134 protein-coding genes, 4 tRNA genes, 1 other RNA gene, 2 pseudogenes and 1 CRISPR repeat array (2 of these 142 running past the window's edge) are annotated in these 107,284 nt (G+C 46.0%); of the genes and pseudogenes, 60 read left to right on the forward strand and 81 right to left on the reverse strand.

Translation table 11 applies throughout. The features are described 5' to 3' along the window. Together A3L04_RS00325 and A3L04_RS00330 are read left to right on the forward strand one after the other, a co-directional pair. Positions 1-448, forward strand: partial view of an MFS transporter gene (locus A3L04_RS00325; RefSeq protein WP_068575652.1) — the final stretch only. Its footprint begins 842 nt before the window's first position; only the last 448 of its 1,290 coding nucleotides appear in the window; its start codon lies beyond the left edge, outside the window; the stop codon is at positions 446-448. Beyond that, the gene (locus A3L04_RS00330; RefSeq protein WP_068575654.1) at positions 445-1,299 is read left to right on the forward strand and encodes an alpha/beta hydrolase; all 855 of its coding nucleotides are present in this window, start codon (positions 445-447) and stop codon (positions 1,297-1,299) included. The genes A3L04_RS00325 and A3L04_RS00330 overlap by 4 nt, the downstream gene beginning before the upstream one ends. A gap of 12 nt (positions 1,300-1,311) precedes the next feature. Here the strand turns inward: A3L04_RS00330 and A3L04_RS00335 are convergent, their stop codons facing one another. From A3L04_RS00335 to A3L04_RS00350, 4 genes are all read right to left on the reverse strand, one after another. Next, positions 1,312-1,737: a type II toxin-antitoxin system VapC family toxin gene (locus A3L04_RS00335; RefSeq protein ID WP_068575656.1), complete on the reverse strand. Its 426-nt coding sequence runs from the start codon at positions 1,735-1,737 to the stop codon at positions 1,312-1,314. Continuing rightward, positions 1,725-1,982 (reverse strand): hypothetical protein, encoded by a 258-nt coding sequence (locus tag A3L04_RS00340; protein ID WP_068575658.1) that lies wholly within the window; start codon positions 1,980-1,982, stop codon positions 1,725-1,727. The genes A3L04_RS00335 and A3L04_RS00340 overlap by 13 nt, the downstream gene beginning before the upstream one ends. A gap of 133 nt (positions 1,983-2,115) precedes the next feature. Further along, positions 2,116-3,291 (reverse strand): ABC transporter permease, encoded by a 1,176-nt coding sequence (locus A3L04_RS00345; protein ID WP_068575661.1) that lies wholly within the window; start codon positions 3,289-3,291, stop codon positions 2,116-2,118. Continuing rightward, positions 3,288-4,169, reverse strand: a complete 882-nt coding sequence (locus tag A3L04_RS00350) for an ABC transporter ATP-binding protein (protein ID WP_068575663.1) — start codon at positions 4,167-4,169, stop codon at positions 3,288-3,290. Before A3L04_RS00350 ends, A3L04_RS00345 begins: the two co-directional genes overlap by 4 nt. A gap of 62 nt (positions 4,170-4,231) precedes the next feature. Between A3L04_RS00350 and A3L04_RS00355 the strand changes: the two genes are divergently transcribed. Further along, the gene (locus A3L04_RS00355; RefSeq protein WP_068575665.1) at positions 4,232-4,963 is read left to right on the forward strand and encodes a DUF2334 domain-containing protein; all 732 of its coding nucleotides are present in this window, start codon (positions 4,232-4,234) and stop codon (positions 4,961-4,963) included. Here the strand turns inward: A3L04_RS00355 and A3L04_RS00360 are convergent. The 5 genes from A3L04_RS00360 to A3L04_RS00380 all read right to left on the reverse strand — a co-directional run bounded on the left by A3L04_RS00360 (position 4,931) and on the right by A3L04_RS00380 (position 9,405). Continuing rightward, entirely contained in the window at positions 4,931-5,530 is a 600-nt protein-coding gene (locus tag A3L04_RS00360) for a phosphatase PAP2 family protein (RefSeq protein WP_068579391.1), read from the reverse strand. The two genes, A3L04_RS00355 and A3L04_RS00360, sit on opposite strands and share 33 nt — an antisense overlap. Before the next feature lie 181 nt (positions 5,531-5,711). Continuing rightward, positions 5,712-7,220 (reverse strand): aminomethyl-transferring glycine dehydrogenase subunit GcvPB, encoded by a 1,509-nt coding sequence (gcvPB, locus tag A3L04_RS00365; RefSeq protein WP_068575667.1) that lies wholly within the window; start codon positions 7,218-7,220, stop codon positions 5,712-5,714. Then, positions 7,221-8,567, reverse strand: coding sequence for an aminomethyl-transferring glycine dehydrogenase subunit GcvPA (gene gcvPA / locus A3L04_RS00370; RefSeq protein ID WP_068575669.1), 1,347 nt, complete (start codon positions 8,565-8,567; stop codon positions 7,221-7,223). A 56-nt stretch (positions 8,568-8,623) separates the two neighbouring features. Further along, positions 8,624-9,298, reverse strand: a complete 675-nt coding sequence (locus A3L04_RS00375) for an HAD family hydrolase (protein WP_068575671.1) — start codon at positions 9,296-9,298, stop codon at positions 8,624-8,626. Positions 9,299-9,327: 29 nt separating this feature from the next. After that, positions 9,328-9,405: transfer RNA gene (locus A3L04_RS00380), tRNA-Arg, on the reverse strand. A gap of 47 nt (positions 9,406-9,452) precedes the next feature. Between A3L04_RS00380 and dcd the strand changes: the two genes are divergently transcribed. Next, positions 9,453-9,926, forward strand: coding sequence for a dCTP deaminase (dcd, locus tag A3L04_RS00385; RefSeq protein WP_068575673.1), 474 nt, complete (start codon positions 9,453-9,455; stop codon positions 9,924-9,926). Here dcd and A3L04_RS00390 read toward each other — a convergent pair. The 11 genes from A3L04_RS00390 to A3L04_RS00440 all read right to left on the reverse strand — a co-directional run bounded on the left by A3L04_RS00390 (position 9,903) and on the right by A3L04_RS00440 (position 16,649). Next, positions 9,903-10,451 (reverse strand): hypothetical protein, encoded by a 549-nt coding sequence (locus A3L04_RS00390; protein WP_231963804.1) that lies wholly within the window; start codon positions 10,449-10,451, stop codon positions 9,903-9,905. The genes dcd and A3L04_RS00390 overlap by 24 nt on opposite strands. 84 nt (positions 10,452-10,535) lie before the next feature. Then, positions 10,536-10,859 carry a 50S ribosomal protein P1 gene (gene rpl12p, locus A3L04_RS00395; RefSeq protein ID WP_068575675.1) on the reverse strand — a complete coding sequence of 108 codons (324 nt, stop codon included), beginning with the start codon at positions 10,857-10,859 and terminating at the stop codon, positions 10,536-10,538. A gap of 46 nt (positions 10,860-10,905) precedes the next feature. Beyond that, on the reverse strand, positions 10,906-11,931 hold the full coding sequence (locus A3L04_RS00400) for a 50S ribosomal protein L10 (protein WP_068575677.1): 1,026 nt from the start codon (positions 11,929-11,931) through the stop codon (positions 10,906-10,908). 5 nt (positions 11,932-11,936) lie between these two features. Next, positions 11,937-12,587, reverse strand: coding sequence for a 50S ribosomal protein L1 (locus A3L04_RS00405; protein ID WP_068575678.1), 651 nt, complete (start codon positions 12,585-12,587; stop codon positions 11,937-11,939). Positions 12,588-12,664: 77 nt separating this feature from the next. Next, positions 12,665-13,159, reverse strand: coding sequence for a 50S ribosomal protein L11 (locus A3L04_RS00410; RefSeq protein WP_068575680.1), 495 nt, complete (start codon positions 13,157-13,159; stop codon positions 12,665-12,667). Between the two features lie 11 nt (positions 13,160-13,170). Next, positions 13,171-13,629 carry a transcription elongation factor Spt5 gene (locus A3L04_RS00415; protein ID WP_068575681.1) on the reverse strand — a complete coding sequence of 153 codons (459 nt, stop codon included), beginning with the start codon at positions 13,627-13,629 and terminating at the stop codon, positions 13,171-13,173. Between the two features lie 4 nt (positions 13,630-13,633). Continuing rightward, positions 13,634-13,819, reverse strand: a complete 186-nt coding sequence (locus tag A3L04_RS00420; protein WP_068575682.1) for a protein translocase SEC61 complex subunit gamma — start codon at positions 13,817-13,819, stop codon at positions 13,634-13,636. Positions 13,820-13,873: 54 nt separating this feature from the next. Further along, a complete protein-coding gene (gene ftsZ / locus A3L04_RS00425) occupies positions 13,874-14,995 on the reverse strand; it encodes a cell division protein FtsZ (protein ID WP_068575684.1) in 1,122 nt (373 codons plus the stop codon). 66 nt (positions 14,996-15,061) lie between these two features. Then, entirely contained in the window at positions 15,062-15,478 is a 417-nt protein-coding gene (locus tag A3L04_RS00430; RefSeq protein ID WP_068575686.1) for a hypothetical protein, read from the reverse strand. Between the two features lie 29 nt (positions 15,479-15,507). Then, positions 15,508-15,780, reverse strand: coding sequence for a hypothetical protein (locus tag A3L04_RS00435; RefSeq protein WP_068575688.1), 273 nt, complete (start codon positions 15,778-15,780; stop codon positions 15,508-15,510). Between the two features lie 44 nt (positions 15,781-15,824). After that, on the reverse strand, positions 15,825-16,649 hold the full coding sequence (locus tag A3L04_RS00440; protein WP_068575690.1) for a D-aminoacyl-tRNA deacylase: 825 nt from the start codon (positions 16,647-16,649) through the stop codon (positions 15,825-15,827). 92 nt (positions 16,650-16,741) lie between these two features. On the opposite strand from A3L04_RS00440, the gene A3L04_RS00445 reads away from it, so the two are divergent. The 6 genes from A3L04_RS00445 (at position 16,742) to A3L04_RS00470 (ending at position 19,667) form a co-directional block, all read left to right on the forward strand. After that, the gene (locus A3L04_RS00445; protein WP_068575693.1) at positions 16,742-17,323 is read left to right on the forward strand and encodes a hypothetical protein; all 582 of its coding nucleotides are present in this window, start codon (positions 16,742-16,744) and stop codon (positions 17,321-17,323) included. A gap of 32 nt (positions 17,324-17,355) precedes the next feature. Then, positions 17,356-18,054 carry a nucleotidyltransferase domain-containing protein gene (locus A3L04_RS00450; RefSeq protein WP_068575695.1) on the forward strand — a complete coding sequence of 233 codons (699 nt, stop codon included), beginning with the start codon at positions 17,356-17,358 and terminating at the stop codon, positions 18,052-18,054. A gap of 40 nt (positions 18,055-18,094) precedes the next feature. Further along, a tRNA-Pro gene (locus A3L04_RS00455) sits at positions 18,095-18,172 on the forward strand. A gap of 123 nt (positions 18,173-18,295) precedes the next feature. After that, positions 18,296-18,547 (forward strand): hypothetical protein, encoded by a 252-nt coding sequence (locus tag A3L04_RS00460; RefSeq protein WP_157092384.1) that lies wholly within the window; start codon positions 18,296-18,298, stop codon positions 18,545-18,547. Positions 18,548-18,634: 87 nt separating this feature from the next. Continuing rightward, complete coding sequence (locus tag A3L04_RS00465) at positions 18,635-19,063, forward strand: hypothetical protein (protein ID WP_068575699.1); 429 nt, start codon at positions 18,635-18,637, stop codon at positions 19,061-19,063. Then, complete coding sequence (locus tag A3L04_RS00470) at positions 19,050-19,667, forward strand: TIGR00296 family protein (RefSeq protein WP_068575701.1); 618 nt, start codon at positions 19,050-19,052, stop codon at positions 19,665-19,667. Before A3L04_RS00465 ends, A3L04_RS00470 begins: the two co-directional genes overlap by 14 nt. On the opposite strand, the gene A3L04_RS00475 is transcribed toward A3L04_RS00470, so the two are convergent. The 5 genes from A3L04_RS00475 to nadC all read right to left on the reverse strand — a co-directional run bounded on the left by A3L04_RS00475 (position 19,664) and on the right by nadC (position 23,440). Continuing rightward, entirely contained in the window at positions 19,664-20,299 is a 636-nt protein-coding gene (locus A3L04_RS00475; RefSeq protein WP_068575703.1) for an ABC transporter ATP-binding protein, read from the reverse strand. The two genes, A3L04_RS00470 and A3L04_RS00475, sit on opposite strands and share 4 nt — an antisense overlap. Further along, positions 20,283-20,756, reverse strand: coding sequence for a hypothetical protein (locus A3L04_RS00480; RefSeq protein WP_068575705.1), 474 nt, complete (start codon positions 20,754-20,756; stop codon positions 20,283-20,285). Before A3L04_RS00480 ends, A3L04_RS00475 begins: the two co-directional genes overlap by 17 nt. After that, positions 20,750-21,922 carry a hypothetical protein gene (locus tag A3L04_RS00485; protein ID WP_068575707.1) on the reverse strand — a complete coding sequence of 391 codons (1,173 nt, stop codon included), beginning with the start codon at positions 21,920-21,922 and terminating at the stop codon, positions 20,750-20,752. Before A3L04_RS00485 ends, A3L04_RS00480 begins: the two co-directional genes overlap by 7 nt. Continuing rightward, positions 21,922-22,173, reverse strand: coding sequence for a hypothetical protein (locus A3L04_RS00490; protein WP_068575709.1), 252 nt, complete (start codon positions 22,171-22,173; stop codon positions 21,922-21,924). The genes A3L04_RS00485 and A3L04_RS00490 overlap by 1 nt, the downstream gene beginning before the upstream one ends. 433 nt (positions 22,174-22,606) lie before the next feature. Further along, positions 22,607-23,440 (reverse strand): carboxylating nicotinate-nucleotide diphosphorylase, encoded by an 834-nt coding sequence (nadC, locus tag A3L04_RS00495; protein ID WP_068575711.1) that lies wholly within the window; start codon positions 23,438-23,440, stop codon positions 22,607-22,609. 141 nt (positions 23,441-23,581) lie between these two features. On the opposite strand from nadC, the gene A3L04_RS00500 reads away from it, so the two are divergent. Next, a complete protein-coding gene (locus A3L04_RS00500; protein ID WP_068575714.1) occupies positions 23,582-24,739 on the forward strand; it encodes an ATP-binding protein in 1,158 nt (385 codons plus the stop codon). Here the strand turns inward: A3L04_RS00500 and nadA are convergent. Further along, entirely contained in the window at positions 24,736-25,644 is a 909-nt protein-coding gene (nadA, locus tag A3L04_RS00505) for a quinolinate synthase NadA (protein WP_068575716.1), read from the reverse strand. The two genes, A3L04_RS00500 and nadA, sit on opposite strands and share 4 nt — an antisense overlap. A gap of 220 nt (positions 25,645-25,864) precedes the next feature. Here nadA and A3L04_RS00510 point away from each other — a divergent pair, with 220 nt between their 5' ends. Further along, entirely contained in the window at positions 25,865-27,580 is a 1,716-nt protein-coding gene (locus A3L04_RS00510) for a methyl-accepting chemotaxis protein (protein WP_068575718.1), read from the forward strand. Here A3L04_RS00510 and A3L04_RS00515 read toward each other — a convergent pair. The 3 genes from A3L04_RS00515 to thsB all read right to left on the reverse strand — a co-directional run bounded on the left by A3L04_RS00515 (position 27,577) and on the right by thsB (position 32,199). Then, a complete protein-coding gene (locus A3L04_RS00515; protein ID WP_068575720.1) occupies positions 27,577-28,968 on the reverse strand; it encodes an L-aspartate oxidase in 1,392 nt (463 codons plus the stop codon). The genes A3L04_RS00510 and A3L04_RS00515 overlap by 4 nt on opposite strands. A gap of 45 nt (positions 28,969-29,013) precedes the next feature. Further along, complete coding sequence (ppcA, locus tag A3L04_RS00520) at positions 29,014-30,423, reverse strand: phosphoenolpyruvate carboxylase (RefSeq protein WP_068575722.1); 1,410 nt, start codon at positions 30,421-30,423, stop codon at positions 29,014-29,016. A gap of 132 nt (positions 30,424-30,555) precedes the next feature. Beyond that, complete coding sequence (thsB, locus tag A3L04_RS00525) at positions 30,556-32,199, reverse strand: thermosome subunit beta (protein WP_068575725.1); 1,644 nt, start codon at positions 32,197-32,199, stop codon at positions 30,556-30,558. Positions 32,200-32,366: 167 nt separating this feature from the next. Between thsB and A3L04_RS00530 the strand changes: the two genes are divergently transcribed. Continuing rightward, positions 32,367-33,128 (forward strand): hypothetical protein, encoded by a 762-nt coding sequence (locus A3L04_RS00530; RefSeq protein ID WP_068575727.1) that lies wholly within the window; start codon positions 32,367-32,369, stop codon positions 33,126-33,128. Here A3L04_RS00530 and A3L04_RS00535 read toward each other — a convergent pair. The 6 genes from A3L04_RS00535 to A3L04_RS00560 form a co-directional block, all read right to left on the reverse strand. Next, entirely contained in the window at positions 33,096-33,863 is a 768-nt protein-coding gene (locus tag A3L04_RS00535; protein ID WP_068575729.1) for an anaerobic ribonucleoside-triphosphate reductase activating protein, read from the reverse strand. The genes A3L04_RS00530 and A3L04_RS00535 overlap by 33 nt on opposite strands. Further along, positions 33,864-35,705 (reverse strand): anaerobic ribonucleoside triphosphate reductase, encoded by a 1,842-nt coding sequence (locus tag A3L04_RS00540; RefSeq protein WP_068575731.1) that lies wholly within the window; start codon positions 35,703-35,705, stop codon positions 33,864-33,866. 215 nt (positions 35,706-35,920) lie between these two features. Beyond that, the gene (locus A3L04_RS00545) at positions 35,921-37,015 is read right to left on the reverse strand and encodes an ABC transporter ATP-binding protein (protein ID WP_068575733.1); all 1,095 of its coding nucleotides are present in this window, start codon (positions 37,013-37,015) and stop codon (positions 35,921-35,923) included. Positions 37,016-37,020: 5 nt separating this feature from the next. Next, a complete protein-coding gene (locus tag A3L04_RS00550; RefSeq protein ID WP_068575735.1) occupies positions 37,021-37,854 on the reverse strand; it encodes a carbohydrate ABC transporter permease in 834 nt (277 codons plus the stop codon). Next, positions 37,851-38,699, reverse strand: a complete 849-nt coding sequence (locus A3L04_RS00555) for a carbohydrate ABC transporter permease (protein WP_172799775.1) — start codon at positions 38,697-38,699, stop codon at positions 37,851-37,853. Before A3L04_RS00555 ends, A3L04_RS00550 begins: the two co-directional genes overlap by 4 nt. Positions 38,700-38,738: 39 nt before the next feature. Then, positions 38,739-40,025 carry an ABC transporter substrate-binding protein gene (locus A3L04_RS00560; RefSeq protein ID WP_068575739.1) on the reverse strand — a complete coding sequence of 429 codons (1,287 nt, stop codon included), beginning with the start codon at positions 40,023-40,025 and terminating at the stop codon, positions 38,739-38,741. A 180-nt stretch (positions 40,026-40,205) separates the two neighbouring features. Here A3L04_RS00560 and A3L04_RS00565 point away from each other — a divergent pair, with 180 nt between their 5' ends. Beyond that, on the forward strand, positions 40,206-41,225 hold the full coding sequence (locus A3L04_RS00565; protein WP_068575741.1) for a tetratricopeptide repeat protein: 1,020 nt from the start codon (positions 40,206-40,208) through the stop codon (positions 41,223-41,225). On the opposite strand, the gene A3L04_RS00570 is transcribed toward A3L04_RS00565, so the two are convergent. The 3 genes from A3L04_RS00570 to A3L04_RS00580 all read right to left on the reverse strand — a co-directional run bounded on the left by A3L04_RS00570 (position 41,222) and on the right by A3L04_RS00580 (position 42,707). Then, positions 41,222-41,497: an elongation factor 1-beta gene (locus A3L04_RS00570; RefSeq protein WP_068322730.1), complete on the reverse strand. Its 276-nt coding sequence runs from the start codon at positions 41,495-41,497 to the stop codon at positions 41,222-41,224. The two genes, A3L04_RS00565 and A3L04_RS00570, sit on opposite strands and share 4 nt — an antisense overlap. Then, a complete protein-coding gene (locus A3L04_RS00575; protein ID WP_068579397.1) occupies positions 41,498-41,671 on the reverse strand; it encodes a zinc finger domain-containing protein in 174 nt (57 codons plus the stop codon). It lies immediately after the preceding gene. A 79-nt stretch (positions 41,672-41,750) separates the two neighbouring features. Then, the gene (locus A3L04_RS00580; RefSeq protein ID WP_068575743.1) at positions 41,751-42,707 is read right to left on the reverse strand and encodes an NAD-dependent epimerase/dehydratase family protein; all 957 of its coding nucleotides are present in this window, start codon (positions 42,705-42,707) and stop codon (positions 41,751-41,753) included. 67 nt (positions 42,708-42,774) lie between these two features. Here A3L04_RS00580 and A3L04_RS00585 point away from each other — a divergent pair, with 67 nt between their 5' ends. From A3L04_RS00585 to A3L04_RS00595, 3 genes are read left to right on the forward strand one after another with little or no spacing between them, the layout of a single operon-like run. Next, entirely contained in the window at positions 42,775-43,608 is an 834-nt protein-coding gene (locus A3L04_RS00585) for a geranylgeranylglycerol-phosphate geranylgeranyltransferase (RefSeq protein WP_068575746.1), read from the forward strand. A gap of 3 nt (positions 43,609-43,611) precedes the next feature. Beyond that, positions 43,612-43,989, forward strand: a complete 378-nt coding sequence (locus tag A3L04_RS00590) for a ribonucleoside-triphosphate reductase (protein ID WP_068575748.1) — start codon at positions 43,612-43,614, stop codon at positions 43,987-43,989. Beyond that, positions 43,989-44,708 (forward strand): sulfite exporter TauE/SafE family protein, encoded by a 720-nt coding sequence (locus A3L04_RS00595; protein WP_068575751.1) that lies wholly within the window; start codon positions 43,989-43,991, stop codon positions 44,706-44,708. The genes A3L04_RS00590 and A3L04_RS00595 overlap by 1 nt, the downstream gene beginning before the upstream one ends. An 8-nt stretch (positions 44,709-44,716) precedes the next feature. On the opposite strand, the gene A3L04_RS00600 is transcribed toward A3L04_RS00595, so the two are convergent. After that, positions 44,717-46,567 carry an aldehyde ferredoxin oxidoreductase family protein gene (locus A3L04_RS00600; RefSeq protein ID WP_068575757.1) on the reverse strand — a complete coding sequence of 617 codons (1,851 nt, stop codon included), beginning with the start codon at positions 46,565-46,567 and terminating at the stop codon, positions 44,717-44,719. A gap of 102 nt (positions 46,568-46,669) precedes the next feature. On the opposite strand from A3L04_RS00600, the gene A3L04_RS00605 reads away from it, so the two are divergent. The 3 genes and pseudogenes from A3L04_RS00605 to A3L04_RS00615 all read left to right on the forward strand — a co-directional run bounded on the left by A3L04_RS00605 (position 46,670) and on the right by A3L04_RS00615 (position 48,730). Next, positions 46,670-48,025, forward strand: a complete 1,356-nt coding sequence (locus A3L04_RS00605; RefSeq protein ID WP_068575761.1) for an ATP-binding protein — start codon at positions 46,670-46,672, stop codon at positions 48,023-48,025. A gap of 50 nt (positions 48,026-48,075) precedes the next feature. Next, a complete protein-coding gene (locus A3L04_RS00610) occupies positions 48,076-48,312 on the forward strand; it encodes a hypothetical protein (RefSeq protein ID WP_068575763.1) in 237 nt (78 codons plus the stop codon). Further along, positions 48,312-48,730: pseudogene (locus A3L04_RS00615) on the forward strand (PIN domain-containing protein). The gene A3L04_RS00610 and the pseudogene A3L04_RS00615 overlap by 1 nt, the downstream one beginning before the upstream one ends. On the opposite strand, the gene A3L04_RS00620 reads toward A3L04_RS00615, so the two are convergent. From A3L04_RS00620 to A3L04_RS00630, 3 genes are all read right to left on the reverse strand, one after another. Beyond that, positions 48,727-48,897: a 14-3-3 family protein gene (locus A3L04_RS00620; protein WP_231963805.1), complete on the reverse strand. Its 171-nt coding sequence runs from the start codon at positions 48,895-48,897 to the stop codon at positions 48,727-48,729. The pseudogene A3L04_RS00615 and the gene A3L04_RS00620 overlap by 4 nt on opposite strands. A gap of 7 nt (positions 48,898-48,904) precedes the next feature. Beyond that, a complete protein-coding gene (locus A3L04_RS00625) occupies positions 48,905-49,486 on the reverse strand; it encodes a hypothetical protein (protein WP_068575768.1) in 582 nt (193 codons plus the stop codon). A gap of 448 nt (positions 49,487-49,934) precedes the next feature. Next, positions 49,935-50,753: an aldo/keto reductase gene (locus A3L04_RS00630; protein WP_068575770.1), complete on the reverse strand. Its 819-nt coding sequence runs from the start codon at positions 50,751-50,753 to the stop codon at positions 49,935-49,937. A 91-nt stretch (positions 50,754-50,844) separates the two neighbouring features. Here A3L04_RS00630 and A3L04_RS00635 point away from each other — a divergent pair, with 91 nt between their 5' ends. The 3 genes from A3L04_RS00635 to A3L04_RS11370 all read left to right on the forward strand — a co-directional run bounded on the left by A3L04_RS00635 (position 50,845) and on the right by A3L04_RS11370 (position 53,013). Next, on the forward strand, positions 50,845-52,428 hold the full coding sequence (locus A3L04_RS00635; RefSeq protein ID WP_162287185.1) for an S-layer protein: 1,584 nt from the start codon (positions 50,845-50,847) through the stop codon (positions 52,426-52,428). Between the two features lie 50 nt (positions 52,429-52,478). Beyond that, positions 52,479-52,763 (forward strand): hypothetical protein, encoded by a 285-nt coding sequence (locus tag A3L04_RS00640; protein WP_157092386.1) that lies wholly within the window; start codon positions 52,479-52,481, stop codon positions 52,761-52,763. A 124-nt stretch (positions 52,764-52,887) separates the two neighbouring features. Further along, the gene (locus A3L04_RS11370; RefSeq protein ID WP_269451351.1) at positions 52,888-53,013 is read left to right on the forward strand and encodes a hypothetical protein; all 126 of its coding nucleotides are present in this window, start codon (positions 52,888-52,890) and stop codon (positions 53,011-53,013) included. On the opposite strand, the gene A3L04_RS00645 is transcribed toward A3L04_RS11370, so the two are convergent. Further along, positions 53,010-53,546 carry an NTP transferase domain-containing protein gene (locus A3L04_RS00645; RefSeq protein WP_068575775.1) on the reverse strand — a complete coding sequence of 179 codons (537 nt, stop codon included), beginning with the start codon at positions 53,544-53,546 and terminating at the stop codon, positions 53,010-53,012. The genes A3L04_RS11370 and A3L04_RS00645 overlap by 4 nt on opposite strands. Positions 53,547-53,628: 82 nt before the next feature. Here A3L04_RS00645 and A3L04_RS00650 point away from each other — a divergent pair, with 82 nt between their 5' ends. Genes A3L04_RS00650 through A3L04_RS00665 form a run of 4 tightly spaced genes read left to right on the forward strand, consistent with a single transcriptional unit; the run spans position 53,629 to position 55,524 of the window. Next, complete coding sequence (locus tag A3L04_RS00650; RefSeq protein ID WP_068579400.1) at positions 53,629-54,342, forward strand: DUF2202 domain-containing protein; 714 nt, start codon at positions 53,629-53,631, stop codon at positions 54,340-54,342. A gap of 23 nt (positions 54,343-54,365) precedes the next feature. Then, entirely contained in the window at positions 54,366-54,971 is a 606-nt protein-coding gene (locus tag A3L04_RS00655; protein WP_068575777.1) for a DUF4405 domain-containing protein, read from the forward strand. A 50-nt stretch (positions 54,972-55,021) separates the two neighbouring features. After that, positions 55,022-55,321: an ArsR/SmtB family transcription factor gene (locus A3L04_RS00660; protein WP_394326723.1), complete on the forward strand. Its 300-nt coding sequence runs from the start codon at positions 55,022-55,024 to the stop codon at positions 55,319-55,321. 2 nt (positions 55,322-55,323) lie between these two features. Next, on the forward strand, positions 55,324-55,524 hold the full coding sequence (locus A3L04_RS00665; protein WP_068575779.1) for a hypothetical protein: 201 nt from the start codon (positions 55,324-55,326) through the stop codon (positions 55,522-55,524). 177 nt (positions 55,525-55,701) lie between these two features. Here A3L04_RS00665 and A3L04_RS00670 read toward each other — a convergent pair whose 3' ends face one another. From A3L04_RS00670 to A3L04_RS00710, 9 genes are all read right to left on the reverse strand, one after another. After that, positions 55,702-56,934 (reverse strand): 2,3-bisphosphoglycerate-independent phosphoglycerate mutase, encoded by a 1,233-nt coding sequence (locus A3L04_RS00670; protein ID WP_231963876.1) that lies wholly within the window; start codon positions 56,932-56,934, stop codon positions 55,702-55,704. 246 nt (positions 56,935-57,180) lie between these two features. Beyond that, positions 57,181-58,080, reverse strand: coding sequence for a DNA cytosine methyltransferase (locus tag A3L04_RS00675; protein WP_068575783.1), 900 nt, complete (start codon positions 58,078-58,080; stop codon positions 57,181-57,183). Continuing rightward, positions 58,077-58,364 (reverse strand): DNA-directed RNA polymerase subunit L, encoded by a 288-nt coding sequence (locus A3L04_RS00680; RefSeq protein ID WP_068575785.1) that lies wholly within the window; start codon positions 58,362-58,364, stop codon positions 58,077-58,079. Before A3L04_RS00680 ends, A3L04_RS00675 begins: the two co-directional genes overlap by 4 nt. Next, entirely contained in the window at positions 58,324-58,983 is a 660-nt protein-coding gene (locus A3L04_RS00685; protein ID WP_068575786.1) for a DUF2067 family protein, read from the reverse strand. Before A3L04_RS00685 ends, A3L04_RS00680 begins: the two co-directional genes overlap by 41 nt. Then, complete coding sequence (locus A3L04_RS00690) at positions 58,980-59,576, reverse strand: exosome complex RNA-binding protein Csl4 (RefSeq protein WP_068575788.1); 597 nt, start codon at positions 59,574-59,576, stop codon at positions 58,980-58,982. The genes A3L04_RS00685 and A3L04_RS00690 overlap by 4 nt, the downstream gene beginning before the upstream one ends. Further along, a complete protein-coding gene (locus A3L04_RS00695; RefSeq protein WP_068575791.1) occupies positions 59,546-62,110 on the reverse strand; it encodes a DEAD/DEAH box helicase in 2,565 nt (854 codons plus the stop codon). The genes A3L04_RS00690 and A3L04_RS00695 overlap by 31 nt, the downstream gene beginning before the upstream one ends. A gap of 8 nt (positions 62,111-62,118) precedes the next feature. Then, positions 62,119-62,586, reverse strand: coding sequence for an Lrp/AsnC family transcriptional regulator (locus A3L04_RS00700; protein WP_068575793.1), 468 nt, complete (start codon positions 62,584-62,586; stop codon positions 62,119-62,121). 38 nt (positions 62,587-62,624) lie between these two features. Then, positions 62,625-62,954 (reverse strand): transcriptional regulator, encoded by a 330-nt coding sequence (locus A3L04_RS00705; RefSeq protein ID WP_068575795.1) that lies wholly within the window; start codon positions 62,952-62,954, stop codon positions 62,625-62,627. 67 nt (positions 62,955-63,021) lie between these two features. Then, positions 63,022-63,387, reverse strand: coding sequence for a cupin domain-containing protein (locus A3L04_RS00710; protein ID WP_068575797.1), 366 nt, complete (start codon positions 63,385-63,387; stop codon positions 63,022-63,024). Positions 63,388-63,483: 96 nt separating this feature from the next. On the opposite strand from A3L04_RS00710, the gene A3L04_RS00715 reads away from it, so the two are divergent. Further along, positions 63,484-65,151 (forward strand): DUF4910 domain-containing protein, encoded by a 1,668-nt coding sequence (locus A3L04_RS00715; RefSeq protein ID WP_068575799.1) that lies wholly within the window; start codon positions 63,484-63,486, stop codon positions 65,149-65,151. Here the strand turns inward: A3L04_RS00715 and A3L04_RS00720 are convergent. The 5 genes from A3L04_RS00720 to ribD form a co-directional block, all read right to left on the reverse strand. Continuing rightward, on the reverse strand, positions 65,138-66,196 hold the full coding sequence (locus A3L04_RS00720) for a glycosyltransferase (RefSeq protein ID WP_068575801.1): 1,059 nt from the start codon (positions 66,194-66,196) through the stop codon (positions 65,138-65,140). The genes A3L04_RS00715 and A3L04_RS00720 overlap by 14 nt on opposite strands. Positions 66,197-66,285: 89 nt before the next feature. Next, positions 66,286-66,969, reverse strand: coding sequence for a fibrillarin-like rRNA/tRNA 2'-O-methyltransferase (locus tag A3L04_RS00725; RefSeq protein WP_068575803.1), 684 nt, complete (start codon positions 66,967-66,969; stop codon positions 66,286-66,288). Between the two features lie 5 nt (positions 66,970-66,974). Further along, complete coding sequence (locus A3L04_RS00730) at positions 66,975-68,186, reverse strand: C/D box methylation guide ribonucleoprotein complex aNOP56 subunit (protein WP_068575805.1); 1,212 nt, start codon at positions 68,184-68,186, stop codon at positions 66,975-66,977. Between the two features lie 62 nt (positions 68,187-68,248). Beyond that, positions 68,249-68,800: a riboflavin synthase gene (locus tag A3L04_RS00735; protein ID WP_068575807.1), complete on the reverse strand. Its 552-nt coding sequence runs from the start codon at positions 68,798-68,800 to the stop codon at positions 68,249-68,251. Next, positions 68,781-69,848, reverse strand: coding sequence for a bifunctional diaminohydroxyphosphoribosylaminopyrimidine deaminase/5-amino-6-(5-phosphoribosylamino)uracil reductase RibD (ribD, locus tag A3L04_RS00740; RefSeq protein ID WP_068575809.1), 1,068 nt, complete (start codon positions 69,846-69,848; stop codon positions 68,781-68,783). Before ribD ends, A3L04_RS00735 begins: the two co-directional genes overlap by 20 nt. Before the next feature lie 196 nt (positions 69,849-70,044). Here ribD and A3L04_RS00745 point away from each other — a divergent pair, with 196 nt between their 5' ends. From A3L04_RS00745 to A3L04_RS00760, 4 genes are all read left to right on the forward strand, one after another. Continuing rightward, on the forward strand, positions 70,045-70,287 hold the full coding sequence (locus A3L04_RS00745) for an AbrB/MazE/SpoVT family DNA-binding domain-containing protein (RefSeq protein WP_068575811.1): 243 nt from the start codon (positions 70,045-70,047) through the stop codon (positions 70,285-70,287). Further along, entirely contained in the window at positions 70,284-70,649 is a 366-nt protein-coding gene (locus tag A3L04_RS00750) for a type II toxin-antitoxin system VapC family toxin (RefSeq protein ID WP_068575813.1), read from the forward strand. The genes A3L04_RS00745 and A3L04_RS00750 overlap by 4 nt, the downstream gene beginning before the upstream one ends. A 244-nt stretch (positions 70,650-70,893) precedes the next feature. Next, complete coding sequence (locus A3L04_RS00755; protein ID WP_068575814.1) at positions 70,894-71,136, forward strand: AbrB/MazE/SpoVT family DNA-binding domain-containing protein; 243 nt, start codon at positions 70,894-70,896, stop codon at positions 71,134-71,136. Further along, entirely contained in the window at positions 71,124-71,522 is a 399-nt protein-coding gene (locus A3L04_RS00760; protein ID WP_068575816.1) for a type II toxin-antitoxin system VapC family toxin, read from the forward strand. The genes A3L04_RS00755 and A3L04_RS00760 overlap by 13 nt, the downstream gene beginning before the upstream one ends. A 75-nt stretch (positions 71,523-71,597) precedes the next feature. Here the strand turns inward: A3L04_RS00760 and A3L04_RS00765 are convergent, their stop codons facing one another. The 6 genes from A3L04_RS00765 to A3L04_RS00795 all read right to left on the reverse strand — a co-directional run bounded on the left by A3L04_RS00765 (position 71,598) and on the right by A3L04_RS00795 (position 75,486). Beyond that, entirely contained in the window at positions 71,598-72,005 is a 408-nt protein-coding gene (locus A3L04_RS00765) for a hypothetical protein (protein WP_157092387.1), read from the reverse strand. 385 nt (positions 72,006-72,390) lie between these two features. Then, entirely contained in the window at positions 72,391-72,792 is a 402-nt protein-coding gene (locus A3L04_RS00775; RefSeq protein WP_068575822.1) for a hypothetical protein, read from the reverse strand. 76 nt (positions 72,793-72,868) lie between these two features. Next, positions 72,869-73,156, reverse strand: coding sequence for a hypothetical protein (locus A3L04_RS00780; RefSeq protein ID WP_068575823.1), 288 nt, complete (start codon positions 73,154-73,156; stop codon positions 72,869-72,871). Beyond that, on the reverse strand, positions 73,153-73,788 hold the full coding sequence (locus A3L04_RS00785) for a hypothetical protein (protein ID WP_068575824.1): 636 nt from the start codon (positions 73,786-73,788) through the stop codon (positions 73,153-73,155). The genes A3L04_RS00780 and A3L04_RS00785 overlap by 4 nt, the downstream gene beginning before the upstream one ends. Positions 73,789-73,855: 67 nt before the next feature. Continuing rightward, positions 73,856-74,320: a 6,7-dimethyl-8-ribityllumazine synthase gene (gene ribH, locus A3L04_RS00790; RefSeq protein ID WP_068575826.1), complete on the reverse strand. Its 465-nt coding sequence runs from the start codon at positions 74,318-74,320 to the stop codon at positions 73,856-73,858. Next, complete coding sequence (locus A3L04_RS00795) at positions 74,320-75,486, reverse strand: bifunctional 3,4-dihydroxy-2-butanone-4-phosphate synthase/GTP cyclohydrolase II (protein WP_068575828.1); 1,167 nt, start codon at positions 75,484-75,486, stop codon at positions 74,320-74,322. The genes ribH and A3L04_RS00795 overlap by 1 nt, the downstream gene beginning before the upstream one ends. 127 nt (positions 75,487-75,613) lie before the next feature. On the opposite strand from A3L04_RS00795, the gene A3L04_RS00800 reads away from it, so the two are divergent. After that, positions 75,614-75,865 carry a hypothetical protein gene (locus A3L04_RS00800; RefSeq protein ID WP_068579407.1) on the forward strand — a complete coding sequence of 84 codons (252 nt, stop codon included), beginning with the start codon at positions 75,614-75,616 and terminating at the stop codon, positions 75,863-75,865. Here the strand turns inward: A3L04_RS00800 and A3L04_RS00805 are convergent. Then, entirely contained in the window at positions 75,851-76,849 is a 999-nt protein-coding gene (locus A3L04_RS00805; protein WP_068575830.1) for a pyridoxal-phosphate dependent enzyme, read from the reverse strand. The genes A3L04_RS00800 and A3L04_RS00805 overlap by 15 nt on opposite strands. Before the next feature lie 472 nt (positions 76,850-77,321). Between A3L04_RS00805 and A3L04_RS11100 the strand changes: the two genes are divergently transcribed. The 3 genes from A3L04_RS11100 to A3L04_RS11110 all read left to right on the forward strand — a co-directional run bounded on the left by A3L04_RS11100 (position 77,322) and on the right by A3L04_RS11110 (position 77,979). After that, the gene (locus A3L04_RS11100; protein WP_197658820.1) at positions 77,322-77,468 is read left to right on the forward strand and encodes a hypothetical protein; all 147 of its coding nucleotides are present in this window, start codon (positions 77,322-77,324) and stop codon (positions 77,466-77,468) included. Between the two features lie 19 nt (positions 77,469-77,487). Further along, positions 77,488-77,730 (forward strand): hypothetical protein, encoded by a 243-nt coding sequence (locus A3L04_RS11105; protein WP_197658822.1) that lies wholly within the window; start codon positions 77,488-77,490, stop codon positions 77,728-77,730. Positions 77,731-77,835: 105 nt separating this feature from the next. Next, positions 77,836-77,979 carry a hypothetical protein gene (locus tag A3L04_RS11110; protein ID WP_197658824.1) on the forward strand — a complete coding sequence of 48 codons (144 nt, stop codon included), beginning with the start codon at positions 77,836-77,838 and terminating at the stop codon, positions 77,977-77,979. A 3-nt stretch (positions 77,980-77,982) separates the two neighbouring features. On the opposite strand, the gene ffs is transcribed toward A3L04_RS11110, so the two are convergent. From ffs to A3L04_RS00825, 3 genes are all read right to left on the reverse strand, one after another. After that, positions 77,983-78,297: signal recognition particle sRNA (gene ffs, locus A3L04_RS00815), an RNA gene on the reverse strand. Positions 78,298-78,626: 329 nt separating this feature from the next. Further along, entirely contained in the window at positions 78,627-79,319 is a 693-nt protein-coding gene (locus A3L04_RS00820; RefSeq protein WP_068575832.1) for a ThiF family adenylyltransferase, read from the reverse strand. After that, a complete protein-coding gene (locus A3L04_RS00825; RefSeq protein ID WP_068575833.1) occupies positions 79,309-79,803 on the reverse strand; it encodes an HIT family protein in 495 nt (164 codons plus the stop codon). The genes A3L04_RS00820 and A3L04_RS00825 overlap by 11 nt, the downstream gene beginning before the upstream one ends. A 136-nt stretch (positions 79,804-79,939) precedes the next feature. Between A3L04_RS00825 and A3L04_RS00830 the strand changes: the two genes are divergently transcribed. The 4 genes from A3L04_RS00830 to A3L04_RS00845 are packed head-to-tail and all read left to right on the forward strand — an operon-like array spanning position 79,940 to position 82,708. Next, entirely contained in the window at positions 79,940-80,419 is a 480-nt protein-coding gene (locus tag A3L04_RS00830) for a 30S ribosomal protein S15 (protein ID WP_068575835.1), read from the forward strand. A gap of 27 nt (positions 80,420-80,446) precedes the next feature. Continuing rightward, entirely contained in the window at positions 80,447-81,874 is a 1,428-nt protein-coding gene (locus A3L04_RS00835) for a DHHA1 domain-containing protein (protein WP_068575837.1), read from the forward strand. Then, positions 81,858-82,109 (forward strand): KEOPS complex subunit Pcc1, encoded by a 252-nt coding sequence (locus A3L04_RS00840; protein ID WP_068575839.1) that lies wholly within the window; start codon positions 81,858-81,860, stop codon positions 82,107-82,109. Before A3L04_RS00835 ends, A3L04_RS00840 begins: the two co-directional genes overlap by 17 nt. After that, positions 82,106-82,708, forward strand: a complete 603-nt coding sequence (locus A3L04_RS00845; protein ID WP_088859092.1) for a 30S ribosomal protein S3ae — start codon at positions 82,106-82,108, stop codon at positions 82,706-82,708. Before A3L04_RS00840 ends, A3L04_RS00845 begins: the two co-directional genes overlap by 4 nt. Positions 82,709-82,711: 3 nt before the next feature. Here the strand turns inward: A3L04_RS00845 and A3L04_RS00850 are convergent, their stop codons facing one another. The 3 genes from A3L04_RS00850 to A3L04_RS00860 form a co-directional block, all read right to left on the reverse strand. Next, a complete protein-coding gene (locus tag A3L04_RS00850; protein WP_068575843.1) occupies positions 82,712-83,158 on the reverse strand; it encodes an Lrp/AsnC family transcriptional regulator in 447 nt (148 codons plus the stop codon). A 79-nt stretch (positions 83,159-83,237) separates the two neighbouring features. After that, on the reverse strand, positions 83,238-83,513 hold the full coding sequence (locus A3L04_RS00855; protein ID WP_068575845.1) for a nucleotide pyrophosphohydrolase: 276 nt from the start codon (positions 83,511-83,513) through the stop codon (positions 83,238-83,240). Next, positions 83,491-83,889: an ArsR/SmtB family transcription factor gene (locus A3L04_RS00860; RefSeq protein ID WP_068575847.1), complete on the reverse strand. Its 399-nt coding sequence runs from the start codon at positions 83,887-83,889 to the stop codon at positions 83,491-83,493. Before A3L04_RS00860 ends, A3L04_RS00855 begins: the two co-directional genes overlap by 23 nt. Positions 83,890-84,008: 119 nt before the next feature. Between A3L04_RS00860 and A3L04_RS00865 the strand changes: the two genes are divergently transcribed. The 4 genes from A3L04_RS00865 (at position 84,009) to A3L04_RS00880 (ending at position 86,132) form a co-directional block, all read left to right on the forward strand. Further along, complete coding sequence (locus A3L04_RS00865) at positions 84,009-84,761, forward strand: DUF2666 family protein (protein WP_394326725.1); 753 nt, start codon at positions 84,009-84,011, stop codon at positions 84,759-84,761. Positions 84,762-84,820: 59 nt separating this feature from the next. Then, complete coding sequence (locus A3L04_RS00870) at positions 84,821-85,534, forward strand: PrsW family intramembrane metalloprotease (RefSeq protein ID WP_068575849.1); 714 nt, start codon at positions 84,821-84,823, stop codon at positions 85,532-85,534. Beyond that, positions 85,528-85,734, forward strand: coding sequence for a hypothetical protein (locus tag A3L04_RS00875; protein ID WP_068575850.1), 207 nt, complete (start codon positions 85,528-85,530; stop codon positions 85,732-85,734). The genes A3L04_RS00870 and A3L04_RS00875 overlap by 7 nt, the downstream gene beginning before the upstream one ends. 185 nt (positions 85,735-85,919) lie before the next feature. Beyond that, complete coding sequence (locus tag A3L04_RS00880) at positions 85,920-86,132, forward strand: hypothetical protein (RefSeq protein ID WP_068575852.1); 213 nt, start codon at positions 85,920-85,922, stop codon at positions 86,130-86,132. On the opposite strand, the gene A3L04_RS00885 is transcribed toward A3L04_RS00880, so the two are convergent. Further along, positions 86,116-87,102 (reverse strand): asparaginase, encoded by a 987-nt coding sequence (locus tag A3L04_RS00885; RefSeq protein WP_068575854.1) that lies wholly within the window; start codon positions 87,100-87,102, stop codon positions 86,116-86,118. The genes A3L04_RS00880 and A3L04_RS00885 overlap by 17 nt on opposite strands. An 86-nt stretch (positions 87,103-87,188) precedes the next feature. Next, complete coding sequence (locus A3L04_RS00890) at positions 87,189-87,878, reverse strand: DUF4152 family protein (RefSeq protein ID WP_068575856.1); 690 nt, start codon at positions 87,876-87,878, stop codon at positions 87,189-87,191. 74 nt (positions 87,879-87,952) lie between these two features. On the opposite strand from A3L04_RS00890, the gene A3L04_RS00895 reads away from it, so the two are divergent. Beyond that, a complete protein-coding gene (locus A3L04_RS00895) occupies positions 87,953-88,396 on the forward strand; it encodes a hypothetical protein (RefSeq protein WP_068575858.1) in 444 nt (147 codons plus the stop codon). Between the two features lie 52 nt (positions 88,397-88,448). On the opposite strand, the gene A3L04_RS00900 is transcribed toward A3L04_RS00895, so the two are convergent. Next, complete coding sequence (locus A3L04_RS00900; RefSeq protein WP_068575860.1) at positions 88,449-89,792, reverse strand: glycogen/starch synthase; 1,344 nt, start codon at positions 89,790-89,792, stop codon at positions 88,449-88,451. An 84-nt stretch (positions 89,793-89,876) separates the two neighbouring features. Between A3L04_RS00900 and A3L04_RS00905 the strand changes: the two are divergent. Continuing rightward, positions 89,877-90,726: pseudogene (locus A3L04_RS00905) on the forward strand (carboxylate/amino acid/amine transporter). Here A3L04_RS00905 and A3L04_RS00910 read toward each other — a convergent pair. Then, complete coding sequence (locus tag A3L04_RS00910; RefSeq protein WP_068575864.1) at positions 90,698-91,279, reverse strand: endonuclease dU; 582 nt, start codon at positions 91,277-91,279, stop codon at positions 90,698-90,700. The pseudogene A3L04_RS00905 and the gene A3L04_RS00910 sit on opposite strands and share 29 nt — an antisense overlap. Positions 91,280-91,306: 27 nt before the next feature. Here A3L04_RS00910 and mobA point away from each other — a divergent pair, with 27 nt between their 5' ends. The 3 genes from mobA (at position 91,307) to A3L04_RS00925 (ending at position 92,945) form a co-directional block, all read left to right on the forward strand. Further along, complete coding sequence (gene mobA, locus A3L04_RS00915) at positions 91,307-91,894, forward strand: molybdenum cofactor guanylyltransferase (RefSeq protein ID WP_068575865.1); 588 nt, start codon at positions 91,307-91,309, stop codon at positions 91,892-91,894. Between the two features lie 87 nt (positions 91,895-91,981). Next, complete coding sequence (locus A3L04_RS00920) at positions 91,982-92,590, forward strand: TIGR00288 family NYN domain-containing protein (RefSeq protein ID WP_068575868.1); 609 nt, start codon at positions 91,982-91,984, stop codon at positions 92,588-92,590. Next, entirely contained in the window at positions 92,475-92,945 is a 471-nt protein-coding gene (locus A3L04_RS00925) for a TIGR00288 family NYN domain-containing protein (RefSeq protein ID WP_084448831.1), read from the forward strand. Before A3L04_RS00920 ends, A3L04_RS00925 begins: the two co-directional genes overlap by 116 nt. On the opposite strand, the gene cobO is transcribed toward A3L04_RS00925, so the two are convergent. After that, positions 92,942-93,466, reverse strand: a complete 525-nt coding sequence (gene cobO, locus A3L04_RS00930) for a cob(I)yrinic acid a,c-diamide adenosyltransferase (protein WP_068575869.1) — start codon at positions 93,464-93,466, stop codon at positions 92,942-92,944. The two genes, A3L04_RS00925 and cobO, sit on opposite strands and share 4 nt — an antisense overlap. Before the next feature lie 108 nt (positions 93,467-93,574). Between cobO and A3L04_RS00935 the strand changes: the two genes are divergently transcribed. After that, entirely contained in the window at positions 93,575-94,405 is an 831-nt protein-coding gene (locus A3L04_RS00935) for a DUF835 domain-containing protein (RefSeq protein ID WP_068575871.1), read from the forward strand. Between the two features lie 25 nt (positions 94,406-94,430). After that, entirely contained in the window at positions 94,431-95,510 is a 1,080-nt protein-coding gene (locus A3L04_RS00940) for a DmpA family aminopeptidase (protein ID WP_068575873.1), read from the forward strand. A gap of 9 nt (positions 95,511-95,519) precedes the next feature. After that, positions 95,520-96,289: a CRISPR direct-repeat array (repeat unit 30 nt; unit sequence CTTTCAATTCTCTTCTAGTCTTATTGGAAC). Positions 96,290-96,779: 490 nt separating this feature from the next. Here the strand turns inward: A3L04_RS00940 and A3L04_RS00945 are convergent. Both A3L04_RS00945 and A3L04_RS00950 read right to left on the reverse strand, forming a co-directional pair. Then, positions 96,780-96,857, reverse strand: a tRNA-Gly gene (locus tag A3L04_RS00945). Between the two features lie 8 nt (positions 96,858-96,865). After that, positions 96,866-96,942, reverse strand: a tRNA-Phe gene (locus tag A3L04_RS00950). A gap of 57 nt (positions 96,943-96,999) precedes the next feature. On the opposite strand from A3L04_RS00950, the gene A3L04_RS00955 reads away from it, so the two are divergent. Next, a complete protein-coding gene (locus A3L04_RS00955) occupies positions 97,000-97,707 on the forward strand; it encodes a biotin--[acetyl-CoA-carboxylase] ligase (RefSeq protein ID WP_068575874.1) in 708 nt (235 codons plus the stop codon). On the opposite strand, the gene A3L04_RS00960 is transcribed toward A3L04_RS00955, so the two are convergent. Beyond that, entirely contained in the window at positions 97,693-98,598 is a 906-nt protein-coding gene (locus tag A3L04_RS00960) for a 2-phosphoglycerate kinase (RefSeq protein WP_068575876.1), read from the reverse strand. The genes A3L04_RS00955 and A3L04_RS00960 overlap by 15 nt on opposite strands. Beyond that, complete coding sequence (locus tag A3L04_RS00965) at positions 98,582-99,874, reverse strand: CobW family GTP-binding protein (RefSeq protein WP_068575878.1); 1,293 nt, start codon at positions 99,872-99,874, stop codon at positions 98,582-98,584. Before A3L04_RS00965 ends, A3L04_RS00960 begins: the two co-directional genes overlap by 17 nt. Positions 99,875-100,014: 140 nt before the next feature. Between A3L04_RS00965 and wtpA the strand changes: the two genes are divergently transcribed. From wtpA to wtpC, 6 genes are all read left to right on the forward strand, one after another. Then, complete coding sequence (gene wtpA / locus A3L04_RS00970; RefSeq protein WP_068575883.1) at positions 100,015-101,064, forward strand: tungstate ABC transporter substrate-binding protein WtpA; 1,050 nt, start codon at positions 100,015-100,017, stop codon at positions 101,062-101,064. Positions 101,065-101,176: 112 nt separating this feature from the next. Next, positions 101,177-101,617: a methyltransferase family protein gene (locus tag A3L04_RS00975; protein WP_068575885.1), complete on the forward strand. Its 441-nt coding sequence runs from the start codon at positions 101,177-101,179 to the stop codon at positions 101,615-101,617. A 52-nt stretch (positions 101,618-101,669) separates the two neighbouring features. Then, complete coding sequence (gene wtpB, locus A3L04_RS00980; protein WP_068575887.1) at positions 101,670-102,416, forward strand: tungstate ABC transporter permease WtpB; 747 nt, start codon at positions 101,670-101,672, stop codon at positions 102,414-102,416. Between the two features lie 34 nt (positions 102,417-102,450). Then, positions 102,451-103,527, forward strand: coding sequence for an AAA family ATPase (locus tag A3L04_RS00985; protein ID WP_068575889.1), 1,077 nt, complete (start codon positions 102,451-102,453; stop codon positions 103,525-103,527). A gap of 3 nt (positions 103,528-103,530) precedes the next feature. Next, positions 103,531-104,244 carry a DUF3226 domain-containing protein gene (locus A3L04_RS00990; RefSeq protein WP_068575891.1) on the forward strand — a complete coding sequence of 238 codons (714 nt, stop codon included), beginning with the start codon at positions 103,531-103,533 and terminating at the stop codon, positions 104,242-104,244. A gap of 4 nt (positions 104,245-104,248) precedes the next feature. Then, positions 104,249-105,283, forward strand: coding sequence for a tungstate ABC transporter ATP-binding protein WtpC (gene wtpC / locus A3L04_RS00995; protein WP_068575893.1), 1,035 nt, complete (start codon positions 104,249-104,251; stop codon positions 105,281-105,283). On the opposite strand, the gene A3L04_RS01000 is transcribed toward wtpC, so the two are convergent. After that, complete coding sequence (locus A3L04_RS01000; RefSeq protein WP_068575895.1) at positions 105,255-105,746, reverse strand: biotin transporter BioY; 492 nt, start codon at positions 105,744-105,746, stop codon at positions 105,255-105,257. The two genes, wtpC and A3L04_RS01000, sit on opposite strands and share 29 nt — an antisense overlap. A 49-nt stretch (positions 105,747-105,795) precedes the next feature. Between A3L04_RS01000 and A3L04_RS01005 the strand changes: the two genes are divergently transcribed. Further along, positions 105,796-106,497 carry an HTH domain-containing protein gene (locus tag A3L04_RS01005; protein ID WP_084448832.1) on the forward strand — a complete coding sequence of 234 codons (702 nt, stop codon included), beginning with the start codon at positions 105,796-105,798 and terminating at the stop codon, positions 106,495-106,497. Here A3L04_RS01005 and A3L04_RS01010 read toward each other — a convergent pair. Beyond that, positions 106,448-106,957, reverse strand: a complete 510-nt coding sequence (locus tag A3L04_RS01010) for an RNA 2'-phosphotransferase (protein WP_068579417.1) — start codon at positions 106,955-106,957, stop codon at positions 106,448-106,450. The two genes, A3L04_RS01005 and A3L04_RS01010, sit on opposite strands and share 50 nt — an antisense overlap. Positions 106,958-107,126: 169 nt before the next feature. Here A3L04_RS01010 and A3L04_RS01015 point away from each other — a divergent pair, with 169 nt between their 5' ends. Continuing rightward, positions 107,127-107,284: the 5' end (the start) of a hypothetical protein gene (locus A3L04_RS01015; protein WP_338066276.1), read on the forward strand. It continues 235 nt past the right edge of the window; only the first 158 of its 393 coding nucleotides appear in the window; it begins with the start codon at positions 107,127-107,129; the stop codon falls past the right edge of the window.

Consider the following 107,284-nt stretch of genomic DNA (forward strand, 5'->3'; position numbering starts at 1 on the left):
GTTAATGGCCCTCTTCAACGTAACAGTCCTAATAGGAGCGCTCCCAGGGGGAATAATCTACGACAAGCTTGGGAGGAGGCTTAGCATAATCTTAGGAGGAATCATCTTTGCTCTACCCCAGCTGTGGGGCTGGTTCATAAGCTCGAGGACTGAGATAATAATAGCCCTAGCCATTGCTGGAATTGGATGGGGCATTTTAATGGCAGCATCCTACCCCGTCATAGGAGATCTATTGACTAAGTTCGAAAGGGAGGCTTTCACAGGGAGATATTATGGCTTCTTCGAGGCCACAAGGTCACTACCAGTTCTCCTTGCCGGAGTCATTGGAGGGGCTATAGTTGACTTAGCAGGAGAGAACTACAGAATACTGTTCCCAATTGGAGCCTTACTAGTGTTAATGGCAATGCCTATGATCTGGATGATGAAGAACTTGGAGGTGGAAAAATGATAGTTGCAATAATTCTGTTTATCATCTTCGCACTTTTGGCATTTTCAGCGTTCGTGGGCTATAAGATGGTCACCCCTCCGAGGCAGAAAGGCCAGTGGACACCCAAAGATTTCGGCTACGAGTACGATGAGGTGACTATAGAGACGAGAGATGGACTTAAGCTCAAGGGCTGGTGGATCAATCAGGAAGGGGATAGAACGGTAATCCTGCTCCACGGCTATACGGCAAGCAAGTGGAATGAAACTTACATAAAACCCGCCCTAAAGTTCCTCCTTGATGCCGGCTTCAACGTTCTCCTCTTCGATTTCAGGGCGCACGGAGAGAGCGAAGGTAACAGAACAACCGTTGGAGATAAGGAGCTCATAGACTTAATTTCAGCCGTTGATTGGCTTGAGAGGAAGGGGGTAAAGAGGGTTGGAGTCGTTGGATTTTCAATGGGTGCAATAGTTACGATAAGGGGACTTGGTGAAGATGAGAGGATAGCGTGCGGTGTTGCAGACAGTCCACCAATATACATGGATAAGACGGGAGCCAGAGGATTGAAGTACTTTGCAAACCTACCCGAATTCCTTTATCCCCTGGTAAAGCCATTCACCCTCATTTTCAGTGGAGGTAGGGTTGTGAACGTCATAGAGTACGCAGATAGGATCAGGAAGCCACTTCTGCTAATAGCGGGCAAAAAGGATCCGCTCGTGAAAGTCGAGGAAGTCAAGGAGTTTTACGAGAGAAACAAGAGGATTAACGAAAGGGTTGAACTGTGGATCACGGAAGCTCCACACGTGAGGACTATAGTAGAAAATCCAGAGGGGTGGAAGGAGAGAGTTATGGACTTCTTAAACAGGCATTTTTAAATTTTTCAATTTTTAAGGGACAACATCAAATCCATGTATTCTAAAGTCATTATCAAACGTAAATGCTTTCCTGAGCTTTAAACGTTCCATAATGGCAAAACTTAGTGAGTCAACAATGTCAATACCTTTCTGATCAAGATACCTAAAGAATATCTCCCAAGCCCTTTCCCAGTCTTCTTCAGTTTCCTTCTCGAAATGTATAAACTTGCTCGAGATCAAAGCTTGATAATGCTCCATCGCAACAGTCTTATTATAATGTTTGGACAAACCATTAAGATATTCAGCAAGAACAGGTCTTGATAGAACAAAGATGCTTCCACTTCTTACTGCATTTTCAAAGTAATTAATGGCCTTCTCGTGATTTTCATCCCTGCTATTGAAAAGGGCTATTATGGCACTTGTGTCTAGATAAACAATGTCTGGCTTTATTCTGGCCATTCAACAAGCCCCCAAGTCTCATCTTGACTTGCATGTGGATCTAACTTCCCTTTACCAATAATTTTCCAGATCGGATCCTTTTTTATGTCATCCTCGAGCTTCTCGCTTTCTAACTCAACATATCTTTTTAGAGCCTCTCTCATAACTTCTTTTAATGACATTCTCTTTCTCAATGCAATTATTCTTAACATGTTATAAAGATTTTCATCTACTTCTGTTTGTACATGTTTAGTTATACCTTCCATGCAACATCACCCATTGCCTCCTATTCATGTTCATATATATAAGCCCTATTGTCCATTTTTGTCTCTGTTCAATCTGATCTAATTTTACTACCCCCATGGCTAACAAAGTTAGCCACTCCCAACCGCAGAAATATTAGGCAAGTCTCCCTATCCTCCACCTGTAGCTAGCAAGCGCAATCGCGAGCATCATTAATGCCCCCAAGGCAACTATCAACACCTCTACCCTAACCTCGCTCAAACTTAAGTGATAGATCTCAAGCTTCCTCAGCGCCTTTAAAGCTGCCCCCAGGGGGAAGTACTTAGCTATAGGTCTTGCCCAGGAAGGGAGTAAAGAGTCTGGAACAACGACGGCAGCGAAGAACAGGAGGGGCATTGATATTAAATTCACAACGGCATTAGTGGTCTTTATGCTACCCGTGAGCATGCCTATAGCCAATCCCAAGGACATTGAAAATATCGAGGCAAGGATTACTACAATCCAACCTAACGGAGACGGAAAGAACTTGACATGGAAGGCCAAAAAGGCAAACGCAAGGCCCGTGAATATGCTAACCAAGATTATCACGAACGTTGCACTCATCTTACCAATCAAAAAGTCCCAGGGCGATGCTGGAGAAGAGGCTATCCTCCTGAGGGTTCCCTTCTCGATTTCCTCCAAGACTGAGGAGGATATCATGAGCATCGTGGCGAAGAGGAACTGAATTCCTATGAAGCTTGTAACGTAGAATTCCATTGGAGTTACCTTTGTCCCCTCAACTGTCTTCTCTTCCACGGTTATTGGCTTAGCGAAGCCAAGGATATATGGGAGGGCGTTCCTGGGAACGTACTTTCCTACTATACTCAGCCTCTCCTCCTGAAGCTTTGAGCTCAACTCCGTGAAGAAGCCAGTTATGGCCCCCTTAACAATCTGATAAGTTTGAGGGTCGCTTTTATCGTAGTACACCTCGATATAAGCAGGATAACCCTTCGTCAAGTTTACGGTGAAGCCTTTAGGAAACACCAAAAAAGCATCTACCTTTCCCTTCTTCAAAGCGTTAATCCCATCTTCCCAGCCCGGATAATGGTAAATCGTGAACATCCTCTCCCCATTTATCTCAACGCTCTCCATAGCGTGAATAATCCAAGAGACATTTTCCTGAGAGTAGTAGCCAACCTTAACGTTCAGCGTTGGATTTTCATTTCCCCATATCTCCCCAAGGATCAGTAGCCAGAGAATTGGGAATATAAAGACCCAGAATATTGCCATCTTTTCCCGGGAGAACTCCTTTATCTCCTTGATGAATATACCTTTTATCGCCCTGAACTTCATTCCAACCCCCTCCCAGTGAGCTTCAGGAAAACGTCCTCCAATGTAGGCTCCTCTACCCTCACAAGCCTAATCTCACTCCCACTCTTTAGGAGAGCATCTACAATCCTGGGTAACTCCTTCCTGGGATCCTCCACAGGTACTCTAACGTAATTTTCCCTCACAAGAACGTTACCACCGAGGCTCTCAGCCCCTACTATGGTTCCTTCGATGTGGATTACGCTGGACTGACCCGCTAGTTTTTTGAGCTCATCAACAGTGCCAACAGCAATTACTCTGCCTTCATTCATTATGGCGACCCTATCAGCGAGGGTCTCGGCTTCCTCCATGTAGTGAGTTGCAAGAATTATTGTCTTGCCTTCCTCCTTCAGCTCCCTTATTATCCTCCAAAGCTCCCTCCTCGAGGGAACATCCAAACCTGTGGAAGGCTCGTCGAGTATTATTATCCTCGGATCATGGAGGAGCATCACCGCAATGCTAAGCCTCTTCCTAAATCCCCCGCTCAGCTCCTTAACCTTCTTCTTCCTCGGCAGATCAAATCTTTCAATTACTTCATTAACTCTCCCAACTGGTGCGTCGAATAAATCAGCGTAAAACTTGAGGTTCTCTTCAACCGTTAGAAGATTGTACAGTATATCCTCCTGGGGAACGTAGCCGATGAACCTCAAAACTTTTCGCGAAAGCTTCCTCCCAAATACTTTGACTTCGCCAGAATCGTAGGAAAGACCCTCGGCAATTATCCTGAGGAGTGTAGTTTTCCCAGCACCGTTAGGGCCTAGAAGGGCAAAAATCTCATTTTCCCTGATCCTGAGTGTTACTCCCCTGAGAGCTTCAAAGTCTCCATATCTTTTTAGCAAATTGATAACCTCTAGAGCGTACATGTTAGTTAGTTAAACCCGAGGCTTAAAAGGAGTGATGAATTTCTGGAGTACAGAGTGGGAGCATGAAGAAGGTTATCCCGCTAATACTTATCGGACTCTTAATTGCATCCCTCATTAGGCTCACCTATTCTCCTTGCCAAAGCAGATACACGGGAAGCTTCATGATCATCGTCCACGACGTTAGCCCTGTGTATACTTCAGATATTCGAAAGATAGTAGATGTATTGAAAGATCTCGGCTACCAAAACTCAACTATGCTTTTTATAATACCGAACCACGCTGGAAACCACCCGATAAGCAGGGATAAAAACTTCGCCAAGTTAATACGCGAGCTTGAAAAGGAGGGCTTTAAGGTCGGAATTCACGGCTACACACATTCAAGGGATGAGTTCAACTGCAACTCCTCTGTTGCAGAGGCCAAAATAGAGGAGGCGATTGGAGAAATGCATAAAGCCAACATATCCTTCGAGAAAGTGTTTATCCCGCCAGAGTATTCTATATCCCAAGACGCCCTAAAGGTTCTCCTCAAGAACAACTTCACGGTCATCCTGAAGGATAAAATTTACTATCCGAACGGAAGCTGTGCCAAAATTGCAAACAGGGAGTACACATGGTACGCGAGCAACTGGAGCCTTGGAATTAGGCTTTTTATTGCAAAACTGGACTACAGGCTCCACTCGAGTAACTTCGTCCTATCGATCCATCCCAAGGCCGTGAACTATGGATGCGGAATGGAATTTTTGAGAAAATTCCTCAAATGGCTAAAGCTCAACGTCCAGAAAGCTAATTCCTAACTTCCCCACTATTCTCCTATAGAGTGGAAGCCAGGTGTCTTGGGTTACCTTTACCACGTTATAGATCCATTGGGCTAATAATAAGCTAAAGATAACGTCACTAAACCAGTGGACGTGGAGGAGAAGCCTCGTAAGGGCAACGCCAATTGCATACGCCCATGCAATTATCCCAATTTTCTTCCAGCGGTTAGAGGAATATACAGCTATAATTCCCCCCCTGAACGCGTGTCCAGAAGGGAAGGAAAACCCTCCATGTCCCCTGGGCCTTGGCTCATTTAGTGCAACCTTTAGGATTCCAACAATTGCCAAGCCCAAAAATGCGGAGAGAAGAAAGACAAGGGTCTCCCTAGAGAGTTTTCCATGCTCCTTAACGTCCAAATAGATAGCAAAGAGGGCAAAAGCAGAAAAGAATAGATTACCGCCAAGGGCAGTTAAGATCGTGAGCACCCTAGGACTTGGAGAAGGCAAGAGGAAGTCAATTCTCTCGTTAATCCCCCTTAATAGGCCAAGAACCTGGAGTATGAAAATTAAGGCAAGGAGAAATGAGCTTGCCAAGATTTTCCTCATGGACGTAAGGATGCATGAAGAAATAAAAATGTTTTTGAGCTCAGCTAACCCTCTTCTCATCACCGGTCAGAGTGGCTAACGGTCATCATGGGCCAAAGCTAAATAAAATGGGAGAGTTAAAAAGGTTGAGGATGATGAGCGTTTACCGGTCTGAGCCGTGATGATATCGGCACTGTCTGACTCAATAGTCAACTTCCCCTTTCTCCTTCAGCTCCCTGTACATTCTCCAGGTAATTATCGGCTTCTTTGCAGCTAGGACATCGTCAACCCTTCTTACAGCGGTGTTGTGTGGAGCTGACTTCACTATTTCGGGGTTGGTGTAAGCCTCTTCGCTAATCTTCTTAAGCGCCTCAACATATGCATCGAGCTCTTCCTTGGTTGCGGTCTCCGTGGGCTCTATCATCAATGCTTCATGCACTATAAGCGGGAAGTATATCGTCGGAGCGTGCATTCCAAAGTCCAGCAACCTCTTAGCTACGTCCAAGGCTTTAACTCCCGTCTCTTTCCTCATGGGCTCAGCCGAGAATACAACTTCGTGCTTCCTCAGCTCCTTGTGAGGCAGCTCATAGCCCCTAGTTCCCTTAAGCTTCTGGGTGAGGTAGTTCGCGTTAAGCACGGCAACTTCGCTTACCTCCTTAAGTCCATCCCTGCCCATTATCTTGAGGTACGTTAAAGCCCTAACTAACACTGCAAAGTTCCCGAACAGCTCCTTTACCTTCCCTATGCTCTTTGGAACGTTGTAGTCAAGGTAATACATGTCCTTCTCCTCGTCATAGCTAACGAGGGGCACTGGCAGGTAGTCTTTTAGGAAATCCTTAACTCCCACTGGCCCTGCCCCAGGACCGCCACCGCCGTGAGGCGTTGAAAACGTCTTGTGGAGGTTCAAGTGGACTATATCAAAGCCCATGTCACCGGGCCTTATCTTACCAAGGACTGCGTTTAAGTTAGCTCCATCGTAATAAAGCAGGCCCCCAGCCTTGTGGACTATCTTTGCAATCTCCAGTATCTCATCCTCGAATATTCCCAGGGTGTTGGGGTTAGTGAGCATTAAACCAGCGGTTCTCTCACTAACGGCATTCTCTAGCGCCTCAAGATCAACTGTTCCGCTTTCATTGGAGGGGATCTCAATGACCTTAAATCCGGCCATTGCTGCTGATGCGGGATTAGTTCCATGGGCTGAATCTGGAACAAGCATTTCAGTCCTCTGAGTCTCTCCCCTGTCCAAGTGATAGGCCTTAATAATCATCACACCGGTGAACTCTCCATTTGCACCCGCAGCTGGCTGGAGGGTGAAGCGATCCATTCCCGTTATTTCCTTCAACCACTGCTCAAGCTCCCATATTATCTTAAGGGCCCCCTGGACGGTCCTTTCGTCCTGATATGGATGGATGAAGCTGACCTTCGGATGATTCGCTAATTCTTCATTTATCTTTGGATTGTACTTCATGGTACACGAACCCAAGGGATAGATGCCAGAGTCAACACCGTAATTCATCTCGCTCAACCTTGTATAGTGCTTAACTACCTCAGGCTCGCTAACCTCGGGTAGGTTTAGAGGGCTCTTCCTCTTGAGTTTCTCGGGAATTTCAACCTCAACGTCTTCAATTGGCTTTGGCAGAGTGTAGCCAACTCTCCCAGGATGAGATAGCTCAAAGATGAGGGGCTCATCCCACTTTGCTTGGCGGAACATTCAAACCACCTCCCTGAGAGCCTCGATTAGAGCATCTACCCATTCCTTCCTCGTCGTTTCAGTGGCCGCGAAGAGAGCTGCTTCCCCAAGCTCCGGGAAGTGAGGCTTTACGTAGTAGCCTCCGTGGATGTTCTTGCTTAATAAGTGCTCGTGGATCTCTTTGTAGGGCTTCTCGAAGCGAACCAGAACATCCTTGAAGTTCACACCGTCGAAGGGCAACTCAGCGACTTCCTTAAGCCTCTTCTTCAAGTAGGTAGTGTTCTTCAGTATAACCTCGCCGAGCTCCCTAATCCCTCTCGGCCCAAGAGTGGCTATGTGGATTGCAGCTGCAACGGCAACCAATGCTTCATTGGAGCAGATGTTCGACGTAGCTTTAGCCCTCCTTATGTGCTGTTCTCTCGTTTGTAATGTCATGACAAATGCCCTCTTTCCTTCGGCATCTTTGGTCATTCCTATCAGCCTGCCGGGCATCTGCCTAATTAACTTAGGATCATTCCTAACTGCAAATATTCCCGCCCTGGGTCCGCCAAAGTTCATTGGATTTCCAAAGTAAGAGGCTTCACCAACAACAATATCTGCCCCAAGCTCTCCAGGGGCCTCGACTATTCCGAGTAGGGTTGGATCAACACCAACTACAAAGTAAGCCCCTGCATCGTGAGCTATCTCACCAACGGCTTGTATCTCCTCCTCGAGGAGGCCAAAGAAGTTCGGCATCTCAATGTAAACACCTGCAGCATCCTTAACTTTCTCCTTTAAGTCCTCCAAGTCGATCTGTCCCCTCTCATTCCAATTAACTGTCACAATTTCAACCCCTGGGCCCTTACCGTATGTTTTTAGGACTTGCATCCTCTCCGGGTGGGTGTGCTTTGGGACAACGAACTTCTTCCTCTTGCCCCTATGGAGCCTCACCGTCATTAAGGCGGCTTCAGCCATTGCACTTCCCCAATCGTACATCGAGGCATTAACTACTGGAAGCCCTACGAGCTCGGCTATTAAGCTTTGATACTCAAACAGGGCCTGAAGCATTCCTTGGCTTATCTCCGCCTGATAGGGTGTATAAGATGTTAGGAACTCGCTTCTCTCAATTAGGTATTTCACATGAGCCGGAATGTAGTGGAAGTAAGTTCCTGCCCCCAAGAAGGAGGGCATCTCCAGGACGGTTTTATTCCTCTCCAGGATTTCGTTCATCTCTAAGAATACTTCGTATTCACTCTTGCCCTCTGGGAGGTTCAACTCTTTTATGAAGCCCTTAGGGACGTCTGCAAAAAGTTCTTCTATGGATGAAAAGCCAATTTCCTTGAGCATCTCCTCTTTATGGGCAGAATTGGGGATATAGTGCTTTGCCATTGTAATCCCCTCAAAGAATTTAACGTCTATGAAATATATACCTTTCTCAAAATTCCTTAGCGGAGGTTCAACTCTTTTTCCAGCCTTTCAACGACATCAAGCAAACTCCAAAGATCCCTAATTACATGAAGGTGAGGAATTAATGCCAAAATGTCATTACTCACGAACTTTGCGGTATATGGAAAGTACATCCAAACGTACTCAGTTTTCTCATCTCCTCTTCCTATGAAGCGCCAAGGCTTATCATCAACCCATACAAATAATTCATCGCCATATTTTTCCCTGACCATTAAGAAAGCTTCACACAAACTGTACTTATGGCCGAAAATTATAACATCGTCAAAGAGATCGTAGAGACCGCTCTGCTTGAGCCTGTACTCCTTAATCCCAGGGATGAAGTCCTCAGCTGAGAAAGAGATAACTATATGCCCTCTCTCTTTTAACTCCTGAAGGACTTCCCTAGCCCCGTCTAAAGGCTTTGTAAGCTTCGCCCTCTCCTCAAACCACGCCCTAGCAAACTTCCCCTTGAAGATATTCGGAGCTTTAATCCTTCGAGCACTCTTTCCGAATTTGGGTCGTTCAAATTGTTCCTCTATTTTTGTGAGTATCTTGGCCAATTGTCTTTTACCTGGGAGCCAAGGATAAGTTCTCTTTAACGCTCTATAGAATGCCTCCTCAATGCAGGAGTAGCTGTCAACTAGTGTCCCGTCGAAGTCAAAGGCTATTATCATTGGACTTCCCCTCTAGTACATACTAGGAATGGCGGGCCGGGCGGGATTTGAACCCGCGACCTTCGGCTCCGAAGGCCGACGCCCTCTCCAGGCTAGGCCACCGGCCCCCGGAAGGCTTTAAAAATGCTCGGGTAATAAAGCTTGCGGTGATAAAATGCTACTCCCAGACTGGAAGATAAGGAAAGAAATACTCATTGAGCCTTTCTCAGAAGAATCTCTTCAACCAGCTGGCTATGATCTCAGGGTAGGTAGAGAAGCCTATGTCAAGGGGAAGATCATTAACGTGGAGGAAGAGGGGAAGGTGGTAATTCCTCCAAAGGAATACGCCTTAATCCTTACTCTAGAGAGGATTAAACTTCCAGACGATATAATGGGAGACATGAAGATCAGGAGTAGCCTCGCTAGAGAGGGAGTTCTCGGCTCGTTTGCTTGGGTTGATCCTGGATGGGACGGCAACTTAACCCTAATGCTATACAACACCTCAAATGAGCCAGTAGAGCTCAAGTACGGAGAAAGGTTCGTGCAGATAGCGTTCATTAGGCTAGAAGGGCCAGCTAAGAATCCATACAGGGGCAACTACCAGGGAAGCAGAAGAATCATGCTCTCAAAGAGAAGATCTGCCAAGTAGCTCTAACACTTTCTGTATCGCATCTTCTATATCTCGGGTAAAGTAGTCAACGTAAACGGAGGATGGGTGTTTCTTTATTTCTTCAAATTCATAGCTCGGACCCACGTAGCAGTAGACTATCTTCACGTCTTCACCAGTGAGCTTCCTATGAGTGAAGAACCCTACATCAACTGATGTTCCAAAGGAGATAGTGTGAGTTATGACCAAAAGAATCCTAGACTTATTTTCAATTTCGAAATCAAAAACACCCTTCTCCTTTGGATCGAGTATAACCATTGCTGGATGATAAACCTTAACTCCAAGATCTTCCAATCTTTTGGTTATCTCATAGAACATTCCAACTGTTTCAAAATCTATGTGACCAGTAAGATAGACATCAAACTTGTCTGCTGACTTTAATTCCTCAATTATGAGGTTATTCTTCTTTCTCGCATTTTCAAGTATATCTCGCTCTTCCTGGGAGAGATACATACCCAAATTTTCCTTTAATAGAGCGAGGAACTCCTCAATTCTAAGACTCGTCAATTTTATCCCCCAAATATATTAGGATGACCCCCCTATACTTAAGAATTGCGGAATTGGAATAGAAAAATTTGGAAAGAAGAGAATTCATCCGAAGAGAGCGCTGAGGCCGGCAAGGGCCTCTTCTTCTGAAACCTCTTCCTCTTTCTCCTCTTCTTCCTTCTTCTCCTCTTCCTTCTTCTCTTCGCCAGCCTCTGCTGGAGCCGCTACTGGGGCAGCTGCAACTGCAACGGGCATTGCGGCCTTCTCAATGACCTCATCGATGTTAACTCCCTCGAGAGCAGCGACGAGAGCCTTTATCCTAGCCTCATCTGGGGTAACTCCAGCAGCCTGAAGGACAGCCTTAAGGTTCTCCTCATTTATCTCTTTTCCAACGCTGTGGAGGAGCAGAGCAGCATACACGTACTCCATCTCTTCACACCTCCCGATCAGCTTTATTCATTAAATACGCGTGAAATCATCCAAACAGAGCACCCAATCCAGCGAGGGCCTCCTCCTCGGAGGACTCCTCTTCCTCTTCTTCCTTCTCTTCAACTTTTTCTTCTTCCTTCTTTTCCTCTACCTGTTGTGCAACGGCAACTTGAGCCTGGGCACTTAAAAGTTCTTTGGTCTTCTCATCTAGTAGATCCTCAGGCAACTGCTGGGCAAGCAACAGCATAGCCCTGAAAGCTCTGCCAAGTATATCATCGATTGTCTCCTTCGTAATGTAACCGGCCTCAACGGCAACGGCCTTGGCGTTAAGGAATGCCTTCTGAATGATTGCTTCAATTGTCTCAGGTGTTGGATATGCAACGTTAACTGCTAGGTTGAATGCGTGCATATAAGCCTGCTGTATCATGTTGATGTATTCTTGCTCGTCAATAGCCAGAACTTCTGGTGTATAAACTATTCCATCCTCGTACGCAACTAGAAGGTCGAGACCTACCTCAAGGGGCTGGATTCCAAGGGCGTTGAGTATAGTAGCAAGTTCGGGGGTTATAACTTCTCCAGCCTTTAGGACTGTAGTATCCTTCTGGATAGTCACCTTACCCCTCTCAATCCTCGCCGGAATTCCCATAGCCTGCATCTGACCCACGAGGGGACCAGGGGTTAATGAAGTTGGACCTGCTGGAATAACTACGTCCTTAGGAACCTTGGCCCCTGGTTTTGCCGGAGCAGGCTGCCTGTTCTGCTGGAGGAACTTGTAGAGCTTGAATGGGTTCATCTTTGTAACTAGAATTCCAGCCCCACCCTGAATGTAGTCAATTAGCTTTTCAAGCTCTGGCTTTCCAAGCTCCTGGGCGGCCTTCTTTATAGCCAATTCAATGAGCGTATTCCTCGAAACCCTGAGCAAACCCTCGTTCTCTCTGATAAGCCTTCTCATCTGTGAGAGGGGATAAGCTGGCATTGAGGAAACGTCAACTAGGGCAACTACTGGATAGCTCTTGATTAGGTTAGCGAGCTCCTCTACTTCCTTCTTCTTCCACTCAGCGACGTGGGCCATTTACCTCACCCCTCAATCCTCACAGCTGGGCCCATCGTTGTCTTAACGTACACTGACTTTATCTGGTTCTCTCCCCTCTCAAGCTTTCCAATTATGGCGTTGAGCACTGCCTCAATGTTCTCTGCCAATTCTTCATCGCTCATCTTTTCAGTTCCCACTGGAGCGTGAACTACAGGATTGTTCTTGAGCTGGATTCTAACTGTCTTCTTTAGCTTGTTCACTATCGGTTCTAAGTTAGTCATTGTTGGTGGGACAACTACAGGCATCTTGTTCCTGGGACCGAGGTATCTACCGAGGTACCTACCGATCTTGGGCATTAACGGTGCTTCAGCAATGAAAAAGTCGTACTTCTTAGCTAACTTTCTCGCCTGCCTCGGGCTTTGGGCTATCTCCTCTAACTCGGCACTACTAATAACATCAAGCCCGAGCCTCCTCGCCGCCTCAGCAACTGCACCGTCAGCGATGACCGCGATCTTCACATCCTTCCCTCTCCCGTGGGGAAGGACTACCTCAAGCTTAAACCTATTCTCAGGACGTTTAAGGTCTATATCCTTGAGGTTCACTGCCACCTCGACACTCTGTGTGAAGTTACGCGGCTTGGCCCGGGCTTTAGCCTCCTTCACCGCTTCCACGATTTTCTGCCTGTCAAAGGGCATTAGAGCCCTCCCTCCTTTAGGTTTTTAATTAAAAATCAAGTGGGGGTAAAAAGAGATATTTTTAAATTTTTTTATCCTCACTCTTTTTCGGCCTTCTCAAAAAGCTCGTCGTAAACACCCTCATCAATCTCCTTCTGAACTACCCTGGGATCTTTACCCTCAACTGTAACTCCCATGCTTAATGCCGTTCCAATTACTTCCTTAGCTGCTGCCTTTAAAGTTAGGGCCAGCATTTGATCCCTCTTCATCTTTGCGATCTTGATTACCTGCTCCATGGTTAGGTTACCAACGATGTTGTGCTTGGGTTCACCGCTCCCCTTCTCGAGGCCAAGCTCCTTCTTTATGAGCTGGCTCGTTGGCGGAACACCAACCTCAATCTCGAACTGCTTGGTTACTGGGTCAACTATGATCTTCACTGGAACCTGCATCCCCGCGAAGTCCTTGGTTGCCTCGTTGATCTTGTCAACTACTTGCTTAACGTTTAAGCCAAGAGGACCTATGGCAGGACCAAGTGGAGGACCGGGAGTTGCCTTACCTCCCTCGACGAGGACTTCAACAACCTGCTTTGGCATCTCTTCTCACCTCACTCCTCCTTCTGACGCTTGCTTATAAGCCTAACGTATTCTCCCCTAACGGTAACGGGAATGGGAACTATTGCTCCTATAAGCTCAACGACAATTTCATCTTTTGCCTCATCGACCCTGACGACCTTAGCCTTTTCACCCTTGAATGGGCCTGATATTAGCTCAACGATGTCCCCTGGCTCAAGACCACTAACGGCAGGCTTCTCCTCGAGGAAGTGCTCAATCTCACTAAAGGGAATCTCCCCAGGGAGAACACCTCTAGCGTGCCTTATCCCTCTAATAGCCTCATCAACAGCGCTTTTATTGGGAGCTTCAACAAATATATAACCTTTAACCTTAGACGGAGAGAGAATAGCATAGATTGGAAGGTTATATGTCCTAACCTTACTATAGATTAGCCTCGCAGTATTTTCTTCCTGTCCCTGGGTAACTCTAACCGCGAATATCTTCCCACCCATTCCCTCAACCTCCAAGGGCGAGGATTCCCATGATTCTTATGAGCATGCCAATTAGCCCTATTATGATAATTCCAAGGCCAGTTATCTTTGCGGCCTTTTTGTATTCGTCCCACCTTGGCTTTTTGGTCACGAGGAAGACCCTCTTTGACTCCTTCCAGAACTCTCTGATCTTCTCTTGAAACGTTGCCATCCTCTAACCCCCACCACTTGATAGGTGAATAATTTAAAAATTTTAAGAAAAGGCTTAAAGTTCAGGGATGCTAATTGTAACCTTCCTAGTTTCCTCCTCCTCTGAAGTTACCGGGGTTTCCTCTTGCATTGTTACGTACCTAGAGGTAACGCCAGTAACTATTATCATGACCCTAATCGTCTTCTCAAGCTCTGGCTCAAGCTGAATTCCCCAGATAACTTGCGCCTTTGGATCGACATTCCTAGTAACATACTCGATTATCTGCTGAGCCTCTTCGAGCTTGACATCAGCACCGCTTATGCTGATCAATGCTCCCTTAGCACCGCTTATATCAACATCAAGGAGTGGGCTGTTAAGTGCTTGTTCAGCGGCCTCTAACGCTCTCTTCTCGCTGTCGCTCTCACCAATGCCAATCATTGCAACTCCTCCGTCCTTCATTACTGCCCTTACATCGTTGAAGTCAAGGTTCACAAGACCGGGCTTAGTTATCAGCTCGGTGATTCCCTTAACGGCCTGCACGAGGATTTCATCAGCAACTTTGAACGCCATTTGAATCGGTAGCTTAGGGGCTACTTCAAGTAGCTTGTCGTTTGGAATTACAATGACCGTATCTGAGTTCTTTGCTAGCCTTTTGAGACCATACTCAGCGTTCTTTGCCCTTCTAATTCCCTCCATTGTGAAGGGCAGTGTAACGACTGAAACCGTCAGAGCACCCATCTTCTTCGCTATCTCAGCTATCACTGGAGCAGCACCAGTTCCAGTTCCTCCACCAAGACCACAGGTAATGAATACCATGTCCGCCCCTTCTAAGGCCTCCCGGATCTCCCTCTCGCTCTCTTTAGCTGCCTCCTCACCAACCTTTGGATCATTACCTGCTCCTAATCCCCTAGTAAGCTCTTTACCAATGAGTATCTTTTGATGAGCCTTAATCTTAAGGAGATCTTGGGCATCGGTGTTTACGGCTATTATTTTTGCTCCGGTAACGCCAACCTCCATCATTCTGTTAACGGTATTGCCTCCAGCCCCACCAACACCCACAACATAAATTCTAGCCTTAATCTGCTCCACTATCTTTTTAAGCTCCTCATCAATACTTGACTGAGGAACTTGAACTTCCTGGACCTTATTCTCCTCATTAGCGACCCTTTCAACAACGTTCTCTACAAGCTTCAGCATGTCTCAACCCTCCCTGGCGGTGGCTAAAGTCTAAGAGAGGATTTGAAGGAAAGAAATATATAAACTTCACTCCTGCTTAACGACAACTCTCGGAATTGGAATAGGATAGGGTATCCTCATTTCCTTTGAGAGCATCATCATCAGTGGCATTAACTCAGATGTCGTAAAGTTCACTACCTCAGCAACCAGCTCCCCAGGCAACTGTTTCTTGTCCTCCCACTCATCGAGAATTTTATCTATCTCTTCCTTCGCCCTTGGCACATAGAAGAGAATTAGCCTTACCACAGATTTTGCGACCTCTGGAGTATAATTTACCATGTAGCTTACTTCAACCTCTATCCCCTTGACCCTACCCGTAGGAAGCTGAAGCTCACCAAGCCTAAGGTTTTCTATCTTTGGATTAATTGAGACTTCAACTTTCCCTCCAGTAGCTGAAAATTTCTCAACCTCTATCTTGACGATATTGTGCCCTAGTATCGGCACTTTCTGTCACCGAACTTAGGAAACTGCAATCACTTATTAACCTTTGCATTTATCCTGAGTTTGACATCCCTAACAACTTCCTCCTTTGGAAGATCAGGATCTTTAGAGTAAATATAGAGGATATCCTCAAGGATATAGAGTAACTTTTCTAGGATGTCCTTCCCATGATTCCAAGGAGTAGCATACCTATACTGAAGCAACTCCGCAAGCTCATCAACTTCAAATTCCGCCAAGACATCAGACAGTTCGCTCTTCGCAACCATGACTTTTCTATCATTTATCATCAACATTATGTCCGTCATGATGCATCATGATAAGTTGGAATTCAAAGTAAATTAACTTTGCGTTAATCTTTAATGAACTCCAAGCCAAGTTCTTGGGCAAGAGTCTTCGCCAGCTGTCTAGTTTCTCCTCTACTCCCCTTCCAATCAACGTATATTGCATCAACATTCTCAGCAAATCTATTAAGGGCCTTCAAAATGATATCCTTTGAGACAGGTTGAGCGTACTTTGGGAGGATGTGGCCAAATGCGATATCCCCCTCAAGCGCTCTCTTGGTTTGCTTGGGAGCGTAATGCCCTCCGCCAATCCCAAGAGCAACTTTAAACTTTCCAAGGTGTCTTTCATACTCATTCAAAACGTACATTATAGTTTCTGCTATTATCTCGCCAGCCCTATCATTTACCCACTCTTCCTCACTAGACCCTATCTCGATGAAAAAGCTCGGGACTTCTAGCTCGCTCGGCCCATGATGGGTTGCCTCATAGCAAACCGTCCAACCCAGACCGTTAAGCTCGTTCATCTTAAGTAAAGCGAGCTTCATTGCCGTAGGCAAGGCCACTGCAAAGCTCTCATCCTTTCCTCCGTACATTGCCTTACCCCAGTTGCCCGTGACGTGAGTAGTTAGGGCCGGAAGCTTCTGCTTGCTTGAATGCCTCGAGGCAAAGGCTATGACCTCAGGCTTAAAGTCAAGTTGCCTCTCAATTTCCCTATCGAGGTTGTCATAGTATATCATCTCATCATTCGTTGTTAGTATAATCATATCACCTCTCTTGTACAGGGGATTGCCATCAAAAGAGCCTTCACTCTCCTTAAATCCAAAATTCTCAATTAGTTTTTCCTTTATGTTCATTGAAGCCTTGTCTATCTTTGTAGTCATTATGACCTTCATCAGAACCACCGGTCTTTCCCATCGTTTAACCTTTAAATACGCTTCCATTGAAGTTCGAAATCTTTTTATAAATTACTTTAAATTGTATTAGAATGAATGCAAAAGCTAAAAGTATAGTCTTCCTAATGATAATAGGTGGACTTGGAGGGATAGTTGTTCTCTTTAATGCCCTCGGGACAACAACCGAATACTTCTTCCAAGATATGGACACCAGAATGTTTAACGAGACACCTCCGAACAGCATTTACATAATGGTTGTAGCTGAGGAGCCAATTAAAGGAGAACTAGAAAAGTTGCTCAAAGAGAAATTCCCCAATGCAGTGCTTCTCGAGAACAAAGTAGAGAAGGTAAACGGATCCCTCATAGTCGCATACTTTCCAGTGCTCAAGTTCAACTCGACGATGCTGAAAAACATTGCCGAAGTGGAGGGAGTCATATACTACTCCGCCTATGGAAACGCAAAGCCAATGCTCCAGTTTATTGAGAGACACAAGGAGAATCTCTGCGAAAACACCCAGGAAATTAAGGAGCTGTACCTGCAAACGTTTTCAGACTCGGGAAGCCTGCATATAGTATGCTGGAAACTTAAAGTTAAGGTTGGCAAACTGAAGAGGGAAAGTCCAATTGACGTAATAATAGAGAATATCCACAATGACCTGCAGAATTTCCCTTAGCTTTTTAATTGTCTCACCAATATACCCTCTCGATGCCCAGGGAGAAAGTAGTTAGGGTCTGGGACGAAAGAGAGATAATTTATTCTCCAAAGAGGTGGAGGATTCTTTGGGAGAAGAGGGAAAAAGCCCTCAAGATAATGGAGCTCTTGAAAGACTTCGACCCTCACGTCTACGGTAGCGTTGCGAGGGGAGACGTGAGGAAGGATAGTGACATAGACATAGTAATCCCCTACAGGGTGCCAAGCTACATGATAGAGCTGGCCTTGGGGGATTTGATCCAAAGAAGAAGAATAGTGATGGCAACTCCGTGGCATCTAATAAAGGGCCACATAGAAATAGATGAAGAGACAACGGTCACGTTCTTCCTAGTTGATCCAACCGATAGGGAACTTGAATTTTATAAATGGGGAGGAATGCTAGATCTATGGGGAGTGAAAACCAAGCAGAGAGTTCCTGGGGTGAACAAAAAGCTTATCCTAATAATTCCTACTGAAAAGGGTCACATAGAGAGGGAAGTCGTTGGAAGAGAGCCAGAGGTCGCTAAAATCCTGGGGGTTAGCATAGATATTGTAGAGGAGAGGGTTAAGGTTCTCACGAGGAGGGATAGAATTGGAAGGACTGGAATTTACCTCGATGAAGAAGTACCGGACTGGAAGAGCTTTGAGGAGTTCTTGAAGGAGCTTGCGGACAGGGATCCCAACATAAGGAGGAGGGTTAGGGAGAGCTTATGAGAAAAGTTTATAATCCTCACGAAAAATGTTCCTCCCGAGCGGGGCCGTAGGGTAGCTTGGCCTATCCTGCGGGCTTCGGGAGCCCGTGACCCGGGTTCAAATCCCGGCGGCCCCACCAGAATAGCTCTTCTGGAGCCACATCATTGCACCCTGGCTCACCCTACTTCTTCGGACTCTCTGCAATCTGGGAGGCACACACTAGAAATAATGATATATTATGAATACCACCCAAAAGACTCCGATGAGAGGAAGAATTAAAGTAAGAAACAGAAAAGAAGCCCTTTTATTAAAGGAGAAGATACTCAACAGAATCGAAGCCAAATATAGAACGTCATGGCAGAAATTCTACTATTATGCCGAGATAAGCGGAATGAACAAACTTCTAAAGATGGGCTACGATCCTGGGGAAATTCTGGAAGACCTTGCGGACATCCACATGGTCGAAGTTATTTTTAAGGAAAGTTGCCGGAGAAAGTATACTCGAAGAAATTAAAGGAAGAACAATGAGACTAATGTATGAGGAATCCTACCAAAACTTCTACTATGGAATTCCAAGTACTTCAACATACTACATAACTACATGCTCAGCCAGTGCAACAAAGCTAAGGAAGGAGGATGCAGAAAGCTATATGAGCTCGCCAAAAACTTGCCCAGATTAATTCTAGTGGACTTTGACATAGCGATAAACCTTGGAGACCCAGAGGTCATACTCGAGGCTATAGATGCTTGGGAAGAACATGAAAAGGAGCTCAGGAAGCTATACGAGTACATAAAGAACGTCAAGGGGGAGGAACTTCCTATAATTCCAGTCTTTCCATCCCCTACCCTAGATTCACTCCCCCAGGGTGAGGGTATCTTGGCGATAGACATAACAAACATCTTCCTGTACACCTTCAAATCAGAGGATCTTGGCACGAATAAGGACGAAATCAAGAAAATCCTGGGCAAGGAAGTTAATAAAGTGGAGGAAGTAATAGAACTAATGAGGTGTTGCGATGTACAGGATTAAAGATGAGTGGGGTGAATTCCTCGTCAAGCTCGCCCGAAGAGCAATAGAGGAGTACCTCAGAACCGGAAGGGAAATAAAGCCACCAGAAGATACGCCACCTGAGCTATGGGAGAAGATGGGGGTCTTCGTTACCCTGAACAGGCACGGAGTTCCGCCCCAAGCGGCCCTGAGAGGATGCATAGGCTTTCCCCTACCAATATATCCTTTGGTTAAGGCAACGATAAAAGCCGCAATATATGCAGCAGTGGATGACCCCAGGTTCCCTCCAGTAAAGCTGGAGGAGATGGACAACTTAACCGTGGAGGTCAGCGTTCTAACACCCCCAGAGCTTATAGAAGGCCCACCTCAGGAAAGGCCAAAGAAGATCAAGGTTGGAAGGGACGGACTAATAGTGGAGAAGGGCATATACTCCGGCTTACTATTACCCCAGGTTCCAGTAGAGTGGGGCTGGGATGAGGAGGAGTTTCTCGCGGAGACTTGTTGGAAGGCAGGACTACCTCCAGACTGCTGGCTCGATCCAGATACGAAGGTGTACAAGTTCACCGCAGAGATATTTGAGGAGGAATATCCAAGAGGGCCCGTGAGGAGGAAGCCTCTTGTTTAGATAACGCCCATGCTATTTACAACATATTTTGGAGAGAACATTTTCAGGTCTATATTATAATCACAGAAATTCAAGGGCTCCCTAGAAGACATGAGCACAACTCCTTTTTCCTTTAGTATTTCCAAAATCTCGCCCATTAACTCATACTTGGATTCACTATCAATGGCAACCGCTGGATCATCAAGGATAAACAATTCCGCATCAACAAGGAGCGCCGCCGAGAGCTGGATTCTTCTCTTCATGCCTTGAGACATCCTTCCAAGCCTAAGTGTAGGATCAGGAACATTCACAATTTTAAGAGCCTCCAAAACTTCTTCTTTTCTAGCTATCCTACCATAAAGTGATGTTACAGCCCTTACATAATCCATCCCCGTGACTAGAGACGGAACGTTCACAGTTTCTGGAAGAAAGAATATCCTATCCCTGATTTTTTGAATTGGATTGCCATTATATGTTATACTTCCTTTTAGGGGCTTCAGAAATGTTGCCACCGTCTTTAAAAGGGTAGTTTTTCCTATCCCGTTTACACCATAAAAGTTGGCTACCTCTCCATTCTCAACTTCCAAATTGATGTTCCTCAGTACGGGAAGATCGCTAGAGTACCCAACCCACAGGTCAATAAGCCTTAACATCTCTAGCACCTCCAATCACTGGGGATAGGGATATTACAAGGAAGGGGAGCGCTTCTAAGCCCATGCCAATCATTATCAAGTACACTCCAATAAAAAGCGGAACTAATGATCCTGAAACTACTGCGACTACAGCCTTCCTTTTTGAAACATCCCCAATGGGAGTCCACATAAAAGCTGGTTCCCATAATCTAAGTTCTACCAGAACAGGTTTTCTAATAATCATGTATTGAAAGACTTCATGAAGAAGTACAGAAAGCTCAATTGGGACCAACAACTTTTCACATAGAAACCCGAGGAGACATTTAATGTCCATTTCCCATGTTACTCCACTCAATTTTCCTAGTCCAAGAAAGAGAGACAAAAATAGTAGAGCTATAATGACAACCAAATAACCGAGATAGAGAGCCAGCACTCCAAAGAAGCCCAGTACCGAGTTCACTCTCACACTTATTACCATCGGCTACACCTCCTAAAAACCATTATATGGAGTCTATAAGCAAATGGAGAAGCTATTAAAAGAACAAAGGCCATTCTAGTATTCCTAAAGGCATTTAGATCTAAAGGAATCATCTGCAGAAGATAAAGGGAACCAAAGTACCACAAAAACTCCAAATTTCCCTCGATACTGGGCAGAAGCAGAGATAGCAATACCTTAAAAAACGCCAAGCTGACCACCAGATATGCGAAATTCCAAAGATCCAAGGTGCCGCTTATTACATAAAAGCCAACTACTGTGATAAGTGCCAGCAAATATTGAATCAAATCTTTGAACAACCTTTTTACGAGTCTCTCTGGATTAAGTGAGTGCAAGACTCTTAAATGAGAGTCGAGGTATGTATCGGGAACCATGAAAAGCATCCAGACTAGTGAAGCAAAAATCCTACCAACAGTACCTGCCCACCCAATCAGCTGGGAATATCTCAAGTACATTCCACTCTCGTAGAACCTCGGAGAGCACTGAACAACAAAACTTGTTGGAGAATGTTCAACCAGACAGCCAACAGAATTCAGGTACCTTACAATAAGGAAAAGGGTTATTGCAAAAAGGATTATAATTCCGCGATGGACTATGCCGAGGGTTGTTATGTATGTTCTCGCAATAAAGTACACATCAACGAGCTTCTCATAGAAGAACTTCCCAGCAAATACGATAAGTAGAACCGTCAAATATGAAATGAGAAATCCAAAAGAGTTTTCGGTCACCACAACTGCCAAACCTACCAAGACCAGGAATATTTTTGCTATCGAACTGATTTCAATAACGAGCAGTGATATTATACAAATTAAAGCAACAACGGGGATTTTTATAAGCAGGAGGAGAGAGACTAAAAAGGGCATCTGGCTAATTATCGTCGCCACAATTTTCAGTATATCAGTACTGAACGTCATGGGATGAACCATGAAGATGGCCCCAGATTTAATCACGTTCACGGTTATCGTCACCATAATGAGAATAAGGGAAAGCAGAAACAGCAAAAGAGGGGAAGGCTCCAAAGCGATCCTATACTCTTTTTTTGAATAGAGCGCCACTATCAGAAACCCAACAGCTGATATAAGGTACTTTGGATTAAATATGAGGACTTTCCCATGGTACTTTAAGATTTCAGCAAGTGCCTTAAGCATTATTCAGCCCTCCAAAGTGCCTTATGCGTAAAAACTAAGGCCAATCCTACTGCAATAAGCCATGAAATAGGAGTACCAGAAATTCTCAAGCTAAAATATCCTTCATACACTCGAAATATAGGCTCTAAGTTAATTCCCCACTCAACGTGTAAGAAGAAGGCCAGATGAAGCAATAATATATGGAACACAGGTGTCAAAATTGCAACTGTGAAGAAAAATATGGGGAGAAAGAGTCTCTCAAATTTATTCATTTAATCACCCCCCAATTATGAAGGGACTGGAGGGCCATGACGATTAGTAGCACATTTGCAGTAGCAGGATACTTCGAGGGTTGCCCACGAAACGTAAGTGTAAGGACCACAGGAGTACATATAGCCGCCACGATGTCCGCACTCTGAAGGACAGCGAGGACAATGGCGTTCTATACAATCCTTTTCTGCTAATCTTGCATGGATATGGCCTGCCACCACAGCAACAAAAAGGACTAGTATCAATAGAGCCCCAGGGGCTATCCCATAAAACTTTTTCATTGTTTCATCCCCCAATATTAAGACAATATTAATGATATAGCGTTGGCAGATAAATTTTTTGATGAAAGTGTTGTCAATTGTTTAATTAGGTTACATAATATAACGCCTTAAAGTGTTGATAATTTGATCATCCAACTAAGTTAAAATTAAAGGCTCACAAGACTCCAAGAATCTCCAAACTAACATCAAAGTTCTTGACAGAGTGAGTTAGGTACCCCAAGCTTATCACGTCAATATCGAGCTTAGCATACTCCTCTATATTTTCGGGAGTAATGCCACCGGAAACCTCTATCCTCACTTTATCTCTCAGCCCCCTCCTCTTCAGCTCTTCTACTACCTTCTCTATTTCCTGGGGCTTCATGTTGTCGAGCATCACAACATCTGCCCCCAGCTCTGCCGCTCTAATAGCATCCCCCAGGTTCTCAACCTCTACCTCCACTATTTTGTAAACGCTGAACGCCTTGGCCCGCTTTATTGCTTCTTCCAGCGGGACTAAGGCCAAGTGGTTATCCTTTATTAGTATTGCATCGCTGAGGGAAAACCTATGAGGCTCTCCCCCACCGATCATTATGGCCTTCTTATCCAAGAGCCTTAGGAGGCTTTTCCTCGTTCCGGCAACCTTCACATTGGGATTCACTTTTCTAACTTTCTCAACTAACTTCCTGGTCTCTGTAGCTATGCCACTCATCCTGCCCATTATGTTTAGGGCCGTCCTCTCAACCAAAAGTATGGCCCTAGCATTGCCCTCAAGCTCTAGAATGACGTCACCCTTCCTTACTTCCTCACCATCCTTCTTTTTAACTGAAACCCTAACGCCAAAGTGCTCGAACAGGGCTTTAGCCTCCTCAACTCCAGCAATAATCCCGTCCTGCTTTGCGATAATTACCGCCTTAGCGTTTACATTCTCCGGAATTACCGCTTCACTTGTAACGTCCCCATAGGGGGTGTCCTCTTCAAGGAACCTTAGGAGGTACTGAAGGGGAATCATCGCACCACCCGAACCATTTACAAGCTGGGAGCTTTATCATGCTTTCCAAATATTTTTGCATCGTGACTGCAAATGTATTTATAAATACCTTTGCAGTAGTACTGCACAATTTTTATAAATATATTTTCAGTATAACTGCACATGCTCGAGTTGCAAAACCCATGGTGGTTTAACGAACCGGACAGGGACTGGGAGTTCTTTGAGAATCTTACATATAGAATTAAACCGAAATGGCTTAATGAAATATCTCTGAAACCCTTTTCCCTAAATTTCGTCATCGGCCCAAGGAGAGTTGGAAAAACACTTGGGGTAAAGCTCCTAATTAAGGAACTAGTGAAAAGGGTTGAAAATCGCTATGCAATCTTTTACTTTAGTTGCGATGTTCTGGAGGACTACAAAGACCTCCTTGATATCCTAACATCCTATTTAAAGCTGAAGAAAAAGAAAAGAGTAAAGACCGCTTTCATTTTCCTTGACGAGGTGACTCTCGTCGAAGACTGGTGGAGAGCGATAAAGTTCCTCATAGATAGGGGGGAAGTTGCTACTGATGTCATCACGGTAACGGGCTCAGTGGGGATAACTCTCGGACGACACTTTGAGACGTTTGGAGGGAGAAGAGGTCATGGAAAGACTATTGAAGTCATGCCTCTAAGCTTCCATGACTACTATCGGATATTCTACGAGGAGTTCTTTCCCTCAAAAGGAGAAGACATATTTCACCAGTACCTTGAAACTGGAGGTTATCTAGCGTACCTTAACGGGACACTAAAACTCGAGGATCTCATAGGCTTTTTAAAAGCTGATTTGAAAACCCTCAACCGCTCTACAGAGCTAGCCAGGGATATAATAGGGGAGATAATAGAAAGAGCACCCTCTCCAATTTCTTTCAACACGATAGCAAAAGCCGTGGGCATTTCTCCTCACACCGTAAGGGACTACATCGAGATACTTGAAGCCTTCCGCTTAATACTTCAAGTACAGTACCTGGGCCTTGATGGAAAGATATACCCGCGAAAGGAGAGAAAGATAGTGATAAGGGACCCGCTAATAGCAAAGGCGTTAGAAATGTGGTCCAGACGAGAGGTTGAGAGGGCCACACTCTATGAATGGTTAGTTCAGGAGCATCTCTACAGAAAATTCGGGGAAATTTTCTACTATAGGAACTCATATGAGATAGATGCAATAGCCAGGAATTTGAAAGTAGAAGTTAAGTCTGGAGAAAAAAGAGGGCGTTATCCAAAGGATGTTAAGGTTCTAAAAGGATCGGAAATTCCAGAGTTTTTATACTGGCTTGACTAGCTCATTTCAAGCATTCTCTCTATGGCCCTTCTCGCCTTCTCAGCTATGTCCTCTGGAACTATGACTTCAAACTTCATATCCCTCAATGATTCATAGACGTGCCTTAGGGTTATAGCCTTCATTCCAATGCAGACCGCATCTGCTCTCGCGGGATAGAACTTCTTCTCTGGATAAAGCTTCTTCAGCCTGTAGACCATCTCCCTCTCGGTGAAGACAACCCACTCGTCGTGCTCGCAGGCCCTCTTTATCATTCCACCAGTTGAGACTATTATGTCAGCCCTCTCCTGAACATCAGGAATGCACTCGGGATGAACCATCAGCTTAGCATTTGGGTGAAGTTTCTTGGCCCTCTCAACGTCTTCAACGGTAAACTTCTGGTGAACGTAGCAGTGACCGTTCGGAGGGACAGGTATAACCTTCTTCCCCGTGACTTTTGCAACGTAATGAGCCAAGTTTTTATCGGGTCCAAATATAACAACGTCTGAATCGAGCTTTCTCACGATCTCCACAGCGTTTGCTGATGTAACCGTGACGTCGGCATAAGCTTTGGTCTCGGCGGTGCTATTAACGTACAAAACTACTGGGGCATTGGGATACTTCTTTTTGGCCTCAAGTATGTGCCTAACCTTGAGCATGTTTGCCATGGCACATGTCGCCTTTCTAGTTGGAATTAGAACTGTCTTGTCCGGATTCAGTATCTTCGCAGTTTCCGCCATGAAGTCCACTCCAGCGAACACTATTACATCAGCATCAACCTTTGTTGCCTTCCTTGCCAGCTCCAAGCTGTCCCCAACGAAATCCGCAACATCCTGAACTTCTGGCAGTTGATAGTTGTGAGCAAGAATTACGGCGTTTCTCTCTTTTTTTAACTTCTCAACTTCTTCCATTAGCTCCTTCAAATCCATGAGCTCACCTGAAGACATTATCAATGTTCCAAATTAAAACCTTGCTGGACATTAATGAATAGTAACCCTCAGGGATATTTAGAGGTCTTGAAATTTTGAACTTCGAACTGTATGGATAATATTTAACTGAAAAAAGAATTATAGGACTATCACCTACATAGAGGGCTACACAAAGCGATTATATGTCCTAGCTTCGATAATTAAGAAATGGGGAAAGGCTATGAACGTTGAGAAGGCCGTAAAGATTGGAATAGTCATAATGTTACTTTTAAACATCGCCTCTGTATCTGGCGTTTTCATGTATATTGAGAAATCAAAATCAGATGGAATAGTTATAGATGTCGCAGGAAGACAAAGGATGTTAACTCAGAAGATGAGTAAAGAAGCGTTGATAGTAGCCCTCGGCCGAGACGAGTATCGAAAAACCCTAGGAGAGACAGCGAAATTGTTTGACGAGTCACTAAATGCATTGTTAAATGGAGGAAAGGTCTATATCCATGATAGATATTATGTTATTCCCCCGGCTCCTCCTAATGTAAAGACACAACTTGAGAAAGTTAAAAACCTATGGGATCCTTTCTACAAGAACATCCAAATAATAATCACTTCTCCCAGAGATTCAAAAGAGTTCAAAGAGGCCCTTGATTATATTATAGAACATAATCTCGAACTTTTAACAGAGATGAATACTGCAGTCGGACTGTACAGTAGCACATACAATAAGAAAGTGAAGATACTCGAAATGTTCCTGATTATAATATCAATAGCTAGTGTTGGAATTGCATTTGCCTTATTCAGATATACTTCAGGGATAACTAGGAAATTCGTAGCCACGTATGAAGAGAATATTAAGAGAAAGAAGAGTTTGGAAAGTGAACTGAGACTGTTAGTCGAGTATATTACAAAGCTAAGCCAGGGTGATTTAACAGCTTCACTTTCTAGTAGGGAAGGCGAATTCTCGAAAGTGCATGAAGCCCTTGAAAAGCTGAAGTCTAACTTAGTAGATATGATCAAGACCGTGAAAGGCCTTATAGATGTTCTAAATGAAAGTTCCAAGAAGCTTCTAGATATTTCAGAGCAGGGAGTCAGTTCAATGGCCCAAATAAATGACGCTATAAATCAAATAGCAATTGAAGCCCAGAGACAACAAGAAAGCATCAACGAAGTCGTTGAGGGAATGAGAATCGTCGAAGAGCTGAGTAACACAAGTGTTCAATCTGTTGAGGAGTTTGAAGCATCTATGAGAGAGATAGTCGAAATAGCAGGGGAGGGAAAAGAAAAGAGCGAAGTATCGGCAAAGCAGATTAAGAGTATCCAGGAAACTATCGAGTTAGTAAAAGAGGCCGTAGATGGGATAAGGGAAATGAGCAGGAACATAGCAAGCATAACAGACGTTATAACCAACATAGCAGAACAGACAAACCTCCTGGCTTTAAATGCCGCCATAGAGGCTGCGAGAGCAGGAGAAGCTGGGAAAGGTTTTGCTGTAGTAGCTCAGGAGATTAGAGGTCTTGCAGAGGAAAGCAAGGGTGCTGCAGAAAATATAAGGGTGATTATTAATAAAATTGCTAAGAAAATTGAAGATGCTGTAGAACTAACGGAAAGAAGTGTTGAAACCGTTACACAAAGTTCTGAAAGTCTAAGGGACACTATAGAATATCTCAGTAATATATCAATGCTCATCAACGAGATCGCGCCAAAGTTAAATGATGTAAAGGAGAGTATAATTAAGACCAGAGAAGAAGCTGAAAAAGCCTTAAAAGCTATGGAGAATCTAGCAGCGAGTGCTGAAGAAACCACTGCATCAACAGAAGAAGTAACCTCAACAATACAGGAGCAAGAAAGGATAATGGAAGAAATAAAGGAGCTGGCCCAAGAGATAAAAGGTACAGTGCTTAGTCTAATTCCGATAATTAAAAGGTTTAAAGTAAGTTAAGGGAAGCACTTACCGAGAAAAAAGCTTGATCTCCTGAACTCTTCCCTCATCATTGGATAATCCTTCCTGTAGTGAGCTCCCCTGCTTTCCTCCCTTTTTAATGCACATTTTAGAACTGCTTCAGCAAGTAACTTTAGTCTTGGATCAACCTCAATATTATCAAGCTTCTTGATGCCTTCTTTTAAGCTATCGGAATCCCTAACTATCCCAGCATGATCCCACATCAAGGCTCTCAAAGAATCAACGTCTCCAAGTTCATAACCTCTATAGGGAGCATCACTAACCTCCCTTGCAGGCTTCTCCCTCAATATGGTTCTAGAAACTTCCAGTCCAGAAACTACGCACTCGAGGAGTGAGTTACTGGCTAACCTATTGGCCCCATGGAACCCATTGCATGCAGCTTCCCCTATCGCGTATAGTCCCTTTATCCTCGTTCTGTAAAATAGGTCAACACTTATTCCACCCATAGTATAATGGGCGACAGGTGTTATTGGTATCGGATCTTTCCTGGGGTCTATCCCTTCCTTCCTCAAAAATGAGTAGATGTATGGAAACCTCTCCCTAAAGTCTTCTATTCCCCTCGCATCCAAGAAAACACCCTTCCCCTCCAACATTTTTAGATAGATCGCCCTCGCAACTATGTCCCTAGTTTCAAGCTCATTAACGAACCTCTCACCGTCTCCAGTAACAAGCTTGGCCCCAGCTCCCCTCACTGCCTCGCTTATCAGGTAAGTCCTCCTGCCAACGAAGCCCGTAGGATGGAACTGTATAAACTCAATATCCCTCAAAGGAACGCCTTTCATTGCAACGTCCCCTATCAGAAGGCCTAAATTAGATTGAACCCCAGCGGTGAATCTATAGAGGCCCGAAAATCCTCCAGTTGCTATAACAACTGCATCAAACTTCAGTAACTCTCCCCCCACAAATACCCCTGCCAGCTTCTTTCCCTTAATTCCAACTTCCTCGGCGAACTTCCTCATGAAATTCACTCCAAGCTCCTTAGCGTGCTTTTCGAGAACCGGAATCATATGCTTTCCAGTCTCACTTTTTATCGTAAACACCCTCGGATAAGAATGTCCTCCCTCAAGTTCATTCCCTGTAAATGTAACTCCCAAGGAAATCAAGAAGTCGTAAGCCTCTGGAGCCTTAGAGATAATACTCCAGACTGCAGCTTCATCGTTTAGGTACTTGCCCGCTCTTATAGTATCGATAAAGTGAGAATATGGAGAATCACCATCGAGTATTGGAAAGGCTATACCAGCCTGAGCTAAATAGGAATTTGAATCCTTTGATTTTGGACCTATAATTGTTACATCAACGCCTCTCCTCGCCAAGGATATTGAAGCAGTCAATCCAGCTAAACCCCCGCCGATTACAGCGACTCTCATTCCCCGTCCCAAATAAAAGTTTGAAAGGAATTTATACAACTTTCGTCATCCCAGGAAGCCCCTCATTTGAGCTAACTTCATGACATCACCTTCACCCTTGAACACTGACTCAGCTTCCCTCACGTACTCCTCATGGATATCAGGTTTGAACTCCCTAATTCTATCAGCCAACTTCTTCAACCCGACTTCCTCAGCCACTTTGTAGGAGAAGAACTGCATTGCAAACTCGAGATCCTCGTAAACATTGAGATAGTATTCTGAGATCTTTTCAAGCTGCTTATCACTAATAGCGTTCAATGCTAGAAGCTCGGGTGGAAGACCTATTGAATATAGGGAAGCCGTAAACTTAATGGCCCTGGGTAGGGCTTGTCCGTTGACCTTCCTAGCATATCCAAAGAGGCCAATATGAAGCTTCCTCCTCCTTCTGTCTGGTATCTTTGATGCCATTCTTCTTATGTGAGGAGCTAGAATTTTTATCTGACTTTGATATTCAACTTCATACTCCATAAGGAAGTCTGGTATCTCTACTGGAATTGGTTTTCCCCTTTTAGTGGCTTTTATCTTATCAACGGCCTTAACTACCTCTCTAGCGGGATTATCAAATTTGAATGAGCTCTGAATCGTGTAAGTTTGAACGCTTGGATATTCTCTAAGCACGGCATCAACGTTGTCAGGCCTCATTCCTCCCCTGAAGGGTGGCCCTCCAACACCAACTATCGGATAAAGGGGAATTGAAAGTTCCTCTTCTAACTTCGAGAGCTCATATAATGCTTTCTTCACGTATGTTACAGCCGTTATGAGACCATAGTTCATTGCAGGATCGCTCCTTGCAAAGAACACCCTCTGATACTCGAAGTCCTTTCCATCCAAATACTCCTTTACGATCCTTGAAGACTTTAGAAGGGCAGATTTGGTTTCAAAGAGCGGAATGACTCTAATTTCTTTGGGATAAAATTCCCCTATCCATTCCCTAACAGTCACATCATGTATTAACTCATCGCTTATACTCACTATCCTCTTGTACAGGGAATAAACCCTCTCAAGTTCAGCTGAACTCGTTGTCATTGGTAGGATTACTTCAAATATTGGGGCTATAGAATCATTATAGAATAGCCTAGCATAGTCGGCAGCCCTTGTGATGCCCTGTAAGGTTTCAAGGAGAAGCTTTGCCTCAGCCTTTTCAACGGTTGGGTTAGGAACCCTAGGAGTTAGCCTCAAGTCCTTTCCCAGGATGTTCTTTCTGAAGAACATTGGGTACCTCTCGAGCAACTTCTTAACCACGAACTCATCAACTTCCTTTCCCTCAAAGTCCCACATCTGCTCATCGGCGCCGAGAACACTATAAGCGTAGAATGCCTCCGTTATTTCATCCTCTCCCCCTAAAACTGGTGAGTGCGAAAAGAAGGGTATTGAATAGTTGTCTGGGTGTTGAGTACTCATAATCCTCGGTATCACTACGCCCACCCAACACCCAAAGAATACGTCACTCTAAAAATTATCGGAGAATTTTATGAACATATGACGAAAATCTTCGGGAGAATTTGCAAATGTAAAGCTAGAAAAGTTTGAAAGAATTAGGAAGAGGCTTCAGAATTCACTGTCCATGTCACTTCCTGAGCTTCCGCCCTTCTCTCCTTCCTTCTCCTTCTCGAGCTTCTGGGCCGCAATGACGTCGTCGATCCTGAGGATCATTATTGCTGCCTCACTGGCGCTCTTAATTGCCTGCTTCTTGACCCTCACTGGCTCGATGACACCCCTCTCCATCATGTCAGCTGGCTCGCCCTCGTAGACGTCAATTCCGATGGTTGGTCCCTTCTCCTTGTGGGCAGCTATGACCTTCACGAGGGTCTCAATTGGGTCAAGACCGGCGTTCTCTGCAAGGGTCCTCGGTATAACCTTGAGGGCCTCGGCGAAGGCCTCGATGGCGAGCTGCTCCTTGCCACCGACTTCCTTGGCGTACTCATCGAGCTTGATGCTGAGCTCGATCTCGGCTGCACCTCCACCGGCGATGATCTTACCGTCCTCGAGGATGTCCTTGACGACCTTGACGGCATCCTCAAGGGCCCTCTCGACCTCGTCAACGACGTGCTCGGTTCCACCCCTGATAAGTATTGTTACAGCCTTGGGGTTCTTGCAACCCTCGACGAAGATCATGTTCTCTCCGGCAACCTTCCTCTCCTCGACGAGCTCAGCCTCACCGAGGTCCTCTGGCGTGAGGTCTCTTATGTTGGTGACGATCTTAGCTCCGGTAGCCTTGGCGAGCTTCTCCATGTCGCTCTTCTTGACTCTCCTGACCGCAAGGATTCCGTACTTGGCTAGGTAGTGCTGTGCGAGGTCGTCAATACCCTTCTGGACGAAGACTACGTTAGCTCCGACTTCCTTGATCTTGTCGACCATCTCCTTGAGCATCCTCTCCTCCTGCTCGAGGAAGGCCTGGAGCTGCTCTGGGCTGGTGATCCTTATCTCTGCATCGGTCTCAGTCTCCTTGACCTCGAGGGCGTCGTTTATGAGTGCGATCTTGGCCTTCTCAACCCTCTTGGGCATTCCTGGGTGGACAACCTCCTTGTCAATGACGACACCTCTGATGAGCTTGGTGTCACTTACTGAGCCACCCTCCTTCTTCTCGAACTTAATGTTGTCAATGTCTACCTTGTACTTGCCGTCCTTCTCCTCGGCAACGAGCTTGACAGCCTCAACGGCGAGCTTGGCGAGGTACTCCCTCTCCTCCTCGGCAGCCTTACCGGTTATTGATGTCATTGCAGCCTTAAGGAGTATCTCCTCGTCGTCAGGCTTGACATCCTTAGCTATGCTGTCGAGGATCTCCTGAGCCTTCTGGGCTGCGAGGGTGTAACCCTTGATGATTATACTTGGGTGTATGTTCTGGTCGAGTAACTCCTCGGCCTTCTTCAGGAGCTCACCGGCAATAACTACTGCCGTAGTTGTTCCATCACCGGCCTCCTTGTCCTGGGTCTTTGCAACCTCAACCATCATCTTTGCAGCTGGGTGCTGGATGTCCATCTCGTCGAGTATGGTGGCACCGTCGTTGGTGATGACGATGTCACCGAGGCTGTCAACGAGCATCTTGTCCATACCCTTTGGACCAAGGGTCGTCCTTATTGTCTCGGCAACAATTCTAGCGGCAAGGATGTTCATTCTCTGAGCATCCCTACCAACATACCTCTGGGTTCCTTCAGGTAGAATTAGAATCGGTTGACCTGCTAACTGGGCCATTTCCGCCCACCTCCCTTATTTTTTATTTTGGCCCCCTTAGGGGTTTTAGTTACTAGTTGTATCTTCCACCCATAGGTTCCTTAGTGTTGCTTATAAACTTTTCGATGCTGGCAACATCAATGCAAATTGTTATATATTAATAAGAAGTCGTGAGATGGGGAACAAAGGTGAAAGTTAAGTGGCTGTTGATTTTTGTACTTGCTTCGATAGTTGTGTTAAGTGGGTGCATAGAAGAAAAAAGTTCAACGACAGCAACTAAATCAGAAAACCCCAAGAACATAAGAGCGGAGCTCCTGTCAGTTCTTGATAATGAAACCAACTTTGGAGCAACATGGGAGATAAAGCTGTTTAACAAAACCTCATATCTCGCACTCTCTACTGGAAAAGCAGTCGTAACTCCCAAGAGGGTACTGACTTATAGGGAGTCCAAGAGTATGGGAGATACCAACTGGTCCTCAAAGTCAATAATCATATGGGAAAACGGTACTGGAACTCTCTTCGTTGAAATGAGGATTGGAAACACAACACAGCCCTATAAGAGCACTAAAGAGTTTAACTTTACAGTGGCAAAGAGGATAGCCTACCCCTATGGGGAGATAATGTTCGCCCTCTCTGACAAGCTGAAGTTCAACGAAACCAAACAGGAAGTCAAGTGCAACGGAGAGTGCATACTGCATGTACTCAGAAAGTTTGGATATGATGAGATGGGAGACATAACTACGGGACCATGGACGATAAAGTATATTGAGGCCAACATAACGTACGACCCCAACACGAAGAAAATCAAAGAAGCAAGCATTTACCTTGAAACTAGTAGAGGGGATAGGGAGATACTCAAGTGTTCCTTCATAAGGGAAAATCTAGCGGAGTTAGAAAAAGAGTTAGAAGAGAAATACTTAGAGTTCGGAAGCAGAAAGTTCTCCGGATAACCGACTTCTCTCTTCACTATTTTTTAGGAGATATTCAGATACGTACACCCTCACTCCGGAATTTTCAAGGAATTCTTTTAGCTTGAGCACCTCCTCCACCGGCCAGCAATGCCGAGAGCACCATTCCTCATCCCTGGGGTTTGTTAGAGGTCTGCCAACTAGGGGATTCAGGACAACGTAGAAGTCCGTGTTCACGTGTTTAAGGGCCTCTTCAACCCACGAAATAACGTTAAATCCTTTAGGGACTGGAATTCTGAGCTCTATCGGGATGCTGTATTCAGAAACCACTCTAAGACCTCTGAGGAATAGCTCCCAAAGCTTCCTACTAGCATTTTTTGGGAGGCCATAAAGCTCATGGGGAGGGGCCTTTATGTCTGTGGCTATATGATCCACAAGCCCAGACTTTAGTAGCTCGTCCAAAGGCCCTACTATCGTCAGGTTAGTGTTCAAACTGACATCCGCTAAAGGTTTCACGTCTTCTAAAAGACCCTTCAGTTCCCTCCACTGCATTAAGGGCTCCCCGCCCGTAATGTGAAAGTAATCAATTAGGAAAGAGTGGGAGGAGAGCTCCTCGAGCATTGCATCCCTGGGCAGTTCAAAGCACTCCTCCCTCTCGGCTATCCTCCAGTTGTGACAGAATGGGCACTTGAGGTTACACCCGCAGAGCCACAGGGTGAAAGTCACCTTTCCGTGAACGTCGACCATGCTTACCGCTTTCCATCCGCTGGTAAGCATTCAACCACCCCTGTAGTGCCTCCTCGTCCAGAACTCCTTCTTTCTGAAGGGATTCCAGTTCTTCAAGGGCCTGTAGTAGCCGATGATCCTGCTCCAAATCTCAACGTCCTCGCTTCCACACCTGGGGCAGTGCGTGTGCAGGCCTGTGGTTGAATAGCCGCACTTGTTGCAGACGGTTATCGCTGGAGTGTAGCTCCAGTAAACGAGCTCAGTCCTCATGAGCCTCTTGGTCAGCTTCGCTAGAGCCTCGGGATCAGGCTCCTCCCCCAGGAATATGTGCATCATTACTCCCCCGGTGAAGCTCTTCTGAACCTTCTCCTCTATCCTTATCCTGTCGCCAAGCTCAAGGGAGCCGTAGTATGGAGCGATGCTCGTTGAATAAATTGGATTCTCCGGGTCGCTGAGGTACTCCTTAAGCTCTGGAAACTCCCTTAAGTCCTTTATAGCAAGTTTAGCGGCAGCGCTTTCCCCAGGAACCTCCTCAACGTTCCAAGGAGTCCCAGTTTTTCTCATCCATTCCCTAGCCTTTGAAGTTGCAAACTCAACCATTTCCTTCATGAGTTCAGCCGCCTTGAGCCAGTCCCTTCTCGAACCTTCTGTCCAGAGCTTTGGATCGTTAAGGTAGATTGCTGCAGCCTCAGGAAGTCCAAGGATCCCAATCGTGTTGAAGTGGCTTGAGGGGAACTCCTCGAGGTAGTTGATTATCATGCTGTACATGTGGGGGTAGTTCCTTATAAGGGCCAGATACCTCTCCCTGAACCAGTCCGTGGTTATCCTAACCACTTCAAGAACCCTCTCGTACTCCTCCCAGAACTTATCGTCGTCCTTAGCCTTAAGGGCTATCCTTGGAAGGTTAATGGTGGTGACGTTTACTGAGCCAGTGACGTCTGGCATGGCCCATAATCCGCCAAAACGCTGTCTCTCAAGTTTTTCAAGGGCCTCCTCCTCAGCACTCTTCCCACTTAGGCTAAAAGCGTATAAGAGTTCGTTTTTGTTGATATTCAACCTGCAGCACATCGAGTAGCTCGCATCAGGATCTACAACGTTCGTATTCAGCCAATAGAAGCTTCCCCTTTTCGCTGCGGTTGTAAAGACAGCCTCAAACACCTCTGGGTCATTCCATATCATATCCGCGGTAACCATGAGCGTTGGGATAGGAAACGTAAAGGGCTGACCTATAGCGTCTCCCTCCCTAAGAACTTCCGTCAATGCTATGAAGAATTCCTTAGCTTCCTTCTCGTACTCTCCCAAGGGTTCAATTTCCTTCCCGTCGTAAACCGCATGATCACCATCAAGCATCTTCTTTGGGGCATCGAGCGTTACCGTGAAGTTCGTGAAAGGTGTTTGGAGTCCTATTCTCGTGGGATAGTTTAGGTTGTAGACTAACCTTTGAATGTTCTGCCTTATCTTCCTCCTATCGAGGTTCTCCTTCCTTATGAATGGTCCGGCATACCACTCAACGCTACTGAAGGCCTGGGCCCCGGAGAAGTAGTGCTGAAGGGTTATCAGGTAATTCGCTACGTGATCAACGAAGGTGTCGAAGTGTCTTGCGGGCCTTGAGATTATAGTTGGCGTCTTCAGGCCCTTCTTAAGCAACCGAGATATGCTGTGCCCCGTACAGTACGGGATGTAGAGACTGTATGGGAGCTTGTGAATGTATATATCTCCATTAAAGTGAGCCTTTCTCCCAACCTCGGGAATCAGATTTATGCTGTCCTTCAGTGATTCCTCCATTACATAGGCAAAGAAACCGCTCGGCCCAGGGTATCTATTTGCGTTCTCCAAGACGTCTAAGCTCCCCCACCTTGCGTATTCGTGAATCATGTCTGAAACTTTTTCCATATTTTACCCTCCTTGGATATTTTGTCCAAGTCTGGGTTATTGAGTCTTCAGGTTATAGCTATTGTGGATATAATAGCCAGCAAATCACCAAGTATTAGAATAAAAATATATCAGCATGTCCAAGTCCAGAAAATATAACTGTCAACCTGACAACATGAAAGAGATTAAATAAAGAAAGCAAAGGTCTAAAGAATTATGTAATGTCATTTTGACAATTATACTATAGCTTCCTCTGTAGATTTGTCAAATATATGGATCCTGTCAACATCCATGACCACGTTTACTTCCTTTCCGACCTCTAGTGGAATGTGTCCTGGGAGCTTAACCTTGATTAGCTCGTCACCGATAACCACGTGAACTATAGTATCGGTACCTAAAGCCTCAACGAAATCAACCCTGCCTTTAACCTTGGTTGTTCTCTTCATATGGGCCATCTCACCGATTCCCTCGATTATCATGTGCTCTGGCCTTATTCCAAAGAGAACATCTTTGCCCATGTAGTCCTTCAGAAGATCCATTATATCCTGGGGCAACTCAATCTTGAACCCTCTCCCCTCCAGGTGGTTCTCCCTAACGGAGACCTCCAAGATGTTCATCTCAGGAGCACCAATGAACGTCGCCACGAACACCGACTTTGGATTCAGGTAAACCTCAGTTGGTGGGCCAACTTGGAGCAACTTTCCCTGATTCATTACCGCAATCCTGTCTCCCATAGTCATTGCCTCAACTTGGTCATGGGTCACGTAGATCGTGGTAACCTTGAGCCTCTGCTGGAGCTTCTTTATCTCGGCCCTCATAGCAACTCTCAGCTTCGCATCCAAGTTGCTCAAGGGCTCATCCATTAGGAGCACGTCAGGCTCAACTACGATTGCTCTAGCAACTGCAACCCTCTGCCTCTGGCCTCCAGAGAGCTGGGCAGGATATCTATCGAGAAGGTTCTCTATCTGGAGAAGCTCAGCGGCCCATCTAACTTTTTTGTCAATCTCCTCCTTAGGAACCTTCTTTATCTTTAATGGGAAGGCTATGTTATCGTAGACTGTCATGTGAGGCCAGACCGCATAGCTCTGGAAGACCATGCTTATGTTCCTGTCCTTGGGTGGGAGGTAAGTCACATCCCTATCGCCAAAGTAGATCTTCCCCTCAGTTGGCTCCTCTAGACCAGCTATCATCCTTAATGTTGTAGTCTTCCCACAACCGCTCGGCCCCAGCAAAACCAGGAATTCTCCATCCTTGATCGTTAGGTTGAGCTTATTTACCGCGGTGAAGTCTCCAAACTTCTTCGTTAGGTTTTCAAGCCTAACCTCAACCATCTTTATCACCTCAAGGTTATTCCCCACATCGTCACGAGGTACCTCCTCGCGAAGAATATGAACAGCATCGCTGGTAGTATCATTATGAATGCAGCAGCGAATTTGTAGTAAGCTGGAGCAGCACCTCCCGCTGCCCCAGCAACTATGGAGAGTATTTGAGCGGGTAACGTTCTGTTCTTCAGGGTTAAGATTGATGCTACAAACACTTCGTTCCAGCTCATAACGAAAGTGAACATTGCGGCAGCCGCCAAACCTGGGAGCGCCAATGGCAGGGTAATGCTCTTGAAGGCACCAAACCTCGTCAGGCCGAAAACCATTGCCGCCTCCTCTAGCTCCTTATCAACCCCAGCAAAGATGCTTGAGGTTATCAGGACTACAAAGGGGAGGGCCATTGCCGTGTGAGCCAAAGCAACTCCCAACAGCGTGTCAATCAGGTTGAGCTTTATGTACAGCACAACCAACGGAATTGCCATGACGGGAATGGGGAACATCCTCAGGGCTATTATCGAGAGCTTTATAGTGTCTTTACCCTTAAATGCGTACCTTGCAATTGCGTATCCCGCCGGAATACCAAGAGCAAAGCTTATTATGATCGTAAGTACCGCAACGATAACGCTGTTCTTTATTCCGTCCCAAGCCCCCAGGGTGAAGAGTATAGTCTTGACCCATTCTGTCGTGAAGTGCGTTGGGATCACCTTATGGGGGTCATAGTAGTCCTGCTTAGTCGAGAAAGCATAAAGAGCTGAAACTATTATCGGTACAAGTATCCACGCAACGACAGTAAAAATGAACGCGTAAAATGCTATTTTCTTTAGCATGAACTTAGTTTTGTCGTTCATGTCCTCACCTCCAAGTACTCAGCTTTCAGGAACTTAACGTACAGGGCCCCCAGGATTATCGAGAGCAATGCGATGGTTAATGCATAGATTGACGCAACCCCGTAGTCTTTAATCTCCGTCAGCTGATAGAATCCCTCTCCAGCCAGAACGGGAATGTCTCTTCCAGCCAATATCCAGACGACACCAAAGACCTGCATTGCGAACAGCGTTCTAATGATCAGGGCGCTCTGGATGCTCGGCTTTAGCATTGGAATCACGATCTTCCTGAGCCTCGTCCAGTAACCGGCACCGAACACTTCGGCTGCCTCAAGGTACTCCTTGCTGATCATCTGCAAACCAGCAAGGATTATAACGAAGACTATCGCCGTGGCCCTCCAGACTTCAGCTATAACTATAGCCAGGAACTCCATCATCCTGTATTCATATCCAAAGAAGTGGATCGGCTGAGAGATAAGGCCTAAGTTCAGAAGTAGCTTGTTCATAAAACCATAATCAGAGAGCATCGTATACCAGATTAAGCCCGCGGCAACATCGCTGATCGTGAGTGGGATTATTAAAGCGTATATCGTGAGATCCTTACCTTTAAATGCTCTATTAACCGCTAATGCCAATATTAACGCAAGAATTAGCTGAACCGGCACGATAGCTATCGCGAGCAGTATAGTGTACTTGAGAGCTTGCCAGAAAGTAGGATCTGATGTCGCTCTTCTGACCGTATCAAGAGAGAAAGCTCCATTTTTCGTGAAGGCCAAGTATAGAGCCTGAACTAAGGGATAACCAATGAAGAACAAGAGATATGCTATCGCTGGCAAGAGAAGCAAGTAGGGTATGTACTTTGTCTTCATGTTAATCCCTCCAAATTAAAAAGAAGAAAAAGAAGAAAATCACGGCTCAGGAATGCCTTTCTCCTTGAAGAGGCTGTGAAGCTTCGGACCTAGTTCGCTGAGAACCTTTTGTGGATCCTCACCCTGGAGAACAATCCTCTTGAAAGCCTCCCTGTATATTCCACTGAACTCACCACCCTTCTCACCAAGGTTGGGAATCATAACAACTAGGGCATCCTTCGTTGATGACTGTGCAGTGACGCCCTTAACGAGGATCTTAAGCGGTCCCTCTGGAACGGCATCGGCAGCCTCCTTTACTGTTGGGAAGAATCCTACCTTCTCTAGAACCTTAACTTGGGTCTCTGGCTGAGTTAGATAATCAATGAGCTTCCAAGCCTCATCTGGATGTGGAGCGTTCTTTGGAATCGCAAGCCCAGCAAGCACTACAATGAACCCCCTGCCCTTTGGTCCCCTTGGGACTGGGACTACAACGAACTTGTCAGGCTTAGTAACGATAGCATTCTTTATTCTGGCTGTGTGATCCCAAGCTATCCATACCTCGCCCTGTAGAAGTGGATCAGACATTGCATCCCACGTCGTTGATGCTGGGTTAGTGTACTTCCAAAGCTCCTTAAAGTAATTCCACATCTCTATGGCCTCAGGGCTATCGAACTTCTTAGCCTCATATCCTGTAAAGCTTGGGTAGAGATAACCGTGTATGAACCTGTGTAATAATCCCTTTGGCCCAGCTGGAAGTCCAAAGGCTTTCTTTCCAGTCTTCTCATAGATGTTCTTAAGCCATGCAAGGAGGGCATCGTAAGTCCACTTGTCAGTACCCTGGATAACATCCTGTTCGGTGAGTCCAGATGGGAGGTACTTGAATGCCTCCTTATTGACTACCATAACGTAGGTAGCACTCATCCATGGAACGTAAAACACCTTGCCATTCTTGTCAGTGGCATACTTCATATAGCTCTCTATAAACGTCCTTCCCTGCAGGGTCTTTATCTTACTGCTTAAGTCAGTGAGCCATCCCTTAGCGTTGAAGTAGTCAAGGCCACCGTGAAGGTCTGCAACGACATCAATAGTGACTTTTCCAGACTGCTCCTCACCTTCAAGTCTCGTTGCTAGGTCAGAATAGCTTATCGGTACGAACTCAACATCGATGCCAGTCTTATCCTTGAAGGGTGGAATAAGCTCATTCAGAACAAAGGCCCTTTCTTCTGGCGGATTCAACTGGGTAGAAGCCCACACAATCTTCGTTGGTCCTCCTCCGCTAATGCATCCACTGGCAAATACGGCCGCAACTAAAAGAAGAGCTCCTAAAATCCCCACGGCCTTCTTCATGTTTACTCACCAAAGTATATAAAATGTACACACCTTTATTTATTTTTCCCCTCTGAAACTTCATTTTTGCAAAATAGGCTTTAGACATGTCAATTTCAATCTGAAAAGATTTATCTTAGATTTTTGACATAAATCCTAACATTTTTAATATCAGTTAGGCTAGCCTAAGTGGGGATAAAGATGAAAGATATTGCAAAAGAGTGGGAGAATGCGATAGAGGAAAAGAACTGTGAAAAGCTCCTCGAAATCCTTGACGATTACCTAGACACAATAGAAGATGAAGAACAGCTGAAAAGGGAGTTAGAGAGAGCAGGACAGGTTGCAATAGACTGCGAGGATTTCGACTTAATCCACGAAATCGCACACACATATGAGCACTTAGGGGAAATAGAAAAGGGAATAGAGTTATACAAGAGTGTCGTTGAAAAAAGAAAAGACAGAGATAGGGAGGAATATGCAGAAGCGCTCTATTATCTAGCTGATGCATATGAGCACTTTGGAATGCCCGAGGAAGCTCTCAAAACTTATGAGGAACTCCTCAAAGTAGAGGAAGAGCTAGGGAATGAGAAGGAGAAGGCACTAACACTCGCAAACATCGCGATTGTTAGGGATGAGCTTGAAGAAACGGAAGAGGCAATAAGGATAATGGAAAAAGCCAGAGACATATTTGCGAAATTGAACGATGAGAAAAACTACCTTATAAGCCTGATTGACTTAGCTCATTTCCACTATGAGCTGGGAAATTATGAGAAGGCTATGGAGCTTATACAAGAAGTCCTAAGGAACCCCATAGATGAGGAGATAGAGGTTCACTCAAGGCTCGTCGAGAGCGAGATATACGCGGGAAGAGGAGAGAATAAAAAGGCAGCACTAAGCTTAAGAAAGGCCCTCCAGAGGGCGGAGAGTGATGAGGATCTCTATGGAGTTGCATTCGAGTCAGTCCTCGAATTCATTGAGGGGCTCTTCAACGAATCAAACTATCAGGCCCTAAAGGAAGTAGCCCCACTATTCGCCGAGCTCTTTGAGGACGATACGAGACACTTCTTCCATGCGATAGAGAAGCTTGCAGAGTGGAGGCTTGGAAATGAAGAGGCAAGAGAAGAGTTCGAGGAGCTTTATGGAAAAATAGAGAACGAGGATCTAAAGGCGATGCTCGACGAGTGGAAGAGGCCCAAGCTGAGTTTAGGCCTGAGCCTTTAAATCCTCGATACCGTCTCAACCTCAGCGCTCTCTACGTTCTCCACTTCTTTGAACTTCTCCGCAACTTCATCAAATGAGTAGCCCTCTTCATCCTTTCCAAGAACGTAGAACTTTAGAGCCACTAAACCGAATGCTATTGGCTCCCTTTCGACCTTTGCAAGGCCGTACTTCTCTGGGATCACTGCCTTAAGCTTCTCCTCAAGCTCATCAAGGTTTACCTCGGGGTCGCTTGGCATTACCCTAATAACCCCAACAAGGTTGAAATCGCTCATTCAGGGTCCCTCCCATCCGCACTTCGGGCACTTGTAAGGCTTCGCTAGAAGCCTGCAGGTTTCACATCTCCAGATTATCACTTCACCGCAGTTGGGGCAGACGAAGTGAGTGGCATGCTCCCTAGGCGTGATCTCCCTTCCGCATGAAGTACATACGGGTATCTCGAACTTCATATCAACCGCCTGTGCCAACTCCCACACCTCCAGAAGGGAAGGTTTTTCTTTTTAACTGTCATCGGGTTAAAGAGGCCACTTATAAATCTTTCCCTAGCAACTCCCGAACGGTTCTCCTCACGGCTTCGTAGCTGTTCAGCCTCGGCCTCCAGCCAGTCCTCTTAGCCTTGCTTATATCGAGGAGCATCAGCTTAACGTCGCCCTTCCAGCCCCTTCCTCCATCAATACCGCCCGTGAATTTGAACTCAGGACTAAGGCCCATCTCTTCACTGACTATCTGGGCTATCTCCCTAACGGTTATCCAGTCCTCGTTACCCAAGTTGTAAAAGTCGACCCTCTTGCCCTCTCTCTTGAAGTGCTCAAATATCGTGAGCATCCCCTCAATCGTGTCGCTCACATGGAGGTAGCTCTTCCTCTGCGTTCCGTCCCCTAAAATCTCAAGCTCCTTCGGATTCCTCTTCAGCTTGTTTATGAAGTCATATATAACCCCATGGTTGGATCTCTTCCCTATTATGTTTGCGAGCCTAATTATCAGAGCGTTGAAGTCAAAGGTGTGAGCGTAGCCACTTATCAAGGCCTCAGCTGCCAGCTTAGCTCCCCCATAAACGCTTATTGGTTCGAGAGGAGCATAGTCTTCTGGAGTTGGAAGCTTCTCCGCATCACCGTAAACCGTCGAGGAAGAGGTAAAGATCAGGTACTTAACATTGGAATTCCTCATGGCTTGAAGGAGGTTATAAGTTATCAGCACGTTCGTTTCATAAAGGAGCTCGGGACTTTGGGAGCCTATCCTAACCTCTGGATTCGCAGCAAGGTGGAATACAATATCGACGTCCTCAACGGCTTTTTTCACAACCCCAGGATCCCTCATATCCCCCTTTATGAACTCAAACCTCTCGTGATCGAGCCATCTCTTTACGTTCTCGAGGGTTCCAGCGCTCAAGTCATCGAGAGCCCTTACCTCATATCCCTTCTCCATCAGTGCATCCACTAGGTGAGAGCCTATGAACCCCGCACCTCCTGTTACTAGAACCTTCATTTTACCACCGGAAAAGGTTTCCCATTAACCTTATTTACACTTTTCCAATGTTAAGATGGGAGGAAAAGTGGAGAGCAAAGCTTTCATCGAGATCATGAGACCCCACAACTGCATCCTAGCTGGAATAGTTGGCATTTTGGGTGCCTTAGTTGCCTACGAAGGAATCCCTGGGATTAACCAGCTGGCCTTGATATTTTTGGTTGTGTACTTCGGCTGTTCTGCAGGGAACACAATTAATGACTACTTTGACTACGAGATAGACAGGATAAACAGGCCGGAGAGGCCGATACCCAGGGGAGCAATTCCCAGAAAGATAGCATTGTATTATGCGTTACTCCAGTACCTAATTGGGCTAATCTTGGCGTACTTTCTAGGGATTAGAGCGTTCCTCTTCGCGTTAGGGGCTTACGCTCTAACGTTCCTGTACGCGTGGAAGCTCAAGCCCCTTCCTTTCGTGGGGAATTTAGCCGTGGCTACGCTAACTGGAGTTACTCCAATTTATGGAGCTGTTGGAGTAGGAAGGATAGGGCTTGCCGGATATCTTGCTGTATGCGCGTTCCTCGTTAACGTTGCGAGGGAGATCATGAAGGACATTGAGGACGTTGAAGGGGACAGGGAGATGGGGGCAAAAACCCTGCCAATAATCCTAGGAGAAAAGAAGGCCGGAATAATAGCCTCAGTCTTTGGCTTCGCCACAGTCATAACTTCATTCCTTCCGATTAAGGTCGGGATAGGGCTGGGATACGCTCCAATGGTTATAGTTGATGCAATGATACTTAAAGCAAGCATTGATGTCCTAAAGGATCCCAGGAAGGCCAGCAAAGCACAGAAGAGTTTGAAGATGGCTACATTCATAGCAGTTATAAGTTTCTTGCTTGGAGCATTAACCAAGGGGGTATGAAAAATGTTAGAGAATGTAGTTAGGGAGAACATAGATAAGGAAGGGCTGTGGCTTGTTATTACTTTTAAAACCCCATACGGCCCTCTAGACACCATGGAAAAGTTGGAAGAAGCCGTGAAAAAAGCCGGATGGGAGGTAACTTTCAAGGCGAACTGGTGGACGGCGGACATTCCCTATGGTTTAGTTAGGATAGATGCCAGGAAAGAGGGGAGGGAAAAGATAATCCTAGGGAAGTGGATCCTGGGTAGAGAACTAAAGATAATGAAAGCTCAAAATCTAGGCTTGGAGGAGGGGAAAGAGGAGTTCTTCAGGATGGTTGACAGTATAACCTCAACCCTAATTCATGACCCCGTAATAAGAACGATGAGGGAGCAGTACTGATGCTCGAGTTTGTAATCCTTGGGTTAGGGATAGGTTTCCTTGCTGGGCTCCTCGGGATAGGAGGAGGTTTCCTGATAGTTCCGGCCCTAGTTATCCTGGGGAAGCCCATTCACCTCGCAATAGGGACGAGCTTGGCATGCATAACGGTAAGCTCTTTCTCCTCGGCCGTAACTCATCTAAGAAGGGACTCTGTGTTGCCCAAGGTTGTTTTGTTAAAGGAGGTATTTTCCGTTCCTTCAGCCATTATAGGCTCTTACGCCTCGTCCCTGTTGCCTGAGAAAGTCCTCAGGATAGCGTTTGGGATTCTACTCTTGTACCTCTCCTACACCCTCCTGAAGAAGAGCGAAAATAGCGAGGAGAATAGAAGTGTGAACTATAGGGCAATCCCAATAATAGGTATTGTGTCCGGAACTATGAGCGGTCTCCTGGGGATAAGTGGTGGAGTTCTAAACGTTCCGCTGTTCCACTCTCTGGCGGGAATACCAATGAGGTACGCCATAGGAACTTCAAGCCTCGCCCTTTTCTTTACGGCGCTCGCCGGGAGCATAGAGCACTACAGGTTGGGCCATGTTGACCCCAGGATGATCTTAACCTTAGCCCCAGGACTGATAGTGGGAGGTTACCTTGGGGCCACTACTGCCCACAGAGCGCACCCAGAGACCCTCAAAAAGGTTTTCGCTGGGTTTTTGGTAGTTGTGGCCCTGAGGATGATACTTTAAAAAATTGATTAAAGCCTCCCCCTCACGACCTCCAAAGCCCTCTCAGCATCTTCCCTGAATTCTGAATAGCCAAGCTTCTTCATTGTTTCAGGCAGTGGAACGCCGAGCTCCTCATGCCATCCCCTGAGCCTGTAGAACTCCCTCCTCGCCTCAAGGAAGTCATTGTAGTCTATGAATGCTTTATTACCCTTGGCGGGTCCATCGGGCTCTGGCTCCCACCACCTTGGTGGTATGACGTCATCTAAAGGCGGAGTTACCCAGTCCAAAGCATTATGAATCCTCGCTATGCTCTCTACTGCCCAAGCGACTCTCCTTAGCTTTTCAATGCTCCACTCCCTTCCCGTGACTATGGAGTAGAACTTAGCGAGATCATCAAGCTTGTAGGGAACGAACTTACAAACACCAAGCATGTCGAAGATGTAGCTCTCGTCCCTGGCCTCTATTAACGAGGGAACCAGCTCTTTGGCGGGCCCTTGGTTTGGCAGCTGATGGGGCCTCGGCCAGCCCCTCATGTGGGAGGCCCCAACGTCGGCCGTTGCATAGCTTAAGGCGTAAGTCCTCCTGCCCCTTGGATCCCACGCTGGAGCTTCTAGGCCCTTAACGTGAACCGCAAACTCGCAACCCCTCCCGAGGATCTCGCAGGCCCCCTTAACTCCCTCCGCCAAGACCGCTCCAATACCCTTCCTCTCGGCTATTAGCATGAGCAGTTTTTCCTCGGCCTCCTCATCCCCAAATCCCCTGACCTTAAATCCTATCTCTTCCTCCGTTATTAATCCCCTCTCAACAAGCTCAAAGAACCAGCCTATGACGTTTCCAGCGGCTATGCTGTCGAGACCTAGGTCATTGGCAAGGCGGTTGAAGTACGCCACCGCCGGAAAGTTGAATACACCCGTTGCGGCACCAAGCATGGCTATGCTCTCGTACTCCGGCTTCACCCTTATCCTCCTGCCCTTATACTCAACCTCTACATAACGGGCGCACTTAATCGGACAGCTCTTTCCGTGGATGAACCATTCCGGCTCTATCTCATACTTCTTAACCTCATCCCCAGCCAATTTGCTCGCCAGTTCGTCGGGAATGTAGGGCCTCGAGAAGTTGTAAGCAGGGCTCATTCCCAAGGAAGCAGAGCTCCTAAGGCCATCCGTGGTTCCGTAATTGCGAGTGTGCTCGTACTTGGGATCGGTGGCATAGGAATCGTAGTACTCCTTCCAGAGCTTCTCGTACTCCTCTTTATTAGCTACCTCAGGCTTCTCGCCGGGCTCAACCACCACGGCTTTAAGATTCTTGCTACCCATCACTGCCCCAAGGCCTCCCCTTCCACTGGCCCTCTCTGAGTCGTAAACTATGTTCGCTATCCTCACCCTGTTTTCTCCGGCCCTCCCTATCATCGCTATGCTGGCCTTTGGATACTTCCTCCAGAGCTCGTTAGTTGCCTCGTAAACTCCCTTCCCCCACAGCTCCCCACCATCTCTGATCTCGGCCTGGCCCTCGTAGATGTGGATGTAAACTGGCTCTTCAGCACTTCCCTCTATTATCACGGCATCAAAGTGGCCCTTGAGCTTTGGCCCGAAGGCATCTCCACCGCTCGAATCACTTATCAGCCTAGTCTCGGGACTTTTGCTCACGGCTATGACCTTACTGGATCCTGGGATTAGACCGGTTAGGGCCCCGGGGACAAAGAGCAACTTATTTCCCGGACTGAAAGGGTCTGTTCCTGGGGGAACCTCCTTGTACATGAGATAATAGCCGAGCCCCTTCCCGCCGACGAACTTCTCTATAACATTATCCTTAAGGGGCTCTATTGAAATCTCACCGCTTGTCAGATCGACCCTGAGAATTTTCCCCTTGTAACCTTTCATTAGTCCCACCTTAACCTAGGTTAAGTTAGGACGTTTAAGAAAATTGTTCGACAGATGTGTTTATCGGAAGAGTTTTAAATATATAACCTTGATTATATAATCATGATTACACAAAAGTTCGTCGACAGGGAGGAAGAGCTAAGGATACTTAGGAAAGCATTCAGGAGAGGATCCCTCGTTATAGTATACGGAAGGAGGAGAGTCGGAAAGACAAGGCTCCTAATCGAGGTATCAAAGGACTTTAGGACTCTTTATCACCTCTGCAAGGAGGAAGAAATCCACGAAACTTTAGAGACACTCAACGCGAAGCTCTTCTCACTTACAAACGACATTTCCCTGCTGAAGCATCCAATTAAGTCATTTGATGAGTTCTTTGAGCGACTTCCTGAAGATGTAGTTATAATATTTGATGAATTCCAGATTTTGGCCAAGAACTATCCTCGCATCCTTGGTATAATACAGGAACATCTAGACTTCAGAGGAAAAGGAAGCATAGTCCTCTGTGGTTCCAGCATCTCAATGATGGAGGATTTGATATCATACGGCAGTCCACTCTACGGAAGGAGAACTCTCTCCCTGAAGGTAGAACCGCTTAAGTTCCACAACATCTACGAGTTCTTCCCAGGCTACAGCCTTGAAGATCTTGTGAAAGTTTACGGAATGGTCGATGGAATTCCAGAGTACCTACTTCGCTTAGATCCTTCATTATCGCCAGAGGAGAATGCAAAAGAGGAGTTCTTCAATAGGGGATTTCTCTACGAGGAAGCCGAGTATCTGCTCCGCTATGAGCTTCGCGACCTTAGCACTTACAATACAATACTCGAGGCGATAAGCTACGGCTATCGCTCGTTCAACGAGCTGAAGAACGCAACAGGACTCGAAAGCTCAAAACTAACCCGATACCTTAGCATACTCCTAAACCTCGGAATAGTTGGTAGGGAAGCACCAGTAACGGAAAAGCCAAAGAGAAAATTTAGGAACTCCCGCTACTATATCAGCGACAACTATTTCGCCTTTTACTACACCTTTGTACATCCCTTTAAGGAAGAGATAGAGATTGGACTTCCTGATGAAGCCATTGGAAACTTTGAAAGAAATTTCAACAGATATCTTGGATGGATCTTCGAAAAGATTGCGAGACAACTATTGATCGAGCTGAATGAGGCCGGAGAGTTGCCCTTTAGATTCACCAAAATCGGAAGATGGTGGCACAAAAACGAGGAAATTGACATTGTTGCCCTGAATGAGAGGGAGAAGAAAGCTCTCTTCGTTGAAGTGAAGTGGAGAGAGCTAAGTGAGAGGGATGCAAAAAGGATACTGGAAAAACTGGAAAGGAAAGCCGAACTTGTTGAGTTGAAGGAGTGGGACAAACTCTACGGCTTAGTTGCTAAAAAGATCGAGAAAAAGGAAACGTTAAGGGAAAGAGGTTATCTAGCTTTGGAATTGGATGATTTCTAGGAAGAAAGGTATTCGAATAAGGATGCACACTTCTTATTGGGGGTAACGGCATGGGAGAGGTTGAGGTTGTGATTAAGGTGAAAGTTCCAGAAGGTCTCGGAAAAGATTTCGAGGAAATTGTCAGGCGCATGATAGCTGTAGAAGTTGCCAAGAAAATAGAGGAGAGGATAAGGGAAGCTGAGAAGCTCATGGAGATTTTTCAGAAGTCTCAGCTGTCTGAGGAAGATGGGAGAAAACTAGCAGAGGAGCTAGCAGAGGCCGTTGCGAGGAGGCATGGAGTGTTGTGATGAAGGTAGTTCTTGACTATAACGTCGTTTTCTCGGCCCTCTACAACAGAGGAGCCGCTCAAGAACTTTTTGTGAAAAATCACATATTAAGGACTTTCGAATTCCTTGTACCAGATTACTTTTGGGAAGAATTGAAGAGGCTCCATACTAAATTAGTCAAGATCACTCGTCTCAGTCACGAAGAAGTTGAATTCCTCTTAGAGAAAATCGGAGAACAGATAATTACAATTGATAGAGATGTTTACGAGGAATTTTTAGAGGAAGCAAAAAGGATATGTCCGATCCCAAGGACGTTCCTTATGTTGCCCTAGCCATGGCCACAGCAACGCCGATTCTGACGGGTGATAAAAAGTTAATTAGGAAAATTGAGGATAGGGTAAAGATACTCCCTCTGAACGAAGCTGTTAGAATGGTTTAATCCCGTAATTCTCCCTTCATCCTCAAGTACTCTTCCTTGCTCAGCGGAAAGTTTTTGGCCGATACTAAAAAGGAATTTACCAGCTTTACCTGTTGCTTAAAAACCTCGTCAGGATTTTCCTTCAGCTTTTTAACGTAAAGCTTTATGAAGGCCAGTCTTTCCTCCATATCCCGCTTAGAATTTGATTTTAACTCCGAGCCTTCTTGCATATTCATCGAGGGCCCTCCTGTTAATTTTCTCTTTGAAAAGCTCATATAAGAAAAAAGCATCCTCCAAATCTTTGTCCGTGCCCAAGTAAAGCTTGTAGGCTATTTGAAGCTCTATCGGGGATATGTAGATTGCCCTGCCATTGAGCTCAGCTAGAAGCCTATTCTCAAGGGCCTCCCTATGGAACTCATCCTTAGGAAACTTTATCTCTGCATTTGGTATTATTTCTCCTTTTCTGGCCAATCTTATTCCCAATTTTTCCCTAAGCATTTCATAAAGCCCGTCACAGTCCTCAGGGTTCAGAAATTCAAAGCCATGTCTTTCTGCCTCCCCACACATTTTAAGGAATTTCTCTCTCGGTAGTTCTTCAATTATGAAGTCAACGTCCTCGGTACCTCGGGAACGACCAAGCAATATCATGACGTATCCACTAACTATAACGTATCGAGCATACCTTCCCACCAAATTCACCACGTCAAGCACGAACTTATCAAGTTCGCTGAGTTCACGTCTAATTACTATTTTATTGTTCTGGACTTCAATACCCATAAACCCTCACATTAAAACCTCCGCAAATGATTTATTTAAACACTTTCTCAATCTTGAGAATCAAGAATCTCTTTGAACTCCTCAAGGCTTATCCACTCAACTTTCAACTCAGCACCATAGTGCGGGCACTTAAAAAGTCCCTCGTCCGGAAGGGCATTCCAGGGAATGAAGTTGAGGCACTTGGAACAATAAGGCCCAAAATCTCCATGTTCGTACTCAACGTCAATATCGCACTCGAAGGTTTCTATCTCCCCCGTTTAGGATTTATGTCCTTAATCCCCACGGCCACGACTTTGAACTTCCCTCCACAGTGAGGGCATTTAAAGACTTCAACCTCACATTTTTCGCTTTCCAAGAACTATAGTGGATCTTCCTCTACTGCTTTACCGCAGTGGGGACAGATGTAGCTGAATTCAACCAAATAAGCCACGAAATCACCACCCACTTCTTAAACGCACATCCTAGCCTTCTTCCTGTCCTCTTTACTCAATCTCCAGCCCATCGCACCAAAGTTTTCCCCTATGTGCTCCTTCTTCAGGGCCTTTGGAATGGCGACAACGTTCTCCTCCCATATCAAATAGTTCAGAGCAACCTGGGCTGCGGTCTTGTTGTACTTCTTCCCTATCTCCGCTAGGCACTTATTTCTCGCCAAAATACCCTTCTCGAGAGGGGTATAGGCCATAAGCGTTATCTTTTCCCTCTTCATGTAATCAAGCAGGCCAGTTTCCTCGGCGGTCCTGTCCATAAGCGAGTACTTCACTTGGTTCACGACTATCTCGTACTTCCTCATAGCTTCCTGGGAGCGCTTAAGGAGTTCCAAGTCGAAGTTGCTTACCCCAATGTACCTTATGAGTCCCTCATCCACGAGATCCTCCAGCGCGTGAAGGGTTTCCTCTATTTTCCTGAAATCGCTAACAGGCCAGTGAAGTAGATAGAGATCTATGTAAGTCCCGAGCCTCTTTGCGCTTGCCCTTGCAGCTTTTTTAGCCGATTCATAGCCGAAGTGAGTAGGCCATACCTTGCTAACTATGAAAAGCTCGTCCCTGTCGTAGGGCTTTATGGCCTCTCCAACCAACTCCTCGCTGTGGCCGGCCCCATAAAACTCTGCCGTGTCGATAAGGTTAATGCCCAGCTCTATCCCAAATCTCAATGCTTCAACTGCCTCCTTGTCACGAGAATAGTCCGGGATTTCTTTACCTCCAATTCCCCAGGTTCCCATTCCTATCGCGGTAACCTTGTCGTTACCTATGACCTTGAGATCCTTCATGGAAACCACCCACTGATTACTCTCCCAGGGTGCAAATAACAATATTTATGAATAATTCCTCATATATAAGCCCATGTTGCGCCTGAGGGTGGTGATCCTGATAGTAATGATGGCCATCGCCACGCTCCCTGCGCAGGCATTACTACCAGAAGTTGAAGTGAATGTGAACCCAAACCTAGAGCTTTTCGCAGTCCTCTACATTCTGGCCTTTAACGGCAGTGATCCTTTCATTTATGCTCCCCAGGAATACATTCAGGATGTTCTGACGTACTTCGCTCCCTATAAAGACCATGAAGCCGTTGAATTCATTCGCAGAGTCGCCGATAAATCGTTACCAGCTAACGTTCGAGAGTATTTAATAATGAAGTTCAGCGACAGGCTTGTCTTCCTTAATTATCTCCCGAATGAGACGGAGCTAGGAGAGCTTGAGAAGCTCGCGGACTTCGCAAGAAAGAGCAACTTCATGGCGTTCTACAACGCCCACAAGAATGAATACGTGAAGATGAGCTCTAAACTGGAGCGGATTCTGGAGTGTGCATCAAACGAATACGAGAAGCTGTTCGGGCGTACATACAGCTTCAGGGCAGAGGTTTCGTATTCTCTCAAGATACATCCCCACAGGCTCATTCGCAATCAGACCATATACTACATCGGGGAGGCATACTACCACAGCAACTTCTCCTTCTATGAGAGAGCCTTGGCAATGACACACCTCTTTGCATGGCCATTCGTTGAAGATTTAGTCAATAAAAACCATGAAAACTTTGAGAACCTGAGTTACTATCTAGGCGCCGTTAGAAATAAGCTCCCCCTTCCCTCATACACGGCCTCTTCATACTTCAAACAGGTGTTCGCCGAAGCCGTTTCCGAGCACGTTGCCCTAAAGTGTGGCATACCTGATGACTACATAGAAATGAGGAGGCTATCCTTCTCATACATGATGTTCCCGCTGGAAAACATATTCGAGGGGATTCAGGAGCTTGGAAATGGAACGCTTTACCTGCATATTCAAAAGATAACGGAAGACATGAAAAGATGGGCAACTCCGAAAAACATTAGCAGGCTCTATGAACGATCCGTTCCAGTGGTTGGATTCCATTTTGTATCCAGATCCCTGTATACGGGAACTATAATAATTGTCTACGGAACCCAGAACCCTGACAAAAGCGGTACTGAAGCCGATAAGGAGACTGCCTATGCTGTGAAGAGGCGCTTTGAAAGGGAATTAAAGATGATGTACGGATACTCACCCAGGATTGAGGTTAAGGCCGACAAAGATCTTACCGAGGATGACCTCAAGCAGAACCTAATCCTGATAGGCGGGCCGGTTGCAAACAAAATTACGGCCCAGCTAAATGATAACCTACCGATAAAATTCACGTTCAATGGTTCGTGGACAATCGTCAGGAACTCCACAGCCGTCGGAACTATTAAGTCCTTCCGAATAGCTTCAGGCAACATAACCAAGGTTTATCCAGGTCTTAATGCACTAAAGGATGCATATGGGTTCATGGAGATTTTAAAGAACCCCTGGAACAGGAACAACTACATTCTCGTAATTGCGGGCGTCGATAGGTACGGAACAAAGAACGTCAGTTACTTCCCATGGAGGCAGAGCTATGCCATAGAGAGTGATAGCTATATTGAGGTCGGCTTTTATTTTATGGCTGAGTAAGTTCTGCTTTTGTTCCTTAACTCATTAAAGCATGAAGCTATTTTCATAACATGAAGGCCCGCGGGACTATCATTATCATGCTTCTCCTACTACTTCTTATGGCTCAGATACCATGGGCGTGTTCAGCGAGTAATGGCACAGTAGTCGTTGAGACAAACCCAAACCTCGAGCTCTTTGGGGTTTTGTACATTCTCGCGTTCAACGGAAGCGATCCCTTTATAGTTGCTCCCCCCGAATACGTCAAAGATGTTCTAACGTACTTTGGCCCGTACAAAAGTCATGAGGCCGTTAAGTTTGTCCAAACTCTAGTAGATAAATCCCTGCCCCAGTATTAATGCAACAGCATTCCTAATTAGGCAGGACAACCTAGAGCTCATTTCACCAAACTCACAGGCCCCAAAAGATGTTTATGGCGTTATTGAAACAATAAGAAATCCGTGGGATAGAGAGAAGTATGTGATGGTGGTTGCAGGACTCGATAGGTACGCCACTAGGAAAATGATAGACTATGTATGGGGAGTGAGCTACCTACTTAAAGGAGAGAACCATTCGGAAGTCGGATTTTATACAGATAGTGAAAACTAACGCACAAGACCCGCTATCCTGTTGGCGAGCTCAAGATCCCAGGGTGTATTAACGTTCAAAGCGAGTAGCGGATTATGTAGGATGAAGAATTCTTCACCCTCAACTCCCACCGCGTTCACACCAACTATAGCGTATCCCCTGTACACGACGGGATTCAGATCCCTGGGGACTAAACTCAAGGGCAAAACACCAGTTAAGCTTATCCTTCCATTAAACTCCTTCTTAATTTCATAAACGTCTGAGGCCTTAATAAAAGGCAAATCAGAGGAAACGCTTATGAAAGGACCAAGCTCCCTCAACAGGTAATTAATATCTTCAACGTACCCGGCCCCAGGAGTTTCAATGAACTCAATCCTTTCCTTTATGCACAGCTCCCTAGTTTTAGGGGTATGCCTAGAAACGGCCACAATGCTCTCATCAACTTTGCTAACCTCTTCGTAAACCCTCAGCACCATCGGCACCCTACCGACTTTCAGAACGGGCTTTTCCTTCCCCATTCTGCTTGACCTTCCGCCCGCCATTACTACTATCATCACCCAACCTAAGACCGAAAGCTTTATAAACTTCAGCATGCATATGTAACATGAAGCTTACATATGAAGGAGGTCGATGAACATGAGGAAGAAGTTGGTGGGTATTGGGGTGCTCCTGCTGGCACTCCTTGGGTTTATAGTTGGTAGCGTAGCAGCGTACAGGGGAGAGCCTGGGCCCTACCCAGGAGCCCCTCAGCTGAACCTCGCCTACACCGGCGAGCTGAGCGAAGAAGAAAAGGAAGCCCTGCTTTACATGATTGAAGAGGAGAAGCTCGCGAGGGACGTCTACTTAACATTGTACGAGGAGTACAACCTCACGATATTTGAGATGATAGCTCAGAGTGAGCAGAGGCACATGGATGCCGTACTAATGCTGATAGAGAAGTACAACCTAACCGCACCCTCAACGCTGGATGAAGTCGGTGTATTTGAGAACCAAGAGCTCCAAGAACTCTACAACAAGCTCACAAGCATGGCAACAAACGAAGTTGAAGCACTAGAGGTTGGAGCGTTAATAGAGGAGACGGACATTAAGGATTTGGAGGAGTGGCTCACCAAGGTCGACAACCAAGATATAATTCAGGTGTTCGAGAACCTCATGAGGGGCAGCGAGAACCACCTGAGAGCCTTCGTCAGGAACCTCGAGATTAGAGGAGTGAGCTATGAGCCCCAAGTACTAAATGAAGACCAGGTAAATGAGATCCTTTCAAGTGAAGGACATGGGCACGGCCATGGGAAGATGTTCGGAATGAAGAGAGGGAGAGGGCCCGGAATGGGTAGGAGCCCCTTCCACTGATTATATTTTTGAGGTGAGGTATTATGAAAGCTTCTGCATTAATTAGAGGTATAATCGATCTTTTGCTCACCATAACGTTCATCATAATTGCAATCTCTGGAATAGCCCTTCATTTAGCCCCAAGCGGTAGAATTGCAGAATCCATAGGCTGGACTTTCCTAGGATTAAATAAGGACTCATGGGAAACCATACATACCTACCTTGGATTCGTGATGATAGGTTTAGTAGCCCTTCACCTGCTCATAGGATTCAACAGCATGATAACGATGCTCAGGATGGGCCTGAAAAAGTCAAAGATAAGGGGAATAGCTGGGATATTCCTATCCCTGATTGTGCTGTCCGCTGGATACATAGCCTTTGCCAACTATACAGCTGAAGAAAGCGAAGATACCTCAGAGTCATACGAGGAAGAAAGCCCGATAACGGGCCAAATGCTGAAGTACTATACCGTTCAAGAGCTCGCCGACTACTTCAACGTTTCAGTTGACGCATTAATAGAAAAGCTAAGGGAAAAGGGCATTGAGTGCACACCAGAAACTAAGCTTGCAGAGATAGAGTACGAATATGGACTCGACAGGGAAGAGCTGAAGGCAATGCTTGAAGAGATTATCAATGAACTTCGTGGATAAACCTTTTCTTCTTTTCCTAAAAAATAATAAGGAGGGCAGTATAGTGGGGAATGATAACCATGGTAAAAGCGGAGGAGCTAGTGACGATCGCGGATGCACTGGCAAACCCCGTCAGACTTAAAATTCTCAAGCTTCTCTGCGAGAAGGAGTGGTACGTTTATGAGCTAGCCAAGGTTCTCGGCATTTCTAGGCAACTCCTGTACCTCCACTTAAGGAAGCTTGAAAAAGCGGGATTAGTGGAGAGCGAGCTTAGGTTGGAAGAGGGAGATCCCAGAGCGAAGAAGTATTATAGGGCAAAGAAGTTTAGGATAGTTATAGATAATGAAACGATAAAAGGATTGGAGGTGTGAACATGCCTTGGGGAGGTTCAACTCCAAGTGGTTGGATTTCTGTAGCTATCGAGTTGATAATTCTCGTCATCTTGATATTCGCAGTTTATCAAGCTAATAAAACGTTAAACGAGCTTAAGCTTGAACTTAATAACCTCAAGAAAATGCTTGAAGACGTAAAGAAGGATACAGAGGAAACCAGAAAGAAGCTTGAGGAAGTCTAAATTCCCAATGATTACAGTAAAAACTGTAATAAAAATTACAGATCTATTTGCTACAGGTTGAACTGTAATTGATGCTCTTTCATCCAAACACCTACAATTGGCGAGGAATTGAACGCGGAATATCCTTTTTCCCAGGGCTAGAGTAAGTGGAGGTGAATATAAGAAGAAGCAAAAAGGTCAAGCCCCAAACTTCTCACTCCTGTTCATGAGATCCATCATTATGGGCACTATGTCGTGACCCCTTATCCTTCCAAGCCCTCCACGCATTGCCTCCCTTTCACCAAAGCTCTCCGTGTAGTCTGGCCTAACTCCTCCTCCCGCAATCAGGAGGGGCACCGGATCACCGCTGTGATTCTTAACCTCACATGGCGTTGAGTGGTCTCCAGTTATTGCTATAACGACCTCATCAAAGTTAACGTGGTCAACTATGTAACCTATCATCCTATCGGCCTTCTCTATCATCTCAGCCTTAAGCTTTGGATTGTTGTCGTGACCAGCTGCATCAGTAGGCTTGAAGTGGACGAACACGAAGTCATAGTCCTTCAACAGCTCTACAGCTTTCTTGGCCTTCGCCATCTCATTGGTGTTATACTCTCCTGTTGCACCCTCAGGAGTGTACACATCGAAGCCTATGGCCCTTGCAACTCCCTTCACTAACGCTACTGCAACAACTGCCCCAGCCTTAACCTTCCACTGCTCCGTGAACTTCATAGGAATATCGGGATAAGTTCCAGCTCCCCTAATCAGGAGGTAGTTTGCGACTGGCTTCCCTTCCTTCCTTCTCTTCTCGTTTATCGGGTGCTTCTCCAAGACCTCGTGAGCCTTCTTTACGAACTCCTCAAGGATTTCGGCAACCTTCCTGCTCTCCTCGTCTTCCCAGTCAAACTTGTGAGGAGGCTTTCCTTCAACGTGGGGATCGTTCTCTCCAACCTTGTAGCCCTTGGCCATTCCCTTTAAGACGAGGACGGCCCTGTGGCCTGTTGCACCCTTGAATATGAAGTCAACACCTATATCGACCTGCTCCTGAATAGCCTTGGCGAGCTCATGGGCCTCCTCAGTGCTAATCCTGCCTGCCCTCCTGTCAACTATTATGCCGTTCTCCATGGTCGCGAAGTTTACTCTGAAAGCGAGATCGTCTTCATCCAAGTCGAGGCCAACACCCAATGCCTCAAAGAAGCCCCTTCCCCTATACGTCTTGTAGGGATCGTAGCCGAAGATGCTCAAGTGGGCGGTATCACTTCCAGCCGGCTGGCCGGGCTTTATTGGATCCTGCTGGCCGAGAATTCCGATTTTAGCAAGTTTATCCATGTTTGGGGTGTTGGCGTATTCAAGGGGCGTTTTGCCGTTGAATTCCTTTATGGGCCTGTCCCCAAGGCCGTCTATAATTATAAGAATTCCCTTCCTCTGCACGTTTATCACCAAGGGTGGATGTAGCATCTAGCTTATTAACCCTTCGAAGTCCAGAACTATAATTATGATTATAATAACCGCGATTATAAAATTTGTGAACGAAAGAGGATTTTAAACTAGCCTTTGACCTAAGCGATATAGAAGAGCTGATGCGTGGGGGAAGAGAAAGTGTTTAACCGCAACTTCCCGCTGATTTTGACCTTAATATTCCTTTCAACGTTCGTAGTGGCAAACTCCTGCTATAGATTATAAGCTGAATTCCCGAAGAATGAATTCAGCTATAGCCTTCGCAAGGGGAGGAGGGACGGCCTCACCGATGCTGTCGAACTGAACCTTTCTCCCTCCCAGGAAAACGAAGTCATCGGAAAAGCCCATCAGCCTCGCCTGCTCCCTAACAGTTAACGGCCTGTCCTCGAAGGGATGAATGAACCTGCTGTTTCCCCTAACGGTTGGAGCGGGCTTGTAGGGATGGAGCCTCACCCAGTTCTGGAACCTTCCAAACCTCTGTGCAGCCTGGCCCCATCTCAGGTAGGGTATCTTCCTTCCAACCTTTCCCGGAGGGCTCCAGAGCTCGTTGTTTGGAGCATTTATGGGAACGTCCTTGAGAACGTCCCAAACTTTCCTAGGGCCCTTAACCTTCCTGGGCTTGAGCTCTATGTTTGATATAAATACTCTCCTCCTGATCTGGGGAACACCATAGTCTAAAGCATTTAGTACATTGAAGTAAACATCGTACCCAGCTTTCTCAAACTCCTTCCTTAAGTACTTCTCGACTTCCATAATCTGAGGAACGTTCTCCATGACGAAGACCTTAGGCTTTAGAACTTTAACGAACCTTATGAACTCCAAAACTAGCCTTCCAATGGGATCCCTGTACAACCTGTCCCCGGGCTCTTCCATTCTCCTCTGACTTATAGCAGTAAAGGGCTCGCATGGAGGCCCTCCAATTACAACGTCTACCTCCCCAAACTCCCTGGGATCTACCAGCTTTATATCCTGGGCTACAACTTTGACCCCAGGGAAGTTATAGGAGTAGGTCTTGGCCTTGGGCTTGAAGTTCTCTACCGCACCAACGATCTCGAACCCAGAAAGTTTAAAGCCGAGAGAAAAGCCCCCAGCTCCAGCAAATAAATCCAAAACTCTCATTTCTTTATCGCCTTTTCCCAAGCATCAAGGACTTCCTTGGCCCTCTCGAATATCTTCTTCGCCGCCTCCTCTAGGGCCTGCTCGGGGGTAACTTTCCCGTCAGTAACTACCCTGAATCTAGGCTTCCTCGCCATTGTTACTGGGTGCTCTATCGTGTAAGCCGTGAACTTGACGTGAGGATTCTCTCTGAGAGTCTCCACCAGCAAGTTGGCGAACGTGTGATCTTCACCTTCCAAGTAAAATTCAAGCAGGTTCTCCTCCTTCTTTATGACCTCTATCTTCATCATCCTCACCCTCAAGATACCTTAAGAGTTCCTCTAAGGCCTGCTCCTTGTTCTTTATTAGTTCGTATTTAAACTTATCCTCCTTGTACTCGGCCAACCTCAAATCGACGAGAAGGTCAAGGAGCTCTTCGGGGTCGATGTCGTAAACCACTGAGACCGGAGCAACTACCTCCCTGATCTGTCTCGTGGTCTGTAGGGCTATCTGGTTTACGACCTCGTTGAGCTTCTTCACGAGCTCGACGATCTCCCTCCAAGGCATTGAAGTCTTTATGTACTCATCCTTTACTTCGACCCTCTCTCCCATCAGCTCTAAAGCCCTTATCAGAATAGGAAGGGAAACGTTGGCACTAGCTTCCCTGAATATGTCATCCGGAGAGTACGTGAAGAGCCCCTGTCTGTCAGGATGGAGTCTCCCCCTAACCCTCTTGTGGGCCTCCCTAATGGCCCTTAGGGCCTCCCTTATCTCATCCTTGGTTCCCTGAACGTTAACCTTAAGGGAGTTTAGCTTGCCGTGGATGTAGACGAATGCAGAGAGATTTAATCTTTGAACCTCCTTCATGAACTCCTCTTTCTCGACGTCATCCCTCACGTGGATGACTATGACCTTCTTGGCCCTCATAGTTTCACCTTCCTGTAGAGTGTGGAAAGTTTTCTCGTCTCAACGTTCCCGCACTTCGGGCAGACGAGCTGGTTGCCCTTTCTAACTAGGGGAGTCCTGCACTTGGAGCAGAGAGCGTAGACAACCCCAAGGTCAGGATCCTTTGTCGTCAGCTGGATCGGGCTTTTCTCATCTGTTATAACTCTCGCCCTTACTATGTCTCCTATCTTAAACTCGTTTTTCAAATCCTCAACGAAGCCGTCCTTGACCTGAGAGATATGTATTCCGGCGAGCTTTGATGTGGCTATCTCTCTGTTGTCCCTGCCTTCAATCTTTATCATCCTCAGGAGAACGGCCTGCTGCTTAACATCTATAACCCTAGCGTACACTATGTCCCCCACTTTCGGGATTGGTGGTGTGGAGGATGCAGGCTTGAGGCTTATCTCTATCTTGTCCTTGTCTATCTTCACCCAGCCAGCCCTTGCCGAATAGAGGTTGCCATCCTCGACTATGACCCCATCCCCAGGAAGGTACTCCTCTATCACACCGAGGTAGTCCCCAGGAAGAACGAAATCCCCTTCCTTCACTGTCCTCCTCTTTTGCTCCTCATCCAACTTCCTCTCCCTCCCACCATTTTATCTCTACCACTAACTTTAAACCTTCTTCCCTCCTCAATCTCCCTCCTAATCACCGAAGCCTCATTGAAGGCATCTCTCGCATTGAAAACTCTCGCAATTCTTTCGATTGCTTCGAGTTTTCTTATTATCCCATCCAGCCACGTAAAGACATCCCCTGGGTAGACTATCAGACCGTAGATCTTCCTGAAGTACTCCGATATCTTTGAGGGCTCCCTGCCCTCAACCCTCAGATCCACGATCTTCCTAGCTATCCTCTCCATCGCGAATTCAGTGCAGTCCTGCTCTGGACAGTTGAAGAAGTCCTGATAAATCAAGAACAGCCTATCCGCCGCATTAGGACTTATCTCGGGAATTATCTTGTCGAGCTCCTCAAGGACGGCTGCAAATGAGCTGGAGAATAGGTTGGAGCTTATCCTGCCCCTCACCGCAGACTCTATCTCCCTCTGAAGAAAGCCGGGAAGGTAGACGTTCTCGAAAGGGAATAGCTTTATCGCGATGCCTAAAGGATCAATCTTTCTAAGGTTCTCCCTTATGAACTCCGCCTCACTTGGGAGGAGGAAGCTCATGCTTACGGCCCTTCCGTAGGGCGTAACCTCAACCCTCGAACCCCTAACCCGAACCATCTCCTTCTCCTCGAGCCTCTTAAGCACTTCAGAAGCGCTTTCGCTGGCCCCCAACATTAGTGAGTGAACTTCCTCTATGACCTTAAGGTTGTTGAAAACACAGGCGTGGGCCAGAACGTTATCTTCCTCAAGCTCCTCTCCCCACTCAACAAATACAGGCTCTATAGGAGAGGTGAGCAACTTTAATGCTACTTCATCTTCAGTACCTTCCATCTGAGCCGAATACTTTCTCCCGGGCTCTACTATTAAGTAAACTTTGCCCTTCTCATGGTACATAGGTCTTCCCGCTCGCCCAAGCATCTGGTGGAACTCCCTGACGGTAAGCCACTTGTTACCCATCGCGAGGCTTTCAAATATCACTTGACTCGCGGGAAAGTCAACCCCGGCCCCCAAGGCCGCGGTTGTAACGACAACATCTATCATCTGGGCCTGAAACTCCATCTCCGTTATCTTCCTCTGCTTGTAGGGCAACCCTGAGTGGTAGGGCTTAGCTTTTAATCCCTTGCCGGTTAGGAAAGAGGCCAGTTCATGACACCTCTTCCGTGAGAACGTGAAAACTATCGTCTGCCCTTTAAAGCCCTTCTCGCTCTTCCTCATCGCTTCAGCCTTGCACAGCTTTGCTATATACCTCCACTTCTCGCTCTCGTTCCTAGCTATTATTATGTGCCTCTCCAGATCGACGGGCCTCTCATCGTAAAGAACCAGCTTCATCCCCAGGGACTCTGCAAGCTCCTCGGGGTTTCCTATTGTAGCGGACAGCCCTATGAACTGGGCCTTTGGATAGAGCCTCCTGAGCCTCGCAATTAGACCATCCAAACGAGGCCCCCTCTCCTCGTCATCTATCATGTGAATCTCGTCTATAACAACGGTTCCAACGTTGCCTATCCTCTTTCCAGCCCTCAGGAGGTAGTCAATTCCCTCGTAGGTTCCCACTATTATATCCGCCTCAATCCCAGTATCAACAACCACAGGTTCCTCCTTTGTCTTTATCCTGCTCATTCCAACCCTTATCGCCACCCTAAGGCCAAGCTTGGAATACCTCCTCTTGAAGTCCTCGTACTTCTGGTTGGCCAGAGCAACTAAGGGAACCAAGAACAGCATCTTCTTGCCTTCAAGGGCCTTGGGAACTCCGGCCAGCTCACCTATGAGCGTTTTGCCGCTTGCCGTGGCTGAAACAACAAGGAGGTTTTCTCCCTCAAGGAGGCCCTTCTTTACCGCAAGAACTTGAACGGGCAGGAGTTCCCTTATGCCCTCAAGCTTTAGAACGTCCTTTAACTTCTCAGGAACGTTCAAGTCATCAATGCTCATCCTTTCAACTTTAATGTGCTTGGCCTTAAGCTCGTCCCACTTGGTAACCTCTGGATGCTTTGTCGGGTCAAATCTTGGATCGAAGGCGTAAAGTACTTTATCCAGATCCCTGAACTTCTCAAGAAGCTTTTTGGCCTGCTCAAACATCCCTATTGAGTTGAATCTCATTCTGAGTTCCGCCTTAAGCTCCTCCTCGGCGCAACGCTCGCAGATGTACTCATCCCTGTACTTTATCCTGTTGCCCTCTGTGAGGACTGTTATCTCCCCTCTTATTAAGCACAGCCTGCATAAACTTGCCTTCTCAACGTTCTTGTTCATGAGCTTCCTTTTGAAGTATTCTTCCCATTCCTGGGCATCCGCCAGGATTATCCTGGAACTCCTCAGCATCTTCTCAATCTCTTTAGGATTCCTGTACTGACTGCCCTCGAGGACCTTGAATAGCCTGTTGTCTCGCATTATTAGCCTTAAAACACGATCAGCCTTAACGTTCCTTATTTGAGATATCTTTTCCGGGGGATTTTCAATGACAAAAGCCTCAAGCTCACCCTTTTTCCTCCCCTTCCTTATTACGAACAGCATCTCACCACCTACTTTAAGATGACCCCACTCTCTTTAAAGTTCTCCAAGACTATTGAAACCCTCGTCCTTCTAGCGAGGTTTTTGAGGTAAGTTCTCCTTATGTCGCGTATAAAGCCATTCAAAGCTTCAACGTCCCTAAATGTGCCCCTAATTACAAGTTGAAACTCCCCAGTTTTTTTGTAGACATCAACTATGTTCCTCATCTTTAAAATTGGTCTTAGGAGGGATTCAAGTTCATGGGAATCTGGCTCTATAAGCTCAATTTCAATTACAGCAGTTATGAACTCGCCAAAGAAAGAAGGATCAATTATTGCGGAATATCCTTTTATTACACCAAGCTTCTCAAGCTTTTCAATCCTATTCTTTATGGCAGAGGGAGTTAGGCCAACTTTCTTTCCTAACTCGGTGAGGGTAGCCCTACCATTTTTTCTGAGCTCTCTCGCTATTATCTCGTCTATTTCATCTACACCAGGCATAGCTAAAACCCACTAAATTGGGCTTTAAAAAAGTTATCTCACTCCATAAATTCCCTCTCAAGTTCCTCTATTTTCTGTATTATACTTGACTTGATCCTCTGAAGTATTTCACCGGGTGGCACGGGAGTGTATATGTAGCCTAACCAGCCTCTCTGAATTAGCTCCCTTTTCAGGAGACCCTTTCTGTACAGATTCAGAACGTGCTCCCTAACGCTCCTCTCACTAATGCCTAGCTCCTTCTGGATTTCCCTTATTCTCATTCCTTTCCTCTTCTCAACAAGAAGCTTATATATCCTAATCTCATTCCTTTTCAGACCTATAATCCTCAGCAGGGACTCTAACTTTTCTATTGCATCCCTCGAATCCATTAGTTTCTCACCTACGAAATCCAACTTACATACACAGATACGTGTAAAGAATTAATAAAGGTTAAGGTCACTCAGCCCACTCATCCTCTGGGATAGCCTCCTTCTTAGCAGGAATTAGGCAGACAAACTCAAAAGTCTCAGAATCCTCATTCTTGTAGCCGTGAGGCTCGTTTGGAGGGATGTAGATGTAGCTTCCGGGAACGACCTTAAACCAATTCTTTCCATCCTTGGTTAAGTAGCCTTCGCCCTTCACGACGAAGATCTCGTGCTCCCAATCGTGCTGGTGAACAGGTATTTCACTTCCTTTCTTCATAACGAAGTACCTCATGGCAAAGTTCTTTGCCCCAACTTTAGGGCTTATAAGCCACCTTATCGTCACTCCTTCAAATCCCGTATCTTTTTCAGGAGTGTCCTTAACATGTCCAATGTACATACCTCTATCACCAGTGCATGCTTTCGGATGAATGTATTTAAATGCTTCGCAATTCTTTTCTATTATTTTGATAATAGTCTTAACATGGTGATGTACATGGAAAAATACATTGGGGACTTCAATGTGGAAAACGTGTTTAGGGATGTAGTCAACATAGCTAGATACCACAGAATACAAGGATCAAAGGGTATAGTGGACGCAGCTGAGTATGTTCTCAAGAGACTTGAGGAAGAGGGAGTCGAGGCGGAAATGCTAAAGGATGAGTACGATGGTGTAAGAGAGCACTTAACTTTGCCCTCGCCGATAGCATGGGATGTCATCTATGGGGAGCTTAAACTTAAGGACAAGACACTAACAACTAAAGATTCTCCACTGCTTGTGATGGCCCACTCCCCATCGGGGGAAGTGAAGGGCGAGGTTATCCCGATCCTGAGGGAGGAGGACTGGGAGAAGGCCGAGGGGAAGATAGTTCTCGTCGGCGAGAAGTGGAGGGATGCCTACGAGGAGGCCAATAAAGTCGGGGCAAAAGCTTTCATAGCCTACAGGAAGAGAACGGGAAGTGCATTTCCCTATATTGGTCTCTTCTTAACAAAGAAGGATCTTGAATGGGCCAAAATTCCCGCGGTTGCTGTTCCAGAAACGATCGCCAACGATTTGATAGAGAAAGCAAAGAAGGGAGGAGTAGAAGTAGAGATAAGGGTTGAAACCGAAATAAAGAACAGGGAAACACTACCAATAGTGTACGCTAAAGTCGGAGAGCCACCCTACCTAGTTTTCTCAGCCCACATATGCCATCCAAAGCCGGGAGCAAACGACAACGCGAGCGGAAGCGCGATGCTTATAGAGCTCGCAAGGATTCTGAACAAGGTGAAAAGTAGAGTTGGCTTTGCGTTCGTGTGGATCCCGGAGTACCACGGGACTCAGGCATTCATTCCCAAGGTTAAGGTGGAGGATTTCTACGCCAACATAAACCTAGATATGGTTGGCGGGAGCGAAGACAGAGCGAAGTCAACGATAATGCTTGTAAGATCACCACTCTCGAGATTTTCACTAGTCCCAGGAATCCTTGAGCTCTATCTTGATAAGTACAACTCTGGAGGAAAGAGCTTCTCAGGATCAACTCTACCTAAGATGAAGCTAAAGGCCTATCCATACGAAATGGGAAGTGATCATGATATATTCAACTTCTTTGGCATTCCTGGGACGATGCCAATAACATGGCCCGACAGCTACTACCACACCTCAGCTGACACACCAGAAAAGCTGAGCTTGGAGAGCCTGTCAATAATCGGAAGGGCAGTTCTATCTACCGCGGTGTTCATAGCTACTGCCGAAAAATCCAAATTAGAGAGGGTCGCAAGGGGCTACGCCATGAAGTACCTCGGAGAGCTCAGCATGCAGAGGAAAGTTGAGATTGCAGAATCGCTCGTTATGGATGGGCTCGCAAGGGATTCCGAATTCCTTGGGCTTAGCATGGGTAATAAAATAGAGGAAGAGGGATGGCTCGAGTGGAAGGAGAAGGGAATAATAAGCAACAAGAGGCTCATAAACATGAACGAGGATCTAGGAAGGAAGTTCAAGGAGATCATGGAAGAAGAGAGAATGTTAGTTGTCCACACGTACGAGTTCCTTATGCTGAGCGAAAAGCTCAGCGAGGAAAAAGTTTGGAAAGCTTTAAAGGATGAGTACGGAGAGGTAAAGGAGGAGAAAATCAGAAAAGCTGTTGAAATACTCAAGGAATTCAAGATTGTTAGCCCCAAGTGACGTGCCTGTTTACTATGTACCTCACTATGAAGGAGAATCCTATCCCTATTAGATTAGCGAGGAGGTAATGGAGACCTAGGAACACCAGAATCCAGTAGATTATGAACTGAACTATAGCTCCGGTAAGCGCTGCCATGTGGAACTTTAAAAGCCTTTCCCACAGCTTTTTTCCTTTTCTTACATCTTTGAACGTCCAGAGATCGTTCCATATGAAGTTGTTTATAATAGAAAGCTCGGTCGAAGGAATAACTGCGATCTCCTTACTAATGCCAAGGTGAACGAAGAGCCATAGAAAGAATTCGTTAACGAGGATCCCCGAGAGTCCAACGACGGAGAACTTGACGAGCCTGTCGATTTCACCCTCCCATTTCATTAGCCGGTAAACGTGCCTCAGATAATTGATCATCGTTTTGCCTCTAAGCTTGCTCTTCCCCGCCAGCCTAGTTCCAAAGGCAAAGGGAACCTCTACAACTCTTGAGTATTTTCCCTTGATCAGGATCTCCATGAGTATCTTAAAACCTACGGGGTTTAGCTCCACCCCCTCTACAACTTTCCGTTTGAGAGCGAAGAAACCACTAACGGGATCTTTTATATTCCTTATCTTCGGAAGGCCAACTCTGCCAATCATTATCGCGCTCTTAGAGATCATCTTACGATAGAAAGGCCAGTTCTCAACTCTCCCTCCTTTAACGTACCTGCTTGCTATGGCTATGTCAGCCCCCTCTTCTATTCTCTTCAAGAGCTCGGGAATAACCTCTGGAGGGTGCTGAAGGTCAGCGTCCATAACAACGAATACGTCCCCACTAGCATTTTCGAATCCCCTTATCACTGCAGAAGAGAGGCCTCTCTCATTTAATCTCCTAATGACTTTTACAGGGTATTTAGAAGAAAGTTCCTGGGCCTTTTCCCATGTTCTATCTGGGGAGTCATCATCAACTATTATTATCTCGTAATCATAACCTTCGAGGGCGTTATCGATCCTAGAAAACAGCTCCTCAAGGTTTTCCCTCTCATTATATGTAGGCACTATTATTGATACCTTCATTATTAGAGCCCCAAAAGGAATAGAGGGAAGAAAATTTAAGGCTTTCTGAACCCCTAGGAATTTTTCTAAAACTTAAAAATTCAAAAAGACTAGGGCTTCCTAACTACGAATAACGCATGATCCTTTTCGTAGGGCTCAAGGTTCAGCCTCTCAATGACTTCAAAGTACTCACCCAATTCCCTCTCAACTTCCCTGAACACCTGCTCCGGCTCCTTGGTAACGTCTATACTCCTGCTCTTAACAGCTATCATCCCATAGCCACCCCTCTTGAGGTAAGCCTCGGCGTTGTCTATGAGGATCTTGGCCTGCGTCGGCTGGGCAACGTCTTCAAAGATAACGTCAACCTTCGTAACCAAGGCCCTGTACTCTTCGGGTTTAGTTGCATCACCTAATATTGGAACTATGTTCCTCCTCTCCTCAACTATGGGAACGAGCTCTCTGAGAACCCTTGGGGAGAACTCAATTCCGTAGATTTTCCCTTCCCAGCCTATTATATCACTCACGTGAGATGCTGTGGTTCCACTAGCTATTCCAAGGTAAAGCACAGTCTTCCCGGGCTTTATCGGGAAGTTCTTAAGACCGTTCATTATCGCAGCACCAAGCTTTGAGCGGTGGGGGTTCCATATCCTGTACTCTTCTCCCTCCCACTTGATGACTCTCTCACCGTAGACCCTCTGTCCTGGGACCAGATTTTTAGTCGCTATCTTCTCGCTACCATCATCGTCAATGACAATGTAGACTCCAGGGAATTTGTGCTTCTTAACCTCAACCATTTAAATCACCTCCTCCTAGGTTTCTCTTTCTTCTTTTTCTTCTTCTTTTTCTTGTCCTTCCATGGCCTCTTGCCTTTTCTCTCCTCCTTCTTCCTCTTTGGCGGCTTCGGGTACTTCTCCTTGATCTCCCTTATCCTGGCCTCCAGTTCTTTCTTAAGCTCTTCAGCTATGTACTCACCTGAGAAGTAGTCAACTCTAGCTGCTATTGCCAGCTTTCCTGCTAAGGCTCTTGCTATCTTACCCCTCTGCCACCACGGAGAGCGGTTTATCGCCGGGTACTGATAGATGACACCGTGCTTTGGAGGCTTGGCTCCGGTCCTCAAGTGCCTGAACAGAGCTTTCTCAGCACCCAAGACTTGTATCGTTGAGGATGGCATCATTGCTAACTCTTTCAATCCGCCAGCCAAGCTTATCAGACGAGCAGCGAGCTTAGCACCAACCAATGCCTTGAGGTTGGGAGCAACGTCATCCATCGCCCTGTCGATGTAGTCCTCAAGCTCCCTCCTGAGCTTGTAGAGCCTGTCTATCTCCTCGGCAAAGTCCTGAACAACCTTTATGTCGGTCTCATCCATCCAGGCACCCATCGTCTTCTCCTTAGCCTCGAGAATCTTCTTTATCTTCTCCTCGCTTAGGCCGAGCTCCCTAAGCTTCTCCTCATCAACGTTGTCCCTGTGGCCTATCGTCTTCACGAAGGCAACATACTGCGGGTGCCTGGGCAGGATCTCATCTAGCTCAGGGAAGTGGAGCGAGTACCACTCCCTCAAGCGGGAAACGAGGAGGTTTATGACCTTGTCAATATCATCCAAAGCCTCGATGGCCTGAATGACCATCTTGTCCCTCGCACCGCTCTGCTCCTGAATTCTAAGCCTCGTCAAGTCAACGCCAATCCTGTAGTAGTCCTCGAACCAGTTCTCCCCCAGGAACTCCTCAGGGTTGCTCCTAAGCCTCTCACCTGCAAGGTTGGGAAACTCGGTTGTAGCATTGTAGCCGAGCTCCTTTGCCTTCCTGCTGAGCTCCGGGTGCTCAAAGACGAATTCGCTGTATCCTTTCTCCTTAAGCTCCTTCAAGAGAACCTCAAGATCCTCAACGAACTCTCCCTTAAGGAGCTTGTCAAGAACTCTCTCGGGCTTATCCGTGTAGTACCTCTTAGCTATGAGCTTGCCGTTTTCATCAAAGGCATAGATGCCTCGAACGTTTTCAGCTATGAACGCCTTCATCATCCTCACCAAATGGAGCTTTGGTTTATGGTATAAAAGACTTGAGATTGAAATAGAAAAGCTTAGCGGTTGAGAACTGCCCTAACGTATCGCGCAAGAATATCGATTTCGTAGTTGACTCTGTCTCCAGGACTCAAAAACTGGAGGTTTGTATTCTTGAGCGTGTGGGGGATTACCTGAACCCAAAACCTCGAGCTCTCCACCCTTGCAACGGTAAGTGAAACCCCGTTCAGGGCTATCGACCCCTTCTCGGCAACTCCCCACCTCTCCCTAGGAAGCTCAAAGGCCATCCAAACCGTGTTTCCTCTAGTTATGGAGGTTAGGAAGCGGAGCGTCCCATCAACGTGACCAGTTACGAAGTGCCCTCCAACTCTGTCCCCTAACTTTAGGGCCCTCTCCAAGTTCACGATTCTCGCCTCTCGGAGGTTAGTCCTAGCTAGAGTTTCCTCACCAACATCAAACACTGCCACTCTTCCGTTAAATTCACTCACGGTGAGGCACGCTCCATTAACGGCTATGCTTTCACTCGGCTCAACCCTAAAGGGAACTTCAACGTACAGCTTTCCACTGGAGTAGCGGGCCCCAGCAAAGGCCTCAACGATTCCCGTGAACATCTCCCGCACCCACCACTAGTACGTCTCCTCCAAGGACTTCAACGGACTCAACCCTAACCTTAAACGCCTCCCGTAAAGATTTGACATTTAAACACTCGAAGGGCTTTATCCCCCTTCCGAGGATCTTTGAACCGTAAAACAAGTATAACCTATCGGCAAAGGGTAGGAATTGACAGGCTATCTTGCCCCCTTCAATTAGAACGCTGTCAATCCCCATGCTCCCCAGGAACTCGAGAATTGCCTTGGGCTCGGTTATGTTGTAGGCCTCGGCTATTCCCTCGAACTCCTCAGGCCTCTCGGTAAAGAATATCACCCTGCCATCTTCAAACAGTTTGAACTTCCTTCCCCTCCTGACCTCTCGGGCAATCCTCGCGGAGCGATCGAGGATAACCTTAATTTTCTCAGGGCATCCTAGGAGCCGGCAGTTAAGGGAGGGATTGTCTTTAAGGACCGTGTTTGCTCCAACCATTATTGCCATGTGCTTCCTCCTGAGCTCCTGCACTTTCCTTCTTGCCTCTTCACCAGTTATCCACTTTGATTCGAACGTTTCTGTTGCTATGTATCCGTCGAGGGTTAGGGCGAGCTTTATAGAGACGAAGGGGATTCCCGTAGTTATGTATTTAATGAAGATTTCGTTAAGCTTTCTTGCTTCTTCTTCAAGGATGCCTACTTCAACTTCAATTCCAGCTTTTCTCAGCTTTTCAATACCCTTACCTGCCACTAGGGGATTCAGATCTTCCAGCGAAATAACAACCCTCTTTATACCCTCAGCTATTATCCTATCAGCGCAGGGTGGCTGCTTCCCCCAGTGAACGCAGGGTTCAAGGGTTACGTACATCGTAGCTCCTCTTACCGAGTGACCTCTCAGCTTTGCATTCTCTATCGCATTTACCTCCGCATGCTTACCCCCATAGTACTCGTGCCACCCGACGCCGATTATTCTTCCGTCCTTAACTATAACCGCCCCAACCATGGGATTTGGGTTTACTTTCCCCTCTCCCTTTCTGGCAAGTTCAAGGGCGAGCCTCATGAAGTGCTCGTCATTCATGTTGCAGAATTAGAACCAATGCTTATAATTATATGTTCCTAATATGAGACAAATGTAACTCTAACACTGAAAGCCTAAACAGGAAGAAAAGTGAAATCCCATAGACCCCCTTAACCGTGGCAGTCTTTGCTTAATTAGCCGAGTTCAGTACGATTTTACCAAAAGATATTTATTTTCCAAAATTTCAATAACTACCATGAAAGTTGAAATTGTTAAAGTAGACAAAAATGGAAGGATCTACCTCCCAGCATCTCTCAGAAAGAAATTTGGAAATGGGCCTTTCTACATTGTGGAGAGAGATAATGAAATAGTCCTAATACCCATTCGCAAAAAAATCGAGAAGTACTATGGAATATTCAGGGGAAAGAACTTAAGTGCAGAAGAGATGGATAAGATAATTGAAGAAGAAACAGAAAAGCTCCTGAGGGAGGAACTGTGAAGGTTTACGTTGACGTGAACGTGATCTACTATTTTCTCACTGCCAACAAGGAGTTTGGAGAACGCGCAAAGAGTCTGATTGAGAAATACAGCGGGAAGATGATTACCTCAGCTCTCACAGTATGGCAACTCTACATCCTGTTTAGGAAACAGGGGACAAAATTAAGTCTCGTCAACATTCTTTCTGAGTTGGGTATTGAAATAGCCCCACTAACCGCAGATATCCTGAGAAACGCCGAAAAATGCAAAAAGCTTGATTTCGATGATGCCATCCACTACGCCACAATGAAAGCGCAAGGAATAACGACAATCCTATCGAATGATAGAGATTTTGATGAGGTGGATGTGAGGAGGATCTTTTAAGTCGTATCCGTTTCCGCTACCTGTTGCAGTGCAAGAGGTGCGGTTGGCCTTGTACTCCTATCCACATGCTACCAGCCACCTCAGACGGGAAGTAAGGCCGAACGGAACGACCACACAAACAACAAAAGACACCAACCAGAGAACAGCCTTTACGCTTGAATTACCGCCTCCTCTCGTCTTTCTCTGTCGCTTTATCAGAAGGTTTTTATGCCATGTTGGTAAGACTATTCTGGGTGATTGTAAGATGGTAACTGTTAAAGTTTCCTCGAAGGGTCAGATAGTCATACCAAAGGTCATCCGCGAGAAGCTTGGGATTAGGGAAGGGGACGAGCTCGAAATCCTTGACTTTGGAAACGAGATAGTGATAGTTCCAATAAAAAGGAACATTAACCTCAAGGGAATATTAAAGCTTGAAAAACCTGTGAAAGAAATTATGGAGGAGGTAAGGAAGGAAGAAGAACTGGAGGCTAAAAAATGGAGAGAGTAGTGCTTGACAGTTACGCCATACTAACTTACCTCCTCAACGAAAAGGGTGCAGAGCGCGTTGAGGAACTGCTAAATAAAGCTAGAAATGGAGAAGTAAAGGTTTACATGAACGTTGTGAATCTAGGCGAGGTCTACTACATCATAGCACGCAGAAAAGGTGTGGATGTTGCTGACTTCATCATAGCCAACCTGCTGAAAAGTCCAATCCTATTCATCCCCGCGGATGAGCGCCTCTCTCTAATTGCTGGCAGAATAAAAGCCTTCCACAAACTAAGCTATGCAGATGGCTTCGCAGCCGCAACAGCAATAGACCTCAATGCGACACTTTTAACCGGGGATGAAGAATTCAAGAACATTGCGGGTAAAGTCAAAATCGAATGGCTCTAAGCCTTCCCAACTCCAAGCATCTTAATGCTCTTGTCAATATGCCTTACTACAGCTTTCGCCAGTGACGAATTATCCTTAGCAGTTTCGATGAGGATATTTTATTGAAGTTCTGCCTTCAATGAGCATATTCAAAGCAAAATCGACAAATTCCTTCGCACTTATTCTGTACATCCGGCCTTTATCGAAAATCCAAGCCAGGGACTTGCCTTCCCTGACGAGTACCGCGTGAACGTTCGGATCAAAGGCCCCGAAGTCCATATCCACGTAGAGTTTGACTTCTGCCCGCGTTCTCCTTACCCAGTCAGGAAGCTCTCCGATGGGCTTTAGAATATTTTCAGGAACCATCCTGCCGTCCCCTGCAGGCGTTTTAACCCCTAGCCCTCCGATGAATTTCTCAAACTCATTCTCTCTTCCGAGCGCGTATAAGATTCCAGCTATGAATCCAGTGACCTTTAACGGGCAGGTAATATTTAAGGACATCATCGAAGTCAAAGAGTATCTCTGTCCACTCCAAGAGCTCGTCCACGCTTTTGGCGGTCGAATAAGGACTGTCCACGTAGAAGTACCAGTAAAAACCCAGGTTAGTGCTGTGCCTAACCATCATGCTTCTCACCATGTGCTGAGCCCATATCTCGCTATCGTCTTCACCCATTGTATCTGGGGGTATAAAGCTCGCAGGGGAGTGAACGTTTTTAAAATTTTTTCTACATCACGTATCCCCCTTATGAGGTCCCCCTTAATGCCCTCTACGTACTCTTCAACCTCTACCTGGACAGCTACTCCCTTGTCCGGAGACCCAATTTCAAGGATTTTGCCATGTTTACGGCACAGGACAAACTTTATGGGGTCAAAGGTGCCGAAGAAGAGTTTAAGGGGGGCCCTCCGGAAAAAACACCTCCTCTATAGATATGTTCTTGGTAACGGGGTTGTTCCTGATGGAGTTTATTTCTACTGGGAGACTCATGAGTTCTGTAACTGCATGCTTTCCTCCCCTTGCGTAAACAATCGAAAGTGCTACGTCCTCGAAAAAGTCAATTAAGTTCCCACAAGCAGGTGCTATCAGCTCTTTACCATTCACTGCTAACCCATACTTAACGCTGTGTTCAAATGCTCTCATGACAATGCCTTTGAGGAGCTCGTTAAAATCTTCTTCATCCTCCTCTTCAATGGATTCAGTGTAGGTTCCCACGGTGTCTGAGAGGGACGATAAAACAGCTTCCTTCAGGTAATCTTTAGTTGGGAGTGTGCACCAGAGGTGAACTCTTGTCATTATGTACCACCTTTATTAGACAGAACATCTAAAGCATAAAAAGGGTAAAGAGTATGGGAACCAACTCAGCGGGACTTTACCAAGTATGTCGTAAGAACCTTGTAGCTTTTGTATCCTGTTCTCTCTGTAAGATTACCCTAACCCCACCAATTTCTGTATCTACCTCCAGTACAAGTTTACCTTTCCTAGGATCTGTTTTGCTACAGTTGACTTCACCTTCGAGTATTGCCTTTTTAATGACATCTGCAAGCCACTTTCCAGTTACACTCTTCGGGAAGACTGTTGCATCTGGTTCTCCGTAGTAAACTTTCCCTTCATAATGTCTCCTAATAATATGTCTTAAATCACTCTCAAGAAGTTTCACTTTCCCCGGAGGCCAGTATCCACATGGTGCATCTCTTCCTTTGAATTTTGGTAGATTTCTAGCTCTCTGTATAACTCTTCAGCGAATTCCTTTGCCTTGTTAGCGTCCCATCCATTGAGCCACGCTTGTGCTAGGAGTTTACCATATTCCTTCGGGCTGAATAAGTCTTCGACAGCCTTGACTTCATCCCTAGTTATTCTTATAACCAGATTTACAATGACGACTTCCTTTTTGAGTCCCCACCATTTCTCTCTTACGTAACCATAGCCAATCTCCGCTTCACTTCCCCAGATGTTAGTTTTGGTCACCTGAACAAGGTTTCCCTGCTTATCGGGAATTTCGCTTATAAACCCCTCAATGAACTCCGCCACTGGCTTTCCGTATAGATATCTAGCGAGTGTCGCGATTATTGTGGCTATGGTGCCGATTATTACTACCCAACCAACGCCCGGAATGAAAATTGTGAGAACTCTTCCAACTACTGCCCCGACATTCTGTGGCTGAACCTCTCTGCTCTTATCTGGGATCCTACTAACGAGATCTGCAGTAGCTGTGGCATAGCTGGCCGTTAAACCCAACACTAAAAGCACAACGAATATGGAAGCGGCATGCTTCCACTTTACTGGTACCACCAGATACGGATAATATTTCCACCTATAGTAATTTTATCGATGTACAATAGAGAGGATAGCAATGTAGTCAGGAGACATATAATTTTTTAACTAAATTCACCATCTCCAGCGTCGTTAGTGCGTACTCAAAACCCCTGTTGACCTTAACTCCTGCCCTGCCTATTGCCTGTAGCTCGTCCTCAGCAGTCACTACACCAAACACCACAGGAACTCCCGTGTCAAGAGAAATCTGGGAGAGAGCCTTCGCAACTTGAGAAGAGACAAGCTCATAATGCCTCGTTTCCCCTCTTATCACGACTCCCAAGGCAAGAACCCCATCAACTCCCTTCTCAATAAGTTTTTTCACTGCCAAAGGGATTTCAAAGGCCCCAGGAACCCTAACAACCTTCACCTCCTCAACTCCGTGCCTCCTGAAGCAATCCAATGCCCCCCTAAGCAGTTCCTCCGTAAGGAGGTCGTTGAACCTTGAAACAACTATGCCAAGCTTAAGTCCCTCCCCTTTGAATTCGCCCTCAAATTCTTCAACCTTCATCAGGGCACCCCCGGAATCCTGTGGCCAAGCTTCTCAACCTTAACCTTCAGGTAGAACCTATTGTGCTCGGTAACCTCTCCGGGCAATGGAATTACCTCAACAATTTCAATGCCGAGTTCTTTTAACTCCCCAACCTTCCTGGGATTGTTCGTGAGCAGTCTAATCCTTTCAACGCCTAGTGCTTTAAGCATCTGGAACGCAACTTCATAGCTCCTCTCATCCTCCGAGAAGCCGAGGGTCTTGTTAGCTTCAACCGTGTCGTAACCCAGATCTTGGAGTTCGTACGCTTTGATCTTCTCCGTAAGGTCTATTCCCCTTCCCTCCTGATCCAGATACAGCAAAATTCCTCCTTCCTGGGAAATCATCCTTAGTGAATTAATCAGCTGACTGCCACAGTCGCAACGGAGCGAGGCCAAAGTGTCCCCGGTGAGGCACTTCGAGTGAACCCTAACGAGGGGAGCCTCACCATAAGGCTTTTTGATAATAGCGACGTGCTCCTTAAAGTCCAGCTCGTTCCTGAAGCTTATGATCTCAAACTCCCCAAACCTCGTTGGCAGTTTTGCCCTGCCATAGATTTGAACGAGCTGTCTCCTCCTTACAAATTCCTTCCAGACATCCTTTACCGTTAGAATTGGGATGTCATGCTGCTCAGCGAAACTCACCGCATACTCTAGATCGTGCGAGTTGCCTTCCTCGTTTAGAACCTCAATTATCAACGCGTACCTTCTAAAACCCAGCATCTCCATGAGCTCTAGTGAGGCCTCAGTGTGGCCCTTTCTCCTGTTGAACCCTACGGATCCTAATAAAGGGAGGTGACCTGGATACCTAAAGCTTTCCACGCTTAAACCCTCGGCTATCTTCCTCGCAGTCAGTGCCCTCTCCTCCGCGGTAATTCCAGTTTTGGTGTCCTTATAGTCAACTGGAATCAGGAAGTTTGTTTCACCGCCCTTCGAGGGGAGCCTGAAGAAGCCTCTCTTCAGGGCTTTATCCATGTCCATGGCCAGACACAAAAGTCCCTTCGCGGAGAGCATGAAGTTAACCACGTTTTTATTTGCAAGCTCGGCCGGGTAAACTAGATCGGCCTCCCCTTCCCTATCTTCCTCTATTAGGAGTACTGGCTTCCCTTTGAGGATGCTCTCTTCAATTGTGTCTAAATTGATAGACATCAAGTTCCAAAATGTTGATAATTTTTTATAGATTTTGTTCCATAAAAAGAACAAAAATCCGAGGAATAATTCCTAGGGATCAAAAATGTTAAGGCTAACAATTCCTCAACCAATCAAAGGGGTTATCATGTCGTTGAAGGGTGCAGAAAGTGGTGTTGTCGCGGGAGTGCTGGGCACGGTGCTATTGGGGGCAATAATTTCCGTCCTGGCCCTTCCCGTCTCGGCCCTAACAAAGCTGGGCTACATAATCTATGATATGGGCATCGTGGGTCTGTCCTTTGCCCTTTTGAGTGAGGCCATAGGAGAAGAAAAATCAGAAATCATGAGGGTAGGATTTGCGATAGCGGGAGTGATAGCCCTCTTACTATTGAAGATTTAACAGCCTAAGCATGTCCTCGCCGTAGTGGAATATCCCCGGCATTCCACCCGTGTGTATGAAGAGAATTCTCTCGCCTAGCTCTCCTTTTCTTGCGAGATCCATTAACCCATAGAATGCTTTACCTGTGTACACTGGGTCGAGGAGAATTCCCTCCTTAGTTCCAACGAGTCTTATCAGCTCCGCAACCTCCCTCACGATCTTGCCATAGGCGCCAAAGCTGTAATCATGAATCCTGGGCTCCTTAAGCTCTACACTCACGCCTAAAAGCTTTGCAGTTTCTTTAGCTAAGTCAACTACCTTTTGTGTCATCTTCTCACCGAATATTCCAACTGCCATGCCAACTGGATCTACTTCAAGCTTCGTCAACTCAAGACCCAGGAGTATTCCAGCTAAAGTGCCGCCACTTCCCACTGCATCAACTATGGTGTCAAACTTCAAGCCTAATGACATCATCTGAGTTGATAGCTCGCCTATCATCCTGACGTAGCCCAGGGTTCCAACCGGAGATGCTCCACCTATTGGGATTATATAGGGTCTTTTGCCCTGCTCCTCAAGCTCTTTAGCTACTTCTTCGGCATATGGAATCAAATCAGGAGTTTTCTCAACGTCATAAACCCTCGTCTCTATTCCCATCAGCTTGTCTAAGAGATAGTTACCCTTTATGGTCTCTTTTCCTCTCAACACTAAGACGACGTCAAGTCCAAGTTTCTTAGCTGCCAAAGCCGTTACGAATGCATGATTCGAGTGGACAGCACCCATAGTTATTATTGTGTCTGCACCCTTAGCTAGTGCATCTCCCAGGAGGAACTCAAGCTTCCTCACCTTGTTTCCTCCTATCCCTAGGCCCGTGAGATCGTCCCTCTTCACGTAGACCTCAACACCCAGCATTTCACTTATCTTGGGAAGGTACTGGATTGGAGTTTCCCAGGGAATTAATTCAACCCGAGGAAACTTCGCAAGAAGTGCCCTAATCTTTGGGTGCATAAGCATCACCACGTTTAGATACTTGTCTGATTATTTAAAGGTTTTGAAGTAACTTTCTAAAGTTGATAAAGAACACTTCGCAGACCAAGAAGAGGAACTTGAAAAATTAAAACTTGCAATGCTCAGTGGACAGAATGTTATAATATACTCCCCCCGTCGATATGGAAAGAGCTCCTCGTAAACATTGCACTAGAAGAACTTAAAGGCAAAATTTACCCAATTAAAATTTGATTGTTATGGAATACTCACAAAGAGAGAACTAGCAGAGAAAATTAGCTCTGCCACAATCTCCTCATGGAAGGGAAGACTAGAAGAGATCATCAAAAGACTATTCAAAACTATAAAGCCAAAAATTATAATCGGCGATAAGATCGAAATTCAATTCTCCACTGAAAAGGAAGATGTTGCATTTGAGGAGGCCCTAAAGCTACCTGAAAGGATACACGAATTGGTAAACAAGAGAGTCGTGGTTGTGTTCGATGAATTTCAAGAAGTTGCAAATCTTGGCAAAGATGTACTCCCCAAAATGAGAGCAGAATTTCAAAAACACAAAGGTGTCACCTACGTTTTTGGGGAGCAAGATGGGTATGATGAAGCAAATATTCCATTCTCCGAGTAGCCCTTTTTATAACTTCGGAATGCACATCACTTTAAAGAGGATTCCCAGGGATGAATTCGCTAAATTTATCCGAAAGAAGTTCGGAGAGAGTGGACTAGGCGTTGAGGGAGAAGTTATTGAGGGGATACTGAACATCACAAAGGGCCATCCATACTATACTCAAATGCTCTGCCAGAAGCTGTGGCTCAATCCAGTAATCCAAGGAAAAAAGGAGGTTAGCAGGAAAGATCTAGAAATAACACTTGATGAAGCTTTAAACTGAGCATCTGAGCTATTTGAAGAAATTTGGGACTCATTAACTCCAAATCAGAGAAAGGCCTTAATTGCAATAACTAGGGGAGAAAAAGATTTTCACTCTAGAGACTTTTTGAATAGGTACGAATTCAAGAGATCATCTACCGTTCAAGCAGCTATAAAGGGGCTTAAAGACAGGGAGATTATCATTAAAGAAGGAGGAAAGTACATCATTGAGAATCCAATTCTTGAGCTGTGGATTAGAAGGATATTCTAGCGGCGGCGGGCGCGCCCGAGGGTGGGAACCCTCCACCGCTCCCTTTCACCGGGGCCTACCTCATCCCCGCACCCCCGCGAGCGTGCTCCGTGGCCCCTACCGCTGCTCCCTTCCGGGCCTTGCGGGGTTCAGGGCCCAAAGGGGGTTAGCACGGCCCTTCAGCCGTGCCTCCCCCACCGGGCACCCCGCGGGACGAGGACTCATCGTTCGGCCCCGGCTTCCGGGAGCGGCTTCGGGAACCGCCCCCCGGGCTTCGGCCCCGGCATATCGGCGGTTTCCGGTTACAGGGGACGCCGAACCCCCCGGCCTAGCCCGCCGCCAAATAAAAGTTTTCTAGGCAGGTTTTATAAAGGTTTGGCCAATTGAGAATTTTACAAAATCTTGTGCAAAATACTTTTAAAGACTCATACCTATTGGGGTAAGGACAGTTTAATCAACTTACACGCACATGCTAAAATCAGACATTCTTAAATCAAATTTTAGCAAAATTATGTTCTGAACCTGGGTTCGAATGTAGAACTTCTAATATGCTACATAAATTCTAACAGGATAAGTGCTTAAAAATGTAAGCAAGCTAGGAAAAATAGGCGATGACGACTGAATCCAATGCTGAGCTAGGGCGATGATTGACCCCAGAGTGGCCGAGCCTAGAGCTCTATAACCTCATAAGCATTGTTTGCTAAATCAACTATTAGGAGCTTGTTGGCCAAAGGCCTACCATAGCCCGTGATAAGCTTAACAACTTCAGTGACCTGAATACTTGCAATTACGCCAGCAGTAGCCCCCAAAATTGGAAACTTTCCCTTTTTTCTGACTTTAGGAAATATCTCCTTTAGCCTTTTGGTTTTCCCGGGAATTATTGTTGTCACTTGACCGTATAACCCCTCCACCGCACCGTGAACTAACGGAATCCCTCTCTTGTGGGCATAGTCGTCCAGGAGATACCTAGTCTCAAAGTTGTCAAGGCAGTCAACTATAACATCAACATCCTTAAGCACCTCATGTATGTTTTCTCCGGTGAGCTTACCAACGAACGTTTCTATCCTTACATCAGAGTTAAACCTCTCAAGCTTCCACTTGGCTGATATCGGTTTTGGATTCTTGCCGAGATCTTCCTCCCAGTGAAGTATCTGCCTGTTCAAGTTGCTTAACTCCGGTGTTTGCTCATCTACCAGCAGGATAGTTCCAACGCCGGCTGCAGTAAGATAGTAAGCTACAGGACTGCCCAAGCCACCAACCCCAACTACTGCAACTTTAGCCCTCTTTAACTTCTCTTGCCCCTCAACGCCGAAAAGCATTATCTGTCTGTCGTAACGCTCAAGCTCTCTTTCACTCAACATTTTCGATCTCCTCTATTGCCTGCTTGATTTCATCGTAGGCCTGCTCGAGCGATTCAGGGATTACTTTAGTGTCCGCAATTACCGGCATAAAGTTTGTGTCTCCGTTCCACCTTGGCACTATATGTAGATGAACGTGCCCGTCTATTCCAGCTCCAGCAACCTTACCTATGTTAAATCCTAAGTTGAAGCCATCTGGCTTCATTACCTTCCTTATGGCTTTCATTACTAGTGCCGCTAACTTCATTATTTCCAGCATCTCCTCGTCTGTTAGATCTTCTATACTCTTCACGTGCCTGTACGGAGCAACCATTACATGCCCAGGGTTGTAAGGGTAGTTGTTCATTATTATAAATGCATACTTCCCACGATATAGAATGAGCCTTTCCTTATCCCTGTTCTCCTTTGGAAAGTCGCAGAAGATACAGCCTTCGTGCTTGGGCGATCTTATGTACTCAATCCTCCACGGAGCCCACAGTATCTTCATCTCACCACCTAATTAGGGACGGAAAGGAATTTTTAAAAGCTTTAGCTATGTACACAAACCTTTTAAATCAATCTATTTAGCATGACGCGAAGGGGCGGCTGGCCTAGGCTGGCCGTCACCATAGGAGGTGGTGTAAATGGCAAGGATGCATGCTAGAAAGAGGGGTAAGAGCGGTTCAAAGAGGCCTCCAAGGACTGCTCCCCCAATATGGCTCGAGCACATAACCGTTGAGGAAATTGAGAACTTAGTGGTTAAGCTCAGGAAGGAAGGTTACAGCACCGCAATGATAGGGACGATCCTTAGGGACCAGTACGGAATTCCCACTGTCAAGCTCTTCAAGGATCCTGACAACCCCAACAGGAACTTAACGATAACGAGAATCCTTGAGAAGCACGGTCTCGCCCCAGAGATTCCAGAGGATTTGATGTTCCTTATTAGGAGAGCAGTCAATCTTAGGAAGCACCTTGAGCAACACCCGAAGGATCTGCACTCAATGCGCGGTCTCCAGCTAATAGAGAGCAAGATCAGGAGACTTGTCAAGTACTACAAGAGAAAGGGCAAGCTTCCAAAGAACTGGAGATACGATCCAGAGCAGGCAAAGCTTCTCGTTCGCTGATCTTCATTATTTCCTTTGGTGTTTTTCATGGACAAGGAGGGATTCTTGGACAAGACTAGGGAAGCTGTTGAGACCGTTAGAATTCACATCGAGTTAGGGCACACTATAAGGATCATCTCCCATAGGGATGCTGACGGCATCACAGCGGGAGCAATTCTCGTTAAAGCCCTTTCTAGGGAAGGGGCCAAAGTTCACGTTTCAATAGTTAAGCAGGTCAGCGAGGAGCTAGTTAAGCAGCTGAAAGATGAGGACTACAGAATTGTTATATTCTCTGACTTAGGTAGCGGGTCGATAAGCCTGATTAAGGAGCATTTGAGTGATAGAACTGTCGTTATTCTGGACCATCATCCCCCAGAAACAACGGAGACCCATGAAAAGCACATTCTCGTAAATCCAGTTCCTTTCGGGGCTAACAGCGTCAGAGATCTGAGCGGTTCTGGGGTTACGTACTTTTTCGCCAAAGAACTTAACGAGAGGAACAAGGATCTCGCTTACATAGCGATAGTTGGTGCCGTAGGGGATATGCAAGAGAACGATGGAGTTTTCCATGGGATGAACCTTGAAATAATAGAGGATGGCAAGTCCTTAGGAATTCTGGAGGTAAGGAAGGAGCTAAGACTCTTTGGGAGAGAAACTAGGCCCCTCTACCAAATGCTAGCTTACGCAACAAATCCAGAGATACCAGAAATTACAGGTGATGAAAGGAAGGCAATGGAGTGGTTGAGAAACAAGGGATTCAATCCTGATAAGAAGTACTGGGAGCTGAGTGAAGAGGAAAAGAAGAGGCTCCATGACCTCCTAGTTATCCACATGATAAAGCACGGAGCAGGAAAAGAAGATATAGACAAGCTAATTGGCGACGTTGTTATAAGTCCATTATACCCAGAGGGAGATCCAAGGCACGAAGCCAGAGAATTCGCAACCCTGCTTAACGCAACCGGAAGGCTAAACCTAGGAAACTTGGGAGTTGCAGTGTGTCTAGGGGATGAAGAGGCATTTAAGAAGGCAATGAAGATGGTTGAGGATTACAAGAGGGAGCAGATAGAGGCTAGGAAATGGCTGATACAGAACTGGAGCAGTGAGGTGTGGGAGGGAGAGAACGTCTACGTTCTCTACGTTGGTAACAACATTAGGGATACCCTGGTTGGGATCGCCGCCAGCATGGCCATAAATGCCGGACTCGCTAAACCCGAAAAGCCAGTTATAGTGTTTGCCGATACCCCAGAGGATCCAAACCTCCTGAAGGGATCGGCAAGAACTACAGAAAAGGCCTTAGCTAAAGGATACCACCTTGGAGAGGCCCTTAGGAAGGCAGCAGAAATAGTTGGAGGAGAAGGAGGAGGACATGCCATTGCCGCAGGGATTAGGATTCCTAAGGCAAGGCTTGCGGAGTTCAGGAAGCTCATCGATAGATTGCTTGGAGAGCAGGTGAAAGGAAATGAAGATCAGGGCTGACATCGAGATGGTATGGGAATATGAGGATGAGGAAGTTGCAAAGGCCATAGCCAACGCCGTAAATGTTGACAACATTTCTATCCCCGAAGGGCTTAAGAAAAGTTTAAATCTTATTACCTTCCCCGAAGGAGCGAAGGTAATAACAAAAGTTAAATATGAAGGAGAGATTGAAACCCTCATAGTCGCTCTCGATGATTTGATATTCGCGATCAAAGTTGCTGAGGAGGTGTTATGATGGCAGCTAGGAGGAGAGTTAGTGCAACTAGAGATAAGTGGAAGCTAAAGCAGTGGTATATTATTTACGCTCCAGACTTTTTCGGAAGTGTCGAAGTTGGACTTACTCCGTCTGATGATCCTGAAAAGGTGCTCAACAGGGTCGTTGAAGTAACCCTTAAAGATGTGACAGGAGACTTCACCAAGGGGCATGTTAAGCTGTACTTCCAGGTTTACGATGTTAAGGGGCAGAACGCATACACTAAATTCAAGGGCATGAAGCTCGCTAGGAGCTACATAAGGTCTCTTGTAAGGAGGAGAACCACAAGGATCGATGGAATATTCAACATAACAACTAAGGATGGCTACAAGCTTAGGGTTATGGCAATGGCCATAGCGATGAGGAGGATTCAGACGAGCCAAGAGAGGGCAATAAGGAAGATTATGCAGGAAATAATCTACAAGAAGGCTGAGGAGCTCAACTTCAAGGACTTCGTTCTCGAAGCTGTAAACGGAAAGATCGCCGCAGAGATCGCCAAGGAGGCAAAGAAGATCTATCCATTAAAGAAGGCAGAGATAAGAAAGATAAAAGTTCTTGGGGAACCTGAGGTTGCAACTTAAGTCTTAAACTATCTCAAATTTTGGAACTTTGCTCACAAACACCACTTCGACGTTTTCTATATCTTTAACATTTGATAAAAACTCATTAACCCTATTTTCTGCACCACTAAGATCCTTTGGGACAAGAATATGGACGATAAGGTTGTACCTACCAACTCCTTTTTCGATAATCTTGACGTATTCAATATCAGAGATATCACTAACAACCTTATCAACATCTGCCATCGGTTTCAGCTTTATCAGTACTACTGCATACATGTAACCTAATTTCTCTAGATCAGGAAGGATTGTAAATTTTTTGATAACTCCTAATTTTTTTAACTTTTCCATTCTCCTGGCAATTCTCTGCCTTGTTGTGCCTAACATTTCCGCTAATTCTCTATAGGTAAGGCGAGAATTTTGAGATAATATTTTAATCAATTGCAAATCAACCTTATCAAGTTTCCTCATACACCCACCCTTTCTGATGAAGAATTGGCTCTATAAAAACGTTTCGGACGATTTCCAATATTCCAAGGTTATTACAGCGTCACAAATCTCTCATTGAATATTTTCTAATTGTGTCCCTTAGAGCATCTTCCATGTCAATTTCGAAATAGTTGGCTATGCAGATTAATGCAAAGAGAACGTCCCCTATCTCTTCCTTTAATTTTGAGGGATCCTTTTCGCCTTTAACACCCTCAAAAGATAAAATAACATCAGCAAGCTCGCCTACTTCCTCAACCAAGGCTGTTAACATCTGAGCTGGCGTCCAATAGCCACCCAATTTCTTTATCAGTTCATCAACTTCCTTTTGGACTTTCATAACCAAGGTCCTCCAAGAGTGCATCTAGGTACTCCCTGAGCTTCTCCTTATTCGTCGTGTAGAACCTAAGCTTACCCTCTTTCTTTTCCTCAAGTATTCCAAGCTCCTTGAGAATCCTGAGGTGGTGACTAACAAGGGTTTGATCAACTTCCAAAGCCTCGGCTATCAGGCACACGCACATCCACCTATCCATAAGCATCTTCAGTATTCCATACCTTATCGGGTTTGAGATTATTTTAAGGAACCTATTTACATCGTCACTAGGGTACACCTCTATTTCCTCGTCAAGGTCGAGGAGGTTGCACCTCTCGAGGCATCCCATTACTGTCTTCCTCTGCCTATCACTAAGCTTTTCAATAAGCTCCCTGACTTTCATTACCTTCACCAACGTATAGTGTGTAACCAAAGGTATAAAAAATTTGTTTCATCTGAATTCATGCGCAACCCAAAAAGATTTTCAACTTGGGTACAGAAGATAAACGGGAGGGACAAAGTGTGGAGGTAGTTGAATTCACAATGAAACATAAGGGATTCGCCGTGGGAGAGAGTGTGAATGAGCTGACAGATGAAAATGTTGCAAGATTCTTGGCTAGAGTTTCTAACACTGTCCTCACTAAGTTCCCTGAATACTTGGAGGAAAAAATTGATGTTAAGGGACTGCTAACCCTAATCCCAAGCGGAAGTTTGGAAGAGAAGCTCAAATTCCTAAGGTCCCCAGGAACATCAAGAAAGATAGGGAACTATGTAAGAGAAGATGATAAGAAGCTGAAGAAACTATTAGTTGAAGTCGCAAAGGCTGTCCTCACTAGGGAAGCCCTAAAGGATGAGCTACCAGTGGAGTTCCCTGGGGGGAGGATAGAGGAGCTAAAAACCAAGCCCAGGTACAGAGAGGAGCACGTAAACTTCACAGCCAAATATGGAAGGTGGATAGTTGTTAAGAGGCTCATAATCGATGAGAAAACTCCAATGCTCGACATAGCAAGGCTACTCGCGAGCATAAATGAGACGGCAGTAAATAAGATACAGGAGTTCGTGAGAATTGACATGAGCGGAATAGAGGAGCACTTCTCAGAATTCAAGAAGGTTAGGAAGGGAGAGGATATAGCAAAGCTCGTTGAAAAGTTCAGAGAGTTCAAGGGAAGTGATCTCGAAGTTAGATATGCAGTAAACGTTATGTTATCAAAGCTAAACTTAACAATAGACCCTCCAGCAAAGAACCTAGAGAAGTACCTCGAGAAAGCGGGATGATGAAGCCGAGGACACCTGAGCGGTGATGACTCTTCGCTTCGCCGACCGGTGGTGATATAGTGTCCCTAATCACTTATCTCATATTTTTCGCGTACGCCCCTGCCCTAGCTTTGCTGTGGTACTTCTACCACCAAGACAAGCTTGAACCGGAACCAAAGAAAGTTGTTATTGGAACATTCATTATGGGAGGTAGCCTTTCTATTGCGGTTGCAATAGTTCTCGAGAGCATCTTAGTGCCAAGGTGGTTCCAGAGCATTCCAGCCCTGCTCCCAGCCACGTTTTTCTACACTGCCCTTGTTGCTGGAGTCGTTGAAGAGCCCGCAAAGGCTGTAGCTATAAAGTATGCCTATAATACTGGAAACCTCTTTGGAATCATGGATGGTGTTGTCTATGGTGTTGCAGCGGGATTGGGCTTTGCAGCAACGGAGAACCTCCTCTACGGTCTAGGATATGGCCTTGGAACAACGATCTCCAGAGCCCTTCTGACTCCATTTGCACACGCAACGTGGAGCGCAATAGTTGGGGTCGGATACGGACTTAAGGCGGAAGGAAAGATACACACGGTAACTCCCTACTTTGCCATGGCCATATTGCTCCACTTTCTCTGGGACTACTTCGCGTTCCTGTCAACTGTGGTTCCTCTGTACTCGATTATGATATACCTGCTACTCCTGCTAAACTTCCTTATACTTAGGAGATTGATAACCCTGGGGAAGATTGAAGATATGCAGAGATACTGGTGGTACTGGCTTTTGGGTGGTAGGAGATGGTAGATATAACTAATGCCCTACTCGAGATTAGACCCTATGTTGAGTACTATCAGAAGCTTAAAGAGCTCGCAGAGTCAATAGCTAGGGAAGCTCAAAGCATTGAGGAGGTTATCAAAAAGCTAGAAGAGGAAGAAGAGAGAGCGTCGGAACCCTTCAAAACGGATATAAGGATACTCATAAACCATTTAAGAGCCTTCAGGTGATGCGGACTTCATCACAGGTCAGCCGGTTGATCCATCATCATCGGCTGAAACTATTTAAGCCCAGCCAAGTATAAAAGGATGTCCGATGATGGCAACAGGGTAGCTGCCGAGTTGATGAGGAAGCCGTTCCAGACTGAGGAGGAAAAGTTTTATCTCCATAAAATAAATTCTGGATGGTGATGATCATGTACATGGCCGAGTTCAAGTTAAGGTTTGGAAGCAGAAAGTGGTACGTCAGGAGAATAGTTGAGGCAGATAGCTACGAGAAGGCCGTAGAGCTAGCAAAGAAGTATGCGGAGCTCATGAATAAGGGAGAGGTTAAGTGGGAGCTCGCAGATGTCTATGAGGCAAAGAGACCCCTAATGATTGGAGAAGAAGAAATCAAGAAACTCGAGTGAGCTCTCCTACCATGTTCTTTCTCATCAACTCTCTGATTTCCTCAACTTTTCTTGTGTGCCCCAAAATCCACATAAGTTTCGTCACGGTAGCCTCTTTTGTCATGTCTCCAGCCGGAATTATCCCAGCCCTGAGAGCCATTCTTCCTACCTTATACCTCATAAGATCTACCCCATCGTAGACGGCTTGGGTCGTCATTACAACTGGTACTTCCGAGGAAATCTCGGAGATAACCTGCAAAAGGTTGCTGTTCCTGTAAGGGATACCACCAGCCCCATATCCCTCTAAGATTATCCCCCTGTAGCCCACCTCTATAGCCTTGAGGATTATATCACCAGAAAGTCCAGGGATTAGCTTAAGAACCAGAACCTTAGGTTCGTGCCTGGTGTCTAACTTTGTCTTCCCAGGATCTAGCTTTGGCCTGTAAAGTACGCTCAGCCTATCACCTATTAGTTTAGCGATGATGGGATAGTTTATGCTCTCGAAGGCATCTAGACTCATCGTTCTTACCTTCGAAGTCCTCACCCCAAGCATGACCTTACCATTAAATGCTACGAAAATTCCTGGGATTCTACTCTCAAGAAACTTGAGAGCGGTAAGCAGGTTAAATGGAGCATCACTGTTTTTCTCCATTAAGGGTACCATCGAGCCAGTAAGAACTATAGGCAGGTTCACACCCCTAACCATAAAAGAGAGCATGGAAGCTGTGTAGGCTAATGTATCAGTACCGTGAGTTATCAATATACCATCAAAATCTCCCGCCCTCTTGTAAACCTCCTCAGCTAATTTAACCCAATCTGAAGGCTGAATTAACGTGCTGTCAATGTTCATTAGATCCAAGAACTCAATCTCATGATCAGTCTTTATCCCGGAGATCTTCAATATCTCTTCCGCCGAGAGGGCGCTCTCATAACCTTCGCTCCCCCTCACGCTTGCTATCGTCCCTCCCATTCCGATCATGAGAAACCTCATTTGATCACCATAACTACTAGAGAAACCCAAATTTAGGATTTTTGGCAAATTATTTATAAAAATTTGGGTGAAAAATTGACAAAATGTCAATGCTTAGATGTAACTTCGAATATAAGGAACCTTCTGACTAAAGGATTTGGATATACCTCCCACTTAAGCCCCTCAGGAACTTCGAACTCAACTACGCCGAAGAGGCCGTACTCCCTAGGATCAAGACTCCTTCCAACGAGCTTACTGCCCTCAACTTTAACTTCCATATACCTGGGAAGGCCAACAATCACATGACCTTTCTCTTGGGCCTCCTTGAAGGCCCACACAGCCGAGTATATCCCAGAATATATCTCAGCAATCCTAATTGGAACGCTACTCTTCCCTATTGCCACTACCTCTATCCCAGTCTCCTCCCAGAACTTCTTCGCTAAGGGTTGAAGATCCTTTGAGAGATCTTTCCAGACCTCCTTACCCCTATCGGATATCCCAAGAGCATCTATAGTCGGCTCATCAAGCTTTCTGACTTCAATTCCACCTAATGTAGAGTCCAAGTGAATAACATCAGGCTTAACCTTCTTCGCGAGCTCTATAGCGAGCTCCATCTCATCCCTAATAGCCTGTCTTCCACTAAGATCATAATTATATGGATCCGCAAAGCGAACCATGACCTCACTTGCGGTTTTATACGGCTTTTCGACGAGAACGGCTACCGTCGCTATTAATCCCAAAGGTTGGAAAGCGTCATCAAGGACTGCTCCACCAGTATCGGCAGCTACTATCCTCATTATACCACCTCCAGAAAGCGTTAATGAGGAATTACTTAAGCGTTTTGAGGACGTATAAATTATGATGATTGAGTATGGAGACAGTTAAGTTCGTAATAGGAACGTATGTGAGGGATCTCTGTGAGGGACTCAGAATAGCAACGCTGAAGGGCATAGCATACATGATAATAGGGGACAGGGAATACCCAGTTATTGAGGGAACCATACCTCCTACAATTCAGGTGTTCCTTCGTGACGGGCATATGACATTTTATGCATTCTGGAGGGAAGATGGAACCGAGCACGAAGCCTTTATAAAAGCAGCCTTGACTAAAATGCACATACTTGAAAACACGATATACATAGAGCCTCACGGAGCCCTCGAAAAGTTTGATGCCTCAGTAGTTTTAAAGCTGGATGCCCCTAAAGAAGTTCTTAAAATACTGAAGAAGATAGTTGATGAGGAGAGGCTCTGGACGATTGAAGAGGAAAGTGAAGTAGCATCAACTTATTTAGAGGAATACCTAAAAAATAAATGAGATGATGAGCTTGGCCGCTACCCGAGCGGTGAGGGAGTAACTCCGGTGCTGATCACAAAGCGAAATCAAAGAACCTATCTACACTCCCCCCATATACCCTTACATACCTTTCAGCCGCTTTTTTCCAAGAAAAACTTCTTGCCCTTCTCCTGCAGTTCTCCCTCAGCTCCTCAACGAGTTTTGAGTTCTCTTTAGCCATGTGAAACATCTTTAGCATTGCATTAGCTAATGCCCAGGGATCACCAGGCTGAACTAGCAAGCCGGTGGCAGTATGAGGTTCCTTATCAAGGCTTATTATCGTGTCCCTGAGACCGCCAACCGAAGAAGCTATTGGAATAGCCCCAAGACACATCGCCTCAAGCTGGACAAGGCCAAAGGGTTCAAAGTATGACGGAATAACGACGAAGTCCACGGAACCATAAAGCTCCCTCACAAACTCCCTAGAGAGCATCTGAGTAAGGACAACTATATTCTTGTGGGAGTTTGCCAGTCTCTTCGCCCACTCTTCAAGCCCAGGATCACCCTTTCCCACTATTATAAACCTCATTTCTTTGAACTCCTCCCTAGAGGACAGTATCTCTATAGCCCTTAACAGAACGTCAACACCCTTCTGACCCCTATCAAACCTACCTATGAACATGAAGGTAACTCCATCATCCATACCAAACTTCGATAGCAACTTTCTCCTCCGCTCTTCCCTCGTGCCCTCAAGGAACTCTTCGCTCCAGAAGCTACAGTCAATGCCGTTGAAAACGTAAGTGACCTTTCCATCGAAGTTCCTGAAGAAGCTCCACTCATCCAAGAGGTAGCCCCTACTAACCGTAGTTACGATGTCAGCGATGTAGCCTCCAGTGTGTTCAGGATCCAGGTCAGGATAGGGGGCCAGCTCGGAAAGGTTGGCCTCATGGAAGTAGTAAGCCGGAATCTTAGCTTTGTTAAGCCTATGGATAGTAAAAACGGCTGGAATCTGGAAGTACTTCTTTATTAGGGCCCCGGCAAATACGGTGTGCCAATCATGAAAGTGAACTACTCCTGGGAGGTCCTCATCCTTCAATAACTCATTTAACACGAGAACACTCGCCTTCCCAAAGAAGACGGACTTTCTAAGGAGACCATCCCATCCTGGGCCGTAAACATCAGTAGAATCTAAAAGGCCCCCACCGATCCTGTAGACCCTCAAATTTCCCTCCTTTTCAAGGTGAACCTTAACCTCAACGCTCTCGCCAAAGGCCTTAACCCTTCCAATTCTGTCCCCTTGAAACTTTCCGTGAGAAGGGGTGAAGACTATAACTTCATGACCAAGCTCAGCTAAAGCCTTCGATATGTAAGTCAGAGCCTCGGCAAGTCCACCAACCTTAATGGGGAGGTATTCAAATCCTAAAAGCAACACCTTCATGTTCAACACCAATAGGGATAAACGCGGGCCTCTTTAAAGGGATTTCTCGCAAAGTTAATAAGGAAGGGGAAGAACGGCTGAGCGATGAGGGGGTACATCTTAGTTTTCCTTGCAGCTGCAATGTGGGGAACTCTTGGAATATTTGCAAAATTCCTGTACCAGTACAACCTATCAACATACACGATAATCTTCTACAGGGTGTTTTTCGCTGTCATATTCCTCTTTGCCTACCTGAAAGTTAAAGGAATTGACCCCTTCATCGAGAGGGAGAGGATAAGATTTTACCTTGCTTATGCATTCTTCAGTATATTCCTCTTCTATGCTCTGTACTTTTACACGGTGAAAATTTCTTCAGTTTCATTCGCCGTCCTCATGCTCTATACGGCTCCTGCGTACTCGGTTCTATTTGGGAGGCTGATATTCAAGGAAAAGATAACGCCAACTAAACTGTTAGCCGTTGCACTAGTGATTACCGGAGTTGTACTCCTGAACACTGACTCAATCACCGTTTCGAAGCTTGCCATAGCAACGGGCCTCGCCAGTGGCCTTACATACTCCCTCTACGGTGTCTTTTCAAAGATGGCCGTTAGGAAAGAAGAGCCAGAGAAGGCACTCTTCAATGTTCTCCTCATCGGAATGCTTTTCCTGATACCATTCACTGACTTTAGGGTCCCAACGGGAGCAATTCCTTACCTAGTGGCCCTAGCTTTTTTTCCCAACATTCCTGGGATACATACTCTACAATACGGCCCTCAAAACCGTAGAGATAAGCAGAGCGTCAGTTATAGCAACGATAGAGCCAGTAGTTGCAATGACCCTTGCATTTCTTATCTTTGGAGAGCGCCTCACAGTCCTGCAGATAATCGGAGCGGGTTTAATAATAACAGGAGCAATCCTTGTTCAAATCACTCCTTCCTACTCTCGCCAGTCATGACGGCAGAAGCTATCATGTGGGCCAACCTCAGGGCCTCAGGAATTAAAGAATTCCTTCTCGTTACAGTCAAGATCTCCCTGGCAGTTTCATCGTTTACGCCAACCGCTTGGTAGTACAACTTTCCTGGGATCAGCTCTCTTATCGGCCCGCCCCTTTTCAGTAGAGAAAGCCTAACATCGTAATCAGGGAAGTGTTTTCTAAGGGCATTCTCAATTGCCTCAAAGTTGGGCTTCTTCCTTATAACGACTATAACAGGCAATCCCGTCTCCTCAGAGAGCCTGCAAACGTCGACAACGTTGAAACCTGCGTATGTTATCCCCTTGAGGAGGATAACTCTGAGATCCTTAAACCTCGAAGACAGAATAGCATCTATCATCGCATCGGTAGCATCTAGACCATCAATAGAAATCCACCTGGTAACAACCCCAAGGACGTCCATTGACCCTTTCATGACAACTCCAACTAGGATTACCTTCTCACCCTTAGCCTTAAATTTAAAAGTACCATCATCAAACCCAACAACCCTTATCTCCCTCTTGACCTTCCTTATCATCGCGAAAAATTCGGTGAGGGAGTTAAAATGCTTGGCGTGATATTTGCGGTCAAGCTCAGGAAAACTGACAACTACCTCATCCCGATAAACGACGAGCCCATGGTGAAGATCATAGAGGAAAGGCTTAGACAGGCAAAGAGGGTAGAAGACGTTATAACCCTCGTCAAGAAGGGACAGGAAAGGAAGTACTCACTGCACGTTAGTAACGTCAGGCCAGTGAAGGGCAAAACGGTGGTAGACGCCCTTCTCGAAGGCCTGCCCCCAGGGGGGGATATATTCCTGATAAAAGGAGACAAACCTCTCGTGATGCCCTTTTTGATCAACTACATGACGTCATTGTACCTAGAGGAATTCCTCGATGCCCTAATCCCAAGGTGGAAAAATGGTGAAGCAGAAGTTTTCCACGCCGTGTACAATGTAAGGGCCTTGAGAAATGCCCTCGGAGGCATGAAGGCAGAAGGGGAGAAGGATATAAGGAAACTCCCAGAGTATATAGATGCAGAGTTCTTGGAGATAGAGGAGCTTATGAAGAAAAACGAGAAAGTGTGGTGGAGCTTTTTCACCGTTAAAACCTCAGAGGATCTCAGGAAAGTTCTGCTCAGCGGGCTTGTATAATAGAAAAGCAAAAATACTTGTTAGACCATTACTACTTGGCATACTTCATCGATTACCGCAGATTACATCAATGCCCAGGTGGCAACGATGGCAAGATGGGAGAGGATCGTTGAGGGTGTTAAGAGTATTGCACTGATAAAGAGCAAGATTATAACGCGAGGTAAGAGGATAGCCCTCCTAGTTGACGGGCCCAACATACTCAGGAAAGACCTCGGCATACATCTGGAAGATATAGTCGAGGCCCTAAGCAAACTCGGGAACATTAGAGTTGCTAAGGTTATATTAAATCAGTACGCACCCCAGAGCTTAATTGAAGCAGTATCAAATCAGGGGTTTGAGCCCGTAATAGTGGCCGGAGAGATAGGGGTAAAGCTGGCAGTCGAGGCAATGAGGGAAGTCTACAACCCAAACATAGACATGATAGCCCTAGCAACGAGGAATACCGAGTTCGTCCCAATAATCCTCAAGGCCAAGGAAAAAGGGAAGGAGACGGCAATTATTGGAGTTGAGCCCGGGCTGAGCTCAGCGCTAAAGCATGCAGCAGACTACGTAATAATCCTCACGCCAAGGGGTGAGGGGGTTGAGGAGGGTTATAGCGAAGATACTGAAGAGGGAGGAGGAAGAAGGGGAGAAGACGATAGGATTGATCATCGATGGACCCAACATCCTAAGGAAGGAGTTCGGGATAAAGCTTGAGGACATAAAGGCAGCCTTGGAAAAGATAGGAAAGATAAGGGTAGCTAAAGTCGTTCTCAATCAGTACGCACCCCAGGGACTAATTGAGGCCGTGGTCAACCAGGGATTCGAACCCATAATAGTGGCTGGAGACACGGATGTTAGGGTTGCAATAGAAGCCATGGAGCTGATATACAACGCAGATATAGACGTTCTTGCCTTGGCCACGAGGGATGCAGACTTCCTCCCCCTCATAAGTGAGGCCAAGAGGAGGGGAAAGGAGACAGTTATAATTGGAATTGAGCCGGGCTTTTCTGTGGCACTTCAAAATGCCGCAGACTACATAATTAAGATGGAGAAGAAGGGCGAAGACTAATACTCAACACCCCTCCTAGCAAGAATCCCTTTCTGGTAGGGATGCTTTATCTCCCTCATTTCGGTGACGTAGTCAGCCAGCTCGTAGAGCTCTTCTGGACAGTACCTGCCCGTTAGGACAAGCTCAGTGTTTGGGGCTTTACTCCTTATGAGCTCCTTAACCTCATCAACGCTTATCATCCCAAAGCCAAGGGCAACGCAGATCTCATCCAATATTACCAGATCCCACTCCCCGCTCTTCACTACCTCTTTAGCCCTCTCAAGGGCCCTTTTTGCAGCTTCTATATCATCCTGCCCGGGCTTTCCATGAACGAACTTTGGAAGGCCATAAGACTCTATCACAAAACCGCACTTCTCAGCCATGTGATACTCCCCATAGACCTTAGGAGCCTTCATGAACTGTATCACTATAACTCTACCGCCGGAACCTAGCATTCTAACTGCCAGCCCTATAGCAGCAGTCGTTTTGCCCTTCCCGTTTCCTGTGTATATGTGGACTAAACCGAGCTTCTCCCTCCACATAAGACCACCTCAGCCAGTATGCCCCTCATCACCACTCAGCCGAGCGAGATTCATCACAGGACAAAGGATATAAAGTCCAAGGCAAATTAAAATTTCTTGGGTTACACTATGGAGATAGTGCACTTAGGCTATTTTGTCAGAGATTTAATAGTCATGGCAACGACTTTAACTGCAACAGTAATAATTTTCATCCTTAGGCGAAGAGCTAGAGCAACCCTCCGATACAGGCCCTTCGCACTAGCATCCTTTTTAGGATTCATAAGCTTCGTTGTAATAACTTTGGCCCAAATAATTGGTGCCTTAATAAACACTACGGTCTTATACGCTGAAAGAGAGTACTGGCAGGCTGTAAGGTCAGTGCTACTAACCGTCGCAGCCTTCCTGCTCCTTCTCTCAGTAATGATGTTCTATGTTCCTTTTGGAAGGGGGAAATACATGGTTCTCAAGGTTGTCACGGAGCCAACACTGGAGGCCTGGGGAGGGTACTGGTGTAGACGAGAAGAGTGCTATGCGGCGTTTAAGGAACTCTTAAAGATGAGGCTTCCTGGCATAGCCATAACTAGAAACCCACCGGAAATATTTAGGGAAAAACTAGGACTAAAGCTGACCCCCGTCATATGGATATCAAAAGTCCAGCATGAAGATGCAATAAGCCCCACAAGGCTAGAGTACCTAATCCAGAGACTCGCGGATTTCTTGAAGAGCGTTGATGTTGATAAAGTCATTCTAATAGACTGCGTCGACTATCTAATTTTGGAGAATGGAGAAGATGCCGTGTTCAAGTTCATAACTACCCTTAAAGACTTGGCAACACTAAACAGGGGAATATTAATAGTGAGCATAGAAAAGGAGGCCTTATCAGACAAAGCCTACAATTTCTTAACATCGGAGCTTGAACCCATAGAGAACCTCAAAATGAAGGCGAGGGAGGAAGAATAAAAAACCAATGCACAAACATTCAAACATGAAGGCCCATGAGCTGGGAATCGAGATAGGTGTCTTCAAAAAAGGAAGGAAAGACTCAATAACTGACGTTAAGGGAGTGAAGATTGGCCACGTGACCCTGATAAAAGGTAATGGAAAGCTGATCCCCGGGAAAGGGCCGGTAAGAACTGGGGTCACAGCAATACTTCCCCACGATGGAAATATATACAAGGAGAAAGTTTTAGCCGGAGCCTTCGTTATGAACGGTTACTCCAAGCCAGTGGGACTGATACAGCTCTGGGAGCTTGGGGTCGTAGAGACTCCGATAATACTAACAAACACCCTCAGCATAGGGACGGCTGTTGATGGTCTCCTCGACTACGTTCTGAGGGAGAACGATGATATCGGCGTGAAAACTGGATCGGTAAATCCTCTAGTTCTAGAGTGCAATGATTCCTACCTCAACGACATACGCGGGAGGCACGTGAAGAGAGAGCACGTTGTTGAGGCCATTGAGAATGCCAGTGAGGATTTTGAGGAGGGAGCGGTTGGAGCTGGGACGGGAATGAGTGCATTCGAGTTTAAGGGAGGTATAGGATCAGCGTCAAGGGTAGTAGAGATAGAAGGTAGGAAGTACACGGTCGGAGCATTAGTTCTCAGCAACTTTGGAAGGAGGGAGGATTTAACGATAGCGGGAGTGCCCGTGGGTATTGAGCTGAAAGACTGGCCAGGTAAAGGAGGAGAGGGTAAGGGAAGCATAATAATGGTCATTGCCACCGATGCACCCTTAACCTCAAGACAGCTAAACAGGCTGGCCAAGAGGGCAACGGTGGGGTTAGCTAGAACTGGAGGCTACGCCTACAACGGAAGCGGAGACATAGCGGTTGCATTCTCAACTGCAAACAGGGTTAAGCACTACGAGAAGGATATTATGGAAATTAAAGCGTTGCCCGACTCAGTTCTCTCACCATTGTTTAAGGCAACGGCGGAAGCCGTGGAAGAGGCAATAATAAACTCACTACTGAGCGCAAGGACTATGGATGGACGAGATAATCACGTGAGGTACGAGCTCCCAAAGGATAAACTAGTGGAGATAATGAAGAAGTACGGCAGGATTTAATACCCCTTTCTTTCAATTCTCTTCTAGTCATATTGGAACGTTTAATGCGAGGTATGCTAAATTATCGAGATATCAACTTTCAATTCTCTTCTAGTCTTATTGGAACAAGCAGTAGGGGCAGCGATACTTACCCCAAGCCGTCATTTCTTTCAATTCTCTTCTAGTCTTATTGGAACTTCAAACCTCCGATCGACGTTAAAGCATTCGTTGAGAACTTTCAATTCTCTTCTAGTCTTATTGGAACATGGTGAACGACGACAGGGCGTTCAAGGCAGGCTACCGTCTTTCAATTCTCTTCTAGTCTTATTGGAACCAAACTTTGTTAATACCCTGAAGAACAACTTCTTAGGCTTTCAATTCTCTTCTAGTCTTATTGGAACTTGGGGACTGCAGCAGGAGCTGGATGTTTTGCCACTTTCAATTCTCTTCTAGTCTTATTGGAACTGAGATGGGAAATGTTGACGTGTCGATTATAGAAGTCTTTCAATTCTCTTCTAGTCTTATTGGAACGTGCTCGCCGCAATAATAGCCGTCGCCGCAGTCTCGTCTTTCAATTCTCTTCTAGTCTTATTGGAACAGCGTAAGGGTGGAGGTCTGGCTGAACAACACGAAACTCTTTCAATTCTCTTCTAGTCTTATTGGAACTGGCGCCCGGCCGAGCTGGGCCCGTCCGGAATGAAGCTCTTTCAATTCTCTTCTAGTCTTATTGGAACAAAGATAACTTTTGCCCTAACCTTCTCGGGGTCAAACTTTCAATTCTCTTCTAGTCTTATTGGAACAGGCGCGATTTTTCGTGCAATTCTCCCAATATCCTCTAAAAAAGCTCCGATATTATAAGCCTTTCGATGACGGGCCACATTATACCTGCCAATAACGCGGATCTTAACTCGGGCTATAAACCTCGTATTCAATGTATAAAAGGAGGTGCAACCTCAAAATATCTAAAAGTTAAACACCCTTGCAGACTCCAAAATGCCCTGAAGCCTTCTCTCGAATGCCACTCTTCTCTCATGTTCCATCATGCCAAAAGCTCAGGATATATCGTGCGTCAATATATAACTAAGATTTCTGATAATTTAACAGACAAATTTGAAGAAAATTCGTTACATAGTATAACCAAAATTTAAACATTTAGTGATATTTTCACAGTATGTTACTAAAACCCTCCAAAGACTAAAGAGCAGAGAATTAGCAAATTCGAGAAAGGATCAGGGAAACTAAGAAAAATAGCTACCCAAGGAGGTGTTTCTAAAATTCTTAGAAGAAGAATGGTGCGGTGGCCGGGATTTGAACCCGGGTCGCCGGCTCGGAAGGCCGGCGTCCTAGACCAGGCTAGACTACCACCGCACAAGCGCTGGTGGGGCGGGGGGGATTTGAACCCCCGACACCCGGATCTTCAGTCCGGTGCTCTCCCAGGCTGAGCTACCGCCCCACCCTCGAAAGTTATGGTGAAGTATGATTTTTATAAACCTTGCGGTTAGCTTAACATATGCTTGGCCTAAAAACTTCTGTAATCGGCAAAAGGGTGATATACTACCAGGAAATTTCCTCTACGAATGATGTGGCAAAATCCCTCGATGTTGAAGAGGGGACAGTCATTATCGCTGACAGGCAGGCAAGAGGAAGAGGACGACTTAACAGGGAATGGATTTCCCCAGAGGGAGGGTTGTGGCTTTCGGTAGTTTTAAAGCCAAAGGTTGAACCCCAGGACATTCCAAAGATAGTTTTCCTGGGAGCCATAGGGGTTGTTAGAATGCTAGAAGAGCTGTCAATTCCAGGGAGAATAAAGTGGCCAAACGATGTTTTAGTAAACTTCAAGAAGATATCGGGGATTTTAACTGAAAAGGTCGGGGAGAAGGTGATCCTGGGCATTGGAGTCAATGTAAACAACGATGCCCCCGAAAACGGAATAGCCGTAAAGGATGTTCTAAACAGGAAGGTAGATTTGGTGGAGGCCTTTAAAACCCTGTTAGAGAACCTCGACGAGCTGTACGAGATCTATTTAGAATCCCCCGAGACAATAGTAGAATTGGCAAGAGAGTTAATGATACTCAACGTCCCGGTCAAGGTCATCGGGGATGGAGAAATTACGGGGGTTGCTGAGGGAATAGATGAAGATGGGAGGCTTATCCTTAGGCTTGACAGCGGTGAAGTGAGGAAGATACTCTACGGTGACGTGTCCCTAAGGTTCCTCTAACATGTCAAGTCCTTTCTTCTTCATTATTTCCACTGTTTTTTCCATTATATCCTGCATTATCCTGCCAACGGTCCCCTCGAGCTCTATGTTTTCTATTATTGGTATCCCAAAGCCCTTAGCCCTCTCTATAAGGTAGTCCTGTATTTCAAGTATTGCATCAAGGTGAGCTATGTAATACTCGGCGGATCTCTTGCTGTACCTAGTTCTCTCGTAGAACCTTGCCTCGAGCTCTTCCCTGCTTCTCGCAACTATCATGTACATAAAAGTCATCTCATGGTTCATGTCAACGAACCCAGGGACAACGTGAATTCCCTCGATTATCGCGTTTAGTCCTTCCCTTCTAGCCCTCTGGATCACGGCGTTTATCCCAACGGAAACAGCACTCACTTGGCTTTCGAACCCAGCTATTACTGGCGATCCCTCTATAGTCCCCCTAAGCTCCTTCCAAGCCAAAAATGTGGATGTGTGGATTGTAGGGAGTAACTCAGGAGTAATTATCTTTCTCAGGACCTCCCTTATAGTGTCAGTCCCTATGACGCTCCTTATACCAAGTCTAAAGGCGAGCTCTGTGGCTATAGTGGACTTTCCAACCCCGGTGGGACCGCCCAGGAGGATTATTAGGGGAATCTTCATCTTTCGGAATCTCCTCCAGAAGAGGTATCTCTTTGCCTCCTCCTTAAACCCCCTCTCAACGAGCTTTTGATAGGTTAATCTCCTTATCTCGTCCTTGGTAACCAGGGTTTTTCCTTTCCTTCTAAGTTCCTCCTGAACCTCTATCGCTATGCTGTAGGCTAGGTCAACGTCTATTCCAACAGATGTTATTGACCTCGTGAGGATCCCCCTCGAAAAGGGAAGCGATACTTTGCCTCCCTTCTCAACCACCCTTATCATTTACAACCCTCCTCGCGAGCTCCCTAACAGCCTTTGCGAGGTCTTTGCCGTCAATGTTCCTTGGCTCGTTGTCGAGAAATACGATATTTCTGCCCTTGCCTAGGGCATCCCTAACCACAACATCAACCGCCCCGGCTTTAAGCTCCACTATGGCGGTGTCGTAACCAAAGTTCGAAAGCTCTTCCCTCAGCTTTTTCCTGTTGGCTAGGCTACCCGAATAACCAACGACATCAATTCCATCCCTTTTTAACTCCTCGGCAACTTTCCTCGCCGACTCTGGAGATGTAGTGACGACTATTGCCTTGCCCTCTACCTTACCTATGAGCCTGGGGGCGAACCTTGTAACGTGAACGTCAGCTGATGGATTGATTTCTTCAACGACCCTGAGAATCTCCCTGAGCTCGCTCTCTCCAACAGAATCGGCCATTGTAACAACGACTATGTCAGCCAAGGAGACTCTAAAGGGCCCGAAGTAGTCCCTAACCTTGGATACTCCCTGCCTAGCGCTTACGACCGTTATGAAACCTTCAGAGAGGACGTTGGCGAACGTTGCCCCTGAGCCCTCGAATACTATTAAGTCCGGGTTTAGGGATTTCGCAACTTCTATCCCTTCCTTTACAACATCAAAGAATGAGAAGCCAGCTAAGCCTCCTCCGCACCTCCTACAGCCGACTGTAGCAACTCCCGCCATTAGGGCATCTTCAAAGTGATCGGAGGCAGCATGTTTCCCCTCCTCAGCAACCTTTAGAAGGAACTCGGGAGTTATCTCTATGAGATCCCCCCTTATAACCTCGGGGCTCTCGGGTCCTCCCCTGCCCATTGTGACTATTACGACTCTGTACAGATCCTTTAATGTTCTGCCTACAAAGGCCCCAACGGAAGTTTTCCCCACCCTTTTTCCGGTCCCTATGATGTTTATTGAGGGAACATCAATCTTAAGCCACTCTTTTGGCCTGAATTGGAAGTCCGCACCAATGTAGCTTATTCCCCTCCTTAAGAGAAATGAGGCAACCCTAAACCTGAGCTCTGGGGTTAAAACGGGATCATCGCTCAAATCAAAAACTTCTTTAACGTTATTTTCTGATAGGGCTCTCTCCAGCGCCCTAAATATATCCGAGTTATGGTATAATTTCACGCCGAGGGCTTTTTCAACGTCCTCTATCCCACCTATCTTCTCAATTCCTCCCACGAAGACCGCACAGCAGGGTCTTATTTTATCAAGGGCCCATCTGTTCACGTCGGGATAGTGCTCTCCATCTATAAGGGCTAGCCTCATGAGAATCCCCCATTTAAGTATTCTGCTGGAATTAAAACGTTTCCTTCGAAAATTTTTAGTTAAACATTTTTGCTTAACATTTAAGCATATTTAACGAAATTTTTAAATGCCTTTGTTTGTCACAGTGGTGGGGTTGCAAAATGAAGAGAGGTCTAATAATAGGCATTCTAGTTCTCGGTGTCCTAATCCTAGGTTGCATTGGATCGTCAACCCCAACGGGAACTTCAAGCTCCAAACAGGTAAAGGAGGCGAAGCTAATAATATTCCATGCAGGTTCCCTGAGTGTTCCCTTCCAACAACTGGAGAAGGAGTTCGCCGAGTACGCCGAGAAGAACCTTGGGGTTAAGGTGACGTTTCAGGATGAGGCGAGCGGAAGCGTTAAGGCCGTTAGGAAGGTCACGGACTTGGGAAGGAAAGCCGATATAGTGGCGGTTGCCGACTACACCCTAATTCCACAGCTCATGGTTCCAAACTATACCAACTTCTACGTCCTGTTTGCGACTAACGAGATAGTCATAGCGTTCACGGACAAGAGCAAGTACGCCGATGAGATGCTCAAGAACCCTGATAAGTGGTACGAGATACTCGCCAGGGAGGACGTGAAGTTCGGCTTCAGCGATCCAAACCAGGATCCCTGTGGCTATCGTTCAGTGATGGTGATGAAGTTGGCTGACCTCTACTACAAGAAGCCGATCTTTGAAACTCTAGTTGAGAAGACCACTAACATATACGCGAACGGAACCCACATCTACGCTCCAAAGGAGATTCAGGTCAGGGACAGGAGGGTTGTTATAAGGCCAAAAGAAACTGATTTAGTTGCCTTGGTTGAGTCTGGTAGCCTAGACTACTTCTTCATTTACAAGAGCGTTGCAGAGCAACACAACCTCAAGTACATTACACTTCCAGATGAGATCAACCTTAAAGACTTCAGCAAGGCGGACTTCTACGGCCAGGTTTCCATTACCTTAGGCTCAACCGGGAAGACTATAAAGGCGAAGCCGATAGTTTACGGAGTAACGGTTCTAAAGGATGCCCCCAACAGAGATCTCGCGATAGAGTTCCTCAAGTACCTACTGGGAGAGAACGGACAGAGGGTATTCAAGGAGAACTATCAGGACTTCATAACACCGCCGATAGCCTTTGGAAACGTCCCTGAGGAGATAAAGGGATTGGTTAAGGTTGAGGGTTAGGGTCTTTCTTTTTCTTCTAAATTTTGGTAAAGTTGAGTTGACCAAAATCCTCGGATTTCGGTAAAGTCAGGTTTACCATAGTGCTATTAAGATCCCAGGATAATTAGATAACATGGAGTCTTCAAAGTTCAGGAGAATAGTGTTCGCGGTGTTCTTTCTTTTAATCCCCATATCAGCAATCTTTCACGTGCCAGTTGATGGATTGTCTCGGGCAATGCACATAGCAAGAGCTCTTATTCTTGCTATAACGGTTCCTTTAGCCATCTACATCCACTCACTGTTCCCGAAGAAGCACGATAGGCCAGAGGATTTTAAAGAGCTGTTGACGGATGGGCCCTATAGGTATGTGAGGCATCCGTTTTATTCAGCATTTATCTTCATGAGCTTCGGGATAGCCCTCTTCTTTTCAAGTATTCCTGGGCTTTTCTGTTACTCGCTGATGCTCCCGCTGTGGAACAAGCTGGCCGAGCTAGAGGAGAAGGAGCTCCTAGAGTACTGGGGAGAGAAATACGAGGATTTCATGAAGACGAGGGGAGGTTCCTCCCGAAGTTAAACATTATCATTAAACAATAACGTTTTTTAAATCAGTCAAGATTTCAAGAGAGATGAGGAGGGACTACACAATTTACTTCTTCGCAGCAATCGGGAGCTTCCTCATAGTCTTCATAGCCCTCCCGCTAATGGTGATATTCGCAAAGCAGGCCTATGACTACAAGATGCTCATAAAAACCCTCCACGATCCCCTCGTTTTAGAGGCCTTAAGGAATTCCGTTCTAACTGCCACTGCTACAGCCGTCCTGTCCGTCCTGTTTGGAGTTCCCCTGGGTTACGTGTTGGCGAGGAAGGATTTCAGGGGCAAAAGCCTAGTGCAGGCCATAGTTGACGTTCCCGTTGTAATCCCCCACTCCGTCGTTGGTATAATGCTCCTCGTGACCTTCTCAACTGCAATCTTGGACAGCTATAAGGGAATAGTTGCTGCCATGCTGTTTGTTTCCGCTCCCTTCGCGATAAATGCCGCTAGGGATGGATTCCTAGCTGTGGACGAGAAGCTCGAGCAGGTAGCGAGAACTTTGGGTGCCTCTCAGCTCAGGACCTTCTTTTCGGTGACGCTCCCAATAGCGTTTCCCTCGATAGCCAGTGGAGCAATAATGGCGTGGGCCAGGGCCATAAGCGAGGTCGGTGCGGTTTTGATAGTTGCCTACTATCCAAAGACCGCCCAAATTCTGGTGATGGAGTACTTCAACAACTACGGATTAAGGGCTTCAAGGCCGATCTCGGTGATACTGATCGCGATGAGCCTTACGATATTCGTCATCCTGAGGTGGCTGGTTGGTAGAAAAATTAAAGTATAATTAAGGGGTTCTCCCACAGGAGGTAGAGATAGGTATGATAACATCCCTCCACATTAAGAATTTTAGAGGTATCTCAGAGTTACGTCTCACCGATTTAGGCCAAGTTAACGTTATCGTAGGAAGGAATAATGTTGGAAAATCATCTATTCTTAAAGCAATTTCAATTGCCTTAGGAGCCGTAAATCAGGATGTATCAGTACTAAAGGAAATTCTAAATCGAGTGTTAAAGTGGAGGGGATGGTTAAAACGTGCATCGGTGCACTCTTTGTTTAATACCCCTTCGACCCCAATAGAGCTAACATTCGTTGCCAACAATACTCCCTTTTCCGCGAGATTCATGTACCCCAGCTATCTCCCGCAGACCATTGAAAAAGAATTCGGTATCAAGTTTGACAGTGAGACTCTCAAGAACATGCTTTCAGAATCTGTTGAGATTGTACCGGTCCAGATTAAAGCAGGTTCATTTAGCCGTAGAGCCTTGGTTTTAATTTCAGAGAATGGAGCAATGGTAATAACTACCCCTAACGACGAATTATATCCAATCGAATTTCCTATTGAGTTTGTAACGCCTTATGACATGAGCACTCCTGGATTTATTGAAGAGGTTTTTTCAAAGGCGTTTAAGGCCAAGTCTTATTATAAGGCACTTGAAATTATCCAAGAAGCATATCCGGAAGTCGAAGGGCTTAGCCCTGTCCCCGAAGATGGAAGTGTTCTAATGTATGTAGACACAAAACATGCCCCCAAAAGCATTCCCTACTATAGTATGGGGGATGGATTCAAGTTCCTCTCTATGATAGCATTTCTCGTTTCTTCAACAAAAAATGGATACCTCCTTATAGACTCCGTTGAAGCGTTCCACCATCCCAAATCACTAGAAGTGACCACTGAAACTCTAATAAAAGGAGCGAAAGAAAATAACGTTCAAGTTTTTTTAACAACTCATAGCCTAGAGTTTATTGATACGATTCTAGAATACGGAATGGAAGAAAGTGTCAATGGGAGGATCATTTATATAAAGCAGGAAAAGGGGGAACTCGTGCATAGTATAGAGACATTTGAAAACGCCAAAGAGATCAGAGAGATCCTCGGAATCGATTTAAGGGGATGAATTATGGAGGTTAACATATTATTGGTAGAGGGCCAGACAGACAGGGCCGTCTTTGAAACTCTGATAGAAAAGATCTACGGCTTCAGGAAAGAGAAAGTCGAGATTGAGGGGCTCGGAAAAACGGGGTTTAATTTAACATATGTAACATTCAGGAAAGACAATACTGTTATAGTCCTGATAAACGCTCAAGACAAATACAGAATGAAGGACGTCCTTAGAAATGTGCTCTCATGGGCCAATTTCCACAAAGTAAAACTCCATAGAATTAGCTTGTTGAGGGATATAGACACAAATCTTGATATAATAGGGTGGGCCAAGAGTTCCCTTAGACAATTTAGCCCAACTGTGAAAGGAACTTCTCTATGGATTAATGACACCGAAATTATACCTTTCGGCCTTGGTAATGTTGATATTGAGAACCCAGTCATTGAGAAAAAGAGAGAGCTTGAACTACTGCTCACACTACTTGCAGAAAAAGAGAGCACGCTATCAAGGTTCCAGCGTTCTTTAAATCAACTTAAAGAAGACACTGGAAGAAGGCTCAAGCCTAAAGATATTATGCATGTTCTTGCGATTGCAAAGGAATACGATGGGAACTCAATGTCAGGGCTCTATAGAAAACTCATTGAAGACATACTCAGAAGGAATCCTGAGGTCATAGAGGAGTTTCTTAAAGAAACTGGACTAAGAGAGTTTTTAGATAAAATAACCGGGTGATCCCATGCTCAAGGTTGAAGGTGTCAATAAGGACTGGAAGGAGTTTAAGCTGAGAGATGTGACATTTGACGTTAAAGAGAAAGAACACTTCATAATCCTGGGCCCCAGCGGAGCCGGAAAGACCGTCCTCCTGGAGATAATAGCCGGAATAATCGAGCCCGACAAAGGTAAAATCTACCTAAACGGTGAAGATATAACCGATTATCCGCCAGAGAAGAGGGGTTTAGCCTACATCCCGCAGAACTACGCGTTATTTCCCAACATGACCGTTTACGATAACATAGCCTTCGGCCTCAAAATAAGGAAAACTCCGAAGGCCGAGGTCGAGAAGAAAGTGAGGGAGATAGCGGAAGTCCTTGGGATTAAGCACTTACTCCACAGGAAGCCTAAGACCCTCAGCGGTGGAGAGCAGCAGAGGGTGGCAATTGCCAGGGCCTTGGTTATTGAGCCCGAGCTAATCCTCATGGACGAGCCCTTCGCGAACCTTGATGTTCAGACCAGGAGTAAGCTTATCAGGGAGATGAAGAGGTGGAGGAGGGAGCTTGGGTTTACTGCTTTACACGTCACCCACTCCTTCGAGGAGGCCGTGAGCCTAGGGGACAGGGTTGGAGTTATGCTCAGCGGAAGGCTGGTTCAAGTCGGAGAAGTGAGTGAAGTCTTCTCAAGGCCCAAGAGCGAGGAGGTAGCTAGGTTCCTGGGGTTTGAGAACATAATAGAAGGAGAAGCCAAGGGAAGGTTCCTCGAAGTCGGCGGAATAAGGATAGAGCTACCCAGGGAAGCCCAGGGAAGGGTAAGGATTGGTGTAAGGCCAGAAGACATAATCCTATCCCTAAGCCCGATAAGATCCTCTGCAAGAAACGAGTTCAAAGGGAGTGTAGAGAGCATTGAGGATCTTGGGGCCCTCGTTAGGGTAACGGTTAACGTTCAGGGGGTCAGGCTTAGGGCTTTCATAACTAGGTCATCCTTAGCGGAGATGGGGATAGGAGAAGGAAAGGAAGTCTACGTGAGCTTCAAGGCTTCAGCCGTTCATATCTTCTAGCAACCACAAGTGCCAATGCAACTTTTCCCAAGTCCGGAAGGATGAAGGGGAGGACACCGAGCTTCAATGCCTTCTCAGAACCGAGGAACCTCGAGAGCCAGGCCCACCCCATGATATAGACTATTGCAAGGCCCAAATATGCCGTTAGGATTCTTAGTTTGCCCTTGCCTAGACCGGCTATCCCAGATGCTATTGGGAAAGCCAGTATATATCCTCCAGTTGGACCCACAACTATACCAAGCCCTCCCTTCATCCCCGCGAATACTGGAAGTCCCAAGACACCCAGGAGGTCATAGAGGGCTATGCTAACGAAGCCGAGTCTTGCTCCAAGTATGAGGCCGGCCAAGATCACGAAGAAGACCTGCATCGTGAAGGGCACTGGACCCAGAGAAATTCTTATTTGAGCACCTATTGCCGTCAAAGCCACGAACAGCCCTATTAAAGCTACTTCTTTAGCCTTCATGGCTTCCACTTAGGTTAACCTTTTAATATTAGTTAGGTTAACGAGATTCGTGAGGTGCATTAAACCTGAATTCAAGGCCAAAATCCTCAGGATGCTTAGAGGGGGTATCGTTTCTGGGGAGAAGATAGCTGGGGAGATAGGAATATCGAGAGTTGCAGTGTGGAAGCACATTAAGACCTTGATCTCGGTAGGATATGTAATCAGGGCCACGGCTCAGGGATACCAGCTGATTAAAACTCCCGACTTTCCATTTCCCTGGGAGATCGGTCTCGATTTCCTGTACTGCAGGAAGGTTAAATCAACTATGGACGTCGTCTGGAGGTCAAAGTATGATGGTGCAATAGCCGAGGAGCAGACCGGAGGTAGGGGGAGTAGAGGGAGGTGGATATCTCCCAAGGGAGGCCTCTACTTCTCGGTAAAGGCTCCATGCTTAATCGATGTCAACGATGTGGGGAATGCTATTGCCAATGCTCTCGGGAAGTACGCGGACGTTGAGAACGAAGGCGGAAAGCTCTACATAAACGGAAGGAAGATTGGCGGGATAATCCTCGAGGTCAGAGGAAGTAATTATAACCTAAAAGCAGTCCTAGGGGTTGGTATTAACGTGAACAATCCAGTACCTCCCGAGGCCACCAGCCTAATGCTCGAAACCGGAGAAAGGGTTAGTTTGAGAGAGGTGGGTGAGGTAGTGATTAAATCTGTCATAGAACACCTGAAATGCACTCAGGAGGAACGTGCCTCACAATCCTGACCTTTTTCCCAGCCTTGTATATCTTCAGGCCCTTCTTCCTGAGGCATTCGCAGTCAATCATTAAAACAACGACGTCACTCCCGTGCCTCCTTCCCGTAGAGTACGCATCTTCATAGTTAACGCTTAAGTGGACAAACTGCCTCTTCATTGGCTTAATTCCTTCTCTCATTATCGATTTAAGGTTCTTCCTTAGGGTGCCGTGGAAAAGAACTTTCGACTCTTTGTCTTCCTCATGGTTCAACGCCACAGGATAGCTGTGCCCGTACCTCGCCCTTATCCTGCTCCCCCTTATCTCATACCTCCCTTTATCGTCCTTTTCAACGATCTCCCTTATCGTTTCCTCGGTAACCCAAGGATAGTGAGTTCTAATTGCCCTAACCAGATCCCCAAGTTCAACAAAGCCTTCTTCATCAGGGTTAAGGTTGAAGTCCCACGGGCCGTGCCTTAGGATATAAGCCATCAACTTGCTGACTCTAACCCTGTCCTTCACGATCCCCGATAGTCAGCGGAGGAATTTATAGATTTTCCCAAGATTGAGTACTCCGAAGATAATTTAACTATCAATGGTAATTGAGTAAGATTTTTAACTTTCCATGTTAACGCTATTATGGTACTCTGTGGTGGTAAGTATGAGGCTCAAGCTGTCCTTTCTTCCCCTCAATGAAATGGGAGAGTGGAGAGAGAACAAGCACGCCGTTCAGGGGTTCATCTATGCGATGCTCAAAGACTCGGAGTATGGCTTGAGGCATGACGAGAAGAGGTTCAAGTTTTTCACTTTTTCGGACAT

It is taken from the genome of Thermococcus chitonophagus (assembly GCF_002214605.1).
Lineage (GTDB): Archaea > Methanobacteriota_B > Thermococci > Thermococcales > Thermococcaceae > Pyrococcus > Pyrococcus chitonophagus.

Bases quoted from the DNA above. Each gene is read 5' to 3' on its own strand.
- A3L04_RS00330 (WP_068575654.1), top strand. From the start codon at position 445: ATGATAGTTGCAATAATTCTGTTTATCATCTTCGCACTTTTGGCATTT.
- A3L04_RS00335 (WP_068575656.1), bottom strand. From the start codon at position 1,737: ATGGCCAGAATAAAGCCAGACATTGTTTATCTAGACACAAGTGCCATA.
- A3L04_RS00340 (WP_068575658.1), bottom strand. From the start codon at position 1,982: ATGGAAGGTATAACTAAACATGTACAAACAGAAGTAGATGAAAATCTT.
- A3L04_RS00345 (WP_068575661.1), bottom strand. From the start codon at position 3,291: ATGAAGTTCAGGGCGATAAAAGGTATATTCATCAAGGAGATAAAGGAG.
- A3L04_RS00350 (WP_068575663.1), bottom strand. From the start codon at position 4,169: ATGTACGCTCTAGAGGTTATCAATTTGCTAAAAAGATATGGAGACTTT.
- A3L04_RS00355 (WP_068575665.1), top strand. From the start codon at position 4,232: ATGAAGAAGGTTATCCCGCTAATACTTATCGGACTCTTAATTGCATCC.
- A3L04_RS00360 (WP_068579391.1), bottom strand. From the start codon at position 5,530: ATGAGGAAAATCTTGGCAAGCTCATTTCTCCTTGCCTTAATTTTCATA.
- gcvPB (WP_068575667.1), bottom strand. From the start codon at position 7,220: ATGTTCCGCCAAGCAAAGTGGGATGAGCCCCTCATCTTTGAGCTATCT.
- gcvPA (WP_068575669.1), bottom strand. From the start codon at position 8,567: ATGGCAAAGCACTATATCCCCAATTCTGCCCATAAAGAGGAGATGCTC.
- A3L04_RS00375 (WP_068575671.1), bottom strand. From the start codon at position 9,298: ATGATAATAGCCTTTGACTTCGACGGGACACTAGTTGACAGCTACTCC.
- dcd (WP_068575673.1), top strand. From the start codon at position 9,453: ATGCTACTCCCAGACTGGAAGATAAGGAAAGAAATACTCATTGAGCCT.
- rpl12p (WP_068575675.1), bottom strand. From the start codon at position 10,859: ATGGAGTACGTGTATGCTGCTCTGCTCCTCCACAGCGTTGGAAAAGAG.
- A3L04_RS00400 (WP_068575677.1), bottom strand. From the start codon at position 11,931: ATGGCCCACGTCGCTGAGTGGAAGAAGAAGGAAGTAGAGGAGCTCGCT.
- A3L04_RS00405 (WP_068575678.1), bottom strand. From the start codon at position 12,587: ATGCCCTTTGACAGGCAGAAAATCGTGGAAGCGGTGAAGGAGGCTAAA.
- A3L04_RS00410 (WP_068575680.1), bottom strand. From the start codon at position 13,159: ATGCCAAAGCAGGTTGTTGAAGTCCTCGTCGAGGGAGGTAAGGCAACT.
- A3L04_RS00415 (WP_068575681.1), bottom strand. From the start codon at position 13,629: ATGGGTGGGAAGATATTCGCGGTTAGAGTTACCCAGGGACAGGAAGAA.
- A3L04_RS00420 (WP_068575682.1), bottom strand. From the start codon at position 13,819: ATGGCAACGTTTCAAGAGAAGATCAGAGAGTTCTGGAAGGAGTCAAAG.
- ftsZ (WP_068575684.1), bottom strand. From the start codon at position 14,995: ATGCTGAAGCTTGTAGAGAACGTTGTTGAAAGGGTCGCTAATGAGGAG.
- A3L04_RS00435 (WP_068575688.1), bottom strand. From the start codon at position 15,780: ATGACGGACATAATGTTGATGATAAATGATAGAAAAGTCATGGTTGCG.
- A3L04_RS00440 (WP_068575690.1), bottom strand. From the start codon at position 16,649: ATGAAGGTCATAATGACTACAAAGATAGACAAGGCTTCAATGAACATA.
- A3L04_RS00445 (WP_068575693.1), top strand. From the start codon at position 16,742: ATGAATGCAAAAGCTAAAAGTATAGTCTTCCTAATGATAATAGGTGGA.
- A3L04_RS00450 (WP_068575695.1), top strand. From the start codon at position 17,356: ATGCCCAGGGAGAAAGTAGTTAGGGTCTGGGACGAAAGAGAGATAATT.
- A3L04_RS00460 (WP_157092384.1), top strand. From the start codon at position 18,296: ATGAGAGGAAGAATTAAAGTAAGAAACAGAAAAGAAGCCCTTTTATTA.
- A3L04_RS00465 (WP_068575699.1), top strand. From the start codon at position 18,635: ATGCTCAGCCAGTGCAACAAAGCTAAGGAAGGAGGATGCAGAAAGCTA.
- A3L04_RS00470 (WP_068575701.1), top strand. From the start codon at position 19,050: ATGTACAGGATTAAAGATGAGTGGGGTGAATTCCTCGTCAAGCTCGCC.
- A3L04_RS00475 (WP_068575703.1), bottom strand. From the start codon at position 20,299: ATGTTAAGGCTTATTGACCTGTGGGTTGGGTACTCTAGCGATCTTCCC.
- A3L04_RS00480 (WP_068575705.1), bottom strand. From the start codon at position 20,756: ATGGTAATAAGTGTGAGAGTGAACTCGGTACTGGGCTTCTTTGGAGTG.
- A3L04_RS00485 (WP_068575707.1), bottom strand. From the start codon at position 21,922: ATGCTTAAGGCACTTGCTGAAATCTTAAAGTACCATGGGAAAGTCCTC.
- A3L04_RS00490 (WP_068575709.1), bottom strand. From the start codon at position 22,173: ATGAATAAATTTGAGAGACTCTTTCTCCCCATATTTTTCTTCACAGTT.
- nadC (WP_068575711.1), bottom strand. From the start codon at position 23,440: ATGATTCCCCTTCAGTACCTCCTAAGGTTCCTTGAAGAGGACACCCCC.
- A3L04_RS00500 (WP_068575714.1), top strand. From the start codon at position 23,582: ATGCTCGAGTTGCAAAACCCATGGTGGTTTAACGAACCGGACAGGGAC.
- nadA (WP_068575716.1), bottom strand. From the start codon at position 25,644: ATGGATTTGAAGGAGCTAATGGAAGAAGTTGAGAAGTTAAAAAAAGAG.
- A3L04_RS00510 (WP_068575718.1), top strand. From the start codon at position 25,865: ATGAACGTTGAGAAGGCCGTAAAGATTGGAATAGTCATAATGTTACTT.
- A3L04_RS00515 (WP_068575720.1), bottom strand. From the start codon at position 28,968: ATGAGAGTCGCTGTAATCGGCGGGGGTTTAGCTGGATTGACTGCTTCA.
- thsB (WP_068575725.1), bottom strand. From the start codon at position 32,199: ATGGCCCAGTTAGCAGGTCAACCGATTCTAATTCTACCTGAAGGAACC.
- A3L04_RS00535 (WP_068575729.1), bottom strand. From the start codon at position 33,863: ATGCTTACCAGCGGATGGAAAGCGGTAAGCATGGTCGACGTTCACGGA.
- A3L04_RS00540 (WP_068575731.1), bottom strand. From the start codon at position 35,705: ATGGAAAAAGTTTCAGACATGATTCACGAATACGCAAGGTGGGGGAGC.
- A3L04_RS00545 (WP_068575733.1), bottom strand. From the start codon at position 37,015: ATGGTTGAGGTTAGGCTTGAAAACCTAACGAAGAAGTTTGGAGACTTC.
- A3L04_RS00550 (WP_068575735.1), bottom strand. From the start codon at position 37,854: ATGAACGACAAAACTAAGTTCATGCTAAAGAAAATAGCATTTTACGCG.
- A3L04_RS00555 (WP_172799775.1), bottom strand. From the start codon at position 38,699: ATGAAGACAAAGTACATACCCTACTTGCTTCTCTTGCCAGCGATAGCA.
- A3L04_RS00560 (WP_068575739.1), bottom strand. From the start codon at position 40,025: ATGAAGAAGGCCGTGGGGATTTTAGGAGCTCTTCTTTTAGTTGCGGCC.
- A3L04_RS00565 (WP_068575741.1), top strand. From the start codon at position 40,206: ATGAAAGATATTGCAAAAGAGTGGGAGAATGCGATAGAGGAAAAGAAC.
- A3L04_RS00570 (WP_068322730.1), bottom strand. From the start codon at position 41,497: ATGAGCGATTTCAACCTTGTTGGGGTTATTAGGGTAATGCCAAGCGAC.
- A3L04_RS00575 (WP_068579397.1), bottom strand. From the start codon at position 41,671: ATGAAGTTCGAGATACCCGTATGTACTTCATGCGGAAGGGAGATCACG.
- A3L04_RS00580 (WP_068575743.1), bottom strand. From the start codon at position 42,707: ATGAAGGTTCTAGTAACAGGAGGTGCGGGGTTCATAGGCTCTCACCTA.
- A3L04_RS00590 (WP_068575748.1), top strand. From the start codon at position 43,612: ATGTTAGAGAATGTAGTTAGGGAGAACATAGATAAGGAAGGGCTGTGG.
- A3L04_RS00595 (WP_068575751.1), top strand. From the start codon at position 43,989: ATGCTCGAGTTTGTAATCCTTGGGTTAGGGATAGGTTTCCTTGCTGGG.
- A3L04_RS00600 (WP_068575757.1), bottom strand. From the start codon at position 46,567: ATGAAAGGTTACAAGGGGAAAATTCTCAGGGTCGATCTGACAAGCGGT.
- A3L04_RS00605 (WP_068575761.1), top strand. From the start codon at position 46,670: ATGATTACACAAAAGTTCGTCGACAGGGAGGAAGAGCTAAGGATACTT.
- A3L04_RS00610 (WP_068575763.1), top strand. From the start codon at position 48,076: ATGGGAGAGGTTGAGGTTGTGATTAAGGTGAAAGTTCCAGAAGGTCTC.
- A3L04_RS00620 (WP_231963805.1), bottom strand. From the start codon at position 48,897: ATGGAGGAAAGACTGGCCTTCATAAAGCTTTACGTTAAAAAGCTGAAG.
- A3L04_RS00625 (WP_068575768.1), bottom strand. From the start codon at position 49,486: ATGGGTATTGAAGTCCAGAACAATAAAATAGTAATTAGACGTGAACTC.
- A3L04_RS00630 (WP_068575770.1), bottom strand. From the start codon at position 50,753: ATGAAGGATCTCAAGGTCATAGGTAACGACAAGGTTACCGCGATAGGA.
- A3L04_RS00640 (WP_157092386.1), top strand. From the start codon at position 52,479: ATGAAGGCCCGCGGGACTATCATTATCATGCTTCTCCTACTACTTCTT.
- A3L04_RS11370 (WP_269451351.1), top strand. From the start codon at position 52,888: ATGGTGGTTGCAGGACTCGATAGGTACGCCACTAGGAAAATGATAGAC.
- A3L04_RS00645 (WP_068575775.1), bottom strand. From the start codon at position 53,546: ATGATAGTAGTAATGGCGGGCGGAAGGTCAAGCAGAATGGGGAAGGAA.
- A3L04_RS00650 (WP_068579400.1), top strand. From the start codon at position 53,629: ATGAGGAAGAAGTTGGTGGGTATTGGGGTGCTCCTGCTGGCACTCCTT.
- A3L04_RS00655 (WP_068575777.1), top strand. From the start codon at position 54,366: ATGAAAGCTTCTGCATTAATTAGAGGTATAATCGATCTTTTGCTCACC.
- A3L04_RS00660 (WP_394326723.1), top strand. From the start codon at position 55,022: ATGATAACCATGGTAAAAGCGGAGGAGCTAGTGACGATCGCGGATGCA.
- A3L04_RS00665 (WP_068575779.1), top strand. From the start codon at position 55,324: ATGCCTTGGGGAGGTTCAACTCCAAGTGGTTGGATTTCTGTAGCTATC.
- A3L04_RS00675 (WP_068575783.1), bottom strand. From the start codon at position 58,080: ATGAGAGTTTTGGATTTATTTGCTGGAGCTGGGGGCTTTTCTCTCGGC.
- A3L04_RS00680 (WP_068575785.1), bottom strand. From the start codon at position 58,364: ATGAAGATAGAGGTCATAAAGAAGGAGGAGAACCTGCTTGAATTTTAC.
- A3L04_RS00685 (WP_068575786.1), bottom strand. From the start codon at position 58,983: ATGAGGGCCAAGAAGGTCATAGTCATCCACGTGAGGGATGACGTCGAG.
- A3L04_RS00695 (WP_068575791.1), bottom strand. From the start codon at position 62,110: ATGCTGTTCGTAATAAGGAAGGGGAGGAAAAAGGGTGAGCTTGAGGCT.
- A3L04_RS00700 (WP_068575793.1), bottom strand. From the start codon at position 62,586: ATGCCTGGTGTAGATGAAATAGACGAGATAATAGCGAGAGAGCTCAGA.
- A3L04_RS00705 (WP_068575795.1), bottom strand. From the start codon at position 62,954: ATGGATTCGAGGGATGCAATAGAAAAGTTAGAGTCCCTGCTGAGGATT.
- A3L04_RS00710 (WP_068575797.1), bottom strand. From the start codon at position 63,387: ATGTACATTGGACATGTTAAGGACACTCCTGAAAAAGATACGGGATTT.
- A3L04_RS00715 (WP_068575799.1), top strand. From the start codon at position 63,484: ATGGAAAAATACATTGGGGACTTCAATGTGGAAAACGTGTTTAGGGAT.
- A3L04_RS00720 (WP_068575801.1), bottom strand. From the start codon at position 66,196: ATGAAGGTATCAATAATAGTGCCTACATATAATGAGAGGGAAAACCTT.
- A3L04_RS00725 (WP_068575803.1), bottom strand. From the start codon at position 66,969: ATGGTTGAGGTTAAGAAGCACAAATTCCCTGGAGTCTACATTGTCATT.
- A3L04_RS00730 (WP_068575805.1), bottom strand. From the start codon at position 68,186: ATGAAGGCGTTCATAGCTGAAAACGTTCGAGGCATCTATGCCTTTGAT.
- A3L04_RS00735 (WP_068575807.1), bottom strand. From the start codon at position 68,800: ATGTTCACGGGAATCGTTGAGGCCTTTGCTGGGGCCCGCTACTCCAGT.
- ribD (WP_068575809.1), bottom strand. From the start codon at position 69,848: ATGAATGACGAGCACTTCATGAGGCTCGCCCTTGAACTTGCCAGAAAG.
- A3L04_RS00745 (WP_068575811.1), top strand. From the start codon at position 70,045: ATGAAAGTTGAAATTGTTAAAGTAGACAAAAATGGAAGGATCTACCTC.
- A3L04_RS00755 (WP_068575814.1), top strand. From the start codon at position 70,894: ATGGTAACTGTTAAAGTTTCCTCGAAGGGTCAGATAGTCATACCAAAG.
- A3L04_RS00760 (WP_068575816.1), top strand. From the start codon at position 71,124: ATGGAGAGAGTAGTGCTTGACAGTTACGCCATACTAACTTACCTCCTC.
- A3L04_RS00765 (WP_157092387.1), bottom strand. From the start codon at position 72,005: ATGATGTCCTTAAATATTACCTGCCCGTTAAAGGTCACTGGATTCATA.
- A3L04_RS00775 (WP_068575822.1), bottom strand. From the start codon at position 72,792: ATGACAAGAGTTCACCTCTGGTGCACACTCCCAACTAAAGATTACCTG.
- ribH (WP_068575826.1), bottom strand. From the start codon at position 74,320: ATGAAGGTTGAAGAATTTGAGGGCGAATTCAAAGGGGAGGGACTTAAG.
- A3L04_RS00795 (WP_068575828.1), bottom strand. From the start codon at position 75,486: ATGTCTATCAATTTAGACACAATTGAAGAGAGCATCCTCAAAGGGAAG.
- A3L04_RS00800 (WP_068579407.1), top strand. From the start codon at position 75,614: ATGTCGTTGAAGGGTGCAGAAAGTGGTGTTGTCGCGGGAGTGCTGGGC.
- A3L04_RS00805 (WP_068575830.1), bottom strand. From the start codon at position 76,849: ATGCACCCAAAGATTAGGGCACTTCTTGCGAAGTTTCCTCGGGTTGAA.
- A3L04_RS11105 (WP_197658822.1), top strand. From the start codon at position 77,488: ATGCACATCACTTTAAAGAGGATTCCCAGGGATGAATTCGCTAAATTT.
- A3L04_RS00820 (WP_068575832.1), bottom strand. From the start codon at position 79,319: ATGTTGAGTGAAAGAGAGCTTGAGCGTTACGACAGACAGATAATGCTT.
- A3L04_RS00825 (WP_068575833.1), bottom strand. From the start codon at position 79,803: ATGAAGATACTGTGGGCTCCGTGGAGGATTGAGTACATAAGATCGCCC.
- A3L04_RS00830 (WP_068575835.1), top strand. From the start codon at position 79,940: ATGGCAAGGATGCATGCTAGAAAGAGGGGTAAGAGCGGTTCAAAGAGG.
- A3L04_RS00835 (WP_068575837.1), top strand. From the start codon at position 80,447: ATGGACAAGGAGGGATTCTTGGACAAGACTAGGGAAGCTGTTGAGACC.
- A3L04_RS00840 (WP_068575839.1), top strand. From the start codon at position 81,858: ATGAAGATCAGGGCTGACATCGAGATGGTATGGGAATATGAGGATGAG.
- A3L04_RS00845 (WP_088859092.1), top strand. From the start codon at position 82,106: ATGATGGCAGCTAGGAGGAGAGTTAGTGCAACTAGAGATAAGTGGAAG.
- A3L04_RS00850 (WP_068575843.1), bottom strand. From the start codon at position 83,158: ATGAGGAAACTTGATAAGGTTGATTTGCAATTGATTAAAATATTATCT.
- A3L04_RS00855 (WP_068575845.1), bottom strand. From the start codon at position 83,513: ATGAAAGTCCAAAAGGAAGTTGATGAACTGATAAAGAAATTGGGTGGC.
- A3L04_RS00860 (WP_068575847.1), bottom strand. From the start codon at position 83,889: ATGAAAGTCAGGGAGCTTATTGAAAAGCTTAGTGATAGGCAGAGGAAG.
- A3L04_RS00875 (WP_068575850.1), top strand. From the start codon at position 85,528: ATGGTAGATATAACTAATGCCCTACTCGAGATTAGACCCTATGTTGAG.
- A3L04_RS00880 (WP_068575852.1), top strand. From the start codon at position 85,920: ATGTACATGGCCGAGTTCAAGTTAAGGTTTGGAAGCAGAAAGTGGTAC.
- A3L04_RS00885 (WP_068575854.1), bottom strand. From the start codon at position 87,102: ATGAGGTTTCTCATGATCGGAATGGGAGGGACGATAGCAAGCGTGAGG.
- A3L04_RS00890 (WP_068575856.1), bottom strand. From the start codon at position 87,878: ATGAGGATAGTAGCTGCCGATACTGGTGGAGCAGTCCTTGATGACGCT.
- A3L04_RS00895 (WP_068575858.1), top strand. From the start codon at position 87,953: ATGGAGACAGTTAAGTTCGTAATAGGAACGTATGTGAGGGATCTCTGT.
- A3L04_RS00900 (WP_068575860.1), bottom strand. From the start codon at position 89,792: ATGAAGGTGTTGCTTTTAGGATTTGAATACCTCCCCATTAAGGTTGGT.
- A3L04_RS00910 (WP_068575864.1), bottom strand. From the start codon at position 91,279: ATGATAAGGAAGGTCAAGAGGGAGATAAGGGTTGTTGGGTTTGATGAT.
- mobA (WP_068575865.1), top strand. From the start codon at position 91,307: ATGCTTGGCGTGATATTTGCGGTCAAGCTCAGGAAAACTGACAACTAC.
- A3L04_RS00920 (WP_068575868.1), top strand. From the start codon at position 91,982: ATGGCAAGATGGGAGAGGATCGTTGAGGGTGTTAAGAGTATTGCACTG.
- cobO (WP_068575869.1), bottom strand. From the start codon at position 93,466: ATGTGGAGGGAGAAGCTCGGTTTAGTCCACATATACACAGGAAACGGG.
- A3L04_RS00935 (WP_068575871.1), top strand. From the start codon at position 93,575: ATGGAGATAGTGCACTTAGGCTATTTTGTCAGAGATTTAATAGTCATG.
- A3L04_RS00940 (WP_068575873.1), top strand. From the start codon at position 94,431: ATGAAGGCCCATGAGCTGGGAATCGAGATAGGTGTCTTCAAAAAAGGA.
- A3L04_RS00955 (WP_068575874.1), top strand. From the start codon at position 97,000: ATGCTTGGCCTAAAAACTTCTGTAATCGGCAAAAGGGTGATATACTAC.
- A3L04_RS00960 (WP_068575876.1), bottom strand. From the start codon at position 98,598: ATGATAAGGGTGGTTGAGAAGGGAGGCAAAGTATCGCTTCCCTTTTCG.
- A3L04_RS00965 (WP_068575878.1), bottom strand. From the start codon at position 99,874: ATGAGGCTAGCCCTTATAGATGGAGAGCACTATCCCGACGTGAACAGA.
- wtpA (WP_068575883.1), top strand. From the start codon at position 100,015: ATGAAGAGAGGTCTAATAATAGGCATTCTAGTTCTCGGTGTCCTAATC.
- A3L04_RS00975 (WP_068575885.1), top strand. From the start codon at position 101,177: ATGGAGTCTTCAAAGTTCAGGAGAATAGTGTTCGCGGTGTTCTTTCTT.
- wtpB (WP_068575887.1), top strand. From the start codon at position 101,670: ATGAGGAGGGACTACACAATTTACTTCTTCGCAGCAATCGGGAGCTTC.
- A3L04_RS00985 (WP_068575889.1), top strand. From the start codon at position 102,451: ATGATAACATCCCTCCACATTAAGAATTTTAGAGGTATCTCAGAGTTA.
- A3L04_RS00990 (WP_068575891.1), top strand. From the start codon at position 103,531: ATGGAGGTTAACATATTATTGGTAGAGGGCCAGACAGACAGGGCCGTC.
- wtpC (WP_068575893.1), top strand. From the start codon at position 104,249: ATGCTCAAGGTTGAAGGTGTCAATAAGGACTGGAAGGAGTTTAAGCTG.
- A3L04_RS01000 (WP_068575895.1), bottom strand. From the start codon at position 105,746: ATGAAGGCTAAAGAAGTAGCTTTAATAGGGCTGTTCGTGGCTTTGACG.
- A3L04_RS01010 (WP_068579417.1), bottom strand. From the start codon at position 106,957: ATGGCTTATATCCTAAGGCACGGCCCGTGGGACTTCAACCTTAACCCT.